Source organism: Prevotella sp. AM42-24 (genome assembly GCF_003461825.1).
Taxonomy (GTDB): Bacteria; Bacteroidota; Bacteroidia; order Bacteroidales; family Bacteroidaceae; genus Prevotella; species Prevotella hominis.
In genome coordinates this window covers 1,700-117,042 of the sequence record NZ_QTXV01000001.1, presented here as the reverse complement: position 1 = coordinate 117,042, position 115,343 = coordinate 1,700, and the positions used below count along the sequence as shown (strand labels likewise).

Genomic DNA, 115,343 nt, shown 5'->3' with positions numbered 1-115,343 from the left:
GGGTTCGTTCTGTGACACTCACATACATAATATTCATGATTCCAATGCCACCCACAATCAGAGAAATACCCGCAACACTACCGAGCAAAATTGTAATAGTTGACATCGTGGAATTCATCATACTTGAGATTTCTTCCTGTGAACGGATATTAAAATCATCATCGTCACCCTCCGTCGTATCCGTAGCGTCTTTCAACTTATGTGTTCTACGAAGAATCTGTGTTATCTGATCCTGAGCAGGTTCTGAAGCTTCTTCTGTAATGGCCGAACATACAATTTCACTCAGATAAGTCTGCGCTAAGATTCGTTTCATGACCGTAGTATATGGAGCCAAAACAAGGTCGTCCTGGTCCATACCCATACTGTTATAACCCTTTTTCTTAAGAACTCCTATCACACGGAAAGGAATACTGTTGAAGCGGACAACCCTTCCTATAGGATCACTTCCATCCGGGAAAAGATAATCCACAACCGTCTGTCCCAAGATACAAACTTTGGCAGCAGTCTTGATGTCAGAATCAGTAAACATCTCTCCATCAGCAATCTTCAATTGTCTGATAGTCAGATAGTCCTGATTCACACCATAAATACTACTCTGGGTATTGTTGTTACCATTGATCCATTGTCCATTACTGCTCACAGAAGGCGAAATGGCCGAAATATAGTTACATTCATCCTTAATGGCGTCATAGTCGGTCTGCTTAAGAGTCTCCATGGAAGAAGCATCTTGACGAACACCTCCACGCATATCGGCTCCCGGATGAATCATAATCATATTGGAACCCATCTCTGCAATATTAGCCTTGATGCTGGCTTTACTTCCCTGACCAATGGCAAGCATGGTAATAACTGCGGCAATACCGATAATGATACCTAATGCCGTGAGGAAAGAGCGCATCTTGTTGGCCGCAATGGCACGGATTGCTATTTTAAAAAGATTCTGATAATTCATTTTCTTATTTTTATAGGAACATCAAAGAAATAAGATTCTAAATCTATTCATCTGTATTCTGAGGCAATGCAGCCAAACCTTCCTTTGCAGAAAGGATATGCTGATTGTATTCGTCACTGATAATATGACCGTCACGCAACTCTATATTCCTACTGGAATAATTGGCAATATCCGGATTATGAGTCACAAATATAATGGTTCTGCCTTCTGCATAAAGTTTCTGAAACAAGACTAGAATCTCAAAACTGGTTCTCGTATCCAAATTGCCTGTAGCCTCATCAGCGAGAATCACCGCAGGATCATTGACCAGAGCTCTGGCAATAGCAACACGCTGCATCTGTCCACCAGACATCTGGTTGCTCTTGTGATAAAGTCGCTCGCCAAGACCTACAGCCTTCAAAGCCTCAATCGCTCTATTCTTTCGCTCTTCAGGACCTATATTAGGATTATACATCAGAGGAAGTTCTACATTCTCTACACTTGTCGTCTTAGGCAACAGGTTGTAGTTCTGGAAAATAAAACCAATCTTTCGGTTTCTAAGAATAGCACGGTCATTTCTTGACATCGTCCTCACGCTGACTCCATCAAGATAATATTCACCACTGGATGGAGTATCGAGACAACCGAGCTGGTTGAGTAGGGTAGATTTACCAGAACCAGATTTACCCATGATAGTAACAAACTCTCCCTCATAGATCTTGAAGCTAACACCTTTCAAGGCATGAACCACCTCATCTCCAACTAAGAAATTGCGCTTCACATTATCCAGTTCAATGACGACCTTTTTGCCCTCTTGCTGTCCTATTTGTTTGCCTTCATGGCTATTGCTTGAAATTTCTGTCATCTCTTGAAAAATTGTTTCTGCTGAGAGTTCCTTGATCAGGGGACTCTCAACTTGGGTTATTTTTTCTTTCCTCTTGGACCAGGTCCGCTAATCAATCCCTGACTTTGCTGCTGACTATCTTCTTCGTCTTCAGAAGCATCAACAACAATTTCTGTAACAACGCTTTGACCTGCCTTTATACCGCTAATAATCTGAGTATGCATTGCATCACTCTGCCCGATATTTACTGAATGGGCAGTCAGCGTATTACCATTTAGCGTCCATACCTTATTCTTACCTTTGCAATCTACGATTTTCATATCTTTGCCCACCGTCTCTTTAGTTGGAGTAAAGCGCAAAGCCTTATTGGCAACACTTAATATATTAGCTTGCTCCTTCGTGAAAATGGTAACATTGGCAGTAAGTCCTGGCTTCAATTTCAGATCCGCATTAGGAGCGCTAATTACCACTTCGTAAGTTACCACATTATTAGTAGTGGTAGCTTCCAGTCTCACCTGCTTAACAACACCCTCGAAAGTATCATCAGGATAAGCATCTACCGTAAAGTTAACTCTATTGCCTACAGCTACACCACCGATATCTGCTTCATCAACATTTGCAATAACCTGCATATTCTTCAAGTCTTTGGCAATAGTGAAAAGTTCTGGTGTATTGAAACTGGCAGCTACAGTCTGTCCTTCTTCCACACTTTTAGAAATCACAGTTCCATCAATAGGAGAAGTGATTGTAGCATACCCCAGATTAGTTTGCGCTTTCTGCACATTTTCTCGGGAAGAAGCAACCTGCTCCTTGGCCTGCCTGTAAGCCAAAAGGGCATTTTCATATTCATCAGCACTTACAAGACCTTTCTTGTACAAAGTCTGATAGCGCTTCATATTGGCACTCTGATAACTGAGATTACTCTCAGTACTTGCTAAATTTGCCTTAGCCGTATTCAGTTCACTGATCAGGTTGGTCTTGTCAAGTTCAGCAATCACCTGACCTTTTTTAACTACGGAATTGTAATCCACATAAAGTTTATTCACAATACCACTCACCTGAGTACCAACAGTAACACTGGTAACAGCCTCTATAGTTCCTGTAGCAGTTATACTGTTCTGCAGTGTATGAGTGGCAACTTTCTCTTGCTTGAAATTAATCTGTTCTTCCTTTTTGCCCCCCGAAAGCAACCAAGCAGCAACTGCTATGACAACCACAAGAATCATGGCAATCCATACCTTACTAAAGATTTTCGTTTTCATATCTCTCAGTGTTCTTTTAAATTTATTATTTCATCATACCTATTTATATTGATAAAAGAAGATTACTCCACCTTCCCGTTTTTATAGAAGTTCAACATACCTAAATTAAGGATTGTCAAGTACTTAGCCTGCAATTCATTCTGCTGAGCATTAAGGAGATTATCCTTACCCGTACGAAGTTCTACAATATTTTTCAATCCCAGTTTAAACTGCTCATTCAAGAGTTCAAAAGAGGTCTTGGCACTTTCGGTAGAAACCTTCGCAGCTTTGAATTGGCTCTGATTTGTATTCGCCTGCAACCAATAATTTTCAATAGTAGAGTAGAGCTTTGTCTGCTCATTCTTCAAATCCAACATACTACTCTGTTTCTGAAGATTAGCCTTGTTGATAGCAGTTTTGGTTGCACGATTATCATAGATAGGAATGCTGATGGAAACACCACCACCTAAATTGAAATTCTGCTTGATTTGCGTTCCCCAACCAGTCTTGTTCATGGAAGTAGAACTTGTAGAGACACCTGCATTGGCACTAATCGTTGGCATTTTACCAGCTTTGGCAATATCAATATTCAAATTACTCTGATCTATCATATTCTGATAGCTTTTGATTTCCGGACGATTGTCAAGAGCAGAAGCATAAACGCTATTGAGAGCAGGAATAGAAGCTAAAGCCTGTGAATCGGTAGTAGAAGGAATCACAATATCAAAAGCCTCATCGTTTGTAATTTGCAACAATTCCTTGAGTTGTCTCTTGTAATTCTTGACATTACTCTCAGCAGCAACAATATTATATTCATCCTGTGCTCTCTGAGCAGTAAGCTGAGCTAAATCAGCCTGACTCATCTTACCAATCTTAACGAATTCCTTTCCACGGTTTTCATTTTCCAGACTTGATTTATAACTTTCTTGGTTTACTTTTATCGCCTCCGTAGAATAGCAAATCTGAATGTATAAAGTAGCGATTTGTTCTTGCAGATTTTGAGCCTGAGTGGCTGAATCCAAAGCAGCAGCTTCGTAAGTCAACTTATTCAGTTTTACCTGGTTACGATTCTTGTTTCCATTCCAGATTACATAGTTACCCGTTACAGAATAAGAACCATTGTAATAAACCTTATCAACAGAAGATTTGGTGAAACCCTCTCCACTGATTCCGCTTGTTACCCAAGGAGTATAACTGACATTCTGATTAGACGAAGCAGACAAAGAAGGCAACAATGCAGCTTTAGACTGCAAATAATCCTCATTTGCACTTGCTTTTTTAATTTGAGTCTTTTGCAAACTTATATTATTCTCCAATGCATAATTGATGCATTCTTTTAGAGTCCATTGTTTTGCAAAAATCCCAGAAGGAATGGTGGCTAAGAAAGCACCAATCAAAACTTTACCAAATCTTTTGTTCATATCTTAATCATTTATATTATTATCACTCTTAGTATAATCCGATTTATTTTATAACTACAGATTTCATAATCTAAATCAGATTACAGTTTTTCTCTATTTACGTTTGGTTAGACGAAGTGTAGTAGAAATAAGTTTATTTGCCTAAAGTCATTTTAACAATCATTTTAAGACTCAAATGAAAAAACAAAAAGATGTTATCGGGCTAAAAAACAAAAAAAAGAGAAATATTACAAGCAAATAATGCCTTATAATATTTCTCTAACTAAAGTTGGATAACTTGCTGTATTACAAATTATTGCTTCTTTTCTTTTTCTTTAATATATCCATGTCTGTAAGCAAAGAGTAATTCCTCCAGATCGTCAATTTGCTTACGAAGTTCCACACCTATATCAGTATCAGCCACAAGCATTCTTCTATTAGACATTTCTACTATCTGGGTGGTACTTTTAATGTCCGTACCTCTCTGGATAGCATCTTCTGTACTTGTAAAAGGTTCATGCTGAACAAGCTGGAAACCTCTGGAGTGATAGACTAACGTATAACCGGCTATACCCGTCTCATTATGATAAGCCTTAGAGAATCCACCATCAATAACCATCAGTTTACCATTGGCTTTGATAGGATTTTCACCCTTCAGAGTTCTTACAGGCACGTGTCCGTTGATGATATGTCTATTAGAACCTACCACTCCGAATGCATCAAGAATATGGTCTATCACTTCTTCATCATCACGAAGCTTGAAATAATATCCCTTTTCCTCAACATGGGTCTCCTTATCTGCAATAAAATATCGCTCAAATGTAGCCATTTTACTCTTGTCAAAGAGAGGACTGTCTGGACCACACCACAGATACAAGAAATAGTCAATCGCATAATCTCGCTCCTCTGGCGCAGAATCCTGCTGGAAAGCAGTACGAATCTGCATACCCGTATAGTGCATTAAGGCTCTACCGCTATATTTCTTTCCAGGATAAATTTCCACTTCCTTCAAAGAACCATCTTCATTCAGAGGACAAGATGCATGGAACAACAGATTATTATTATAAATTCCATACATACAACCATGTTGCAACATCACTCTGATGTGCTTATGCAACTTTTCACAAACAGAGAATGAATGATGCAATTTGCTGATGAGAATTTCTTCCTCTGGTGATAATTCAGATGGGGCAGCAGGATTGATAGTAGGGAAGGAGCAAGAACTCATCTTGTACGTTTTCCCTTGAAGATCTATCGTTCCATTCTGATAATCAACATGTTCAAAGAGACATCTGTCATTCATTTTCCATTCAGGATGCTTGGCAATAATCTGGCTCTCCACCTTAAACTGAATTACCGCAATGGCCTTATGCATCTGAGCCGTTAATCGCAAAGTTTTTTCATCCAACAGGGAAGCACCACCTGTTGTTTTAGGAATAAACTCCGTACATGGATCATTCTTGTAAGTCTCCATGGCAAACGTAGCCAAAGGAACAAGATTGATTCCATAACCTTCCTCAAGAGTTGGTAAATTACCATATCGCAAACTCAATCTGATAACATTACAGATACAAGCATCATTACCTGCCGCAGCACCCATCCAGAGAATGTCGTGATTTCCCCATTGCATATCCCAACTATGATATTTCCTCATAGTGTCCATGATGATATGGGCACCAGGACCTCTATCGTAAATATCTCCCAATATATGAAGCGAATCGATAGCCAAACGCTGGATTACATTGGCAATGGCGATGATGAAATCATCCGCTCTACCTGTAGAAATGATCGTATCGACAATTACATTCACATAAGCAGTTTTATCATGATCTTCCGTATGCTCATGTAGAAGTTCCTGAATGATGTATGAAAAATCAGCAGGAAGTGACTTTCTTACTTTTGAACGAGTATATTTGCTGGAAACATCACGGCATACTGCAACCAATTGATGAAGCGTAATATGATACCAGTCATCAATATCCGTCTCATTATGCTTTACCAGTTCAAGTTTCTGTTCCGGATAGTAAATAAGCGTACACAGTTCTCTTTTCTCTGTTTCCCTCAGAGTATTGCCGAACAGTTCATTTACCTTTCGCTTGATGTTTCCAGATGCATTCTTCAATACGTGAATAAATGCTTCATACTCACCATGGATATCAGCCAGGAAATGTTCCGTACCCTTAGGCAAATTAAGGATTGCCTGCAAATTGATAATCTCCGTACTCGCCTCCGCAACCGTAGGAAACGATTGCGAAAGAAGTTGGAGATACCTCATGTCTTCTTCGATATTGTAATGCTTCATACGTTGACAATTTGTTAATTCTTGTTGATAATATATTTATAATCAGAAACTAAAGCCCATTGATTCCCAACTTATTCCAATGGGAAGAGACCAAACAGTTCTGCATCTATCTGATCAGTAATCTGTCTGAAATCCTCAGGGTTCTCCTCGAAATTAAGATGGTCACCATCTATAATAATCAATTTACCCTTATAGTTTTTGATCCAATTCTCATATCTGTTATTCAATCCCTGAAGATAATCTATGCGAATACTTTTTTCAAAGTTTCTACCACGACGCTCGATATGGCTCACCAGAGTAGGGATGCTACTTCTGATATAAATCATGAGATCAGGAAGTTTTACCAGACTGATCATAAGATCAAAGAGGTCGGTATAGTTTTCAAAATCCCTGTCACTCATCATACCGATATCATGAAGATTTGGAGCGAAAATCTTCGCATCTTCAAAGATAGTTCTATCCTGAATAATTGTATCATCACACTTGGAGATTTCTACTACATCATGAAATCTCTTATTCAAGAAATAGATCTGCAGGTTGAAAGACCATCTTTCCATATCCTTGTAATAATCAGCCAGATAGGGATTATTATCAACAGGTTCGAAATTAGGTTTCCAACCATATCTTTTGCTCAGTAATTTCGTGAGCGTCGTTTTACCACTACCGATATTGCCCGCAATTGCTATATGCATTTTCTTAACATTTAAATTGTTTACTAATCTTTTTCATTTACTCGTGAAGAGAAAAGACCAAAGAGTTCTGCGTCTATCTTATCAATGATGCCTCCAAACTCTTTAGGATTATGCTCAAAATCCATGTTGTCAACGTCAATCACGAGCACCTTTCCTTTGTATTTATTCCATATAAAATCTTCGTAGAGAGCATTGATCCCCTGAAGATAATCAAGTGGAATTTTCTGTTCACATTCCCGTCCTCTTTTCTGGATATTTTTGACGAGATGCGGTACAGAAGAACGAAGATAAATCATCAATTCCGGTTGCTCTACAACAGACATCATTGAATCAAACAATCCCATATAAGTATCAAAGTCACGCTCGTCCATATAACCCATTTTTCTATTGTTAGCCACAAAGACATACACGCCCTCGAAGATACTGCGGTCTTGAATGATAGTCTCGTTACTTTGTTGTATTTCCAACAGATTTTTGAAGCGCTGCTTCAAATAGAAGATTTCCATATTGAGCACCCATCTGGGAATATCTTTATAATAATCATCCAGGTAAGGGTTTTTCTCAACGGGTTCAAGAAATTTCTTCCATCCGTAATGCTTTGATAACATTTGAGTAAGCGTTGTTTTACCACTTCCAATATTACCTGCTACTGCTATATACATACTTTATTTAAGTTTAGATGAGATGAAATCCATTTTTATGAAGAAAGAATCATCATATATTAAGAATGGTCATCTCAAGTGAATTTTTCTCTGAATTGTTCCTCTGTGATAATGGAAATGCCCAGTTGATGGGCCTTCTTGTTTTTAGAACTTTGAGACTCTGCATCATTATTTATAAGGTATGTTGTGCTTTTACTCACACTACCAGTTACCTTACCACCTTGACTTTCTATATAAGCCTTCAGTTCGTTTCGGTTTTTATAATGATACACATCGCCTGTTATCACAAAAGTCTGACCTGCACATTTCGTACCCACTTCCGCAACTTCTACTTCTTTGACATCAAGTTCCTTCAGTAGGTTTGAAACCTTAAGATAGTTTTTATCATCTTTGAACCAGTTTACGAACCTGGCACTTTTTTCAGGACCAATACCATCTATACTTGCAAATACATCATCAAAAAGCGAAGTCTTAGCAGTTTCCATCAATTCCTTAAAAGTATATTTACTTAAAAGACGTTTGGCAACATCAAACCCGCATAGAGGAATACTCAGAGCATACAGCAGATGCCTGCTGTCAGTATTTCGACTTTTTTCGATACTTTCCAACAACTTACTGACCGATCTCTTGCCAAATCCATCCAGACTCGTAATCTGGTAGGCAAAATCTTTCAAGTGATAGAAATCAGCATAATCCCTGATCCATCCATGATTGATAAAAGTGGAAACCGTTTGTTCTGAAATTCCGTCTATATTGATTCCATCTTTGCTTACAAAGCGGGCAAACTTCTTCAACTGTTTAGCAGTACAGTCAGCATTGCTGCAATGTAATTTCTTAGTCCCCGATTCACTCAAAACCACATGAGCCTCAGCACCACAAACAGGACATTTATCAGGAATATTCAGAACGCCAACTTTTTCAGTTATTTTGATGACTTTAGGAATAATCTTATTGGCCTTGATTACCTGTAATTTCGTACCCGCATCTCCAATACCCAAGCGTTCACATTCGCTGATATTACAGAGCGAAGCACGCTGAACGGTAGTGCCTTCCAACTCTACTGGTTGAAAAACAGCAACAGGAGAAATCGTACTGGCAGCACATGACCATTCTATATGATCCAAAACCGTCTCTGCATATTCATCCTGCCATTTGAAAGCATAACCGGCTCTTGTCGCATGATGACCAGTAACAGAACCAGTAGAAGCATACTGGGTATCATCATAAGTAATAACCAGTCCATCCACCGGAAATGGTTGCTTCTTATGGGTAACTTTCTGGGTAAACTCATCAATTTTCTCCTGAATATTCACAGAGGTAGGATTTTCTATGAATCGATGTTCCACCGTCTGAAAGCCAAGCTTTTCTAAATAATCCATTCTTTGCCCCCATGATAGAATTTCCTGATCGGAATATACTAAAGTGAAAGGAATCCACTGGATATGGCGGAGTTTAACTTCATCCACATCCTTAAGCGTCAGAGATCCAGACGCAAGATTACGCGGATTGGCATAATCACTTTCTGTCTCTAAAAGAAAATTATTGAAATCCTCATAGGAAATTACAGCCTCTCCACGGATTACCAAATGCCCTTTTTCAGAAATCTTAGGCAATACTCCCTTGATGGCAGGGGCAAGATGAGTAATATTCGTACCTATATGCCCATCACCACGAGTTACGATTTTGGTAAGTTTCCCATCATCATAAGTAGCAACTAACGTAAGTCCATCAAGTTTCCATGAAATCCAAATCGGTTTGTTACTGGCCCATTTTTCAAGGTCAGCAACACTTTTGGTTTTGGCAAGTGATAAGGCAGGAAATTCATGAGGTTCTTTCTTGCCGGAAATAGAATCCTCAGAAACTTTATTTGTTGGAGAATCTGGTAAAACTATTCCAGTTTCATCTTCCAACAATTTCAGCTGGTCGAACTTGGAATCCCACTCATAGTCGGACATCAGTTCAGCCTCACCATTATAATATGCTTGAGAAGCATTGTTGAGTTGTTCAACAAGTTGCTTCATCATAGTCGTTTTTTCTTCTTTCATAATTGTTTCTTTCATACTTAGATTGAAGTAAGCGGGCTAAATGAAATATCAACTTTCAAAAGCCAGCTACAACATATCTAATGCAAAGATACTGCAAATAATTCTAATTGCCAAAAAAAGAAACAATATTTTGGAAATACGACATTAAAATCTCTTAATAGATATTTTCTTCTTTTTCATTCAGCGTAACATATTCAAATGCAATTCGCTTGCCACGGATACCATAATCGACAGTTCCGCAATAGCAGAATCCCATCGATGATAGAAGTTTCACCATTTTCAGGTTTTTGATATGGGTATCTACCTTGATACTTGGAATGCATTCTACTTCACAAAGTCCTTTTACCTTTTTAATAAATACCTGAGCAAAACCTTCTCTTTGGAGTTCGGGTAAAGTTGCCAAACGATGAATGGCATAATAATTACCATATGTCTTCCAAGTACCCTGGATACTATTATATTTTTCTTCCCCGTTAAGTATGACAGCTCCATAAACTGCAATCTTTTTATCAATAGTAAGTACTTGCGCTACTCCGTTATTGATATCAGCCAAAATATCAGATTCAGAAGGATAGCCACCAGTCCATTGATGTAGTCCTGATTCTATCATCTGCTGTCGTGCCTGATTTATTAAATCCATACACTCCTCAAAATCTTTTAGCGTGGCTGCCCTGAAATCTATATCGAAATGTTTTTTGTCCATCTTCTGTATTTTTACGGATATGACTTTATTGTATTTTCGTTGCAAAATTAACAAAAAAAAACGAATTAGAATAGGAAATGAAGAAAAAATAGCTATAAAGCTGCATTTTTCATCAGTTTTGATGCTTATTTGGCCATTAGTGTTGCCATTATCACTTATTGTCTCGTGGCTATTGTGCACCATGATATGCAATTGAAACGCTCGACATATGAAGTTTTGCAGATTCTAAGCATTTCATTGACGGACAAAACCCACCTAAGAGATCTATTTGATAAGACCATTTTCAACGATGTCAAAGAACTCGATTATCCCCTTTTTAAGGGACTATTTGATTAATTAATTAACGTGTCCAATTTTTATTGGACACTAATGATAAGTTGTTAGAAAAGATAGTATATGTTTTTGAGTTAGTTAGTATCTCCGGTCGCACAACAGCTGTTGTGCGCTTGCATAGCAGCTGATATGCGCTTGCACAACAGGTGATGTGCATGTGTCGGTCAACTGTTATGCGCCTACTATAATTTAGACTTATGACGCCTCCTCTTTGTCATTTGGTACATACAGAATGGCATTTCATACAAGGTAGGTTTAGATATTTGGCGGATAGAAATAACCATCTTACTTTTGCGCTCGTAATCGGGAAGCGATAGAAGAGAATGATTCGTGGAACGAGGAACATGAAGTATAACCCTTTAATATATAATAAGGTATGAAGAAGATTATGATTTCGTTGATGATGGTAGTAGCTGTCACCACAACCAGTTTTGCAAAGAGTAACAACACCGATGTGGCAAATGCCGTAAAAAGCGTAGCCGAGCTGGTAAAGCAGGCTCCATCCGGCACAGTGTATGGTGTAGTTGAAAACACCAAGCACCACATCACCGTAGCTACTCCTTTCGGAAAGTACACCATAGAGAAGAAGGACGGCGGCGTCAGCTTTATGGGAATGTCGGCGAAGCTGGTATCATCGAAGAATGGCATTTATAAAGTCAAGACATCCCTTGGTAATTTTACGTTGAATGCCGGAAAGGGAACGGTGGTGAAGAACTAAACGGAAAAGGAAGATAGAAAATTGGCTATATTTGATAGATTTCTGTCGTAACTTCTAAAGAGAGCAGGACTAGTTTTGAAAAGATGGGGAAAGAATGTTGGCAGAAGCCATATACGTGAACTCATTTCGGTAAGAGACACGATTATGGAGAGGAAAGACAATGTGCTCAATTATTTCAAAATAGATCTACCAATGCTTCTACAGAATCTTTCAACTCTAAGCTGAAAGGCTTTAGGGCACAAGTGCGTGGGCTGGCAGTCATGCCATTCTTCATGTATCGTACGGTCATGATATTTGGTTAGGAACCCTTCAACATCCTTCTTCTTGCGTGTACACGTCCTCTCATTACTGAATTGTCAGATAAATTGAGGCTGAAACATCCCTTCTGCCTACGACATCCCCTTACCCCACAATGCGACTTGAGACAATACGCAGTATCATACCCATAAGTTATCATCGAAGATACGTTCTTTTCCTTCACGCCAGGGCGATAACTAGAGAACTTCTTGTATGTAGGCTTTGCATCATACAGCTCAGTCTCTATAAACTGTTGGTTGAAATCAACATCATACTTCTTGCCCTCTTTCAGTTGGCCAGATGCAAACATACAAGTGAGTAGTAAAGTGTTGTGGAATTAAGGTTAAATAGTCTTTAATTTTCATTGGGGCGTTGATATTTTCTACCATTTCTTGCCTTTTCTCAATAAAATTCCGTACCTTTGCAATTAGATTGTATAGCCAGATTGCAGTTGTCACTGTAAGGCGAGTTCTTTCATGATAACCGTACCGGCAGCCTACGCCGTGCTGAGTGTAGTGAAGTCAAACATGACCTATCTATACGATAGCGGGCTTTGGGTGAGAAGACAATCTTTTGTCGCAATTTAACGGATTTCTGTCTAGAAAAAAGTTAGCACCGATATGAAAGCCGATGAATGGACATCAGAAGATGTACACACCTTAGGAGATGGTGAATTTCCTCCTTGCGCTGGACTTACCTCCAACGCCCTCCCCGAAGCTCAAAGCACTGTTTTCGCTGAGAGTTCACAAACAGGGGTGTCCACCAGATATGCACTTTTAACAACAAAGACTAAACAAACCCAAAAGGAAGAAATTCCACATTGGTATGCACTACGCTGTACATACGGTAGAGAAAAAACGGCATACGATTATATGGTTGCTAAGGGCATCACAGCCTTTTACCCTACTACAAGTGTAGTGAAACTAATAAAAGGTAAACGTCAAACTGTTACGGAATCACGTTTGCCAAATATTTTCTTCGCTTATGGTACTGAAAAAGAAATCAAAACCTACGTTTACGACAACGTAAATCTCCCATTCCTTCGTTTTTACTATCGTCACGTCCACGTTGGGCGCAGAATAGAGAAGATTACTATGATAGTTCCAAATTATCAGATGGATAGTCTAAAAATCATCTGTGCTGCCGATACGGAAAATACCATCGTTTCATTAGTTGAAGTTCCAAAATTCGAAAAAGGACAATTGGTTAAGGTTACTGAAGGAGCGTTCAAAGGAGTGATAGGAAGAGTTGCACGCTGGCAAGGACAGCAGAGAGTTGGGGTTGTAGTAGATGACTTGGTGACAGTTGTGACAGCGTATATTCCAAGCGCGTTTATAGAGTTAATAAAATAAATACCTTTTATAACAATGTGGAGTTAAATTTCTCCATGGTTCGAAAATATCCCTCCAAAAGGAGTGGGTTTCCCAGATTTAATTTGTATTTTTGCCATGTCTATCGTAGGATTCTCTTGTTTGTTTTTGCAACACTAAGATAAGTGAATTCTTCGATATGACAAACCCCTGGGCAACTTTTTTGTTGCTCAGGTACTTAAAAAGTTTAATTTATAATAGTGTTGCGGAATTAAAGATTACTTAAAAAATATGGCCAGAATAGCAGATATTCCAAAACTAGCAGCTGAGATTAAGGCTTTGTTAATTAAGTACGATGGTGTACCATCAGTTAATGTTGACAGAAAAGCCTATGCTAAAATTTATGCTAGCTTTAAAAGGTATGCAAACGAACCAGAATTTATCAATTTAATTGATGAATTTAAGCTTAATGTGATAGATAGTCATCTATCCATTGGCAAAGGAACTCGAAGAGGTCCTGGTAATGATGATTTTGAACAGAAGGCAAAGGAGTTGCTTGAAATTGTTCGTCAATATAATGGCATGCCAAGCCAATCTCAAGATAGTGCAGCGTATGCTAAAATCAACTATTACTTAAAACGGTATGGTGACCGAGATGAATTGCAAGAATTAAAGAAATTATGTAATATAGAAAATGAGGGAAGTGCATATTTCAAAGACAAATTAGAAAAAATTGAGCAAGTTTTAAAAGAAGAGAAACGCATTCCTGCTGTTAAGGAGAATCCGTCACAATATTATGCTTGTCGTAACTTATTTAAAAAACATTCAGATCAACCTGATGTTAAAAGGCTGATGTACATCTATGTATCATCATCCTTATTTCCACTGCCTAATACTAAATTTGGGCCAATGCCAGCTCATGAAATGGAGGAAGTGCTTCTCGTACACTCAGAAAGGATAGTTCGTATGAGTGACAATCCTGAATACTATAGATGGAGGCGCGACGTTAACTACGAATACATATGTTTTGTGTACGAAAATTACGGAGTGTTGCCAGCAGAAAAAACTAAACCGATGCAATTTCTTTTACGGGAAATAGAGCATTGGGAAAGATATAATATTGATGCAAATAGTACAAGCCGAAACAATGCATTATTAATGGTTCTTGAAAAACTAGTCGAACTAGGTTGTAAAGAACCATATATTATTCATGCCCTGAATTCGTTGTTAATTAAACTAGATGAACTTAATTGTGCTGTACGTCAACTTGTGATTAATAATGGTTCTTGTGCAATACATTATATTGCACAAGGAGCAATTCCTTCAATGCCTTTGTCAGACAGGTTTGTATATTATTATTTCTATAATTTGCACAATGATAGACCTTTATACAGAGAACAATTACCCTGTTTAGGTGAATTGTATGCAAGTTTTGATAATGCGGCTATATTAAGAGTCCATTACCGCGATCTTTATAAGTGTAAGATTGATCAGCTTAGGACGATGGCTCTAAAGTATAATCGTAATTGGGAAGATTTTCCTCCATTGACACAGGAAGATTGGCAAAACTATGGGATATGTATGTTTTTTATGGCAGAAAAAAGCTCAAAATGGAGTCATCTGACCTTTAATACAGAAACCAACTTTATTGAAAGTTGTTTCCAAGAAGGACATGAATACTTTAATTTTTATAAATCAGACAGTTATTTTAAGTATGCGGATTATGTTCTGTTTTTATTAGAAAATGGTTATAAATTAGGCTCTAAATCCCAAACTAATCTGGTTGATGCTTTCATGCCTGATAAAATATGTCGATATGACTATTATCATCAAGGGATAACAGAAGATGACACAACAACTCTCTATTCTATATTATGTAAAAGAGATGATTGCTTTGTTGATAAGTCAGGTGTCGTATATTCTATGATTAACAACGAAAAATGTTTGCTGATGTTCCCTCCTAAAGCTACATCTGTTCGAATTGCATCAGGTACAAAGCGTGTATATTTCAGAGCTATACTCACATGTAAGGACAGTTTAACTAGTGTTGTTATAAATTCTGGGCTAGAATCAGTAGAGTGTAGTTTTAGTTCTACATGTGATAAGTTAGAAGAAATTATTATACCCAATTCTGTTATTGAAAAATATCAGAAAATATTTTCAAAACACGATGTGGCTAATTTTAAGGATAAGCAAGGAAATGTTATACCTCCAAAAGCTATATTTGAAGGTACTAAGTTAGTTTCTGTGCCATATGGACCATTCTATGAAGTCCCAGAGGGTACAACTGAAATAGCCAAAAGTGCTTTTTCTGGGAGTGGTGTTAAAAAAGTCGTTATTGCAGGTTCGATTAGAGAAATTCATGAGGCTTTATTCTGGTACAACGAAACTGTTGAGGAAATTATCTTGAAGGAAGGTGTAGAAATTCTTCAGGGTGGTAGTATTTTTGGAGGATGTCATAATCTTTACAAGATTCAGCTGCCCTCATCATTGCATAAAATTTCTGGTAGCATTCTAAATAATTCTATCAATGTTAAATCTTTGATATTTCCAGGTGATATCGATTATTTGTATGATGCTTTTAGTGATTCATCGCTTGAGTATCTATGCTTTAAGGGACATGTAGATAAAATTGATAGTAATGCTTTCGGGGTTTGCGGCCACAAGTTTTTTCTTAAGATAATAGAATTTAAGGGTAGTGTTAACTGTATTTCAAATTTCTTCCACTCATGTCCAATGCTAGAAGAAGTAGTAGTTACAGGAAAGTGTAATTCTCTCCATGGATTCGAAGATTTCAATTTAAAAAGGACCCCCGTTCTAAAGAAAATAACGTTATCTAAAGATAATGAGGCTCTATTCTACTCAAAGATACCATCTGAATTTCATTATTTGCTCCACGTACAATAAAATAGGAAGTTGCTAACCCCTATGGGCATGGGTAGTTGCTAATAGTGTTGCGGATTTTAAGAATATATAAAATTTGGAGGACGTTGGATATATATATGACAAAGATGCGTTCTGGAGAGATTTTTTCTATGGAATATTCTATAGATATGTTTGAACAAAGAGTATAACATTGGTAAATAATATATTATGGCAGATTTAAAAAATGTTCAGCCACTTAATGATTTTGATTGGGATGCCTTTGAAAAAGGCACGTTCAATGAAGATAAAATCGAAGTTATTTCCGAATACAAGCATGGAGTGGCTATTGTAAAGAAAAATAATCTATTTGGTGCTATAATGGTAGGTGGAAAAGAAATCATTAAACCAATATATGAAAAGTTAAGTGATTTCGATTGTGGATATGCAAAAGCATCATATACCATACATATAAATGGAGTAGAAAAACAAGAAGAACGAAGCATTAACATGTCTGGGCAGATATGTGTAATGCATAATGAAAATGAAGTTTATCTCCCTGAAGAATATGATTGGGGTATGGATTTCGATGGTAATCTTTGCGTTGTTATTAAAAATGGCCTATATGGGGTTATTGATTCCAATTTTAACACTATACTAGACTGTAGTTATACCCATTTTGATAGTTATATCAATGGGTATGCAACTTTTGAGGGTACTGAAAAAACTGTAATGATAGATACCGAAGGCCGAATTTGTTATTGTATAGAAAATATCTACACTGATGGCTATAAAATTATTAGTAGTTTAACCGATGGCAAATTTTATGGGCTGTTAAATGAAAAAAACAATCTTGTACTACCAGTAAAGTACGATAATCTTAATAGGCTAAAATGTGGCTTGTTGGTATCAAAGACTGATAATCAACAGTATAGCTTCATTAATCCTTTAGATGGTCTGATAAAAAAGACTATAGAGTGTGACGATGTATATGATATTTCTTCAGTGTTTTTTGCCATTAAGGCAAACATTGGTGCAACAAAGAATAGTACTTTATTCTACGATAAAGAATTTTGTGAACTAGAAACTATACCTTATTGCATTGACAATATCAGACAGAATAAAGAATCGGTTTTATTTAAAGTAAATGGATTGTCCATTGAATGCACTTGTGAGGGAAATTTATTTGTTCTCCCACAGTTTACAAACGGATGGTCTCAAGTACCAATTTGTGTTTCTAGAAAGTCAATTCGTTTAGACTATCTTAAATATAGACATGAATACCTGGCAAAAGGTTATGAGAAAATAATAGATGAAAATAACAAAGTGGGAATAGCAGATATTGAAGGAAATATAATCATATCTCCTAAGTATGATTATATTAATTTCGCTTGTAAAGATTTGTTTGTTGCAGCTATTCCTAACCAAGAAGATAACAATCATTTAGTATTTGGTGTAATAGACAATTTCGATAATATTAAAATACCATTTAAATATGGCTTTCTGCTATACGTCGTTGGCGAAGTGTTTGCATTTACAATGGATGAAAAATACCCTGTAAACAACTATAATATAGATAAATATTATCATGCTATGCTTCTTAGTAAGGACGAATCCTATATAAAAGATATTTCATATGGTATTGTCACTATAAAAAATGGAGAATTAACTAAATCCAATATAAAAAAAATACGTTTCACAGAAAATAACGATAAGTGGCTTATTGTCGGCATATTAAGTATGGGTAAACATGAGACATACCCTGATCTCAAGTATGGCGTATTGGGAATTGACGGAAACTATTTAATCTATCCATGGTATTCTTTAATTACATTTGACAAAGACATTAATCGTTTCTCTGTTTCTTTGAACAGAAATAATCCGTATGCATCAAAACAAATTATTGACGAAAAAGGTAATCTTATAACACATGATGTCAACGGCTCCATATTATTAGTACCTTCTCATATTGCACAAACGTGTGGAAGTTTTTCAGATGATGGTATTGCCGAAATCGTAAAGGATGGAATAATAGGACATATCAATCGTAAATTTGAGATTGTGTCTTTTTTTAATGATCATTATATTGAGATTCCGAAACAATACGATTTTGCACTAAACTTTGTTTATGGCTATGCTTCCGTCATAAAAAATGATAAGTATGGTATTATTGATTCAAACTGTAAAGAGGTTATACCTTGTAAATATGACGAAATAGAAGCAATAAGTCCCAATTATTTAAAGTTTCAAGAGAATAATCAGTGGGGCATTATGGACTTCCTGTTAAATATTATCATAGAACCATTATATGCTAATGTCGCGTCCTGTATTGAAGAAAAGTTTGTTGTTTCATTGGCATCAACAAAGCAGAATGGGTCAAGTACACAGCATTCTCATAATTATGGAGTAATTGATTCTCATGGTACCATTTTAATTCCACATAAATATCACGAAATAGAACCCATATCTCATGAAGGTAATATATTATGGATAGTAACTAGCTCCGTTGGTTATAGTCAATACAAAAAAGGAGCATTTGATAATCGCCAGGAATTGGTTATTCCTATCATTTTTGATGATATTGTAGTCAACGACGATAAACTTGAATGTAACGTATTTGAAAAATCATATAATGCCTGCAAAACTGTACAATATTCTGCAAAATATAATTTTGTAGGTCAACAGATTCTGCTTATAGATAAAGGAAGGAAAGTTAGAGTTCCTAAAGAATATATGCTTGCATATTCTAGTGGACTATCAATGCTTCGAGTCATGAAAAATGAAAAATGGGGATTAATTCACATCGATAATTCCATTTTAGTAGAACCACAATATACGTACATAGACAAATTTCAATATTCTTATGCGATCATTGGTAATTCTGACGAAGGTTGCATATATTCGTTCGATGATTTTTGGCACATACCTAATATGAAATATGGTCTTATAGATAACATGGGAGAAATAGTTTTGCCAATCGAATATAAAGATATAAGTTTTTGGGATAATGGATACATTTGTGTCTATAAAGATGGCGAAGGATATTCCCTTTTATCTCCCACATTACACCAGTTGATATCAGGGTATTCATTATGCGAAAAGTTAGATAACCGTTTTATTATAGTAGATGGAGAATCAAATAATTATTGTTCGATGAAGCGCTTGATAGATTATCTAGGACATGAAGTTTTTGATAATTCCAAAATAAATACCGATTTCAAAGAAATTGAAATAATAGAAGACACATATTTTAAAATAACATTTAGTCGTGGCGATTACGGATCTCATATTGGAATTGCAAATTTTGCGGGTAAAATAATTTATGATAACTGGGAATGCAATGACATCGTATACCTTAGGAACGGGTATTTTAAGGTTGAGAAATTGGAATTTATTGATTATGACAATGTACTTAAAACATATAATTTGGTAAATTCTGTTGGTAATGAAGTTTTTGAAAAGTACTATTACAATATTGATATTAAAGATGATACAACAATCTTTATAACGGGACGTTATGGAAACGGTATGGCAGACATATATGGAAATATTATTATTCCTCCTAGATATGCAAATAAATTGAAGTTCAATAACGGTTTTTCTAACATCTACATAAAGGGAGACGACAAGCCACATATAATTGACCGGCAGAATAATGTCATAGTAATCAATAAGAACAATAGTAAAATAATTTTGCCGAAGAAGTATCATTGGGGAACAAATTTCTTAAATGGGTTAAGCATTGTTAGAGAATTTAAAGGGTATAGAGATTTTCTCGGAGTAATTAAAGAAGATGGTACCACAGTGTTGGAAGCAAAATATGATAATATATCTTTCTTATCAAACAATACTATTTTTGTTAAAGAAAAAGATTGCTATGGACTATTCGCATCAGATGGTAAATGCATCTTACCGACAATATTTACTAGTATAGATTTTGTGGGAAAGGATAGGCTTCGGGGTTTATGGAATTTAATTTTTTCAAATGATTGGCAAGGTACAGACAAGCCATATACGGTGACTGAGGATAAATTTGCTAAACAATATGATCTGAATTATACGGTTAAAAATAGGTCAGCAATATGTAATTATGAAGGTAAGATTCTTAATGACGTATCATTGCCTTGCGTAGGAAAATTTATTGGAAAATACGCTATAACATGTAGAACCATAGAGTTCGAAAATAATAAAATAAAACTAAAGGGTATAGGAGTTATAGATATAAATGGTAATAGTATATTGTCCAATGACTATGATTATATTAAATTATTCAACACCCAATATGCGCGTGTAACTAAAGGTCATATACGTGGAATTGCCAATTTAGAAGATAAAAGCGTTAAGTTTTTCGATAATCTCACTATCAAACATGCTTGGGAAATAGATGTATACGGTAGAATGGTTTATACGGAAAATGGGAAATATATTTCATCCGATGATGATTGGAATTCCAACTCTAAGGGGGAATATGATGGTAACCGAGGAGTTGTTTCTAATGAAGGTATACTAGTTCCTCATGGGATTTATGATTCCATTATATTACTAGAAAATGGATTGATAAAAGTTGCAAATAAGGACAACACGCTTTATGGGTTATTAGATAAAAATGGCAAAGAAATACTTCCTGTCAAATATACTTCCATATCCTCCTTTATTAGGGACCAAGCCATTGTTAGCTTAGGTGGAGAATTAGAAGGTTGGCAGCGAAAAATTCGTAATGCCAAATGGGGTATTATAAATTCAAATGGTGAGTTCATCCAAGAATGTACACTTGATGAGAAACCTGAAATTAAATATACTTATGAAGATTCGAATGATGACGAACATGTAGTAGATGCAGGGCAGCTCAAAGATATACTAAGCGACTATATACCCCAAAAAGAACCTAGTTATTATGAATATTACAGTTGTGGGTATTATGACGATGATGGCCGATATAGCAAGTACGGAGAATACAATGGCTATGATGACCAAACGATTGGCGAAGCATTTGAAGGTGACCCCAGCCTAACGTGGAACATAGATTAAAGGTACAATGACGATAGCACTGTATCGGTACCACGCATAGCGTTGTAATCGGTACCATGCTATCACTGCAATCGGTACCGCTTGTATCGCTGCAAACGGTACCAAGATTTCAGTTCTGCTTTTCAATTTCATGAATGGTACAACCATCAAGGATTTGATGTTGTAGGCAATGAAGAAGCTTATTGCTACCTATTTCATTTATAAACGAAACTGTTGTAGAATTTAATAAAACGTTTGAACAAGAATGAATTATTTTAAATTGTTTGCCAATTTAGTAAAAGCTATGGTGAAGTCATAGAGAACTCGTCAGGATGTTCTTATCGGATGCCCTAAGGTTCAGCAGCCACACTATGATCTCTTACGTTTCCTGGATGCTCAGAAGTTTGCTTATGCCCAGGCTTTGAGAGAACTGAAGACAGACCGAAAGCAAAGCCATTGGATATGGTATATCTTCCCGCAACAGAAGGGACTCGGACATAGTTACAATTCAAAATACTATGGCTTGGATGGCGAGGGTGAAGCCAGAGCCTTTGTTGAACATGAAATTCTGGGTGATAGACTCCGTGAATGCTGCAAGGCGCTCTTGTTCCACAAGGATAAGGACATCAAATATATCATGGGAAGCGGAATTGACGTGCTGAAACTCAAAACTTCTATGCGTCTCTTCAATAAAGTGAGTCCTAATGATGTGTTTGAGAAAGTATTGGATGCTTTCTTTTAAAAACGTTCAGAAAAGTCTTAATAAGAGAACATAGGTTTCCCTTAATAATATGACCAGGACATCTGAAGTTGTAACAAATAAAGGAAATAGTAGTGACAATAATATAAAGGTGATATGATGAAGAAAGTATTTTTTGCAGCATTCGTGTTGCTTATCGTGATGGGATTTGCAGCTTGTTCTAATAAACAGGTTCCTGTAAGTACAGTCAATCTTCAGTTACAGAACTCTGTTGACAGTTTGCTCAAACAGGGAATGGGAGAGAATGGCGCTACGGAAGGTATGGCAATTGTGGTGGAGACATCGACTGGTAATCTCAGGGCGATAGTAGGGTTGAAGGAGAATAGTGGGAAACTTGTTTCAGATACCACCTTATTTTCCAAGGCTCGCGAAACATTTCTTTTCAGAAGTGCATCTCTTCTTGCTGCTCTTGAAACAGGAAATGTATCGCTGGACGATATGTTTGATACTTATGCCGGTATTGATGTTGTTGGGCAGGATACCATCTATGACCATAATTGGAGAAAGGGTGGATATGGGGAATTGACTCTTCTGCAAGGATTAGCATACAATTCCAGTATTGCCATTGACAAGGCTGTAGATATGGCTTATCAAGATAAAGATGTCTTCTTGCAAAAGCTGGAGCAAATGGGATTAGAGAAGGATTCTACTTTCAAAGGTTCCTGGCCCTTGTATGCTTTGGGTTTCCACCATATAAAGCCAACCAGCATGGTGAGCTTCTTCAATGCCATTGCCAATGGTGGAAAAATGGTAAGTCCAAAAATGCAGGAAAGTTCCGCCATCGTGGTTGAATCTATGATAGCCAAAAAGAAGAACATTGAATCAATGCAGAAGGCACTTAGATTCTTCATCACAAACGGCTTGGGCAAGAAGGCAGAATCAAAAATGTTCAATGTGGCTGGTACCTCTGGAAGTATCCATACGGATGATGGCATCTATGCTGACTTCTGTGGTTACTTCCCCGTAGAGAAACCGAAATACACGGTATTCATCAGCTATAAAAGACCGGAGATTCCGGTTTCCGGAGGAGGTATGGCAGGACAAACATTTAGAAAGATTGCAGAACAGATAATGAAAACTTGTAAGTAGTAACTGCAGGTTCTTTTGAGTTTGACATTATTTTAGTCATATTGTAATCCTCCTTATTTTTGGTCACTCTAATATGTTGCAAAATTGCGATTAATATTTGAATGTATCAAAGTTTTAAAATGATATTTTGTGGGATGAATTGCAAAAACATTGCAAAAAGTTTGGAAGATACCAGATAATTTCTTATATTTGCACTGTTTAAAGATAGGTGTTATGAGAACAGTTCAAGATTATATCGCAATAATTAGGCAAAATAGTTCCAAGATTACTAAAGATTTTGGAATCAAGACCTTGCGCATTTTTGGTTCCGTATCACGAAATGAGCAAACAGAGCAAAGCGATTTGGATATTTGTGTAGAAACAGAAACTCCTAATCCATTTTTATTGGCCGACTTGAAAGAATTTTTAGAGGGCTTGTTCAAGTGCTCAGTCGATGTAGTGCGTATTCACAAAAACATGAATCCTTTCTTTAAATCAAGAATTGAACGGGATGGCATCTATGCAATACGATAAATATGTAGCATTGGATATACTTAATAGAGTACATATTTCTATTGAGCATATAGAAGAGCGTTCACAACCTTATCATTGTGGCGATGATTTTCTTATGTCTTCTACTGGTGTGGCAATTCTTGATTCCATATGTATGCAATTTATTGCTATAGGAGAAAGTTTAAAGGGACTTGATAAGGTTACTAAAGGAGAACTTCTTACAACTCATCCTGAAATTGATTGGAAAAATGTGAAAGGGTTACGTGATATCATAGCTCATCATTATTTTGAGATTGATGCCGATCAGATTTGGTGGATTATAGAAAATGAGTTGCAGCCTTTGAAAAAGGCAATTCAGGAAATGATAGAATCTTTAAAACGGATACTTGATGAGTAATGTCAGGTAGCCGTTTTGTCATTTGGTACTTCCAGCCCCCCATTTCATACAATTATCCCCTTACTTTCTATGCTGTTTCGGATAAATTCACTATCTTTGTCCCCCTGAAAACAACTAAAAATAAAATATAATGAAGAAAGGATTAAAATATACTTTGGTTTCCTTAGGCAGCCTGGTCGTTTTGGCTGGTATTGGTCTGGGAATCATGTATGTGGTGTCACCATATAAGGTGAAGCGATGGGTGGGCATCGCTTCATCTTATTCTGATGTGTTCGTTGATAGATTGAAAGGACAACCTTATACTCGTGGCGGGTATGACGGCATTGATGTGTCGAAACACAATGGAGTTATCAAGTGGAAGGAAATTGCGAAGAATAAGCGAATCAAGTTCGTTTATATCAGAGCTACACATGGTAAAGGATATGTGGATCGACATTATCGCCGAAATATCAGACTGGCTCGTAAATATGGGTTGAAGGTAGGATCTTATCATCTGATGTCTGCCGGCTCTTCTGCAACAGCTCAGTTCCGGGATTTCCAAAAGATGGTGAAGAAAAGTGAGCAGGACTTGATTCCAGTATTGGATGTGGAGGAGAAAGGCATCCAGGGAAGATGGAAGGGACGACAGCTGCAGGATAGCATACAGGTGTTTGCTGATTTAGTGAAGAAACACTATGGCAAGTATCCTATCATCTATAGCAACGAGAGCTTCTATAATAAGGAGATGGGGGCGAAGTTCAATCGTTATTATCTCTTCATCGCCAATTATAACTCCAGACAACCCTCTATTGACGGCAGAAGAAAGTGCAATATCTGGCAGTATTCCGAAACCGGACATTTGCATGGTATTGGAGAAAGGGTAGATTTAAGCAGATTCATGAATGGTACAACCATCAAGGATTTGATGCTATAACAAATAATAAAAATGTACCAAGTTATTTTTTTCATTACGTAAGGAAAACGCCCTTCGTTAGAATGTTACTGCTAACGAAGGGCACTTATCTTATTATACCAAACGATTTGTTGGTCTAAAGTCTTCGGACAGCTGTCGCAATACCTTTCTAGAGAGATGACCTCCATTTCGATAATGGAAGTTTTCTTTCATTCGGGTATCAAATCTTTTTTTGTCAAAAGACATGGCTTTCTTTTTGTTGTCCCAAAAGTAAACTTTGGATTCTTTAGCCATATCTTTGACATTCCCAGTTGCAACAGCTTTTAAAAGCTTTGGATAATTGCTAACCAACGGACCTGTTTGATATCTTATATCTGCTAATCCTTCTTTTATCTGTGGACTGACAGTATCAGGAAACTGCGTCACGGTCTTTAAGGCTTTATCTACTTGAGCAAATGTATTTTTTGCTCGCTGCATAACTTCTGCATTCATCTCTGTTGGGGTAAAACCTCGTACAGCTCGTTTATTGAATGCATCTGTTTGTTTGGCTTTATCTATACCAGGGCCTATATCCCAATTTCCGTTAGTGGTTTGGTAATAGTAGTACTTGCCATTTGTGAATCCTTTATTTTCTGGATTCTCTCGCATCCATAAGTTTTTTATAAAATTATGGATGTTTGGGGCAGGCTTTGACTATGGAATCTTTCTTCCGTCTTTGGTATATAGAAAAGTCTGTCCATTTACTGAGGCAAGACCACTAAAGGGCTTGTTGGCAGCTATATTCCACCACTAACCTTTTTTCTTTTTAAGAATTATTTGATTATTTGTTTTCATTTTTCTTATTTTTATAGTCTTTTTTATTCATCTCTATTTTGTTTGCTTCTGCATCTATATAGTTTATTCTTGCTGAATCAGGTCCAATCCATTTTTGGCTGATAGAGTCGTACCTGTTGTTATCTAACCAATTCTCAGCGTTGGAGACTATTTCGTAATGTCCAATACCAAGGAAGTTTTGTAGCGAATACCATTGACGACAACTCGTTAGGATGCTGACCGCTACTATTGAAATGAAAAATATCTTCTTCATTTTAAAACTATTATTAATAAAAAATAATCTAGAAATTGTAATGCTCTTCCAGAAAGAAGAACAAATCATCTAATATGGAAATCAAGTTTGCTGTTTTGGTTCTCGCAAAAACTTGCATGTAGTTTTTTCATGCATGGCTACATAGACCATGACCAAGAACAACCTATCGGATGCTGTTGGCTTTTTACTTTTACAAAGTTATTCATTTTATTTTGAATAACCAAATTTTTTCTCTCTTTTTTATGAATAATCCTAAAGAACTTGATTCCGAAACCGGACATTTGCATGGTATTGGAGAAAGGGTAGATTTAAGCAGATTCATGAATGGTACAACCATCAAGGATTTGATGCTATAGGCATTGATGATTTCATACACATAAGCGAGTATTTGATACAATCCACGTATGGATAGCATCATTACTTGCTTATTTTTTTCTACTTTTGCATTATTATGAAGAAGTTATTGATTATATTGGGAATACTGGTTCTGCTTGTCATCGGTGTTCTTTTCGTTCCACCTATTTATAATAGGTTCACAAAACCGTTTTTTAAGAATACGGTGGATGCTAAAGAGTGGTATCAACAGGTGGATTGTGAGAACCTGACGCAAGTAAGAGATTATTGCGACAGACGAGGATACAGTACGGATTACTATATCCTGGTGGATTTCTCCAAACCATCTGGCAAAAAAAGATTCTTTATCTATGACTTGCAGCGTGGCAAAAGGGTGATGAGCAGCTATTGCATGCATGGAAGTGGTAAGGGAAATACGGCTGCCCAACCAAAGTTCAGCAATAACCCTGGAAGCGGATGCACGAGTCTTGGAAGATATGTCATGATAGGAAAAGGTGGAATGAAGTTCAAGAACTGCGTTCGCCTTCGAGGGCTCGACAGGAGCAATTATCTGGCAGAAGCCCGTGGCATCCTGATCCATTCTGCTGGCAAGGTGACAAGATTCTCCGGTGAGAAGGAGTATATTCCGCTGGGAACAGAGAGCCGTGGCTGCTTTACTGTATCAAGGAGCTGCGTGGAGAAAGTGATGCAGATATACAAGGAATCTTCTAGGAGAAGACCGGTATTGATTTATGCAAAATACAAATAAATTCTATCATCCTGCACTCTATCGTGCCTTGAATATAATCCAAGGCACGATTTCCTGATATTTCTTATAAGGATGCTGGGTATCATCGCCTATATTATGCGGTTTGCCGTCGGGGGTGCGATAGAAACTGTGGCACTTGCCACCGGTGATGTAGATAGCATCGGCGAAACCGTATTCGCGCAGGGCATCGGCGAAATCCCAGAGGGTTTCGGGATGACGGGTCTCTATATAATATAGGTGGTCGTCGGAAGTTCTTGCCAGGGCACGGCGCTCCACCTTGCCGTGAAGATGGAACTTGACTGGCAATACTCCGTCAGATACCAGGATGAACTGGCGGAAGAAACTGCCGCCCCGTTCCTCTACATAATCCTTCACCTTGTCGCTTATCGAAATTCCCAGCACGATGTTGCCATTCGCCATCGCACAATAGCCCAGGCGGGAAACATCCGATGCCAGTTCCTTGCCGTTCATCACCAGACTGCCCAGATATTCGTTGGTGCTGGTGTGGTCGGCACTTCGGCTGTACAACCATACACTCGTGTCGGTGGTATCAGGTTCTACCAGGGAAATTTCGGCTTGCAGATTTTCCAGGCGATACATGTTGAGCGCTACGCCCAGGATGGAATCGGAAGATAACGTGATGGTAGGCTTGCCGCCTTTGTGACGGGCAGCCAGTTTCTGAATGTTCTCTTCGGGCGTTACCGAGATAGGTACACCTATATTATAATAGTAATTATAGAGTCGCCATCCGCCCAAGACCATGATGCAAAGGGTGATGGAAACGAGCACACCTATGATAATGTCTCTCCATTTGTGTGGCCGCTGTATGGATGCAGGTCTTTCTACTATCACGTTGGAGTCATCATCCACGAAGATAATGCCTTTCTTTGTTGGAAATTTCTTTCTCATGCTTCGCCTCCTTCCTTTTCTAATTTGTCTTTCAGTTCCTTGAGGGCCTCTTTTGATGCCTTGATATGGATGTCATCGTATAGGTTGCTGCTTGCCAAAATGAGCTTTTGAAGTCCTGGATTTACTTTGAAGATATAGTCTTTGTTGACGATGAGGCTCTTGCCAACTCGATGGAAGGGACAATAAGTGAACTTTTCTAATTTGGCCATCAGACCATGCAGTTGGTAAGTAACGTTCTCCGCTTTGCCATTGGATAGGTATATGTCGGAGTAGTTTCCATCACCTTTGATGAAAACAATGTCCTCGGAAGCAATCCTAATGATTTCGGTGCTATTTGTCAGCGTCAGATATTCCATATGATATTTTTGCAATTTACAGACAAAGATAATACAAACGAGCGCAATGAAAGTTAGTTTTCAAATTGTCGAGTGCAGCTTAACTTCTGCAAAGTTACGAGTTTTTATCAAATTACCAAAGTTTTGTGCAGGTTTTTTCCTCCTTTGAATCTTTCATGCAAAATAACGACAGAGCATTCTCGTCAAAAAACGCGTTCCTACAATGCTCATCAAGCGGTCCCTCGGGGAACACGTGATGGGGAGCTGGTGAACAAGAGACAGGCAACGAGGGATCACGAGGCGGGCAACGAGTGCCCAAACCGAGAACCACAATTTGGGCAATATAAAAAAAAGTTGAATATATAAACAACAAGGGTGAGTCAAGAGTCAAAGACTTTTGATTCACCCTTTATCTTTATTATAAAATGATTTCCAACAGACTAATCTAATCCCACAGACACTTGTCCAATTCTGCACAAATAGCATCTTTCTGTAAATGCTGACCAATAAAGACAATCTTAATCATACGGTCGCCAACCTCAGGATCCCATTCCTTTCGAAGTTGTTCTTCTCGCTGAAGAAGCTCTTCCAACTGATCCTTAGGCATTGTAGCCAACCATTGTCCAGCCTGCTTAACAGTTTTCTGCTTACCAGCCTGTTCAAAGACATAACACATATCTTTTTCGTCAGCAAAATAGCAAATACCTTTAGCTCTTACAACATCGCGAGGCCATTTTCTGGCGACAAACTCATCAAACAAACTCAAGTCGAATGGCTTACGGCTGTAATAAACGAATGTTCCAATGCCATACTCTTCAGCTTCACCTTCCTCATGGTCGTGATCATGATGGTGGTGATGCTCGTGACCATGGTGATGTTCATGCTCGTCTTCATGATGGTGGTGATGATGCTCATGCTCGTCGTGATCTTCTTCATCATGATGTTCATGATCATCTTCATCATGATGATGTTCATCTTCTTCCTTCCCATTACGCTCAGCTTCGATTTCCTGTATCCAACCAGCAGAAGTAGCAACAGTATTCCAATCAAACTTTTTAGTATTGACGATTTTATCCAAATCTACATCACCATAATTGCATTCAAAGATTTCAGCCTTAGGTTGGATAGCACGAATAATCTGTTTCAGTTTCTCCAACTCCTTTGGTTCAACCTCAGCAGCCTTATTCAAAAGGATAATATTACAGAACTCGATTTGCTGAATAACCAATGAAGCCAAATCCTCCTCATCGATATTATCCTTCATCAAGTCATCGCCATTAGCAAATTCATCTTTCATACGGAGAGCATCCACTACCGTAACGATACTATCGAGACGGAGCACACCATTCTTGATATATTCTGGACCTAAAGAAGGAATAGAACAAATGGTCTGTGCAATAGGAGCAGGTTCGCAGATTCCACTGGCCTCGATTACGATATAGTCGAATTTCTTCATATCAGCAATCTCTTTCAGCTGCTCAACCAAGTCCATTTTCAAAGTACAGCAGATACAACCATTCTGAAGTGCAACAAGAGAATCATCTTTCTGACCTACAACACCACCTTTTTCAATCAAGGCTGCATCAATATTTACTTCGCCAATATCATTTACGATAACAGCGAATTTAATACCCTTTTTATTTCCCAATATTCTATTGAGCAATGTGGTTTTACCGCTGCCAAGATAACCTGTCAGCAATAATACTGGTAATTCCTTTGTTTTCATTCTTATATAATTTAAATTTCTTGTCATATAAACAACAAATAGTGTGCCACTAAATATAAAAAACCGGAGACCTTGGCTTTTCATGCCAAAAAGTCTCCGGTTTTAACTTAAATTTATTTTAGAAAATTTTGATTACTCTTATTTTCTGAAATTTTCAAGACCTCTGTTCAAGAAATCCAAATATGCAGGAACATCTTCCTTATAGCTGAAAGAAGCGGTAAGAGGATTACCCTCATCATCTACTGCCACATAGAAAGGCTGCGCATTGGCTCCAAACTTACTTGCCTGCAAGTAACTCCATTTATCTCCAACAGTTCTTAAAGTCCTCTTCTCTCCGTTGAAAGTAACTTCCATCGGTTCTGGAAGAGGAGTCTTATCATCCACATAAAGAGAAATCAGAACATAATCCTTGGTCAACTTATCTGCCACAGAAGGATCAGTCCAAACAGCAGCCTCCATCTTACGGCAGTTAACACAACCAAATCCGGTAAAGTCGATCAAAACAGGTTTTCCAGACGCCTTAGCAGCAGCCATACCTAATTCATAATCCTTATATGCAGGCTCTACAGTCTTTGTATTGAGATTGAAATCCTGTGTGTTGACAGGTGGAGCAAAAGCACTTACTGCCTTACATGGAGCACCCCAGAGACCAGGAATCATATAGATGGCAAATGCAAGAGAGCAAAGACCGAGCATGATGCAAGGAACAGGCATTGGCTTATTGATATCGCCACCGATAGCATCTACCTGGAACTTTAGTTTACCGATAAGATACAATCCTAATGCTGCAAAAATAACAATCCACAAGCACAAGAACACCTCACGGTCAAGAATATGCCAACCATAAGCGAGATCGGCTACAGAGAGGAACTTCAAAGAGAATGCCAACTCTACGAAACCAAGCACAACCTTGATAGTCTCCATCCAAGAACCTGACTTTGGAGCAGACTTCAACCATGATGGGAACAATGCAAACAAGGTAAATGGCAAAGCAAGAGCAATGGCAAAACCGAACATACCGATGGTTGGAGCCAACCAATCACCTGATGTTACAGTCTGAACCAAAAGCAAACCGATAATAGGAGCAGTACAAGAGAATGATACCAATACAAGTGTAAATGCCATCAGGAAGATAGAAATCAGACCTGTAGTATTGGAAGCCTTGTTGTCAACAGCATTTCCCCAACGGTCTGGCAACTTAATTTCAAACCAACCGAAGAAAGAGAAAGCAAAGACTGCCAGCATCAGGAACAATATAATATTGAACACAGCACTTGTTGACAACTCATTGAGTTTACTTGGACCAAAGATGGCTGTAATAATCAAGCCAAGAGCGAGATAAATGACAACAATAGACAAACCATAAGTAACCGCATCACGAATACCTTTCTTCTTGTCATTCTTTGCTCTTTTCAGGAAGAAACTTACCGTCATAGGAATAATAGGCCAGATACAAGGCATAACAAGTGCCAGCAATCCACCTACTAACCCCATGATGAAAATATAGAAAAGTGAATGATTTGCGATATCATTATTGCCTCCAAAAGCCTGAAGTTCTTTCACTACCGGTTTCCAGAGTTCCTTAGCATCCATAGTCTGAAGGGTAGAGGAAAGAGCAGCAGAATCCAAAGCCTGAGTGCTATCTACAGCATTTGCATTCAACTTAGCCAGAGAATCAGCCTTTGCCTTAGCCAGCGCAGCTGGATCTAATTGAGCCTCTTTCTGTGCCTTTTCCTCCTTGGCAGCTTTGCTATCTACAGCAGGAGACTTACCACTTCCCTTGAAGGTTGCTTCACTTGGAGGCATACAGTTCTGATCGTTGCATGCGCCATATTCTACATATACGTCAATATGGTAATCAGGCTTTGTGAATTTAATTTTCTGAACGAAAGTAACGCTTCCCTCAAAGTAGCGCAATTTCATACCAAAAAGATTATCAAACTTGGAAATTTCATTGCCTCGTGGCTGCAACTTTCCTACAGCTTCAGCACCATCCATCTTATTGACATTGAAGGATGCTGAAATAGGTCCATCACCACCTAAGCCTGTTGAATAAACGTGCCAACCTGGTTGAATCTTACCAGTAAACACAATCTCTGCCTCAGGCGTACCATTTGTTTTCAATGAACTGGTAAATTTTACCGGATTCATCATCTGAGCTTGCGCAAACAGTACTACCATGAGTAACTGAAGAATTACTAATGCTTTTTTCATATTTTTCTGTCTGTTTATTATTTACACTGCAAAGATAGACAAAATAGTTAATATTCTTGCATAAAATATAACATAATATGCAATATCTAACATTATTTTTAAAATTGAGTTTAAATTAATACGTATCCATAGGAAGAAAAGGGTACTCTGACAAGCAAGTTTTAAGAGAAATTAAGCATTTACTTGTCAGAGATTATCAATTACATTATTTACAAAGAGTCTTATAAGGACATAATTCACAGCGGTCTTTTTTCTCTGTAGGAGCAAATTGCGAATTCGGATCAAATATATCTGAAATCAGATGATTTAAACCTGCGAAGAATTTATCCTTATAAGGCGAAACGTCTGAAATGTATTCTTTTCCAAACTTCAATGTTGGCTCATAACCGCTTGCTCCAGATTGCTGAATAAACAAGAGGCCAGGGCTTACTGACTCATTGGCAGGATTGAGTTTCTTGCTCTGCTTGACAATATATGAATACAACATAGCCTGCAGATAATAATCTGTATGTTTGTCAAGTTCATTTGGATCAAACAGACTCTCCACAACTTTAGGTAAAGAAGAAGGAATACGTCCCGTTTTATAATCTATCACCCTGATACGTTCACCAAGAATACTATGATCAGAACTTTCAGAAGCCGAAACTTCATCAAGTCTGTCTATGAATCCGCCCAATCTCAAATTCTTTGTACCAGAAGGAGTAGAGAATTCAAAAGTTTTTTCTACCTTTATCTCCAAACCTTTGATAGTAAAAGGAGCCAGTTTTATATCAATATACAGCAATTGTTTCAAATAATTGGTAATTACTTCACGATTGATCAGCTGCAAACCATTATATTGAGGAGATTTTTTCTGATCCTTGATTTTGAACAGTTCTTCCTTAAAAGCCTGATCGACCAGTCTGTAAAGCAAGCTCTCATCTTTTATCGCATTCTGAATATCTCCCTTGTTAATAACGATAGGTCTGATCAGGGATTTTTCCCCATCAGTTCCAATCTTAATATCAGAACTACTTGCGAATTTCAAATAAAACAACTGAGCTGCTCTATGGAAAATATTTCCAAACATTCTATTGTCCATTTCATCCTCCAGTTCTTCCGGCTCTCGAATACTTAAAATATATTTATAATAGAAGCTCTTAGCGCATCTCAGGTAAGTATTGAGGAAAGTAGGAGTTATCAGACGAGGCTTATCTAAGATTTCCATCATCTGAGGTGTTTTAACTATAACTTCCGCTTTATGAGTTTCAACATTTTGACCAGAGACTATCGTTTTGCGACTTATCACGTGTTTACTTTCCACCAAGAGTTGGAGCATGAAACGGCTCATTTCACCGGTATGTCCTTCATCTGTAGAACTGTTGTAGCAAAGAGTTACATCCTGTGCTCTTTGAATAAGTCGGTAAAAATAATAGGCAAAAATAGCCACTTTATTATCAATAGTAGTCAGACCATGAGCCTTACGGATGGAGTAGGGAATAAACGAAGAATCATTGACACCTTTCGGCAAATTACCTTCGTTACATGACAACACGAGAATATGGTCGAAGTCCAAATTTCTGGTTTCCAATACACCCATAATTTGAACTCCGATGACCGGTTCTCCATGAAAAGGCACATTTGTGTTTTGGAAAAGTTGCTGAATAAGACGTTGCAGGGTCATTATGTCGATATCCAAATCGCCAGATTCAATCAAACATTTCAATCTATTAATTAAGGTATAAGTTCTGAAGAGAGATTCTTGAAACAAGGAATCTTCCCCATCATTTGCATGAGAACCTATAAGTCTGAGAATGTTAACCAGATAACCGACCAAAGCCAGGCATCTATTTTCAGAGGCTTCCAAATCGGCGAACATCATATTCATACCTTCATCTTCCTCTGCACACAGTACATCCCTGTCAAGAAAGTAAAGTTTCTGTTCTTCTATTTTATGGAGAAGATCCTGATAATTTGAGCTGATATACTTAGCATAAGGATGGCGTAATGCCTTGACCACATAATGCAGACGAAAAGCGGTAGAACCCTTGACACTTCCTACCGTCTGAAGATTGATTAATTGCATGATCAGACTGAAAAAAGGAGTCTGCTTAAGCGGATAGCCTAAGGTAATATTCACATGACTGTCAATTTCTGTAGGCAAGGAATGAATCACGGTAGAAAGCAAGTTTTCATCAGCTAACACGATAGCAGTTTTGCGGCCAGTCTGATAGCGTGGAACCAGATTTCCTTGTTCATCCTCCACCTTTTCCATCAACCAATCATTTACGTATCTTGCCTGAATATTCTCAGTTGCAGCATTGATATACGTAATCTTCTTTTTGGAGTTCAGATTATTATAGATACCGTTTTGAAGCGAAGGTTCAGACAACTTGTTGCCGAAAAGTTTCAGATATTGATTGATATAGACACCCGCTTCATTTTTATTCTGACCAACATAATATTTGTCATAATCCCAGTAAAAATGACAAGAAGCATCCTGCTTGATACGCCTGTAAAGAGAAATTTCTACTTGCTGCATCATGTTGAATCCCACAAACAAGTAGGTATCATAATGCAGGTTCAAAGTGTCAGCCTCAATCACATGGCGGTATAAAGCGCCTTCATAGGCAAGTCCCTGACTTGCCAATCGTTGATTGAAATCCGTATAAATATCATACAAATGATTCCACAAAGCCATGAAACGGCGTTTTAATTCTGTGTTCTGAGTATCCTTGAAATTACCAAAGAATTTCTTCAGAATTCTTCTCTTATCTTCATCAAGATAACTGTCATCATCCAATTCATGAAGATCAGCAATATTGATAAAAATCTTCCTTGCATCACCAAGATTTTTATCCAGGTCATCAAAATCAGCCAACAGAAGTTGCCCCCAACCATAAAAATGATCGAGCGTTTCATCAACCCCTGTGCATTTCACAAACGACTTGTGCAAATCACAGATTAGTTTGATCGGGTCTGCCAGTTGTAAAGAAGTATTCTGGAGAAACATATCACTAATTGTCATGTAATTAGGGCTCCAGAATGGTTTCTGTACGATTTTCATCAGCTCTTCATTTAAGAAAAGGCTGGCACGTTTATTTGGGAAAACGACCATGATGCGACTTAAGTCAGTACCATAATCTCTAATGATATCTTCAGCAACGTATTTTAGAAATGATTTCATTGTAAATTTCAAACAAAATTATTAAACAAATTAATCTTCAAGAACAACATTCTCCACCTTATTAGGATAAACGTACCACAGATAGCCCTTGACGCAGGAATATCCCATACCCTTGAGTTGAGACATATATTGCCTTACCTGATCATGATATTCTGCATGAGGTTTACCGAACTTGAAGTCAATCACGATAATCTCGTTTTCTCCTACAAGAACACGGTCCGGACGATCCTGGCCAACCTTTCCATCCTTATCCAAATAGAGGATACTGGTTTCGTTCAGTACTTTCCATTTATCAGAGAACCACTCACTGACAAGCGGACTATTCAGTCGAGCACGCAACATTTTTTCGATTTTTTCCTTCGAAATATTTTCATCATAAAGCACACCATCAAGTTCAAGTTGCTTCAACACCGACTCAACATCATCCTTTGTCTTTATCTTTGAAAACAATTCATGAAGAACCGTTCCGATTTTGATATAGAACTTCTGCTGTTCCTCGGACTCATCACCATGCATAAAGAATTCACTCTGCAGGCTTGGTTTAAAGGAATATAAATCAGACTTCACTTTTATCCGAATAGGCAAGTCTGCAGATTTTTGCATAAAAACATTCTTATTTTCGGCAAACTCCTCCTCTTTAGAAGAAGCATCTATCTCTCCATATTCGAAGTAAACATCATCGGCTTTCTTGTCAGTTCCATTTCCTTGAAATTCGAGAGTCTGTTCCTCATACTGGCCAGAAGCATTCTGGGCATTCAATGTATTGTAAACTGCTTCCAGACTATCTTCGATGATAAAACTTCTCTGCGTAGCAGCACCTCGCTTACCATATACAAACAGATTTTTACCAGCTCGCGTGAATCCTACATATAGCAAATTCAAATTATCAACCATATTCTGCAAATGTTCCTGATAGTAATCTTTCTCATAAATACTACCAACCATTTTCTTTGCAGAAAAATCGACAGGCACCAAAGGAAGTTCGTTGAATGGTGCAACCTGAGGCGTACACCAAATCGTATCAGTCTTCTCTAACGCCCAATCACAGAAAGGCATGATGACATTGTCAAACTCCAGACCTTTACTTTTATGAATGGACAAAAGCCTGATTCCGTCAGCCTTATCACTATGAATGCTTTTAGAGTGAATATTCTCATCCCATTCATTCAAGAAATCATCTATATCACCACCATTATCAGAGAGATAAGAAGCCAACTGATCATAGAATGCACTTACGTATGAACTTTGTTGAGAGAGCGTTTCTATTTCTCCCAATTTAAAGTAAGTGTAGAGGGACTCTGTCAAATCCAAAAGCGGCTTTTGCAAATAAAGTTCTCTTTCTTCCAAGAATTTTTCTGCTATTTGCTTGTTTTCCAGATATTTCATGCAGAACTTCATCAAGCCGGCCTTAGCTATATCATCATTCGGATGAGCCAGACACCGAAGAGCAGTAACCATCACATTCACGGCCTGAGAGGCATCCAGTCTGAAAGCCTCATCAGAAACCAAAGGCAATGGAGTCGCACTATTAGCCATCAGATAATCAGCAATATTCTGTATAGTCTTATTGCTTCTCACCAATATGGCAATATTCTTATATTTTACTCCCGCCTCTACAAGTTCGTTGATGGTATCTAAAATCATACCCATCATCTTGTCCTGATAGTTTTCTGAATTCTCATCTTCTTTGATACCCTTCTGTCCCAAGAGATTAATCCTCACATAGCCACATGCAGGTTTTTTCTGAGGCACACGTTGCCTTACATCACTATAAGCCTTCTTGAGTTGAGCTGCACTGGAGCCATCGGAATCAGAGTCGGAGTCAGAACCAGAATCAGAGAAAGTATGAGGTAAATCTTTATCCGTTATGGCCTGATATTCTTTTTCTGCAGCAGCTTCGAAGAAAGCGTTATTGAAATCTACGATATTCCTGTCTGAGCGATAATTGTGAGAGAGTGACTCAATTTGAATTGTATAATTAGATGGAAACTCAGATTCAATATTATTAAGCAGACGCCAATCACCAGAACGCCATCTGTAAATACTCTGTTTCACATCACCTACTATTAAATTTCCTGCATTCTGGTGACTCATTGTCTCCTGTAATAGCACCTTGAAGTTTTTCCACTGCACAGTACTGGTATCCTGAAACTCATCGATCATGACATGCTCCAACTGAGAACCGATTTTCTCAAAGATGAAAGGGGAGTCTTCATCCTGAATCAAAGAATGAAGAAGAGTCTGGGTATCGCTAAGCAAAAAACGGTTGGCATCTCTGTTCATTTCTCGGACTCTCTTTTCAATACTTCCCAAAAGACGTAATTGATTCAGATGGCGCAAAGTAAGATCACAACTTTTATATATACGCAATAACTTGGGTCTTGAAGTTTCTGAATAATGAAGCAGTTGGAAGAGTTGGGAAACCACTAAGTCATACGCAGGTTTACCAGCCTGAGCGTCAGACTTTTTGACCCAGGATTCTTCGCTATCCAGACATTTTACCAATGTAGCATTTTGCAAATCATCATCATTGAATTTACCATTTTTCAATTTGGAAAAGTAACTCCATATACCTCTGGTCTTATTTTGAAAGTCATCTGCCGAAAGTCCGTTTTCATCCAATGCATCAAAAAAGGTAGCCGCAATCTGGTCAAAATGCTCTTTAGCTTCAGCTTGCTTTTTCCTCAATTTTGAAGAAAAAGCCTCGAAAAAGCCATCTTTTTCAATACAATTATTCAGCGCATCAGCATGATCCTTATAAAAATCCTTGAATATATTCCGTCCAAAAGCTTTTATTTGAGAAATCACATTCCAGTTTTTGTCATCTGCAATATTTTCCTTAATATAATCCATAATCCAAAAGAGAAGCTTGTCTGTCATCTGAAGTTCTTCGATCAATTCATCTACAGCCTGTTCTTCTATCTGGACATCATTAAGACCAATTCTCAAATTAGCGGTCAAATCAAGTTCACGTGCCAGATTACGGAGTACACTCTGGAAGAATGTATCAATCGTTTCGACGCGGAAATAATTATAATTGTGGATAAGATTTTTCAGAGCAATACCAGCATTTTCAATAATCTGCTCTTCTGACATCTGAGATAATACCCCCTTGATTTGTTCCAAGTAATCTCTTGAGTCATCCAGCCGATTAGCTATTCCATACAGTTTGCTGAGGATTCTATTTTTCATTTCCTCAGTTGCCTTGTTAGTAAATGTTACAGCAAGAATATTCCTGTATGAAGATGGGTCTTGTATCACCAAGACCATATACTCTTTAGCCAAAGTGAAGGTTTTTCCAGAACCTGCACTCGCTTTATAAACAGTAAGTTGAGAATTCATATCTTAATGCCTGTATATTAAATTGTAATTACCATTCTCTAAATAATTCGAAGCCGAATTTACAACCGACTCCTTGAAATTTTGTATTCTGAAAAGAAGCAAATATGCCTACCGAAGCCACACGTGTTTTGAACCCGTATCCCCATTCCGTATAAGGATGAAGATGTCTAACCATGAGGGCATTGACATAGTATCGTTCATTTTCTATAAAACGTCCTACCCATGGCAACCAGGCAGCAAACAAGGCTGGAGACTCATAAGTAACATTGGACCGAACATAATAATCAGAGGCATTATACCATCCAGAGTTAAGCAATTCAAATTCGCCAGCCCAATCATCATTCCAGCCACCAGGTAAATTATTGTCCCTGAAATTAGTATAATCAACAAAATACCAATGGTCGCCTTTCTGAGTATAGAATCCAGAACCCAAACGCAAAGAAAGGCTCCGCCTTCTTGACATGTTGATAATATCTTGCATATCCATTTCAACCCGTTCGTAGCTGATATTGGAATGAAGAAAATGATTGAAACTTCTTTCATAATCAACTTTTACGACAGGACCGTTTTTCCCAATAGGATGCCAAACCAAAGCCAATGCAGGCGCAACTGATCTATACAAACTTGGGAAATTATTTTCCTTATAAAATTCCGGACTTATAGATTGACGCTGATGGGCAATGATTCCCAACTCAAAACCAATATAGTTATTAAACATCCAATGATTCGTCAGTCGCCAATAATTATCCTTAAAGGCCGTATAATCACCATATGGGAATTGGATAAGACTATCTTTTTTCTCGCTGATATCCAATATACGACGCGCAACAACATTGGTATTGATTCGGTTTCCATTACCCAACTCCAACTGAAGGAATCCATCATGCTTTTTATTGTAGTTGAGAGTAGCAGGAATGCTGAAATAAAACCGATGCTGCTTGAAAGCGTAACCAGCTTTGAAGCGAAGAGCAAATTGCACATCATCACTAAAAGAATAGCTTCCTCGTACATCAAACTTATATACAAATCCCTTGCGTTCGGAATAACCCATATAAAGAGGATTCAGAATAGGATTAATTCTAAGGTATCCCTGATTTTGTTTTCCGAAATTTTGCTTGATACGATTTAAGACATTATCGCCCACAATATCCCACAACACATCTTTTACAAAAGACTTTTTATGTTTTTCGTTTTTAGCCAAAGAATCCCTTTCATTCTTTTTCTGATAATAATGGTTCAAGAAATGCATTTCCTCCTCATTCAACGGGGTAGGGCGCACCTTTGCCATCAATGTAGTATCTTCAACATTATTCAATGAATCCGACAATAATTTCGGCAAGCCATAAATAGTAGAATATCTGGCCGTTATCTGATTGCCCATAAAACGGAAATTAGCTCTCAAGTCACACTTCTTCGGATACAGAGAACCCACAGAATCCTCTTTATTCATCACCACGCTGATAAAGAAGCGAGTCATATCATACTCACCTTCAAAATCAACCAAATTTATTCTACCCGTATGACTATCCACTATAGCCATACTCGTAACCAATTGAGTATTTTTCAATTTAGGGTAGGCATAAACCTGAGCTTTTCCAAATGGAAGAGCCGTGACCATAAATTTATAATATTTCCTGTTTGACCGATGATAGGGAGACAGTATATTGTCTTGAAAAAGACATTCACCATAAACATTCGGAGTAAGATAATTCAGCAGAGAAGGCATTGTATTCCTTTTGTGAGGAACTGTAGTAATACATAGTAAACGATGAGGAGTTATCTTATTCTTTTCTTTTACCGTATATTTACTATAATATTCTCCCATAAATTCTCTACCGGAACCATGAGCTATCGCATAAAGAGAAGGAACCATAGCCAACGTAAAGTTGCGATGATTGGTACGCATCATAAATTTCGTGTATGCATAAGACTCATGAGATTGCTCAGAAGCGGAATAAGACAACTGATAATATCGATAGATACGATTCATCACCGAATCACGGAAATCGTCTTTCGGTGTAACATTTCTTGCATATCCATTCAGCGATAAAGTCAAGAAAACACAGATTATAATATGAACCAGAAGCCTCATAACAAAAAATCGGGAGCTTGAAAAAGCACCCGATTGCAAAGTTAGTATATTTTTATGAAACAACAAAGAGAATTAAATGTTTTTTCAAAAATTACCCTAAGTATTTCATCAGAATTTTGACATTTCCGGAATCTCTAAGTTTTGTAATACTTTTCTCACGTATTTGACGAACTCTTTCACGAGTCAATCCCATTTTATCTCCAATTTCTTCCAATCCTTTTTCAGTTTCTCCAATTCCAAAGCAGGCACAAACAATCTGCTTTTCCCTGTCTTTAAGAACCTTATCCAAAACCTGACGTAGTTCCATAGCCATACTTTCATGATCAACATGCTTATCTGTGCGACTATCTTCTCCACTTGCCATGACATCAACCATAGAATTGTCATCATCTTCACCAAAAGGCGCATCAATACTTACATGATGACCACTTGCCGCCATGCTTTGAGAGATTTTTTCCTCATCTATACCTGTGCGCTGCGCAAGTTCTTCTACACTTGGACGACGCTGGTTTTCTTGTTCAAATCTATTACTTTCCTGATTAACCTTATTCAAGGAACCAACCTGATTAAGAGGAAGTCTGACTATTCTACTTTGCTCAGCAATTGCTTGCAAAATACTCTGTCGAATCCACCAAACTGCATAAGAAATAAACTTAAAGCCACGGGTTTCATCAAATCTTTCTGCAGCTTTAATCAATCCGATATTACCCTCATCAATTAAGTCAGTAAGAGTCAACCCCTGATGCTGATACTGTTTGGCAACAGAGACCACAAAACGAAGATTAGCCTCAACTAATTTGTTTTTTGCTCTTTCCGCAGCCCGACCACCTTTCTTAATGATTTGGGCCAATTCAATCTCTTCGTCAATTGACACCATTGGGGCACGACCTATCTCAACAAGATACTTATCAAGTGCCTCGCTGTTACGATTGGTTATACTTTTTTGAATCTTAAGTTGTCTCATCCTATGCTATTAACTCCTATTTTTAATTGCGTATATATAATATTACGCAAATATAAGAAAAATATTGCATCATTGTTATTTCTATTAATATACTTTAACAATATATTTTTGGAGAAAAGCATATTTTTTATTACGAGAGGCCTCAGATTAGAGACAAACTGCCTATTACGAATCATTTCTGATTAGAGATAAACTGCTTGAAAGAATCATGATAACCATTAAATACATTGATATCTACATGACCCCGAATTCCAGTAACCCTACCATCAGGACAAAGTTGCCAGAAGACCAATTTGATATCAGGCTTGTATTCTCCATATCTTGCAATCCACACCTGATATTTTTGCTTTATATCAGTCGCTTTGCTCAAATAGCGATTTACAAAAGTCTGACTTACATAAATAATAGGACGTTTACCTGTTTCTTTTTCAACCATTCTTAACCATATTCTCATTCTGGTCAAAAGGACACCCACGCCTCCCATCTTCTGAATTTGGGCTTTAGTAGGCTCAACATCAAGGACAGGTGGCAAGTCACCCGATTTGACATATGAATTTTTAAGGAATTGACGTGCCTGCAAAGTAGCAGGAGTTAGAGTAGAAAAGAAATGATAACTTCCTACCTTATATCCATGTGCCCGTGCTGCCACATAGTCTTTTCTATAGAAAGGATTTAATAAACTTGCCCCTTCAGTACTTTTAATATAGATGAAACTAATCGGATAATTAACATCCCCATTAATTGTTTTTCTACTGATATTTCCAAGATGGGAAATACGCAGACGTTTCCAATCGATATTATATTTCTTACCTTTTATAACATGCTGATATTTAGAGATATCAATACCGTAGATTCGATCAGAACTATAAACCAATCGTTCTCCTTTGTATTTATCCAGCACCCATTCTCCTATGCGTAACTGACTTTTATCTGCAACAGAAAAGCCAAAACCATCACGTTTTCCATGTTTCCAGCTTCCCTGATAATAGGCAGCATCGGTAAAGCCCTGCCATTCACCATGACCATGAGGCAATCCTAAAGAATCAACTTCACCACTATAGGTTCCTGTTGTGCCCAAAAGATAATTCAATTTGGCATCAAACAAAATAGGGACAATACTCAAAGAAGCCAATTCTTTTGACTTATGAAAAGACAATGCGCAAGACTCTTTAGGTAAGGTTTCTGAGAACAATTGGAAAACATTTCCACCAACATGTTTTAATTTCTCAACTTGTTTTCTATTAGCCTTACCAGAAGGAGAAATCGCAACGAATTCCAAATGACGAACTATCTTCAAAGACTTATGTGAAAGATGTTTTAATGAATCCAACATCTTTCGAGTAGAATCCCGAAGGTTTTCTTCTTTCAAAGCAACCTGAGAAATATGAAAGAATCCTTCATCACTGGCATTGTGACATTTCAAATAATAAGACAACTCTCCATCAATCCACTTTGACTGACTATACATCGTTTTCAAGGAATCGATATGAAGTTGCACCAATTTTTCCACATTTACATCCTTATATTTATTCTGCCAGATAGTACTATCAAAATCAGCATAAATACGACCTTGACAGGAAGGGATAAAAAAGTATTTATTGAAGAAATATCCAGTAGCAGAAATGGTATCTTTATCAAAATGATAAACCACTTTTCCTCCATCCAATATTTCATATTGAGAGTAAACCTTGACAGGTATCATAGCCGATTGGATCTGCTTCTTAGAAAAGAAGCAACTGAAAGCTATCAGATATATGCAAATCAAAAGTGAAACAACAATCAATATTGCAACACTTAATCGATATTTTTTCTGCTCATTACAAAACATAGCACATTGAATTAAAACACCTTTATATAAATTGAGAGCAAAAGTATAAACTTTTTCGTTAACTACATCATTTTTTTTCGTTTTTTTACTGAATTAAGCGAGATTTAGTTAAAAAACATCTTTGAATTTTGAAATGCCAATTTTAAATAGTAACTTTGCAATCGTATAGAAACATCATCAGACTTAATATTGCAATCATGGTAAAGTATAAAATTCATATTTTAAATATGTGGATAGCAACATGCGCTTTGTTGCTATCTACCATTATACTTCACCACCATCATATGGGGCAAGTTTGTTTTATAGAACAACAATGCGAATATGATGGAAATATTAATGATGAGCATACTGCCCACCATGAGAAAGACAACAAGGGATGCAATATTCACCAGATGCATCAGTTTATTTCTAATGGCAAAAATATAAAATCCATATACAAACATCTAGACTACGACAGAAATATGCTCGTAGCCCTATTGCCTTCTTCTATTCAATTGACCCCATGCTACAAGATTGTCATATCAAAATGGCAACAAAAAACGATGGCAATCAAGTTAGGGGCTTCTGTGAATAGTTCTTTACGGGGACCTCCATTTCCTTACTTCATTTCATTGCGACAGAATCTATAAAGAAGCTGCTTGATCTATAAAGAAGCAACTTGGATTGAGCAGCAAATACTAAACAAAAGAATAATAAGAAAATGGTGAAAAGAATATCTTTGATTGTGGTATGTACTGCAATCGCATTTTTTGCTTTCAGCTTCCATTCTGAAAGTAAAGCAGACAAGGAGGAGAATGAGGAAAAGGAAGAAGAAGAAGTGGATTTTCAAAACATTCCTTTAACCAGCAAACAACTGAATGCTATTGACCTCAAATTAGGGGAGGCACAAAAGCGCGAACTGGATGCAATGCTTCATGTAAATGGCACTTTGGTACTTAGAGCCCAGAATATGGCAGACGTCGCTTCTTTGATGGGCGGTGTCGTCAAATCCATTTCTGTGAAAGAAGGACAACAGATCAATAAAGGGCAAGTTGTGGCAACCATTGAAAATACAGAAATCGTATCTTTACAGAAAGACTACTATTCTGCATACAAAGAAATGGAAAGTGCGAAGCTTGAAATGGAAAGACAGAAAACACTCGCTTCCTCTGGAGCTGGCATCAAAAAGACATTGCTTTTATCTGAAAAAGACTATAAGGTGGCTAAAGCAAATCTTATAGGAATCGGTCGCCAGCTGACTCAGTTGGGCATCTCTACAGCATCTGTGGCGAAGGGAAAATTTACAACTGTCTTCCCTTTATATGCTCCTATCAAAGGTACGGTAAGCGAAATTACAGCATCTTTGGGAAGTTACGCAGACATGCAGACGCCTTTGATGAAAATCAGAAATAACAATGCTGTAGAATGTGACTTGAATGTTTTTGAACGAGATCTGAATAAAGTAAAGATTGGAAACCGAGTATTACTCTCACTCACCAATCAACCAGGCGTAAAAGTCTCCGGTCATGTCTATGGTATGAACGAATACTTTAACCAAGGAACAAAAAGCATTGCTGTACATGTCAAACTTGATGCAACCAGAGGCACAAACCTCTTTGATGGCATGTATGTATCCGGCCAAATAGCGACCGGACGCCAGCTTTGTGTTGCGCTTCCTAACAAAGCTATTGTTAATATAGAAGGAAAACAATATATCTTTGCACTCAACAAACAGCCAAGAAATGGAGAATACAGTTTTTCACGACATGAAGTGACAACTGGAGTCAGCAATGACGGATATACTGAGGTTTCACTCTGCAAGCACATACAGAATGGACAAAAGATAGTGACTGATAATGCTTTCTACCTGGCATCGCAGATTGGCGATCATGGAGAAGAAGATTAGTGTCCGGAAATTAAAATTATTAATCAATTTACAAATTTAAAAGGACATCATGTTTCAGAAACTAATTACAAGTTCCATCAAGCACAAGTTTGTGGTAGGTTTCCTCACTATATCGCTTATAGTTTGGGGACTTTGGTCGTTGGCTACATTGCCGTTTGACTCTACACCAGACATCACCGATAATCAGGTTCAAGTAATTACCCAAGCACCTTCCCTGGGTGCCCAGGAAGTCGAACAATATGTAACCACTCCTATCGAGATGGCATTGGCCAATATACCACGCCTTCAAGAACGAAGGAGCATTTCCAGAAGCGGATTATCAGTTATAACATTAATCTTTGATGACCAGGCAGATATCTATTGGGCCCGTTCTCAAGTAAGTCAGGTTTTAAACGACGCAGTAAAAGAGTTGCCAAAGAACACTTCTACAGAAATGGGACCCATCGCTACTGCGCTGGGAGAAATATATCACTATACAGTACGAACCAAGAAAGGGTATGAAAACAAGTATTCCCTCACGCAACTTCGCACAATCCAAGATTGGATTGTCAGAAAACAACTTTCAGGAACTCCTGGTGTTGCAGAAGTGAGCGGATGGGGAGGATTTGTCAAACAGTACGAAGTAGCCATCAACACAGACCGATTGAATGCCAATGGCATAACAGTATCCGAAGTCTTCGATGCCTTGCAAAAGAACAACGCCAATACCGGTGGAAGCTATATTGAGCAAAACTCAAACCAATACTACATCCGTGCTATTGGTGTGGCCAAGACTTTTGATGATATTGCCAATATACCTGTAAAGAATGTCAACGGAATAACAATAAAAGTCGGCGATATTGCCAAGGTACAGGAAGGTCACGCAACCCGTTTTGGTGCCGTTACGAGAAATGGCGAGGGAGAAGTCGTAGCCGGAATAGCTATCATGCTCAAAGGAGAAAACTTCCAAGAAGTAAGCAAAAATGTCAAGTCAAGAATTGCCCAGATTCAGAAATCCCTCCCAGAAGGTGTCATCATAGAACCTTTCATTGACCGTACAAATCTTGTAAAGCGTGTTGAGGGAACCATAGAGCACAACTTGATCATGGGAGGCCTCATTGTCATCTTTGTATTGGTCATTTTCTTAGGAAACTGGAGAGCAGGACTGGTTGTTGCAAGCGTCATTCCACTCAGTATGCTATTCGCTTTTGGAATGATGAAGACCTTTGGCATAGATGGCAACCTGATGAGTTTAGGAGCCATTGATTTCGGTATGATTGTGGATTCTGCTGTCATTATTGTGGAAGCCGTAGTTACCCATATCAACCAAAAAACTCAGAAGACGAGCCTCACGCAAGCCGAGATGGATGAAGAAGTTCATTTCTCCGCTTCACGTATCAGGCAAAGTGCAGCCTTCGGTGAAATCATGATTATGATCGTATATGTTCCTTTGATGACCTTAGTGGGCATTGAAGGCAAGATGTTCCGTCCGATGGCTCTCACTGTATTTTTTGCCATACTCGGTGCCTTCATATTGTCACTTACGTATGTTCCGATGGCAAGTAGCCTCTTCCTTAGCAAGAAAATCAGCAAGAAAGAGACTTTCGCCGACAAGATGGTCAAGAAAATACAGCAATGGTATCTTCCTGTCCTCAACTGGGTACTGAAACAAAACAAGAACGTGATAACAGGTGCCGTTGCTTTGTTCTGTGTCAGTCTTGTGGCATTCAAGTTTCTTGGAGGAGAATTTATTCCAAGTTTGGAAGAAGGGGATTTTGCCGTAGAAATGAGTATGTCGCAAGGAACTTCTCTCTCGCAAATGGTAGAAAGTTGTACCAAGGCTGAGAAACTGCTGAAGGCTGAATATCCAGAAGTGAAACAAGTCGTTAGCCGTATAGGAAGTGCCGAGATTCCAACTGACCCAATGCCTGTTGAAAGAGCGGATATCATGATTTCACTCAAGCCAAAAGCAGAATGGACTTCCGCTGAAACAACAGAAGAACTCATGGAAAAGATGGAAGAAACACTCCATACGATTCCGGGATTAGAGGCTGAAATATCACAGCCTATCCAAATGCGTAATAACGAGTTGCTGACTGGCATCAAGCAAGACGTTGCAATCAAAATATTTGGAGATGATCTGGATGAACTCACCAAGTTAGGAGAACATGTAGGCAAGATGATTAGTGGCATCCAGGGAGTAAGTGGAACATCTGTGGAACAAGTTTCTGGTTTACCGCAGATTCAAGTGGTATATAATCATGAACGGATGGCGGAATACGGAATCAACGTTGATGACATCAATCAAGTGCTTGAAACTTCATTTGCAGGCGGAATAGCCGGTTCCATTTATGAAGGAGAACGGAAATTTGACATTGTATTGAGGTTAGATAATAACGACCGCAATGTTTCATCTATCCAAAATCTTGCCATCCCAATAGGTTCCGGGGAAACAATTCCATTGACCCAGGTTGCAGATATCATTTACGAACCCGCTCCATCACAAATCTCTCACGAAAATGGTGCGCGACGTATCTATGTCGGTTTCAACATAAAAGGAAGAGATGTGCAGAGTACGGTGGATGAAATACAGAATCTGCTGGATGCGAAACTGAAGTTGCCGGAAGGATATTATTATACCTATGGTGGCGAGTTCCAGAATTTACAGAGTGCAATTACCCGATTGATGATAGTAGTGCCATTGGCGCTTATCATTATCTTCCTGTTACTTTATGCAACAGTAAAAAACGTAAGAGAAAGTCTGTTCGTATTCTCGGCAATTCCATTGGCTGCCATTGGTGGAGTATGGGCATTATGGTTTAGAGGTATGCCATTCTCTATTTCAGCCGGAGTTGGATTCATTGCCCTGTTTGGTGTTGCAGTTCTTAACGGAATTGTACTCATCGGTGAGATGAATCAAATGCAGAAGAATCAGTTGTCATCAGCAGTAGAGTCCGGGCGCAGCAACGCCCAACTTATTCACGAAAGAATAATTGACAGTTGCATGATCAGACTCCGCCCTGTATTAATGACTGCACTCGTAGCATCGTTAGGTTTTTTACCGATGGCTTTGTCACACGGAGATGGAGCTGAGGTACAAAGACCTTTGGCTACTGTTGTTATCGGCGGACTCATCACTTCTACATTATTGACTTTGTTGGTTTTACCGGCAATTTACAAAACGTTTACTAAGAAATAGTTATATGAAAAGAGCAATAATATATATTACTTTGTTGTGTTTGTGTAGCAATATGCAAGCACAACACAAAGTACTCAATTTACAACAATGCCTGAATATGGCATACGAAAAGAATTATAAGATTCTTGCAGCAAACAAGTCGATAGAACGTGCCAAAAACCTTCAGGCCACAGCATGGGATATTGACAAAACCGATTTGACGCTGTCACAGGATCCTACATCAGGCGGAAGTACGGACAATTCCATTTCCCTCACTCAAAGTATAGAATTTCCAACTCTTTATATTGCAAAGAACAAGCAATTAAAAGCGGAAACTCAAGCTGAAAAGAGTAAGAAGAATGTAGTATTATCTGAACTTATTTATCAGATTAAAAGCAATTATTATCAGTTGATATATGAATATGAACGTTTAAACATTCTCAACAAGCAGGACAGCATCCTCAACCGTTATCGGACAATAGCTGAAGCGCGATTCAAGGCAGGAGAAACACGCCAACTGGAATTACTTTCAGCCAATAGGATGCACCGTGAAAACAAGTTGGAGATGACGAATGTCCTCAGCGGAATCGAAAGTAAGCAACTCCTATTATCCGGTTTGGTAAATAGCAATGAACCCATCAAACCTGCAGACCAGAATTTAGTAGCATTGGATTGGGTACAAAACAGTTTCAACTACCAGCTTACTCCAGAAGGACAATATGCGCAAGACAGGATTACTGTAGCAGACAAAGCAGTCAGCGTAGCAAAAAACGGCTATGCACCCTCTCTCAGTCTTTCTCTTCGCAACCAGATGGTCATCTCCTCATGGGATCCATATCATGTCAACAGAAACAGGTTTGAAGGAGGCAACTTTATGGGATTTGAAGTTGGAGTGGGGATTCCACTCTTTTATGGTGCAACCAAAGCCCGAATCAAGGCTGCCAAAAAAGATAAAGAAATTGCAGAATATGAAATCAAGCAAGAGCAGTTGGATAAGCAACAAGAATATCATGCATGCTTGAGTAAGTGCAATGAAGCATTTGTCCGAATGAAATATTATCAGGAGGAAGGCAAGCAAAACAACCAGAAACTGGAAGAAATGAGCCAGGCAGAATATGAAAATGGCGAAATATCATATATTGAATATGTTGAAGCGCTGAACAACAGCATTGACTTCTACATGAAGAAAGCTGCAGCAATCAATGACTATAATCAAAGCGTCATCGAATTACAAAAACTGATGGGGAACCAGATTTCTTCTGAAGAAAAGAAATGAGGCAGACATCCATATGATGATAGATGAAATCTCATGACGACAGACGCAATGAATACAAAACATTGTATTCTCATATTTGGAAACATATCATAAATTGTAAAGACAATGAGTGAACCCTTAGCAGAAAGAATGCGACCACGTTCTCTTGACGACTACGTTGGCCAAAAACACTTAGTAGGTGAAGGAGCCATACTCCGTAAAATGATAGATGCAGGAAGAATTTCCTCTTTTATTCTTTGGGGACCTCCTGGTGTAGGCAAAACAACATTGGCACAAATTATCGCTCACACGCTCAAAGTACCTTTCTATACTTTGAGCGCTGTGACAAGCGGTGTAAAGGATGTCAGGGAAGTGATAGAAAGAGCCAAAAACAACCGTTTTTTTGACTCCGCTTCTCCTATACTGTTTATTGACGAAATCCATCGTTTCTCCAAAAGTCAGCAAGACTCATTATTGGGAGCAGTAGAGAAAGGCATCGTTACCCTCATCGGAACAACCACAGAGAATCCTTCCTTTGAGGTAATACGGCCTTTACTTTCCCGGTGCCAACTTTACGTTCTGAAACCTTTAGGAAAAGACGACTTGCAGGGGCTTCTTGAAAGAGCGATGCATAAAGATGTTGTTCTCAAAGAGAAAGACATAACGTTGAAAGAAACGGGTGCAATGCTAAGGTATAGTGGTGGCGATGCCCGCAAACTGCTGAATATTTTGGAATTGATCGTGAATTCTTTCTCTTCGGATGAAATAATCATCACAGACGAGGTAGTAGAAAGGGAACTCCAGCAAAATCCTCTTGCTTATGATAAACAGGGAGAAATGCATTATGACATTATCTCTGCTTTCATCAAGAGTATCCGGGGAAGTGATCCTGATGCTGCATTATATTGGATGGCAAGAATGATAGAAGGAGGAGAGGACCCGCAATTCATTGCAAGAAGAGTGGTCATAAGTGCCAGCGAGGACATCGGACTTGCCAATCCGAATGCTTTACTCTTGGCAAATGCGGCTTTTGATACGGTCATGAAAATCGGATGGCCTGAAGCACGGATTGCATTAGCCGAAGCGGTGGTTTATCTGGCCACCAGTCCTAAGAGTAACAGTGCATATTTAGGCATCAATGCAGCAATAGCAAGGGTGCGGGAAACGGGAAATCTTCCTGTTCCGCTGCATATCCGAAATGCTCCAACCCAATTAATGGCAGAATTGGGCTACCATGACGGATATAAATATCCACATGACTATCCTGGGCACTTCACCAGCCAACAATATCTTCCAAGTGAAATTCAAAATGAGAGATTCTGGCATGCGCAGCACTCTCCTAATGAAGAGAAATTATATAATTGGATGGTAACTTGTTGGGGAGATAGATTCAAGGAATAATACGTTCAATCAATCAAAATATAACAAAACATTAGTAGGAGAATAATGAAATGATAATCCATCATGACCCGGAATTTGTCATTACACTACAACGTGTAATAGAATTCATAGGAACATTTGCCTTTGCATTGTCTGGCATAAGACTCGCAGCCAGCAAACATTACGACTGGCTGGGAGGCTTTGTATGCGGCATTGCTGTGGCAATAGGAGGAGGAACCATACGAGATGTCATGTTAGGTGTAAGACCTTTCTGGATGCTAAGTCCGATATACATGATATGTACGCTATTTGCACAGTGTGTCGTAATAGTATGCCACCATTATCTCAGACGTCTGGATGCTACTTGGTTTTTATTCGACACACTCGGTTTGGCCCTATTCAATATAGCGGGTATTCAAAAAACATTGGAATGTGGCTTCCCGTTTTGGGTTGCTATCATTATGGGATGCATTACGGGAGCTGCCGGAGGAGTGATCAGAGATGTGCTGCTCAACGAAGAACCTGTGATCTTCAGAAAGGAAATATACGCTATGGCTTGTGTGGTGGGAGGACTCACATACTGGTTGCTGAGCTGGTTGCAGGTTAGCCTATATATCACGGTCATTGCCACATTTGCTATCGTTTGCGCAATCCGATTCTTGGCAGTAAGATACCATATTTCTCTGCCAAAATTAAGAGATGAAGAATAAACAAATAATATAAAACAAGATGTATAAGAATCTAATCATTTTTGCGATGGCCCTTTTCCTTACATTGGGCGCATCAGCACAAAACAAACGTGAATTCCGTGGCGCATGGATCCAATGTGTCAATGGTCAATTCATGGGCAAAAGCACCCAACAGATCCAGTCTATGCTCAGCAAGCAACTGGACGAGTTGGAAAAAGATGGTGTCAATGCCATTATCTTTCAAGTGAGAGCGGAATGTGATGCCCTCTATGAGAGTCAACTGGAACCATGGAGTAAATTCCTGACAGGAATCCAGGGACAGGCTCCGAATCCTTATTGGGACCCTTTGGCATGGATGGTTGAACAATGCCATAAAAGAGGAATGGAAATTCATGCTTGGATCAATCCATACCGCGCCAAACATGGATCCACAAGCATGTCACAAGTTAGCAAGAACAGTGTTGTTGTCAAACAACCTAAATTATGCTTTTCCTATGATAATTTAGTGCTCCTCAATCCTGGTTTGCAAGAATCTGCAGATTATATCTGCAAAGTGGCAGCCGACATCGTCAGCAGATATGATGTGGACGGTTTCCATATAGATGACTATTTCTATCCTTATCCAGTAGCAGGCAAACAGATTCCAGACCAAGCCTTGTTTCAGCAGAACTCTCATGGTTATTGGAAGATTGGAGATTGGAGAAGAGATAATGTAAGCAGATTCGTAAAGCAATTAGGGGAGACCATACATCATATTAAACCTTGGGTAAAATTCGGTGTTTCTCCTTTTGGTATTTATCGCAATAAAAGAAATGATCCGAATGGTTCTGAAACGAATGGTTTGCAGAATTTTGATGACCTTTATGCCGATGTACTTTTGTGGGTGAATAACGGTTGGATAGACTACTGCGTTCCTCAATTGTATTGGGAAATCGGACATAAGGCTGCTGATTATAAAACCCTGATCACCTGGTGGAACAAACATGCAGGTAAAAGACCTTTGTTTATTGGCGAAGACATTGAACGAACAGCCAAGTTTGCTGACCCTGCAAATCCAAGAAGTCATCAGCTTCCTGCCAAGCACAAGTTGCACCAGCAAATGCAGAATGTAAAGGGAACTGTGTTGTGGTACGCTCAGACTGCAGCCGACAATGTGGGAAATATCGGTCATACTTTGAGAGATTTCTATTGGAAATATCCAGCATTACCACCTCTCATGACTTTCTTGGATAATAAAAGTCCAAAAGCCGTCAGAAGTCTGAAACTGAAATGGACAGAGCAGGGACCGATGTTGAATTGGAAGGCTCCTAAAGAAAAAAAATGGGGTGATGTGGCCAATAGATTTGTTGTCTATCAATTTAAGGAAGGTGAGCCTGTTGACTTAAACGATGCATCCAAAATCATCAAGATCACCTACGATTCCAACGTGAAAGTACCATACATCAAGGATGGTAAAACCACCTACATTGTAACCGCATTAGACAGGGTGGGCAACGAAAGTAAAGGCAAGAAGAAGAAAATCAAATTCTAAACTATACTTTTCATTAAAAATAGAGGGTGTGCCAGAAGTTCATGACACACCCTCTTTATATTTTTATTGATATTGTCGAAGAGCTGATAACAATTCTATATTCTCACTCTTTTTACCGATCGTAATTCGCAGGCAGTTCTCACAAAGCTGCACTCTATTTCTATTGCGAACGATGATACCCTTATCAACCAAATAATCGTATATAGCCTGCGCATCCGTCATTTTCGCCAAGAAGAAATTGGCATCAGTAGGATAAACTTTCACGCAGATAGGAAGTTCTGTAAAGGCCGTAACCATCTTACCTCTTTCCTGCAACAGATTCTTCACCCATTCATCCACCTGATATGGATCATTCAAAACCTCCAGGGCATGTTGCTGAGTAAGTAAATTCACATTATAAGGATATTTCACCTTATTGAACAAATCGATAATATCCTTGCTGGCAAAAGCCATACCCAATCTCAAAGCAGCACAACCCCAAGCTTTACTCATGGTGTTGAGCACGATCATATTAGGGAATTTAGACAAGTATGATCTGAATGGCTGAATACTGGAGAAATCAGCATAAGCCTCATCCAAGACTACGATGCCATCAAAACGCTGCAATACACCAACGATTGCTTCTGGATTGATCAGATTGCCCGTAGGATTATTCGGACTACAAATCCAGATAACCTTCGTATGGTCATCACAAGCACTCAGTAACTTATCTGCCGTAATCTGGTAATTTTCATCCAGCAACACCTGACGGTATTCCACATCATTCACGTCAGCACATACCTGATACATTCCATAAGTAGGAGCAATGGCAACCACATTGTCTATTCCCGGATTACAGAAGATACGATACACCAAGTCAATAGCCTCATCACTTCCATTTCCCAAAAATATATTCTCCACAGGCACGTCCTTGATCTTGCTCAAGACCTTTTTCACATCCGTCTGGAAAGGATCCGGATAACGATTATAGGGATCATTATACGGATTCTCGTTGGCATCCAGAAAGTTGTGAGCTTTCTTACCTGAAAATTCTGTTCTTGCACAACTATAAGGAGAAAGGTTCCAAATATTGGCTCTACAGAGTTCTTTTAATTCTTTCATATTTCGATAAAATAGATTCTTAAAATTAAAAAGTCGAAATGGACAAAACTATTTGCCAACTTCATCAACTCTCACGCGCATCGCGTTGGCATGAGCTTCCAACTGTTCGTTTTCAGCCATAACAACAACAGCGTTACCGATACTTCTGATACCTTCATCAGTCAAATGCTGGAACGTAATCTTGCGGTTATAACTATCCAGATTGACGCCATTATATGCCAGCGCATAACCATGAGTAGGAAGGGTATGATTGGTACCACTGGCATAATCACCAGCACTTTCGCAAGCATACTGTCCCAAGAATACACTACCGGCATTTACCACTTTCTCCGCCAATTCATCATAATTGCGAGTGGCGATAATCAAATGTTCAGGCGCATAAGTATTGCTGAGTTCAATGGCCTCATCATAATCCTTCACCAAGACAAGTTTAGAATTATCCAAAGACTTGGCAGCCATCTCCTTTCTCGGCAATTGTTCGAGTTGTTTTTCCACCTCATCCTTCACTTTCTCAATCATCTCTTCAGAAGTAGAAATCAGGAAAACCTGAGAATCAACACCATGCTCAGCCTGAGAAAGCAAATCGGCAGCAACAAACACAGGATTACTGGTTTCATCCGCAATAACACATACTTCAGAAGGACCCGCAGGCATATCAATAGCCACATCGTGTAAAGAAACATGTTGTTTAGCAGCCATGACGTACTGATTGCCCGGACCAAAGATTTTATATACCTTAGGAACACTCTCTGTGCCATATGCCATCGCACCAATCGCCTGAACGCCACCGATTTTAAATATCTTGCTCACACCAGCAATCTTAGCCGCCATCAAGATGGCAGGATTCACTTTGCCTTCTCTGTTAGGAGGAGTACAAAGTACGATTTCCTTACAACCGGCTATCTTGGCTGGTGTTGCAAGCATCAGGACCGTAGAAAAGAGAGGAGCCGTACCTCCAGGAATATAGAGGCCAACTTTCTCAATAGCAACACTTTTCTGCCAACAAGTCACACCTGAGACTGTTTCCACCTTTTCTCCATGAAACTGCTGGCTCTGATGGAATGAAGAAATGTTATGATGGGCCAACTCCAACGCATGCTTCAGTTCAAGAGAGACCAGGCTTTCAGCCTCTTCCATTTCTGCATCAGATACAGATAAAGAGTCCAAATGCGCATGGTCGAATTTCTCTTCGTAACGTATAACAGCGCTATCGCCATGATTCTTAACATCATTGAGAACACCTTCTACAGTAGCATTAAGCTCTGAGACATCCAGGTGCGGACGCTTCACTAATTCGTCCCATTCTTCCTTTGCAGGATAACAAATTACCTTCATTCCTTATATTATTAATAATTTACTTTTATATTTGTTTCTAACTTCCAGAACATGAAATCAAAGTTCCGGGTAGAAGACAGATATGATCAAAACTCTTTTTACAAGATCATCTTCTCGATAGGAGTAACCAGAATACCCTGAGCATCCAGCTCCTTGAGCTTTCCGATGATTTCCCAGAATCTCTTCTCATCGAGGACCGTATGGATACTGCACCATTCATCATCAGCCAATGGGATGATTGTAGGACTCTTGATACCAGGCAAGACATCCGTAATTTCCTTCACCTTAGACTTTGGTGCATTCATCATCACATACTTCTTGTCCTGAGCAGAACGCACAGCTTCGAAACGGAACAGCATTTCGTTCAGAATCTGATGCTTCTCATCATCCATATTCCAATTACCGATAAGCAAAGCCTCGCTCTTCATCACGACTTCCACCTCTGCCAAATTATTGCTAACAAGGGTAGAGCCAGAACTTACGATATCAAAGATACCATCAGCAAGACCGATACCAGGACTAATTTCCACAGAACCAGTAATGACATGGATATCAGCCTTGATGCCTTTCTTCTGCATGAAATTGCGAAGGATGTTAGGATAAGAAGTCGCAATTTTCTTGCCATTAAACCACTGCAAACCAGGATAATCAATTTTCTTAGGTATTGCAAGACTCAAGCGACATTTGCTAAAACCAAGACGGTCAATGATCTGGGCATTTTCCCCTTTTTCCACAAATTCATTCTCGCCAACAATACCGATGTCAGCGACGCCGCTTGCTACACTCTGAGGAATATCATCATCACGGAGATACAAAACCTCGAGAGGGAAGTTAGAAGACTGCACCAAAAGAGTGCGCTTAGAAGCACTCACTTTAATGTCTGCTTCTGAAAGTAAATTCATGGTGTCATCGAAAAGACGCCCTTTAGATTGTACTGCTATTCGTAACATATTTCTTCATTTTGTTTAAAAAACATTGCAAAAGTACATCTTTTTGCTTGAATATCCAAAAAAATATGTAATTTTGTAACTTGAAATATGAATAAAGTATATTTATCGGCAATATTTGCATTATTTTGGTTGGTTTGCAGTTGTTCTAATCAGAAAACGCAACCAGATGTTACACCTTGGGGGACACCTATAGGCGAGGAAGATTATTCCAACAACTCCGATCAGACGAAAGGTTTTACGTATGATGATATCGTATCCAATGGAGAATTAATCATGCTGACTGTCAACGGTCCTGATACATATTATATATATAAGAACCGGAATTTGGGTTTGCAATATCTTCTTTGCGAGAAATTTGCCCAGAAAATTGGAGTCAGCCTGAGAGTGGAAGTATGTAAGGACACTACTGAGATGATCAGCAAGTTGGAAAAAGGGGAGGGCGACATTATTGCCGTTCCCTTATCACGCAAGAAAGCGAAAGGAAAATTGCTGTTTTGCGGTCCCAAACAGGATACGACCCAAGAACAATGGGCTGTCATAGGAGACAACAATAGTTTGGCAGACTCTCTGAATGCCTGGTACAAACCGCAATTGACTGCGGAAGTGAAAAGAGAAGAAACTTTCCTCTTATCCTCACAAAGTATCAGACGCCATGTTTATTCTCCTTTCCTGAACAGGTCGAAAGGTGTCATCTCGGAATACGACGGATATTTTCAGCGATATGCTCCTACGGCAAGAATGGATTGGCGCCTGATGGCTGCGCAATGTTATCAGGAGAGTTGTTTTGACCCGAATGCCAAATCATGGGCTGGGGCTTGCGGACTCATGCAGATCATGCCATCTACCGCATCCCATCTGGGACTTTCCATGAACGACATACATCAGCCAGAGGCCAACATCGCTGCAGCATCCCGCTATATGGCTGAACTGCAAGGGCATTTCTCTGACATCCATGATCCAAGCCAGCGAATCTTATATGCCCTTGCTGCATACAATGGAGGTTTCAACCACATCAGAGATGCCATGGCTTTAACCAAGAAATATGGGGGCAATCCATACAATTGGGAGGAAGTAAAACATTTCGTCCTCAAGCTTAGCAATCCTTATTATTATCGGGATCCTGTCGTGAAAAGAGGTTTCATGAGAGGCACGGAGACTGCGGATTACGTAGAGCGCATTCAGAAACGATGGAGCGAATACTGTGGAGGAAATATCAGAAGTGGCAGGAGGATGATTTCACCTCGCAGTTATTATGGCACTCCGACAGAAGCAAAGAAAAAGAATAAATACAAAATTTAAAATCCATTTTTAAACGATTAGAAGAATGATTTTAGTTACAATACTTATCTATTTCTGCATATTGCTGATATTCAGCAAAATCACATCTCGTAAAGCAAATAATGAAACCTTTTACCGGGGAAACCGCAGGTCTCCCTGGTACATGGTGGCCTTCGGAATGGTGGGCGCATCCATCAGCGGCATCACTTTTGTCAGCGTTCCGGGAATGGCATACAAGATGAACATGACCTACCTGCAGATGTGTATCGGTTTTATCTTTGGTTATTTCATCGTAGCCTTTTTCCTATTACCTATATATTATAAGCATAATTTAACGACCATCTATTCTTATCTGAAAGATAGAATGGGCAATCATTCCTATAAGACCGGCGCTTCCTTTTTTATCATTTCCAAAATCATAGGAGCCGCTGTCAGATTTTATGTTGTATGCATCATCCTGCAAAAGTTTGTATTAGACAATTTAGGAATTCCATTCATATTGACAGTCCCCATCATGGTCATGCTGATATGGTTTTATACCCGCAAGGGTGGAATCAAGACATTAGTCTGGACAGATACGTTCCAAACTTTATGTATGTTTTCTGCCTTAATCCTGATTATTTATTATACCATCAAATGCCTGGACTTCACTCCGATGGAGGCTTACCATGCCATTTGTGACAGTAAATATTCGCAGATATTTGTCTTCGACGATTGGGTTTCAAGACAGAATTTCTGGAAGCAGTTCTTAAGTGGAATATTCGTGGTCATAGTCATGACGGGACTTGATCAGGACATGATGCAGAAGAATCTCACCTGCAAGACGCTTCGTGATGCCCAGAAAGACATGTGCACGTATGGCTTTGCTTTCGTACCAGCCAACCTGCTGTTTTTAGCATTAGGCATATTGCTGATATTATTGGCACAAAAGCAGCAAATGCCTTTCCCTGAATCACCGGATGATCTGTTGCCGATGTTTGCAGCATCTGGCTACATGGGCAATATGGTTGTCGTATTTTTTACTATCGGTATTGTGGCAGCCAGTTTTTCCAGTGCTGACTCAGCCATTACGGCGATAACAACCAGCATTTGCGTAGATATCATGGATTCTCCGAAGGATGAAAAGCTGCGAAAATATACACATCTTGGCGTCGCCATTCTGTTTATTATTTTCATCATCCTCTTCAAGCAGATCAACTCAACAAGTGTGATAGATGCCATATACATTATCTGCTCTTACACCTACGGACCCCTTTTGGGAATATTTGGATTTGGAATCTTCACCAAACGAAGAGCCAATGATCAAGTAACTCCCTATATTGCGATTTTGAGTCCGATTATCTGTTATGCAATCGACTGGTACTCATCCCATCATTTGGGCTACAAATTGGGCTATGAATTATTGATGCTCAACGGACTCATCACATTTAGCGGATTATACCTGTTTTCGCATAAAAATAACGCAAAAATCTGTGCGTAGTCAGCCCCACATTTCGGGAAGTCTCATAGTAGTTTTATTTTTGCGTGCCCACGCAAAAAATTCTCCCTGCCCACGCAAAAATTGAAGCAGGAGCATGGATAAAAAAAATCCAGCAGGATATAGAATAGGAAAGAAACAATTCAATTAGTCATAAATACAATCAGGAAAGATAAATTTCGTCTTTCCTGATTTTTTTTCTGAAAGTTTGCATATTAACAAAAAAAACTGTAATTTTGCACCCGATTTAGACAGATAACATTTTGAAAATGAGACTGAAATAAAAAATGAAGATTAAATTGTTTTTAGGGATATTAATGGTCATAGGCTTTATGACTAATATATCAGCAGCCAATCATTCTCACCTGCATGTTGTCTTATTGGGTGATTCCAATACGTTCATAGGTGGAGATGATTGCGACAAAGACAGAGGTTGGAGCAAATGGTTTAAAGAGAGATTTTCCCCTTCTACCTGTAAAAGTTATGCCAGGAGTGGCGCTACTTGGACTAATTGTTCTAAAACAAAGATAAACACAGAGGAATATTCTGAGAAGTTGACGGATAACAATGTCATTTTCAATCAAGTACTGAGATTGATTCAAGCAACTAAAGAAGGCAAGGAGCCTCAGCCTGACCTGATTATGATTATGGCTGGAACGAATGATGCTTGGTTCAAATCTTCCAGACCTCAATTGTTTTCCAAAACTCCACAGCAGGTTTTTTCTGCGACTTCCAATACCGTATTAAGTAAACCGATTCATCAGGTGACCTCCCTTGCAGAATCTGTCAGATACAGTTGCGAAAAGATAAAGGAAGCTTTTCCTGACGCACAGATTGTATTGATAACACCGATGCAGATAGGCAAGCCTGGCGTTACAGGTATTCACAAAATCGGTGACATCATAGAAGAATGCGGCCATTATATGAGCCTATCAGTTATCCGCCTGGATTATGAGGGAACCATTCAGGGGGCAAGAGAAATCAACAATAGGATTTTTACGACAGATGGAGTCCACACCAACAGCAAGGGAGCCAAACGAAATGGTTACTTCATTGCCAACCAATTAGAAAGTCTGTTGTTATATTAATAGAATCAAACAGACACTCAGTCAAAATAGAAAGTTTTACAAAACAAAAATAAAATAAAAAATAATGGTATTTTCCGATTTATTTTTCATCTTTGCATTCTTACCAGCCTTTATGTTGTGCTATCTGTTAGCCTACTTGTTGGATAAGAAATTCTTCAAGACTGGCGAGCACCCAGCAAATGTACGCAATGCGATACTTGTACTGTTCTCACTGATATTTTATGCATGGGGCGAACCAGTATATGTCTTCCTGATGCTGTTCAGTGTCATGATCAACTACTTTGCCGGACTCGGCATAGACAGTCAGCAATCCCACCGCAAAAGGGCATTGGTAATCGGTTTGATATGCAACATCCTATTACTCGGCACTTTCAAATATGCAGGATTCTTTGCAACAACACTCAATTCGATAGGTATTCCAGTAGGCATTCCAAAGATTTCACTGCCTATCGGTATCAGTTTCTATACCTTCCAGTCCATATCCTATCTCATAGATGTATATCGCCGTGAAGCGCCAGCCCAGCGCCGTTTCCAGGACTTGCTTCTTTATATCTCCATGTTCCCGCAGCTGATAGCAGGACCTATCGTCAGATATGATATTGTGGCATTGGAAATCAGAGACAGAAAGGTAAGACAGTATGACATCGTAGAAGGCAGCTATCGTTTCTTGATCGGATTGGGTAAGAAGGTGATTCTTGCCAACCAATTTTCAGAGATAGCAGACCAGTTCCTTGCCAACGGACTTCAGAATTTATCCACCTTTGGAGCATGGGTGGGCATATTAGCCTTCACGCTTCAAATCTTCTTCGACTTCTCAGGATATAGTGACATGGCAATAGGCTTGGGCAGATGTTTAGGCTTTCACTTTGCAGAGAACTTCAAGCATCCTTACTGCTGCACATCCATTTCAGACTTCTGGAGAAAATGGCACATGTCATTAGGTAGTTTCTTCCGCGACTATGTCTATATTCCAATGGGAGGAAACCGACGTCACCAGCCTCTCAACATCTTTGTTGTCTGGTTCTTGACCGGTATGTGGCACGGAGCCAGTTGGAACTTCATCATCTGGGGTCTTTATTTCGGTGTCATCGTGATTGCCGAAAAATATACCTTGCTGAAGGTGCAGGATAAGATACCTTCCTTCCTGCTGCATATATACAGTCTGCTGCTCGTCATCATCGGATGGGGAATTTTCTATTTTGATGACTTTACCAAGATGCAACATTTCTTCGGTGTCTTCATCGGAAATGCCAAGAACGTATATGACTTTGCAGCAGAAAGTGCATGCATGGACAATTTCTGGTTATGGGTGGCAGGTATTCTGTTCTGTCTTCCAGTATATGATACGGTGGCGAAGTGGTATAATAGATACCTGCCAAACAATACAAGGATGAAAAAGAACATCACCCTTGCAACACGCACGGTGGTGTCCATCATACTCCTCACGCTGAGCGTAGCTTTGCTTGTGGGAGCCACCAACAATGCCTTCATTTACACCAGATTCTAATATAAAATATACTCAAAAATGAAAAGATTATATACATTCATAAATACTGCATTATTCTGCTCATTCTGTGCTCAGGCAGTGATGGCAGAAACCCATTCCACATGCTATAAAACCAGAACGGGCATCATCATCAGCAAAGAGAACAACCAGATCAGAGCATTGGAACCTTTTACCGGTTTAGCAACAGGAGGAACATGGTATTCAAATGCCATCAACCAGTATCGGGACACGCTGAAGCATCATGTAAGAATCTATAGCATGATCGTTCCTACCTCTGCAGGTCTATACTGTCCGGAAGAAGCCAAGGAATGGATCCGCGATGAAGAGCCGGTCATCAATAATATGTATCAGCATCTGGAGAAAGGCGTAGAAATAGTAGATGTATATCCAGTACTCAAGCAGCACATGGATGAGGATATTTATTCCCGCACCGATCACCATTGGTCTCCATTAGGAGCATACTATGCAGCCCGTGAATTTGCCCAGAAAGCACAGGTAAAGGTTCCTAATCTGAACGATTTCGAAGAGCGTACCATCCATAATTTTGTGGGAAGTATGTATCATTACTCAAAAGACATCGCAGTAAAGAACTCTCCGGAGAAATTCATTTACTATATTCCTAAAGACAGCAATTATGTTACCACCTATGTCGGTCACAACATGGGTAAGAATAGGGTAGTGGCAAGTCTTACAGCCCCATTCACCGGACCATTCTTCATCAAATACAAGGATGGCAGCAGCAGTGCATATTGCACCTTCATGGGTGGCGATTTGCGCACAACGCATGTCAAGACAGATGTAAGAAATGGAAGAAAACTGATGATTATCAAAGATAGCTATGGCAATGCCTTGCCAGGATACCTTTTCGGTTCATTTGAGGATATTTATGTAGTAGATTTCAGATATTTCACAAAGAATATCGTCAACTATGTCAATGACAATCAAATCACAGATATACTCTTCGCCAACAACTTGCAGCATGCCTATGCAAAATCCACGACAAGAGGCTTCGAGCGAATGTTACGCCAATAACGCAAATGAAGAAATAAATAGATTGTGATATTTAACTATTGCATTTAAAGTCATGAAACAGAATTATATATACATATCAATCATGAGTATGGTGTTCTTAGGATTCACCATCGTTTTCCTGTTTTTCCCTCGGAGCACATACTCAGCACTTGAAAAGAGAGAGCTTGCCAAATTTCCAAAATATTCACTGGAAAGTTTGAAGTCGGGTGAATTTACCAAGAGCATCAATTCCTGGTTCAGCGACAGTGAACCTTACCGTGATGTGTTCATGTCTATGAGTATGCAGGAAAAGGATCTCATCAGCATGTCTGTAGGAGAAGAAAAAGTGACCTTCCATGCATCAGCAGATGCCACCGAGACATCGGGTCCTACAGATGAAGAACTGGAAATGGGAGAAAGAAACGTAGGTAAATACAAGAATAATATTACGGCAGAAGAGAATGCCAAAATCGCCAACCGTGGTATTATCATCGTGGGTAAAGGAAAAGAGGTAAGAGCTTTGATGGCTTATGGCGGTAGTTCCAAGGGTGGTGTGGATTATGCCCAGTCTGCAAATGAATACAAGAAGGTATTCGGACCAAAGGTAAATGTATATTGCATGGTCATACCGACTGCAGTAGATTTCTATTGTCCTGATAAGGCTAAGGGATGCTCCAATGAGGAACGCCCAACCATCAACAATATCTATGCTCACTTAGACAAGGATGTTCATGCCGTAGATGTCTATACTGCACTGGGCAAACATGTGGCAGAAAACATCTTCCTCAGAACCGACCATCACTGGGCACCTCTTGGAGCTTTCTATGCCGCTCAGCAATTCGCTAAAGTGGCAAAGGTTCCATTCAAGCCGCTTTCAAGTTATGAAAGAAAAGTGGTACATGGATACGTAGGAAGTATGTATGGCTATTCTCATGATATTTCCCTGAAGAATGCCCCGGAAGATTTCGTCTATTATGTTCCAAAGAACGTAAAATACGAAACCTATTATACGGATTATAAAATCAACCGCAACTACGAGGTCATAGGCGAAGGCAAACCATACAAAGGCATCTTCTTCTATAAGTATAAAGACGGCAATGGTGGCGCCTACTGTACCTTCATGGGCGGTGACACCCGAATTACCCGGGTGAAAACCAATGTCAACAATCATCGCCGTGTCATGATTCTGAAGGATAGTTTCGGAAATGCTCTTCCAGGCTACCTGTTCTATTCTTTTGAGGAAATCCATGTAGTCGATTATCGATATTTCACCAAGAATATGCGCAAATATGTCAGCGATAATAAGATAACTGATATTCTGTTTGCCAACAATATCTTCAATGCATATTCTAATAAGATATGCAAGAAATACACGAGATTCCTCCATCAGAATGGCACCATCTTGCCAAGCAACAGTTCTGTAAGCACTTCATCCAAGTCAACAACTGCAGATTCTGCCAAAAAGCAGAAAGGCACACACGCTACTCCTGCTTTGAATGAAACGCTTGATGCAAAGAAGGATTCACCTAAAGAACAGAGCAGTCATCATGATGCCAACAAGAAGCATGATAAACAACATGACAATCAGCATGTAGAAAAACAGAAACCGGAATCCGTGCCTACAGAATCTGGCGACAAGCAACCGGTAGAATAAGATGAAAACAGGAAGCTATTTTGAGACGGCAATACTCACCATCTGTCTGTTGTCCTTTACCGCATCATGCAAAACGGAAAATAAGAAGACGGAATATACGCCTTGGGGAACGGTGATAGAGGATGGAGAGACTGGTGATGCTGAGGCTTCAGACTCCAGTTCCTTTGCCAGTAACTTCTCGCTTGCTGATATAGAAAACAATGGAGAACTGATCATGCTGACCCTGTCAGGTCCTTCCACCTATTATGATTATAAGGGAGTGGGCTTAGGTATGGACTACTTGCTCTGTGAGAAATTTGCCAGTTCCATAGGCGTTTCGGTAAGAGTCGAACTCTGCAAGGATACGCTTGACATGATCAACAAACTGAAAAAGGGCAAGGGTGATTTAATCGCTTATCCGCTTAAGAAGGGGAAACGCAACGATATTGCCTATTGCGGTGCCTACCAGACATCGAAAGAGAAAGATTCTGACCAGACGACCGCCTCAGTCCAATGGGCAGTCAACAAGGGAAACAAATCTCTGGAAGAAGCGTTAAACCATTGGTTTACGCCCCATATCTTGGCTAACGTCCAAAAGGAAGAAAAGAGGATACTTTCAGAAGGTCTTATCATCCACAAAGTATATGCTCCAATGATCAATGCAGCAGGAGGCGTCATCAGCAAATACGACCATTTGTTTAAGAAGTATGCCCCTATGGCACGAATCGACTGGCGACTGATGGCAGCCCAATGCTATACGGAGTCTGGTTTTGATACCTATGCAAAATCATGGGCAGGCTATTGCGGACTGATGGCCATCATGCCTGGCACTGCCAAGGAATTAGGCATCCCCGTTTCCTCACTCACCAATCCGGAAATCAACATCTCCGCTTCGGCTACGTGCATGGCGAAATTCGAGCGTATGTTCCAGGATATAGGCGACCCATTCGAGCGTCTGAAATTCCGACTTGCAGCCTATAATGCAGGACCATGGCATATCCGAGATGCGATGGCACTGACACGTCAACACGGCAAGAATCCGCATCGCTGGGATGATGTGGCAGAGTCAGTACTCAAGCTCAGTGATCCTACCTATTATAAATTGCCAATCATCAAATGTGGCTATATGCGTGGAAGTGAGACCGTCAATTACGTTTCCAAAATCATGCAACGATGGTCAAGCTATTGTGGATCAGCAAGAGGAGGAGTTTCTACAGGAAATGGTTTATCACCTGATTTTGACCATTCCATACCGCAGCGGGCCACCAAGAAGTACAAATATCATGTCTGACTCCAACTGGTTGAGAACAAACCTCATAGTTTGTGAAAGCATATTAACTTGTTGCAAAGTATATGAAATAATGCAGGAAATCCAAGACAAATCTTGGTTTTCTGCATTTTTTATTGTAATTTCGCCAACATGAAAAAGATATTTTGTTTGACTATATTATTGCTTTCCGTCTTAAAGATATCTGCATACGATTTTCTTAGGGCAGTAAAGAATGAGATACCTGGAGGCTATAACTTCTGGGTTTATACACCAGTGGATTATTTCTATACGCAGGAGCAAACGCCAGTGATTATCTTCCTTCATGGTGCCAGTCTATGCGGTCGCAACCTTGAAAGAGTAAGAAGATACGGACCGCTGGATGCCATTGTGAAAGGCCGAGATATTGATGCCCTGACGCTTGTGCCTCAAAACCCTGGAGGTGCTTGGAGTCCCAAGAAAGTGATGGATATGCTTGATTGGGTGAAGCAGCATTATTCCTGTGACACCACCCGTGTTTATGTTTTAGGCATGAGTTTGGGAGGATATGGAACAATGGATGTCTGCGGCACCTATCCCGACCGTATTGCAGCAGGAATGGCGCTCTGTGGCGGTTGTTCCCTGAAAGACGTAAGCGGTTTGGGGAAACTTCCATTTTGGATTATCCATGGTACAGCCGACAGAGCCGTTCCTGTAAAGCAATCCAAAGTAGTAGTAGATAAATTAAAACGTGACGGAAATGATACGCGCTTAATTTATGATTGGTGGCAAGGTGCCAATCATGGAATGCCAGCCCGCGTTTTCTACATGAAGAAAACCTATCAATGGCTTTTCTCACACACGCTGAATGATCCTGACCGCCCTGTAAATCGTGATATAGACATCAGCATGGGGGATGTAAGGAATGCTTATGATGGTGTAAACCGTAATGCGCCGAAACCCGAGCTCATCGATGGTCCAAGCGTGATCAAGAATGAGGGAAATGAGTATTAATGGGGGAATAGGAACGATTGATAATTAATTGAATTTATATTTGGCTAATTTAGATTTTCTTTGTAATTTAGCAGCGCAAACGTAAGACATGTAAGAATATGGCTAAAATAGTAAATAAATATCCAGTAGGAATACAGACTTTTGAAGAAATCCGCACGAAGAATTATCTTTATATAGATAAGACTAAATATGTTGTTGATTTTAGAGAAAAAGGTATGAAATATATCTTTCTGAGTCGGCCAAGACGATTTGGAAAATCTCTTTTTGTCTCTACGCTTCAGGCCTATTTCGAGGGAAGAAAGGAACTTTTCGAAGGATTAGCCATTGCTGATTATGAGAAAGAATGGGTGAAACATCCTGTTTTACATTTTGACATGAGTGGAGCCAAGCATTTTGATGCAGATGCTTTGAATAATTATCTGAATCTGGAACTTTTACCCTACGAAAAACTGTATGGTAAGGGCGAAAGCGAGATTTATCCTAATGAAAGACTGGAAGGAATCGTAAAACGTGCTTATGAACAAACGGGCGAAAAGGCAGTAGTCATCATTGATGAATATGATGCACCTTTATTAGATGTGGTGCACGAGAAGGAGAACCTGCAATCTCTCCGTCGCATCATGCAGAATTTCTATAGTCCTCTGAAAAAGCTCGACCCATATCTTCAGTTCTGCTTCATCACAGGTATTACCAAGTTTTCGCAGCTCAGTATCTTCAGTGAGCTCAACAACCTTGACAATATCAGTATGTTCGACCAGTATTCCGCCCTCTGCGGTATCAGCAAAACGGAGCTTACAACGCAGATGAAACCGGATGTTGAGGCATTGGGCAAAGATCTTGGCATGACGTATGAGGAATGTCTGGCAGAGTTGACACGATTCTATGACGGTTATCATTTCAGCGAGAGATCAGAGGATGTCTTCAATCCGTTCAGCCTGGTAAAGGCGCTGAATGCGCGCAAGATAGCTCCTTATTGGTTTGGTTCTGGTACACCAACTTATCTTGTCAAGACGTTGCAGAAGTATCATGTCAATGTAATGGATATTGAGAAAAAGTCATGTGATGTAGATGACTTTGATGTTTCACCAGAAATGATGACTTCAGCACTTCCGCTGCTATATCAGAGCGGTTATCTCACCATCAAGAAGTATAACCCTATATTGCAACGTTATACTTTGGAATATCCTAACAGAGAGGTTAAAATTGGTATGCTCAAGAGTCTTGCACCCAACTATCTTTCACCAATATCTCTTGACAACAACAGTCTGGTCGGTGATTTCTTGGAAAAGCTTTATGATGCAGATGTAGAAGGAGCAATGGTTCGCCTGAAGGCATATCTTGCCAGTATCTCAAATCGCTTGAGCAATAAGAACGAACGTGATTTCCAGACGGTATTCTATCTCATATTCAACCTGATGGGTGCCTATATGAGAGTAGAAGAAAACAGTTCGATAGGTAGGGCAGATGCAGTTGTGTATATGCCTGATGCAGTATATGTTTTCGAGTTGAAGTATGATGGCTCTGCCGAGGATGCAATCAGGCAGATAGATGACAAGGGATATTTGATTCCTTATTCTGCTGATGGCAAGCGCCTGTTTAAAATCGGCGTGAATTACGATAGTAATCAGCGAACGATAGGTGAGTGGATAATCAGGGAAGGTCAATAAAGCCCTTTCTTCAAAATCAACTCTATTTGCAGCAAAGTTTTCGCATATATTTGGGTAAATGGGGTGAGTCTTGCGACTGGACCCCATCTATTTTTTATATATGTAGGTATTATAGCCATTTGATTCGTAATACCAGAAAATGATTTTGACCAGAAATGACCATGACCGGGGATGACCGGAATTCTTTAAATCATTTCCGTTCATGTTATAATCCAACAAAGCCCCCAGCTATCTCAGCTGAGGGCCCACAATCCCTTATAATCTAATGAAAAACATACGATATAAAAAGAAATATTTGAGAAACGGAATTTCTATCCTAATACTTTGTTTACTTACGCTATCCCATACAACTCGAAATTCCAAGCGAGGTTGCAAGTGCCGTAAGAATGCTGATAGCGATTTGAAGAATGGTCTTCCATGTGTCTGCTTTCATTTTACTCATTTTGATTCGATTTTAAAAGGTTAAACTTAAATTCTTTGTGTGTTTCACATGAGGTTAATTTCCCATGGTCTGTTAGGACTTCGGGAGGAGTGGGGCGCCCTTGGATGAGAGAACGATGGAGAAATCACCGAGATCGCCGAGGCGGATTTTCTTGCCTTCAAGGAGCTGCTCTCTCATGCAATCCACGGTCATGTCGAGAATGGCGGGTTGGCGTTCACTGAACGCATGGTAATACTGTAGTTAATCATACTTTTGTGTGTTTAGATGGTTGATATTTCAATTACCCAGAAGCCTCATTTCTTGCCCTTATTTTGGGCGTCATTGACGACCGACGCCTGTCGTCTATTAAGACCAAGGTTTGTCGTCTATTAAGACCGACATCTGGTACAAGAGAAGCTTTCTTTCGATTGCCGGTGCAAAGGTACAACAATTTGGAGTTAAAAACAAATTTTTGGGCTACAGATTTTTCAGTGGCGTATGTAAGTATTTGACTGATAGCACTTTACAACGATATTCGGGAAATCAATTGCTGCATTTTGATAGAATTGGAAGAAAATGAAGGCTTGTGACTCAGAATTTTAGAAAAGCGGTCATTTGGTCATGGTCATGTTCGGTCAAAATCATTTTCATTTTTCTTCCTATCATGCCTCCATCCATGGTCACAACGAGTTTGGCGCAAGATCTGTCCTTGCTTCGAAAAGTCTTAAAGCATGAAAGATAAAATATATGAAAAGCACGGCTAAGGAAGAGTATGATACCTTAGCCGCGCTTTAAATGGTCTTACTTATTTGCCCAAAAAGTAAGTTTAATGATCATCTCATGACAGCTGAGTCATATGATAGCCTAATGCTTTCAATTCAATGGCAATTCCCATCAAATACATCTGATGCAATGCAGCGATAAAAGCTCTAAATGCAGTCTCTGTACCTGGTTCTATTCCCATATGAGCCAATTGATTCAATGTACGGGAAGCACATTCTGCCACCACACGATTCATATTCTGATGAGATTCCTCATCCAAAAGAAGTATTTTCTCACAGATGTAATCATCCATGTGATCAAAATCAATACTATTTTTCAAGTATTCATAATGATTCTCTACCTTACTATACAACTCCCAATCTACATCCCAATATTTAGCCATTGCCATTCCTACAAACATAATCCAACCGAGTGATACGGTAGGATATTTTGTAAATTCCTTCATTGCATCTGGCAAATAGTTTTCACCAATCTTTGCCCAGAGTTCTTCCAAATCTGGAGCTTCTGGCAAATGTTCATCTACTCGATTAATAGAACATAAATACTGGTGAAGATCACGCTTGAAGATTTCCTCGAAATTTGTATTCTTATCAATTATCATGACAATCTTCCGATTAAAGCTGTTGTAAATATCGGTCTGCCTCAATAGCTGCTTTTGCACCAGAACCTGCAGCAACAATTCCCTGACGATAAACTGGGTCTGCCACATCACCTGCTGCAAAAACACCAGGTACATTCGTGCTCGCAGTGCCAGGAACAACCTTGATAAATCCCTGCTCATCCAAGTCGATGTAGTCCTTAAACAACTCTGTATTAGGCTTATGACCGATTGCCAGGAAGAAACCATCTATAGCAATATCAAATTCTTCCTCATCACTTTCGCCCTTGCGCTTCACAAGGTGAGCGCCTTCTACACCATTTTCACCAAAGAGTCCTAATGTATTTGTTTCAAAAAGAATCTCAATGTTCTCTTTCTCCTTCACGCGCTGCTGCATAATCTCAGCGGCTCTAAGATAAGGTTTTCTTACAATCATATAGACTTTCTTAGCTAGTCCGGCAAGATACATGGCCTCTTCGCAGGCAGTATCTCCACCACCAACTACAGCTACAGTACGCTTACGATAGAAGAAACCGTCACAGGTGGCACAAGCAGAAACACCTTGTCCGCGATATTTTTCCTCATCAGCCAAACCTAAATATTTGGCTGAAGCACCTGTAGCGATAATGACTGTATCAGCAAGGATTTCATTTCCACGCTCGTCAACAACATGGTAAGGGCGCTTACTGAAATCTACCTTAGAAATACTACCATCACGGATATCGGCACCAAAACGAGAGGCCTGTTCCTTCAAGTCCATCATCATCTGGTTGCCATCCACACCATTAGGATAGCCAGGGAAATTCTCTACGATTGTAGTGGTGGTCAACTGGCCACCTGGCTGAATACCTGAATAAAGAACGGGTTTCAAATCAGCTCTTCCTGCATATATGGCTGCTGTATATCCAGCAGGACCACTTCCAATAATCAAAGTCTTAACTTGTTCCATAGTTTTTATATTTATTTTATGCAAAGATACGGCAAATCACATGAACTGCAAAATATTTCCCTTTCTTTTTTATACTTTATACTAATATTATGCGAAATTTGGATATAATCCAGATATTTTTTACTAACTTTGCAAACAAAATAAAGAAAATAAATACGAAATGAATACTATTAAGAAAATCGTGCTTACCGGTGGACCATGTGCCGGTAAGACTACTGCACTGGTGAAAGTTATTGAGCATTTCTCCAGCCTGGGATACAAGGTTTTCACGATCCCTGAGGTGCCTACGATGTTTACGCAGGCAGGTATGAATTATTTGACATCCAACAAAGATTTCTTCTACGTTGGAGAGAAAGCTACACTCCTGACCCAACTGCATCTCGAAGACAGTTTTTACAAAATGGCACAGACACTCGAACAACCTGTTCTCATCGTCTGCGATAGGGGAGTAATGGACATCTCGGCTTATCTTTCACCGCAACAATGGCAAGATATTATCGGAGAAGTAGGCTATACGCAGACTCAACTCAGAGACGAGAGATATGATGCCATACTTCACTTGGTTTCTGCTGCGGATGGGGCTGAGCAATTCTATACAACAAGCAATAATGCCCAGCGCCTGGAAAAGGCTGACGAAAAGGGACTTCAAATTGCCCGCGAACTGGACAAGCGGGTCATTGAAGCATGGACGGGTCATCCACATCTGAGAGTGATCAACAATCATGAAGACTTTGACAACAAGCTGAATCGCGTGCTCAAAGAGATTTCTAATGTACTTGGAATTCCTCAGCCAATAGAGGAGGAACGAAAGTATATTGTCAAATTGACTGGCAATGTGCCAAATAGTATTGACAGCGATATTGTACAGACATACTTGGCTGGTGAACCTAATTGCGAAATTCGTTTGCGCAAGCGCCGCTTTGAAGAAAAGGAAGTATTTGTACATACTACCAAGAAGAGAATATCTGACACTGAACAGATTGAAACAGAACGCCAGATAAGCAGTAATCTTTATGAGTCGCTTCTCCAGCAGGCGGATCCTTACCGCCAAACCATCAAGAAGCACCGCAAGAGTTTTATCTGGAAAGGTCAGTATTTTGAATTGGATTCCTTCGAATCTCCTATCAATGATCTGATAATACTTGAAACTAAGGGTATTGCAAAACAAGAGAGCGTGAAATTTCCGCCATTCATTCAAGTTGTAGAAGACATCACGGGTAATACCAAATACTACAATTATAATATTGCCTTGAAAAAATAAAAGCATTTCATCAATTACCCACGGATTTCAGAGATTGACACATTTTTTGAACCCCAAATAAATCTGTGTAATCTGTGAAATCTGTGGGATTTTTTATGCCAATAGAGATTTGGCTAATGATGAACAAAAAAAGATGTGTCATAAACTTATGACACATCCTCTTGATTTTTCGAGGTGTCTAGCGGAGTCGAACCGCTCTACACGGTTTTGCAGACCGTTACCTAACCGCTCGGTTAAGACACCTTGTAGATTGAGATATTGTATTTCTCATTTGCGGTTGCAAAGGTACTACTTTTATTTGGTTCCACCAAATTTTTTCCCAACTTTTTCTTGTTTTTTTTCACATTTCTCGAAAAAAGGGCATCCAGCGCACTTATAATCGTCACATTTCAGCTGAGATTTGCCATTTTTCCATATAATAATAGTGGCATACACAAGGCATGCCACTATTACTATTCCTATTATGATGTATTGAAATACCATAAAGATTAACCTACGGCATTATAACCGTTTGTAGAATTCTTGCGCATGATGTCGCGGATGTTCATCTCCTTGAAACCATCAGCACGCTTCATTTCTTCCAATTCCTTCTCTTCCTCAATATCCTTTTCAGAACGAGTGAAAGTGAAAGCCTTATACTTAAACTCAGCAATAGCCCATCCGACAAGGGCTACAACAACTAAAGCTATTAAACCAATTAATGCATTCATTTTATTTTATTTTTTAATAATCTTCATCGTCTGCGACATCATTAGCATCATCAAGACCTAAATTTTCAGGATCCTCAAATGTAGTACGATAACTTTCCTCTGTCAGTTTGTCATCATCGAAAGCATCATCATCTTCATCGATATCATTGTAATGATCCTCAATCTCTGGTGCATCCTCATCGTCGTCATCTTCTTCTGCACGAGCACGAAGTTCGTCTTCGCGATCCAATTCATCATCATCGGCAAACTTCATGCGTACTTTCTCAACCTGAGGTTTCGCCTTGGCAAAAATAGCCTCGGTCCAGGTTCCCTTAGGAATTTCCAGCACTTCGAAGCCATCATCCATTTTCTTCTCGTAGAGACCACCTGGCTTGTGAAGACGATCCTTAGGGAGGGTAGTTGTGCTGATATCAAAACCACTCTGGATGATATCTTGGATACTCTGTGGGAGAGATTCCCAGCCACCACCAAAGTTACGTTCCAACACTTCGATGAGTTTTGTAGCACTTATGTGACGGATATTCTCATAAGTCAAATCGGTAACACGAAGAATTGGACGCTTCTTGATAGCATACTTTACATTCATATCATCGATACGGAAGTTTCCGATTTTAAAACCTCTCTGGATATATTTATCAATTACGATAGGCTTATCGATTTTGATTTCCTCTATTTCGAAGGCACTACGGATGACATCCACATAGCGGCGCTGATTATCTTTCAAATCAGTATCCTTCTCAGCAGCTTCCCAGAGACGGAACACATCGTTCTCCTGTATTTCCCAAACACTTGACTTGGTCAAGGTCTTGAGACTCATATTTTTTTCCTTTTTCATCATAAATTCTCTTTTATTTTGCAAAAGTAATTACTTATTTTTTAATATGCAAATTTTATGAGATATTTTTCATCATTCCATATATATAATAAGGTGTACCTTCACAAATATTCCATATATTATATAAGGTGTACCGCTTCTATACCATTTAAATACCACTCCAGTCAATGGTACGGATGAAGGCCAAGGTCTTAACCCAATCGCAATCTATACAGAACTGGATAGGGTAGTCCTTACGGTCATAATAAGCCAAGGTCACCTCTGTATCAGTATCATTGAACAACTTATGATTGCGAGTAGCCTGCTTGAACAAGTTTGTGACAACATCTCTGTTTTTCTTTTTGGCCTCAGAAAAACGCTTCTGATAGAGAGTGACATATTGATTCATGGCCAGAGCCTGTTCATTGAGTACCTGAATGGTGCTATTCACCTTCTTCAAATCCACATTCTTGCCAAGCAAATCTGCAGGTTGCAATAATTTGGAACGAAGATAGGTCATGGCATCATACTTGAAAACGGCAGTCTTGCGTACTTCGAGACTTTTGGTAGTATCATTAACAGTAGCAAGCGATGTCTTCACGATTTCATTGAGCACATCCTGTGCCGAAGCCGGTGCAAACGTGAGCGCCATGAGCGCCATTGCTATGATCATCCTTTTCATTTTTTCCTATTTAAAAAATTAATATTAAAGACCTTTTAAATCCATATCAAAACCCTTTCACAAAAAGTGTCAAAGACTTTCACTATGATCAGGCATGACGAATCAAGAAGATGCTGTGATCAATACAAGCAGGCAATTCTTCCTTATAATGGGTCACCATAATCATGGTCTTGTTCTTTCGCTTGCAGAACGCCTCGATGACATCTTTCACCAGCCGACGATTCACATTGTCAAGACCATGAAGTGGCTCATCAAGGATAAGAAGTTCAGGATCCTTCACGAATGCACGAGCCAGCAAGACCAGACGCTGCTCACCACTGGAGAGTTTGAGAAAACCTGCTTCTTCCTTTCCTTCCAATCCAAAGACCTTCATCCAGAAACGGCAGATATCCAAATCCTCATCCTTAGGTTTGACATAAAGTCCTACAGAATCCATCAAACCACTTGCTACGATACGGATGGCAGGAAGATCTCGCTGATAGGAGCGATGCAGCTCCGGAGAAACATAACCTATATGCTTCTTAATGTCCCAGATGCTTTCACCACTTCCACGTGGATTACCAAAGAGGGCAATATCACAAGCGTAACTCTGCGGATTATCAGCACAAACCAAACTCAAGAGGGTAGATTTTCCGGCTCCGTTCTGTCCGCTCAATGCCCATCTTTCTCCATTCAGAACAGTCCAGTCCAAATCCTTCAGAATAATGCGTTCACCATATTGGATGCGAACCTTATTCATCTTGACAACCTCCTCATTGTGATATTCGCGCTCACTATATAGTAAATCCACAATGGCCTGCTCCAATTCAGAACTTAAGATGTGATCAGGAACGGGCTGTCTCATCTTCAAATACTCCTCTTTGGTCACCTTTGGCAAAACTTTCATATCTTTCACTTCCACAACATGTGTGATGAAATCAGGAATATCATCGCTCTTGCTCAAGACCAGAATGATTTGCAGCGCACGTTCCGAAGAGAGTGTTTTCAGAAGCTCTTTCAACTGATCACGGGTATCTGCATCAAGTCCGATAAACGGATTATCCATGATCAGCACGCGTGGTTCTGCGAAGAGGGTAGAAGCCAGTTTGAATTTTCTCAACTCTCCACTGGACAAAAGTATCGTATATTTGTCGAGCAAATGCTCCATGTGGAAGAGTTCATAAATGTGCTTTTGCAGGGCACGTCGCTCTGGCGTATCCTCTCCAGCCATCTGATAAGCTTCCTCCAGTTTGTCTCTGACAATAGGAGTGGACTCATCTATCTCCAATTGGTTCCAGCGCTGCTGCAAGAAATAAGTGCGGTCATTATCACCGCCATAGGTATCTCGGAAAGTAATATATTTGATATTATCACTCACCATCGGCTTGTTGCTCGGTGAGAAATCATAATATGGATCATGCATTACCAGAGGATGGCGACCCACTATCATATCCACAAACATAGATTTTCCACCTCCATTAGGACCTACGATGGCAATATGTTCACCTTCACAAGCCTCAAAATTGACAGGCTCAGCCATACGCCATTCCGGCATACGCGTAACGCCATTTTCTATTTTGATAATTGTTTGCATCTTCTTATATCTTTATAATCAAAATTATTTATGTGTTGTACGATTGAGAGCAACCATCAACTGGGCTCTCGGTCCCGTCACAGGGGCGCTGCCAGCAACCCTTGCTTGATTTTTCGAAGCATAATCCTTCCAGCTGCAATAATGCCGGGCATTGGTTTCTGGCTTGCCCATTTGCAGGAAATGACAATAAGCTGCACCCAAGGCATCCGTAGCATCCATGAATTTCGGCATATCCTCGTCACTGATGTGCAGCATCCTTTGCAGCATGCCCGCCACCTGTTCCTTGGAAGCCTGTCCCTGTCCCGTAATGGCCATCTTGATTTTCAGAGGGGCATACTCATGAATCGGCACATCATGATGGATAGCTGCAGCTATGGCTACTCCCTGAGCCCGCCCCAATTTCAGCATAGACTGGACGTTCTTTCCAAAGAAAGGAGCCTCGATGGCCATCTCATCCGGGAGATACTCATCAATGATACCGGTAACACGCTCGAAGATTTTACCCAATCGAAGATAAGGATCACTCTCCTTGCGCATATCGATGACACCCATGACTACCAGCTGAGCCTTATTGCCTGTCACTCTGATGACCCCATAGCCCATCACATTGGTTCCTGGGTCAATACCAAGAATGATTTTTTCTACTTGATTCATCGATCCATATACGGATTATGAGCGAGTTCTTCGCCGATGCTCGTTGCCTGTCCATGTCCTGGCAATACTTTTACATCATCAGGCAACTGGGCCAGAAAACGGAGACTGTTGATAATCTGGAACATAGAACCGCCTTTAAAATCTGTTCTGCCAATAGAACCACGGAAAAGTGTATCGCCCGTAAAGGCTACCTTTTCATCGGCACAGTAGAATGTGACTGAGCCACGGGAATGACCAGGAGTGAGGATGATTTCAAACTGATGGTTTCCGAAACGGATCACTTCATTTTCTTCAAAGAAATGACCTACGGGAGGAAAATCGTAATCCAACTGCATCTGATAGAAAACCTCAGCCTGCTGCTTCAGGTTCTTCATCAGACTCTCATCTGCTGCCGACACTTCCGGTTTCAACCCAAAAGTTTCATGGATCGTATTGTTGCCGAAATTATGATCAAGATGTCCATGGGTTACAAGAAGATGAACCGGCTGAAGGTTATTCTCCTTGATATAATTGACAATGGCAGTTCTTTCTTCCGGATAAAAAGCTCCGCAATCAATGATGACACACTCACGGGTTTCATCACTAACCACATAGCAATTCTCCTGAAGCATGTTTACTTCGAATTTTTCAATATGTAACATCGAATATTCTTTTAAATAATTAGAAACATTTGTATAATCAAAAACTCTTAAGAGACCTTTCCATGAAAGACTCCATCATTTGTTCAGCAGAATATGTGCAATCTATCACGCCGGCACATATACCAACTGCTTATCCTGCTTGAACCATTCTTCCTCAAAGAAATCACTCAACGGAGTAATCTCTGCAATATTTTTATATTGCTTCAATTCTTCCTGAAGGTTTCCACCTTTCAAGCAAAGAAGACCATTAGGGAGGGAATTTTGCTGGGATTTTTTGAAATTCTTCTTGATAATTTTCATCAAATCAGGAAGTTGCATCACTGCACGACTGACCACAAAATCATATTTTCCCTTTTCCTCCTCACCGCGGATATGCTCCGCCTTCAGATTTTCCAGTCCAATAGCAGCAGCTACCTCATTACAAACCTTGATTTTCTTGCCAGTTCCATCAATCAATTTGAATTTGCATTCAGGAAAAAGAATAGCAAGAGGAATGCCTGGGAATCCTCCACCGCATCCGAAATCCAGGATTTCAGAACCCGCACGGAAATGGATGGCTTTCGCTATTGCCAAGGAATGCAGCACATGATGTTCGTAGAGATTGTCTATATCCTTGCGGCTGATTACATTGATTTTTGCATTCCAGTCACGATAGAGAGAATCCAATTTTGATATCTGTTCTTTTTGCTTATCCGTGAGATTCGGAAAGTATTTCTCGATTATCTTCATACCTTATATATTATTATTTGAGTGCAAAAATATAAAAAAAATACGAAATAACTGACAATGATTATGATTATTTACTTTCTTTATTGATTTTAGAATAAAAATATGTAACTTTGCAACCGATTTAGAGAATTAAAAGAGATTGTATCAATCCATTTATCAAATTAAAATAATGATTAAAGCAGCACTTTTCGACTTAGACGGTGTCGTTTTTGACACCGAATCGCAATATTCGGTTTTCTGGGGAATGATAGGAAAGGAGTATCATCCTGAAATTCCTGATTTCGCACAAATCATCAAAGGACAGACTCTGGTTCAGATCTACGACAAGTATTTTTCCGATGACAAGATTTTCGCTTCTAAAGTTGATTTCTGTAGTGTGAAAGATGAACAGGCTAAAATTACCGCCCGTCTGGATGAATTCGAGCAAAACATGAGCTACAACTATATTGCTGGATTTGAGGACTTTGTGAAGGATTTACGCAATAACGGCATAAAATGCGCTGTTGTAACCAGCAGCAATATCCCTAAGATGCTCAATGTTTATCAGCAGCGACCGGAGTTTAAAGACTACTTTGACAGGGTTCTTACAAGTGAGGACTTTGCTAAGAGCAAACCAGATCCAGACTGCTATCTCAAGGGAGCGGCTTATTTCGGAGTCAAACCGGAAAAGTGTGTTGGCTTGGAAGACAGTTTTAACGGCCTGAAAGCCGTAAGAGCATCTGGTGCCTTTACGCTCGGATTGGCCACTACAAACTCAGCTGATGCCATCAGACCTTATTCAGACGAAGTGATTTCCGACTATATTGGCTTCACATTTGCAGATTTAGTTAAAATTGTTAGCCTATCTCGCAAATAATGTGTAACTTTGCAGTCGATTTATAAAAACAACACAAAAAATGGGATATTTATCAACAGATAAAAAGAAAATTACCACCAAGACTTTTGCTGAAATGAAGCAAGCTGGTGAAAAGGTAACTATGCTCACTGCATACGACTTTACAACTGCAGGTATTATCGATGCTGCCGGTATTGACAGCATTCTGATCGGAGACTCTGCATCAAACGTTATGGCAGGAAACGCTGATACACTACCTATCACCGTTGACCAGATGATTTATCATGCCAGAAGCGTAGCGCGTGCCGTTAATCATGCCATGGTAGTATGCGACATGCCTTTCGGTAGTTATCAGATTTCACGCGAAGAAGCCTTGCGCAATGCTTGTCGAATGATGAAAGAGACGGGTGTGGATGCCCTCAAACTTGAAGGTGGAGTAGAAATGATAGATACCATCAAAGCACTGATAGATGCCGGAATCCCTGTTCATGGGCACTTAGGATTGACTCCTCAAAGCGTCAACAAGTTCGGAGGTTATGGTATCCGTGCCAAAGAAGAAGCAGAAGCTGAAAAGCTCATCAGCGATGCCATCGCTCTGGATAAAGCTGGTTGCTTTGCCATCGTTTTGGAGAAAGTTCCTGCCAAAATAGCAGCTGAAGTAACACGTCAGGTAAAAGCCGTAACTATCGGAATTGGAGCAGGTAACGGATGCGACGGTCAAGTATTGGTTTATGCGGATGCAATGGGGATGACCCAAGGTTTCAAACCTAAGTTCTTGCGACACTTTGCACAGGTAGGGGCTGAGATAACAAAGGGCGTTCAGGCATACGTCGATGCTGTCAAGACAGGTGATTATCCTAATATTGAAGAAAGCTATTAAAATAGCTAATTACAAACACTATTTTAAAAGATGGATACTCAAAACACGCCGGTACACTTCAAGTTGTGGCATCGGGATTTCTGGTTGCTGGCAATAGCAAATCTTTTCTTGATGACGAGCACTTACATGCTGATACCGGCTCTTCCGCCTTACTTAATGCAGGCAGGTTTCTCTTCACTTGAAGTGGGAAGTATTATGGGTGCCTACGGCATCGGAATTTTCTTGCTTGGCGGTTTCTGCTCTTATCTGGTTCAGAAATATCGGAGAAATCATGTATGCCAGTTTGCGATTGTGGGCGTAGCTGTGTGTTTCGCACTTATCTATTATCTGGAGTTTGTCCTGCAGGTAAAAATAGAGTTTTGGATGTTGATGCTGGCAAGACTGCTACAAGGCGCATTCATAGGATTGGCTCAAATGACATTAGCCAGTACGCTCATCATTGATACGTGCGAGTCGTTTCAGAGAACCGAAGCTAATTATACGGCTGCTTGGTTTTCAAGATTTGCATTATCTCTCGGACCAGTAATTGCCCTGATTTTATTCAAGTGGCTCAATTATAGAGGTGTAGTCATCGCCGGAGGATGCTTCGCATTAATTCCTGTCTTGCTCATCTCATGGGTAAAGTTTCCTTTCAAGGCTCCGTCAGACAATATGAAAATCCTTAGCCTGGATAGATTTTTCCTTCCTCAGGGTTTTCTCTTATTCCTCAACACGGCTGCAATAACAACTGTTGTGGGATTATTGTTTTCCATACAGCATTCCGTAGTATTTTACACCATGTTGATGGGAGGTTTCATCATAGCCCTACTGGCTGAGAAATTCGCATTTCCGAATGCAGAGCTGAAGAGTGAAGTCTTTTCTGGAGTCATCTTCATGCTGGCGGCTGTTTTGATATTCTTCACAAACCATCAGTCGGCCATCCAGTTTATCTCTCCATCCCTGATCGGATTTGGTATTGGTGTCATAGGAAGCAGATTCCTGCTTTTTTATATCAAACTGGCCAAACACTGCCAGAGGGGAACCAGTCAGAGTTCATTTTTCCTGTCTTGGGAATTCGGAATCAGTCTCGGACTGTTTTTAGGATATGGTTTCTGGGGAAATCACAGAATTGTAGAACTGCAAAAGTTCTTGCCCAAGATACAGACAGACCATGAGTACATCCTGTCCATCTGTATAGTTTTGCTGGTACTGACTTTAGTTTTCTATAATTATTGTGTTCATCCATGGTATATGAAACACAGAAACAGATAGACATAAATGCGTAAAAAAGGGAAGTTCCTTTCGGAACTTCCCTTTTTTACGCATGAAAATGCTTTATCTAAGTTTCACTCTATTTCTTACAAAATAGTCTTTACTGCCTCAAGCATACCCTTCTCCTGGATAAGATCAAGATCTTTCTTAACCAACTCTGTCAAACCAGGTACAGTCTTGTTCAGGTCTTCCTTCCAGATATAGTCGAAAGCAAGTACACCCTCAGCTACCTTCTGAGTATCACCTGTTGCCCAAAGCTCTTTCAACTTGTCGATGATCTTCTGATCGTCCTGTGGCTGGATAGGAGCACCATCAGCACGGGTACCACCCTTATAGTAAGTAATGATAGCTGCAAGGCCGAATACCAAGCCCTGTGGCAACTCACCCTTACGCTCCAAGTAAACCTTCACACCAGGGAGGTCACGAGTCTCATACTTAGGGAATGAGTTCAGCATGATGCTGGTTACCTGATGATCAACGAATGGGTTCTCGAAACGCTCCAATACGTCAGAAGCAAACTTCTGCAACTCATCCATAGGAAGATTCAATGTCTGCATCAACTCGTCAAACTGTACCTTGTGGATATACTTGCCCAATACTGGGTGCTCGCAAGCATCACGTACGATATTGACACCGCTGAGGTATGTTACAGGGCTCAATACTGTGTGAGGACCATTCAACAAAGTAACCTTACGCTCGTGGTATGGTTTCTCGTTGTCTGTAATAAGAACATGGAGACCAGCCTTGTGAGCAGGGAACTCTTCCTGCATCTGCTCAACTGTCATATTCTCAGCCTTCTCGATTACCCAGAGGTGGAAGCTTTCTGCCTTTACTACGAGGTTATCCTTGTAGCAAACTTTCTGCTGAATTTCCTTGATGGTATCGCGTGGGAAACCAGGAACGATACGGTCAACGAGTGTAGCGCAAACATAGCAATGGTTAGTAAACCACTCCTTGAAGCCCTCATAATCAGCACCCATATCTTCCTTCCAAAGCTCGATATACTGGTAAATGCATTCCTTCAAGTGGTGACCGTTCAAGAAAATCAACTCACAAGGCATCAAAATCATACCCTTAGTTGGATCACCCTCGAAGAACTTATAGCGATGGAACAGCAACTGAACCAACTTACCTGGATAAGATGCAGCAGGAGCATCTGTAAACTTGCAAGCGTCATCGAATGCAATACCAGCCTCAGTTGTATTAGAGATGATGAAACGCATCTCTGGCTGCTCAGCCAAAGCCATGAATGCCTGGTTCTGAGAATATGGATTCAGTGCACGGCTGATTACATCGATACGCTCCAATGTATTGACAGCCTGACCATTCTCCTTTCCCTGAAGATTTACGTGATAAAGGCAGTCCTGACCATTCAGCCAATCTACCATACCACCAGCCAAAGGCTGTACTACAACGACAGAACCATTGAAATCGGTCTTCTTATTCATGTTCCATACAATCCAATCTACGAATGCACGGAGGAAGTTACCTTCACCAAACTGAATGATTCTCTCAGGAGCGACACTCTTAGGAGCGGTACGCTTGTTTAATGCTTTAAGTTCTTTCATGATTTGTTTATGTTATTATTTTGTTTTAAATTTCCGATGCAAAGGTATAAAATATTCCTTTACCTTATATCATAAATGCACCAAAATCGTCCGTAAAGGTTTGCGTAATTAGAGGAGATATTCACTCACAAGGAATCTACACTTTTCATGCGTTACTCACATATTACTCACAAAAAGGCTATTTATACCTTATATATAATAAGAACTGATGGATAGGGGAGAAAGAAAAAAATAAGGTATTAAAAACCACAACTATCAGATTTTCAATACCTTATCTTTTGAGCGGGATACGGGAATCGAACCCGCCTCCCAGGCTTGGGAAGCCCGTGCACTACCGATGTGCTAATCCCGCACAAATAGTGCTGAAAAGAGCCACGAGCGGGACTCGAACCCGCGACCCACGCATTACGAATGCGTTGCTCTACCAACTGAGCCATCATGGCTTTTCATTTTCAAAGCGATTGCAAAGGTAATGAAATATTTCTAATTGATGAAATAATTCATTACCCTTAACTTATATTAACACGGCAATCATCCTGGACACCTCAGATTTTGCTCTTCTCATGAGAATTTGCCACCCGAGGAAGAACTACTCTACTACTGCAACCTTGAAAGTAAGTTCCTCCCTGTTCGGATTCTTACCGATACTGATTGTATCACCCTTTTTAAGTTTGCCGCCCAACAGAAGTTCACAGACGCCATCTTCTATATAGGTCTGAATAGCACGCTTCAGAGGACGAGCGCCAAACTGCACATCATAGCCCTTAGTGGCTACAAGTTCCTTCGCTTTATCAGTAATCTGAATTTCATATCCCATATCGTGAACTCTTCCGAAGAGACCTCGCAGTTCAATATCAATAATACGCTTAATCGCATCAATATCCAACTGATTGAAAGTGATAATCTCATCCAGACGATTCAGGAATTCTGGAGAGAACTGCTTACTCAAACTTTTCTGAATGATACTTCGAGCATATTCCTTATCCTTCTCATCCATTACAGACTTCGTAAGTCCGCCAGCATTAAAGCCGATGCCTGATCCGAATTCCTTCAGTTGACGCGTACCTGCATTGGATGTCATTATGATAACCGTATTGCGAAAATCTATCAGGCGTCCATTACCGTCAGTCAAACGACCTTCATCAAGCACCTGCAAAAGCATATTATACACCTTGTCGTGGGCTTTTTCTATCTCATCAAGCAGTACTATAGAATAAGGTTTGCGGCGAACTCTCTCAGTAAGCTGTCCACCCTCATCATAACCCACATATCCCGGAGGCGCACCCAAAAGTCGGGAAGTATTGAAACTTTCTGAATACTCACTCATATCCACACGAATGAGTGCATCCTTAGAACCGAACAGTTCCTCTGCAAGTTTCTTGGCAAGATAAGTTTTACCCACGCCAGTAGGACCTAAGAACATGAAAGCACCGATAGGGTGGTTAGGATCTCTCAATCCTATGCGATTACGCTGGATAGCCTTTACCATTTTCTCGATGGCATCATCCTGAGCAATGACACTTTTCTTCAAGACGACAGACATATTTTTCAGACGGACACCTTCTTCCTCAGCCATTCGCTGAACAGGAACACCCGACATTTTACTGACGACATCAGCCACATCAGATTCTGTCACCGGAATACGTTCTGTACAATCTCCACTTTGCCATTTTTTGTGCATCAAATCCAACTTTTTTTCCAAAGACAAGCCCTTATCACGATAACTGGCTGCCAGTTCGAAATTCTGATTGCCAACAGCCTCCAATTTCTTAGCTGCCACTTCTTCGATTTCATTCTGAAGATCCAGAATATAGTCAGGCACTTTTATATTTGCCAATCTCAATTTGGAACCAACTTCATCCATGACATCTATCGCCTTGTCTGGGAAAAAGCGGTCTGTGACATAGCGTTCTGTCAGTTTGACACATGCCTCAAGAGCCTCATCACTGAATGTCACACCATGATGCTCCTCATAACGATCCTTGATATTTCTAAGAATTGCCAGAGTCTGTTCTGTTGTAGTAGGCTCTACGATGACCTTCTGAAATCTTCGCTCCAAGGCTCCGTCTTTTTCGATACTGTTTGCATATTCCTTAAAGGTCGTAGCACCTATGCACTGAACTGTACCACGAGCCAAAGCTGGCTTCAGAATATTGGCCGCATCCATAGTTCCGCTACCGCCACCAGCTCCTATAAGAGTATGTATTTCATCTATAAAAATGATGATATCCGGATTGTTCTCCAATTCCGTAATAAGCCCTTTGATACGTTCCTCAAACTGTCCTCGATACTTGGAACCAGCCACCATCGCAGTAAGATCTACAGACACAATCCTTTTGTTGAACAAAGCTGGCGAAGTCTGCTGTTTTACAATAAGTTGCGCCAGTCCTTCTACTATAGCACTTTTACCCACACCTGGCTCACCGATGAGTATGGGATTATTTTTCTTTCTACGCCCGATGATTTCCAAAACCCTTTGGATTTCGTGCTCTCTTCCCACTACAGGATCCAATTTCCCATCTTTAGCAGCTTTGGTTAAATCTGTACTATATTTATCTAAGAATGGAGTCTTATTATTGTGCATTTGTCCCGTAACCGTATTGCTTGCAGTCTTGGAAGACGCAGATGAATCCTTGTCAGGTTCATTACCATTCAGAAAGAAGTCATCTTCGTCATCACTTGGAAAAGAAAACCCATCAAGGATAGTAATGCGTTTTATGCTTTTTTGAATTTCCATATTTATTTTATGTTTCAATGATTCTGTATATATGTTCCTTTTTAAAAATTTACCTTGTTATTATACTTCACAAAATTTATGCCAAAAAGAGAGGAAAAAGTTTTTCTCTTTTAATTCACAATTATCATACACTATGATAAGGCATCTTGACGATTGTATGAATTCAATAAACATGTCTAAAGAGAAGAGGGCAAAACTATGCGGCTAATGAACAATAGGAAGAATATTTGCAGAAGAAAGTAGCCTAAAACACAAAAAACGCTAAATTCTTGTTGTTTTTGCACAACAAAGTCTTCTCTTAGAAAAAAAGTTTGTATCTTTGTCGTTAGTTTGGAGGGACAAAAACGCTTAGAACGCAAAAAAATGCCCTTCTCGGCAATTTTCCATCAAAAACAGATGGGTCGGAATTAGAATTAAATAATGAAGTTCAAAGAACTCAAAATAGAAATTTAAGATAATCATTCAAATAATCAATATAAAAAATGGACGAAAATCAGACTCTTGATCATGACAGAATCATGAAGATTAACATCGAGGAAGAAATGAAGTCATCCTATATCGACTATTCTATGTCGGTGATTGTGGCTCGTGCGCTTCCTGATGTACGCGATGGTTTCAAACCTGTACATCGTCGTATTCTCTACGGTATGTTGGGGATTGGAAACACCAGTGACAAACCATATAAGAAATGTGCACGTGTAGTAGGTGAGGTACTCGGTAAGTATCACCCACACGGAGACTTTTCTGTATATGGTGCCCTTGTTCGTATGGGACAGGAATGGAATATGCGATACACCTTAATAGACGGACAGGGTAATTTCGGTTCTGTTGACGGTGACTCACCTGCTGCCATGCGTTATACAGAGTGCCGCCTCTCTAAAATGGGTGAGCACATCATGGATGACCTCGACAAGGAAACCGTAGATATGATGAACAACTTCGATGATACTCTTCAGGAGCCATCAGTGATGCCAACAAAGATACCGAACCTTCTGGTTAATGGTGGTAATGGTATTGCTGTAGGTATGGCAACAAACATACCAACCCATAACCTGAGCGAGGTGATAGATGGATGCTGTGCCTACATAGACAATCCTGACATTGACACAGAAGGACTCATGAAATACATTCCTGCTCCAGATTTCCCTACAGGTGCTACTATCTATGGTATCCAGGGAGTGAAGGATGCATACGAAACCGGACGTGGACGAATTGTTGTGAGAGCTACAGCTGAAATCGAAAGTGGAGATGCTCACGACAAAATCGTTATCACAGAGATTCCATATGGTGTAAACAAGGAGCAGCTTGTTATGGCTATTGCCGATCTTGCCAAGGAAGGTAGGGTAGATGGCATTGCAAATGTAAACGATGAATCTGGACGCCAGGGTATGCGTATCGTTGTAGATGTAAAGCGCGAAGCCAATGCCAACGTTCTCTTGAACAAGTTGTTCAAACTGACAGCCCTCCAGAGTTCATTCTCTGTCAACTGTATTGCCCTCGTCAAGGGACGTCCTCGTCTGCTTACGCTCAAGGAATGTGTCAAGTACTTTGTGGAGCATCGTCATGACGTGACTATCCGCCGCACACAGTACGAACTGAAGAAAGCACAGGAGCGTGCTCACATCCTGGAAGGCCTTATCATCGCATGCGACAATATCGACGAAGTAGTTCATATCATCCGAGCAAGCAAGACTCCTTCTGACGCACAACGCAATCTGGAGAAGCGCTTCGAACTGGACGAGATTCAGAGTAAGGCTATTGTTGATATGCGCCTGTCTCAGCTGACAGGACTCCGTCTGGAGCAGTTGCATAATGAATTCGACGAATTGATGAAGACCATCGATTATTTGAATCAGATCTTGAACGATCCAGAGCTTTGCAAGAAGGTAATGAAGGACGAACTCAACGAAGTAAAGGATAAGTATGGCGATGCACGCCGCACCATGATCAAACCTGACGACCACGAGTTCAACCCAGAAGATTTCTATCCAAACGACCCAGTGGTAATCACTGTCAGTCATCTCGGTTACATCAAGCGCACACCATTATCTGAGTTCCGTGAGCAGGCAAGAGGTGGAGTAGGTGCCAAAGGTGCCCGCACACGTGATAAGGACTTCACGGAGTTCATCTATCCTGCTACCATGCACCAGACCATGTTGTTCTTCACGAAGAAGGGACGCTGCTACTGGCTCAAGTGTTATGAGATTCCTGAGGGAGACCGTAATTCAAAGGGACGCGCCATCCAGAACCTGCTCAATATTGAGAGCGATGACCAGGTGAACGCATTCCTCCGCTTGAGAGGTTTGAATGATACAGAATTCATCAACAACCATTATGTGGTATTTGCTACCAAGAATGGTACAGTCAAGAAGACTTGTCTGGAAGCATACTCTCGCCCTCGTGCCAACGGTGTGATCGCTATCAATATCGTAGAGGGAGACGAGGTTGTAGATGTTCGTCTGACCAATGGTCATAACGAGCTGATTCTTGCCAACCGTAATGGACGTGCAGTTCGTTTTGATGAAAACCAGATTCGTACCATGGGACGTACTTCTACAGGTGTTCGCGGTATGCGCCTCGATGAGGGTGACGATGCTTTGATCGGAATGATTGTAGTCAACGACCCAGAGCATGAGACCGTGATGGTTGTGAGTGAGCAGGGCTACGGCAAACGTTCTGATGTTATCGACTATCGCGTAACCAACCGTGGCGGTAAGGGTGTGAAGACGCTCAATATCACGGAAAAGACAGGCAGACTGGTAGCTATCAAGAACGTAACAGACGACAACGATCTGATGATTATCAACCAGAGCGGTATAGTAATCCGACTTGCAGTGGCAGACTGCCGTGTAATGGGACGTGCAACTCAAGGTGTCCGCCTCATCAATCTGACCAAGAAGAACGATGTCATCGCCAGCGTATGCAAGGTGATGAGTTCTGAACTCGAAGCATCAGTAGAGGAGGAGAGTCGTTCTGCCTGGGCTAAGAAGAGCGAGGAAATCGAGAATGACAATGTAGGTGCAAAGACTGCCGAAGAGGCTGCCGAGGCTGAAGCTCATCTCGATAACGAAGCTACAGAGTCTGAGGACAATACTGACACAGGGAACGTAGATTTCGAATAAACGAAAAGACGTGTAAAGAATAAATAATAACAACTTTTAAACTCATTAAGAAAAATGAAAAAGTTAATGATTGCAGCTATGATGGTACTAGGTGCCACATCAGCTTTCGCTGGAGACAGCGATGCACTCAAGGCAGTACTCAAAGCCAAGACTTATGCAGATGCAAAGGCTTTGGTAGAGCAAAACCTCGGTTCAATGGCTAATGATGCTGAAAAAGCTAAGGCCTACAACTACCTCGTAGAACTCTCTATGAAGCAGTTCAACGACCAGCAGTCTATCATCCAGATGAACCAGATTACAAAGAAGAACGATCCAGTTGACATGGAGGCTATGAACGAGGGTGCTTACAATGCGCTTGTTGCAGCTCAGGAATGCTACAAATACGATCAGCTTCCTAATGCAAAGGGGAAAATTGCGCCTAAGTATGGAAACAATGCAGAGCGCGTATGGAATGCTCGTATCCAGCTCGTAAGTGCAGGTGATGATGCCCGCACCAAGAACAATACAACTTTGGCTTTGAAATACTGGAACGCATGGTTCAATTCTGAGTCTTCACCTTTGTTCAATAAGATTCCTGCTGAAAAGAAGGCAGAACCTTACAAGGAGCAGGTAGCTTTCTTGGGTGCATGGCTTTCTAAGGAGAACAAGGATATGGCACAGGCTTTGAAATATTGTGATGTAGCCATGAACTCTGACGAGTACAAGAAGCAAGCACTCAACATCAAGCTCGAAGTTTTGAAGGGTGACTTGAAAACTCATGAGGACTCTTTGAAGTACATCAACAATTTGAAGGATCTTTATGCTAACGATGCCAAGAATGAGATTCTTCTCGACAACCTCAACAGCATGTTCGCTTCTATGAGAATGGACAAGGAGCAGTTGGAATTGCTCGACAATGCACTTGCAGCAGATCCTAACAACTTCGTAGCTCTCGCTGACAAGGGTATGTATTACATTGCTAAGAATGATGCAGACAATGCTATCAAGAATCTGAAGAAGGCTTTGGAGATTAAGCCAGAGAATGGTGCAGTCATGGTTTATCTCGGTGCTTGTTTGAACGTTAAGGCTTCTAATCTTCAGGATCCTAACGGACGCAAGGTAGTTTACCAGGAGGCTATCAAGTACCTCGACAAGGCTAAGGAACTCGATCCAGAAAAGAAGCAGTACAACTGGGGTTACAACCGCTACCAGGCTTATTATGGTCTCTATGGTCCTAATGATCCTAAGACCAAGCAGGCTGAGGCTGATAGCCAGAACTAATTAAAATCTATAAATCCTACGATTATAAAATCATCATATAATCGTAGGATGAAAGAATAAATAAAAGACTTCAAAGGAGGCATTATTTTGTCTTCATTGAAGTCTTTTTTTTCAAATTAACCTAAAACTATCATCATCACAGTTGTCCAGATAGAATTTTGAAATATCCATAAGATTCTGGCATTTTAGTCATGATTACTGTTTTATTTAGACAATAACGATTTCGTCTATTTATCATAATTTATAAATCAGGATGATTTCTTATCCATATTATAATAGGTAAACCTTCACAAATTATGGGTTCACCACATTGATAGGATGCCCCTCAATAAAAGCTTTAACATTTGCAGCAACTTGCTTATTCAATCGAGTTCTTGCTTCTAAAGTGGCCCAGGCGATATGAGGAGTAATAAAGGCATTCGGCTCGTTGAAGAGTGGATTGTCCTTAGCTGGCGGTTCCTGTGTCATCACATCTGCGCCATAGGCTCCAAGCTTACCATAATGCAAAGCAGAAGCCACAGCTTCTTCATCAACCAGCGGACCGCGTCCCGTATTAATCAGAATACAGGAAGGTTTCATCTTTTTCAGACTGTCTGTATCGACGAAATGGTAAGTATCAGCAGTCAACGGACAATGTAGTGACAAGATATCAGATACAGCTAAAAGTCCATCCTTGCTTACTTTGGTTATCCAATCAGGCAAATCACAGGCATTCTTACTGGTGCAGGCATAAACGTCCATACCGAAATCACGAGCTATAGTAGCAACTTTCATACCGATATTGCCAAGTCCCATAATTCCCAGGCATTTACCGGACAATTCCATAAGCGGTGTATCCCAATAACAGAAATCCTTATTGTAAGCCCAGCGCTCATTGCGATTTTCGAGCGTGTAATGTTCAACTCTGTTTGTTATTGCCAAAATAAGCGCAAATGTCATTTGTGCAACACTATCAGTACTATATGCCGGAATATTGGTTACGACTACACCATGACGTTTGGCAGCCTCAATATCAACCACATTATAGCCAGTGGCCTGAATACCAATATATTTCAGTTTTGGAAGCTGATCTAAAGTTTCAGAATCAATCTGCACCTTATTAATTAATATAATATCAGCATCTTTAGCACGTTCGATTTTTTCTTCATCTGTTGTACGGGGATAAACAGTAACGTTTCCCAATTGCTCCAAAAGATCCCAATTCAAGTCGCCGGGATTAGAAGCATAACCATCTAAAATTACAATATTCATCATATTCTTCAAATTAATGTTGATTGTTCATAAAATCAATGCAAAAATACACAATTTCAGAGAAACATCAAAGAAAATAAGTAAGAAAATTCAATAAGAAAACAACAAATTATAGATTAAAGAAAAACAGAAATATGAAGGAAGAAATACAAAAAAATTCGATAAATAAAACAAAGATAAAACAGGAACTGCTCTCTCTCCTACAACATCCTACTATTAAGTTGTAAGCAACATTATGATTAATAGGAAACAGTTTGTATAACAACAAGTAATAAATAAACCCCTACCGATATTTATCCTTCTGTCTGGAAATAAAATTCTAAGAAGCAAAACTAATCCCACAATATAACCTATTAAAATCTCTTTCTCATCAATAATTAAAAAGGAGAACATTTGAAATATCCAAATATTCTCCTTCAAACTATACCAATTATAACAATCGTATTTAAATCAAAAATCTAAATACTCCTAATATTCGAAAACTATGCCCATAGCTTTGTATGGACATCTAAAAAGCTATTCTTATTGGAAATCATTCAGAATACTACTCCAAACCAAATAAAGCCTTCAGACCACCATCTACACCAGAGAATCCCATAAAGGCCAAACTGAGTAATGATGCGGTAATAAGCACAATAGCCATTCCCTGCATACCCTTAGGAATACGAACCAAAGCCTGCTGCTCACGGATACCAGCAAAAACAATCAGAGCCAGTGCAAAACCCAAAGCTGTAGAGAATGCATAAACAACACTCTCCAAAAGATTGAAATCTTTCTGGATAACCAAGATGGCTACACCAAGCACTGCACAGTTGGTAGTAATCAATGGAAGGAAGATTCCAAGAGCCTGATAAAGTGCAGGGGAAACTTTCTTGAGGATGATCTCAACCATCTGTACCAAGGCTGCAATCACAAGGATAAATGCCAGAGTCTGGAGATATTGCAATCCGAATGGATCGAGTACATATTTCTGAACACACCAAGTAATGATGGTTGCCAAGGTCAAGACAAAGGCGATGGCTCCACCCATACCGATGGCTGTATCAATCTTCTTCGATACGCCCAAAAAAGGACAGATACCGAGGAACTGCGATAAGACGATATTGTTAACGAATATCGCAGAGATAAATATCAATAAATATTCCATAATTTCTATTTCTTAACCTTATTAAATATTGCTATAATATATCCCAATGTGAGGAATGCACCAGGAGGCAAGATGAATACCAGAATGTTAGTAGTCTCAGGCAACAAGGCGATGCCAAAGATACTGCCTGCTCCTAAAATCTCACGGGCACAACCAAGAAGCGTCAAGGCAAGGGTGAATCCCAAACCGCAACCTACTCCATCTACCAAACTGGACAGAGGCGAGTTCTTTGCTGCAAAACTCTCTGCACGGCCCAAGATGATACAGTTCACGACAATCAGCGGAATATAGATACCCAAAGCCTGGTTGATGCTATCTGGAGCATAAGCACTCATTACCATCTGAAGGATTGTAACAAAAGCTGCAATCACTACGATAAACACAGGGATGCGAACCATATCCGGAGTAATCTTCTTGATACAAGAAATTACAAAGTTGGTACAAATCAGCACTGCCATAGTAGCCAATCCCATAGAGAGACCATTGATGGCGCTGGTTGTTGTAGCCAAGGTAGGACACATACCGAGAAGCAACACGAAGGTTGGATTCTCCTTGATGAGTCCGTTCATCAAAATCTTAACATTACTCATATCGGCTTATCCTTTCTTTTCATTTTGTTCAACTTTTGCTCCATCACCCTCACCTTCTGCATGCTTGGATGCACCACTCTCGCCATCTACCTGCTTACCAGAATAAACCTTGTAAGCCTGATTGATGGCTTTAAGAAAAGCACGGCTGGTGATGGTAGAAGCTGTAATCGCATCTACAGCATTGCCACTCTTATCATCCTTACTTACGTGGAGGTCACCATCCTTTGGAGTCATACCAATGACACTACCCTTTCCGTCCTTCTGGAACCATGTGGCAGCTTTAGCTCCCAAACCGGGAGTCTCAGAAGCCTGAAGAATGGTATAACCCAAGATCTTACCTTCGGTATCGAAACCAACAAGTACCTTCACATCGCCACCGAAACCACCGGTTGTACTCTCTACGGCAGCACCCAACTGCTTGCCACTCTTGTCTGAACAATTATGAAGTACAAAAGTAAACTCCTTACCTCCAAACTCCTGCTTCACCTCTTGCGGTTCTGCTACCTGAAGTTGATCAGTACCCATCACATTCTTGATACCAGCAGCAAGACTCTGTTCTGCCTTTTCAGCAATAGGACCAGAAGTAAGATGATTGATATAAGCAAGAACGGCACCTACGATGAGCGCTACGCCCACCAGAACAAGCACCATGTTCTTTAATGATGATTCTAATTTCTGCATGTCTCAGTCCTCCTTATTTCTTAGCAGGCTTCTCACCGAAGCGCTTTGGTTTAACATATGTGTTAATAAGAGGTGTGAACGCATTCATGATCAGAATGGCGAACGACATACCTTCTGGATAGCTACCCCAGTTGCGGATAATGATGGTCAGAAGACCGATACAAACTCCATAAATGAGCATACCCTTGTGAGTCATTGGAGAGGTAACATAATCAGTTGCCATAAAGATGGCACCGAGCATTAAACCTCCACTTAAAATGACTGCAAATGGATTGGCATAAACAGGGTTAGCCAAGTGCATCAGACCGCTAAATACAAATACGGTAGCGATGATGCTGACAGGAATATGCCAGGTGATAACCTTCTTCCAAAGCATGTAAGCCAAACCAAGCAAGAGAGCGACAGCACAAACTTCACCAGTAGTACCAGCTCCAAACGTATCGCCAGTTGCTCCGAAAAGCAAACTCAAAGAATCAGGCAACTGATTCAGAAGAGAAGCATCACCAGTCTTGATGGCAGTCTTCATGATCGCCAATGGTGTTGCACCTGTTGTAGCATCAGTATAGCTGAGCATCTGTCCAGCTATTGGCCATGAAGTCATCTGGGCAGGGAAACTGACGAGCAGGAAGCAACGACCTACCAACGCAGGATTGAAAGGATTGTTACCCAAACCGCCGAAAGTCATCTTACCTACACCGATGGCAAACAAGGCACCGATAATAATGATCCAAAGAGGAAGGTTACTTGGCAAGTTCATGCCGAGCAGAAGACCGGTGATAATAGCAGAGCCATCAAGCAAACTGGTCTCCTCCTTTAGGATATATTTTGTAATTGCCCACTCAAAGAAAACGCAGGCTGCCACTGAGGTAAGCAGTACAACTGCTGAACCCAAACCAAAGAAATAGATAGAGGCGAGAATAGCAGGCACGAGAGCGATGATCACACCGTACATATTCTTCTCCACGCTCTCATTTCCATGGGCATGTGGCGATAATGAAACGATTAATTTTCCCATTTTATCTTTTAAATTCTTTCGTAAATGAATTTTCTTTAGATTCTTTTCTCAATGAAATTCCTTCTTGATGCGAATGAAATTTCTTCTTGACGTGAATGATTACTTCTTAGCGCTACGAGCTCTGATGATACCCATCACAGCAGCCTTACCATTGATGATATTATCAAGGATAGGACGATGAGAAGGACAAGTAAACTGGCAAGAACCGCAAGCGATACAAGAAGTTACCTCCTCTGCCTCCAGGCGCTCATAATCCTTCACTACGCTCAATGTAGCAAGTAAGTATGGCTCCAATCCCATAGGACAAGCATCCACACACTTGGCACAACGGATACATGGCTGAGCCTTCTTGCGATGAGCATCAGTATCGGTCAATATGGTGATTGAGTTGGTACCCTTGGTTACAGGTACATCGAGGCTAATCACGGCCTTACCCATCATCGGACCACCAGCCAACACCTTATTATCACCCTCTGGCAAACCGCCACAGTTTTCAATCATCTGAGAGAATGGAGTTCCCATACGTACGAGGAAGTTTCCTGGATTCTTCACCTGCTTACCAGTAACGGTGGTATAGCGTTCGAAGAGAGGTTTATTCTTCATAACTGCCTGATAAACAGCAAAGGCAGTACCTACATTCTGAACTATTGCTCCAACATTGACAGGGATTGCAGGAGGAGCAGGAACCTGACGACGGATAACTGCATCCACCAACTGTTTCTCACCACCTTGAGGATACTTCTTTGCCAGTGGTACTATCTCGATACGAGAATCGCCAGCAGTCTTCTCTTCAAAGAGTTTGATAGCAGCAGGCTTGTTATCTTCGATACCAATGTAACCCTTCTCCACCTTAGCAGCCTTCATCAGGAGATTAAGACCTACGAGAATTTCATCAGCATGCTCCATCATCAGACGATAGTCGGCTGTAATATAAGGTTCACACTCAACACCATTGATAATCACACATTCAGCCTTAGCTCCTGGAGGAGGACAAAGTTTGATGAAAGTAGGGAAACCAGCACCACCCATACCAGTAACACCAGCCACCTTGATGCGATTGACAATCTCCTCTGAAGTCAATTCTGCGTGAGCTTCCAAAGTCTCAAGTTTGTCTGAGCGGTCAATACTCTCCTCCCATTCATCACCTTCTACATTAATAATAATACAAGGCTTACGATAACCTGTAGCATCAATAGACGTATCAACCTTGAATACAGTTCCTGATACAGAGCTGTAAATAGGAGCACTCACGAAACCACCAGCCTCTGCGATGAGAGTACCTACTTTCACCTTGTCACCCTTAGCAACAACTGGTTTTGCAGGAGCACCAATGTGCTGTCCAAGTGGGAAAATAGCCTGCTTAGGGAGAGGAGCTACCTGAGTAGCCATCTCGGCAGTAATTTTATTCTCTTCTGGGTGAACTCCACCAATTCTAAATGTTCTCAAATTCATGATTTAGTCCTCCTTCTTTACTTCTGAAGTCTCTGCCTGAGGAGCTGCAACTGGAGCTTCTGCTTTAGGAGCTGCAACTGGAGCATCTGCCTGAGGAGCAACATCAGCAGCTGGCTTTGCCTTCTTAATTGGGAAATTTACTTTCACGAGTGCACCAGTAGGGCATTCGTCAACACACTTTGTACACATGCGGCACTTGTTGAAGTCAACATAAGCCACGTTGTTTTCGATTGTGATAGCATCGAACTTGCAGACTTTCTGACACTTACCGCATGCGATACAAGCAACACTACAAGCTTTCTTTGCTACAGCGCCCTTGTCGTGATTTACGCACTGAACGTAAACACGGCGTCCCTTAGGACCCTTCTTGCGGAGTTCGATGATGTGACGTGGACAAGCCTTAGCACAAGCGCCGCAACCCGTACATTTTTCTTCATCAACCTCAGGAAGGCCTGTTTTTGGATTGATAGCAATCGCACCAAACTGGCAAGCAGCAACACAATCACCACAACCCAGACAACCGAATCCGCAGCCAGTCTCACCAGCACCACAGGAATTCATAGCAGCACAAGTGTGCAAACCATCATACTCGGCGATGCGAGGACGATTCTCACAAGATCCATTACAACGCACTACGGCCACCTTCGCCTCAGTGTTAGCCACTGCGATACCCAAAAGGTCAGCCACTTTGCCCATCACGTCAGCTCCACCTACAGGACACATCAATCCTTCGATAGAACCGGCATCAGCACCCTTGACAAGGGCAGCAGCCATACCAGAACAACCGGCAAAACCACAACCACCACAATTAGCACCTGGCAGGATTTCTCCCACCTGTCCAAGTCTCGGGTCTTCTTCGACGGCAAATTTCTTGGATACTCCAAAAAGAACCAATGCAGCAACAAGCGCAATGGAACCAAGGACCAAGATTGCAATCACGATAAAATTCATAATTATAATTTGTTTTAGTTATTTATCCGAAATTACTTATTTCAGGTTCATTACTATATGATTATTCTCTTGCTCTTTACTTACTATTCCAAGGTGAACGACAACTTTTCCTTCAGCTTATCCTTCAACAGAAACAGAGCCATATAATAAGGAAAGAGGATTCCCAAAGAAGAAAGTGCAGCAATGCCCTCACCTGCCCCACAGGCTATGACAAGAACCAAAGTTACAACCATCAGGACCAATGGTAATATATAACCATAGATACTTGCCCGAAAGCCAACTGACATATCAGCCACCACTACTACATGATCACCGATTTTGTATTTCGATTGAACGCCAGGTTGGTTTACCTCAATAATCTTCTCTTTTGTCTCAGAAGAATTACAGTGAGAAGCAACCTTGCAGCCACTACAGGCGGAGGATTGTAGAATACGTACTGATATACATTCTCCCCTGATAGCATTGATTATACCAGAATGTTTTATCTTATCGCTCATTTCTTTACTTAATTCATAATGTATGCCATAACTTGCAAGTCAGTCTTTAATACCTACACATTGCAAAGTCGAGATAGCAAACTGTATTTGAATGCAAAGATAATACTTTATTCGGAAACTGCAAAATATTAGTAAAGTTTTTATACGAAAAAGAAGCGTAAACGTTTTCTGTTTATATTTTTTATAAGCAAAAACGAAAACTTTTGCCCATTTTATGGTTTATTACGCTAATTATATGTACTTTTGCAACGGATAGGAAAAGTCATACACTATCCATATAATAATTAATTGAAGAATTAACAAACAGCACTGCAGAATGGTAAGTATGATGAGAAAGTGCTGTTAAAATAAACTATGCAATATGACAAAAACGAAGATAGGAATGCTGATATGCATGACATTGAGTTTGAATTCCGCAGGAATTCAGGCGCAGAAAGGCGTTGAGCATTTCAACATCTCTTTATTCTGTAATACCGACTCCTTAAAAGGGGCCAATCTGAGCATCCTTACAAATGCCATCAAAAAAGATATGCAGGGAGTTCAGATTTCTGCATTAAACAACTTTGCTACCAAAGGAAATGGTATCCAGATAGGTATGCTCAGCAATGCATCCACTTCTACGTTCAAGGGGATCCAGTTGGCTGGAATTTCTAACGTTTCCATGGGAATGAAGCGCGGCATCCAATTGGCGGGAGCAGCCAATATCTGTTCCTCGTCCATGAGGGGAATTCAAACAGCAGTTTATAACTATGCTGATACCCTCAATGGTTCTCAAATAGGATTGTTCAATGCTTGCATCAGCCATCCACGAGGTGTCCAGATTGGCATCATCAACTATAGCAGAGACACGGTGGCTCACAAAATTGGTCTGGTCAATGTTAATCCCAAGACCCGCATTGACTTGCTGAGCTATATCGGAACCTCAACAAAACTGAACATGGCTCTCAGATTCAGAAATCGCAGTACCTATAATATAATAGGTATCGGAACTCATCACATGGGACTCGACAGCAAGTTCTCTGGAGCACTTTTCTATCGCATCGGACAGTATTTTCAACTGAATCCACAATTCTCTCTGAGCGGCGATTTGGGATATTATCATGTGGAGACTTTTGAAGAACATTCATCAGAAAAGCCAAAAAGACTCTTCTCCCTCCAAGCACGCCTGAACGCAGACTATCAATTGGGCCACTACAGTTCGCTTTTTGCATCGGTAGGTTATGGAGACACCCGATATTACCACCATGCCCAGCACTATCGCAACCGTTTGCTGCTGGAAGGCGGTATTGCATTCAGACTTGTCAGAAATGGGGCTTTGGAAAATCAAAAAAAAGAAGAAAAAGCCAACATCATAGAATCGCAGACCTTAGGCAATAAACAAGCAGACCAATATCTCCCAGCAACCGATAGTCTGATGCAGGTTTATGCAGCCAATGACCCATCCCGTCAGAAGAAACATCCATGGAAAGCTGCGCTGGAAGCTTTTGCCATCAATGTGGGCGTACAATGCTTTGACCAATTTGTGATGAATGAAGATTTTGCAAAAATCTCTCTCCACAGTATCAAGCACAACATCCAGAACGGATTTGTATGGGATAATGACCAATTCTCTACCAACCTGTTTGCTCACCCCTATCATGGAGGTCTGTACTTTAATGCTGCAAGAAGCAACGGCATGAATTTCTGGCAATCCATCCCCTATTCTTTCTGTGGAAGTCTGATGTGGGAGACGACCTGCGAGATAGAACCGCCTGCTATCAATGACCTGATGGCAACAACCATGGGAGGAGTGTGCATCGGTGAGGTCACACACCGCATCAGCAATCTGGTATATGATGACCGCCAGAGAGGATTCAGTCGATTTCTGAGAGAATTTCTTGGAGCCATAGTCTGTCCTATCAAAGAGTTGAACCGTATCATCAGCGGTGATGCCTGGAGAGTAAGGGGCAAATACTATAAATATCATGACTACGAGAAATTACCCGTTGACTTTTCCATTTCTGCAGGTTACCGCTATCTGGCAGATAACAATTCTCTTTTCAGGGGTGAGGGAAATCCATATATCAATCTGAACTTAGTATATGGTGATGCTTTCAAGGAAGAAACGAACAAACCGTTCGATTATTTCACCACGGATCTGACTTTCGGATTGAGCAACAACCAACCGCTCATTACGTCAGTACACTTGTTAGGAAGACTGTGGGGAGCACATGTCATCGAGAAAGATGATTTGAAGGTGCTGTTCGGTATCTTCCAGCACTTCAACTATTATGACTCCCAGCCTGTAAAGGACGGAACCAGTGAGGTTCCATACCGCATATCAGAAGCCGCTTCAGTAGGACCAGGAATCTTATGCAGTTATCCTACCATCGGAAATTTGACCAAACTGGAACAGAGCATCTTCATAGACGGCATCATTCTCGGTGGAAGCCTGACCGACTACTATAACATCATAGACAGAGACTACAATATGGGTAGCGGATACAGCGTGAAGATGAATAGTTTCATGGAATTTGGAAAAGTGGGAAGTATCAGACTCGGTGCAGATTACTACCGCATCTTCACATGGAAAGGGTATGAACAGAAAGACTGGGAAAATACCGACCCACTCTACCTGAACGCTCAGGGCGATAAGGGAAATGCATCACTGCTTGTTACAAACGCTAAGATGTTCTTCAATCTCTCGAGACATCTGAGTTTTGAAATGGGGGCATCTTATTATCTGAGATATACATATTATTCGTATCATGAAAATGTAAAATCCCGAACTTTTGATCTCAATATCGGGCTACGATACAAGATATAAAAAACAGTTAAAACCTTAAAGGGTATAAAGTATAAAAAAAGGATGGCACTAAAAATAAAGAAGATATAAGGATGGCACTATAACAAGAAACAAAAAGGTGCTTTAAAATGAAACATGAAAAAAGGAGATAAGCTCACCGCTTGTCTCCTTTTTTATTTAGAATGAATGTTTCCTTGAAATCATCAAGATTACTACTTATTTTCTTAAATACTCAAGACAAACATTTAATTGTTGACACTACCGCCAACAATATCAAGCAATTCATTTGTAATGGCCTGTTGACGACTCTTGTTGTACTGCAAGTTGAGTTCGCGCAAGAGTTCATCGGCATTATCCGTAGCAGTTTGCATAGCCACCATTCGAGCAGCATGTTCGCTGGCTAAGCTATCCAGCAAAGCTGTGAATATCATCAGATGCAAATGCTTAGGAATCAGCACGCTCAGTACAGTATTCAAATCCGGCTCTACGATGAAATCATCATTCAGCGGTTTTGCTTCTGTAGTCTGGCGCTCTTGATCTTCCTGTTTCTTGCGGAGATATTCTTGAGCTTTGGCTGTAGCAATATTGGAAGTCAGATCACGGTCGTTATCTTCACCAATAGCCTCCGTAGAGAGGTCGATTGGCAAAAATGTCTTGCGGGTAAGAATCTGAGAACCAGCACTTTTGAAATGATGATAAATCATTTCTACTCGGTCCAGTTCACCTGCCACATATTTTTTGGCCAGTTCCTTTGCAATAGCAGCGCATTCACTGGAATTTGGCTTTTCAGCAAGCTCTGTAAAATCACCTGCAATATGAAGTCCCAATTTCTGCGCCTTCTCAGCAACCTTTCTACCGATAGGATAAACCGTAATGTCGTCAATGCCTTGAGCTTTATACTCATCCACAGCATGCATCATCATCTTAATGATATTGGAATTGAATCCACCGCAAAGCGAACTATTCGAACTGTAAACCACAAGAGCAACGCGCTTAACCAACTTATGCTCTACTTCCAATTCACATTGAACAGAAGGAGTACTGACTAAGAAATTCTTGAGAATATGTTCTAGCATATCCTCATAAGGTAACATGTTCTGTATAGCAACCTGAGCATGATGCAACTTACTGGATGCCACCATCTTCATAGCACTCGTAATTTTACGGGTGCTATTGACGCTGGCAATACGAGTTTTTATCTCTTTTAATGACGGCATAGGCTATTACACTTTATATTGTCCAGCTACATTTGCCATAGTCTCCTCGACAACCTTGATGCAGTCGTCGGTGAGTTTACCATCTGCCAAAGTTTCTATGACATCAGCGTGCTGGCTGCGCATAGCGTCAAGGAACTGATCCTGACACTCACGAACCTTATCCATAGGCACGTCGTGCATCAAACCATGAACACCACAATAGAGAATAGCCACCTGCTCGCCTACTGGCATAGGGCGATACTGAGGCTGTACCAACAGTTGGTCGTTCTTACGACCACGATCCAAGGTCATCGCTGTCACAGCATCCATATCGCTGGAGAACTTAGAGAAAGCCTCCAACTCACGATACTGAGCCATATCAATCTTCAAGGTACCAGCCACCTTCTTCATACTCTTAATCTGAGCAGAACCACCTACACGGGATACAGAGATACCTACGTTGATAGCTGGACGGAAGCCCTGGTTGAAGAGGTCGGTCTCCAGGAAGATCTGACCATCGGTAATAGAAATTACGTTGGTTGGGATGTATGCTGAAACGTCACCAGCCTGAGTCTCAATGATAGGAAGGGCAGTCAAAGAACCACCACCCTTTACCTTGCCCTTCAGGCACTCTGGCAGGTCGTTCATCTGCTCAGCTACCTCCTGCTGGTCGTTGATACGAGCAGCACGCTCCAACAGACGAGAGTGGAGATAGAATACATCACCAGGGTAAGCCTCACGTCCTGATGGACGGCGGAGAATCAAGGATACCTCACGATAAGCCACAGCCTGCTTACTCAAGTCATCATATACTACGAGGGCTGAGTAACCGCGGTCGCGGAAGTACTCACCAATAGCAGCACCAGCAAATGGTGCGTAGTATTGCATGGCTGCAGGATCGGCAGCGGTAGCACTTACAATAATAGTATATGGCAAAGCGCCATGCTCCTTGAGGTTCTGTACCAATGCAGCTACAGTAGAAGCTTTCTGACCGATGGCTACATAGATACAATATACAGGCTTGCCTGCCTCATAGAAACTCTTCTGGTTGATGATGGTATCCACTGCGATGGCAGTCTTACCGGTCTGACGGTCGCCGATGATCAACTCACGCTGTCCACGACCGATAGGAATCATGGAATCGACAGCCTTCAAACCTGTCTGCAGAGGCTCCTTCACTGGCTGACGATAGATCACACCAGGAGCCTTACGATCCAGAGGCATCTCGAAAGCGCCGGTGAGATCGATATCACCCTGGCCATCGATAGCCTGACCCAGAGGGTTAACGACACGACCTAAGAAGTTGTCGTTCACGCGGATAGAAGCGATACGGTGAGTACGCTTCACGCTCTGTCCCTCCTTGATGCCAGCAGTAGGACCCAGGAGGACACAACCCACGTTGTCTTCCTCGAGGTTCATGACGATGGCCATCGTGCCGTTCTCGAACTCAAGAAGCTCATTAGCCTCTGCATTACGAAGACCATAGATACGAGCCACACCATCACCGACGGTGAGCACAGTACCAACTTCGTCAAACTGCTGAGCGCCATTTACCTCCTGTAGTTGTTGCTGAAGAACTTCAGACACCTCACTTGGTTTAATTTTATCTGACATTGTTATTTAAAATTTAAAATTTGAATTTAGAAATATATGAAGGGAAAAGCACCAGAGTAGTTCACTCTTCGTTTTTCACACTTCACTTATCTCTTACTTTTTAAGCTGTGTCAGAATGTTTGTGAGCTTTGTTTTCACGCTCGCATCCATTCTATAAGTATCATACTCAAGGATGAAGCCACCGATGATTTCAGGGTTCACCTCTGTTTTGAACTCCACAGTACCTTGCGTTCGCTGCTCCACCATCTGACGCATTTTCTGCTCAGTTTCAGGAGCTACTGCTGTGGCGGTAATCAGCTTACCACGGATGATGTTCTTCTGTTTCCTGTAAAGAGTGATATACGAAGCAGCCATGAATTGCAGGGTGCTCTCCCTATCCTCTTTCAGTACAAGAGCAACGAACTTCTTACTGAGGTCTGAAGGTTTTTCACCTAAAGCAGTCGTGAGAAGTGCCTGTTTCTTATCCTTAGAAAGCATAGGGTTGTCTATCGTAAATCTCAGTTCAGGCACGTCGATGTAGCTCTTGTAGAGCGTCTGCATCTCCTGGTACACCTGATCTTCGAGCTTCATGCCGGTAGCTGCCTTGATAAGAGCACGGGCATAACGCACCGATATTACACCTATATCCATAAGCTTTACTATTTGTTATCAGAAGAAACCTCGTCCAGCAGTCGATTTATCAAATCCATCTGTGCTTTATCGTCAGAGAGTTTTGCTTTGAGCACCTTCTCTGCTATTTGAACAGAGAGTTCTGCAACCTGTCCACGGATTTCACGAATAGCATTCTGCTTTTCGTTCTCAATCTGAGTCTTGGCATCAGAAAGAAGACGAGCGCCCTCTTCGCGGGCCTTGTCCTGTGCTTTCTCTACGATGGCATCACGGGTTTCAGCAGCCTCTTTCAGAATGGCAGCCTGCTTCTCGCGAGCTTCCTGCAAGATGGATTCACCTTCTTTTTGGATATTGGCAAGCTTTTCATTGGCTTCGTGAGCTTTACGCAAACTCTCATCGATGTAGGCCTTTCGGTCGTTCACCATCTTGATGATGGCTGGGAATCCAGCCTTCCAAAGGATAATGAAGACGATGATAAAGACCAACGTCATCCAGAAAAGCAAACCGCTATCAGGAATCAATAAATCCATATATACTGGTTAAAGTTTTACTTAAACGTTTTTTAATTAACTAACTCTTTTTGAGCCACCGTTCTCCGTCCTCAATCTTATTTAAAAACAAATATTGAGAACGGCAAACTGTGACAGCAAAATATTACATTACGATAGCCAAGATGGCAATGATGACTGCGAAGAACGCAACACCCTCAACCAACGCAGCTGCGATAATCATAGAAGAACGGAGATCGCCCATCTTCTCTGGCTGACGAGCCATGGCGTCCATAGCCTGGCCACCAATGCGACCGATACCAATACCTGCGCCAATAGCGGCCAAACCTGCACCTACTGCGGCACCCAACTTTGCAATCTCTGCTGCTAATAAAAGTGATAACATAATCTTAATAATTTAAGTTGTTAATATTTTCTTTATTTAATGTTTAATTGAATGTAGATTCCGTAATTATAAATTATAAATTACTTCACTACCTCTGGCTCAGCCTCATGAGACTTTACATGAGCCAGCGAGATGAATACTGCACTCAGCATGGTGAATACCAATGCCTGAATGTAGCTTACCAATACTTCGAGGAGCATCATAAAAGCGCTCATCGCAACACTTACTATTGTCATACCCGTACCTGCCACATAGTTGGCGATAGCATTCTCACTGATGTTGAACATGATGAAAATGATAGCCGCAAACGAAAGTGCGATGGCGTGACCCGCCATCATGTTGGCGAAGAGTCGGATAATCAGAGCCAGCGGTTTCGTAAAGATTCCGAAAAGCTCGATGAATGGCATCAGTGGCACTGGCACCTTCAACCACGTTGGTACCTCCGGCCAGAAGATTTCCTTCCAGTATTCCTTGGTACCGGTGAAGTTGGTAATCAGGAATGTCGTTACACCGAAGAATACGGTGCAGGCGATATTACCCGTCAGGTTACCACCACCTGGAGGGAATGGTACGATACCCATGATATTCGCCACGAAGATAAAGAAGAAGCAAGTAAGCAACCATGGTGCGTACTTTGGGGCTTCCTTACCCAGTGTGGCCTCAATTACATCGGTATATACCGACATGATGAACATGTGCATCAGTCCCACAAATCCCTTTGGTGCAGGGTCATCCACCTTGTGGTTCCTGCACCAGCGGGCTGGTATCAGGACACAGAGCAACAGGATGATAGCATCGATGAAGAGCACGCAAACGGTCTTCGTGATGGAGATGTCGAGAGGACGAACCTCCTGGCCTCCCACCTTCTCTACTATCTTGTTGGGATTCGCCTGCGCATCAGCGTTCTTGATCACCAGGTTGAAAGGTCCTGGACGGTCTCCATTGGCATCCTTCTCTTCCGAGAATTCGCTGCTGCAGAAGACGTGCCAGCCCGTTGAGCTCTTCACGATGATAGGCAGATGAATCACTACGGGATGGTCTCCCACCTTTGTGATATGCCATTCATAAGAATCCTTGATATGACCCCACAATATCTCTTTCACGTCGATGTTTTCCTTGGCCGATACCTGCAGAGGTGCCAGCGTGAAAAGCAGCATCGCCATCAAGAGGAATTGCTTGAGATGTTTCATATTCTTTAATTCTTATTTTTAATTTATTAATCTGTTTGTCTCAAAGTCGCTTAAGAAAGACGACCTTTTTTCTCTACCCGAGTGAAATAAACGCAATCGAATACGAGAAGAACTATATAGAAAAGAGCAAAGATAGCTGTAAAGCCTAATATGTTCTGCTTATCACATACAAGTACATAGATGAGAAACACCAAGATTCCAGCCATCAACTTCACAACCAAAGCCGCCAAGTAAAACTTGACAAGATTTGCAGGTGAAGACTTTGCTATCGCTTTCCATGCTTCACTGTAAGCAGTACTTGCAACAAGCGAGAACAACGCACTCACAATCAGAGGATTAACCACCTGAGCAATTATATCTTCGCATTGAGCAGACAATCTGCAGGCAAAAAGTATGGCCAAGGCCACACCCGCTGTCAACCAGAGCGAAATCTGTTTATACTTGATATCAACTTGCCTGATATATTGCAAGCGCATCTTTTCTTCCTTTTCCATATCTATACTTCTACACAGAGGCTTACTTCGTTTTTCTTACATTCCACGAATCCACCCTGTATGTTCATCACTTGCTTGCCTTCCTTGGTAGTGTATTCCACCTTGCCTATTTCAAGCGAGGAGATAATAGGAGCGTGATCGTTGAGAATCTCGAATGAACCGAGAGTTCCAGGAACCAGAACGCTCTCCACTTCACCTTGGAAGACTATTTTCTCGGGAGAAACTATCTTAAGTTTTAACATAATCTTTAACTTTGAATTTTGAACTTTGAACTTTGAACTTTATAATAACCCAATATTGCTATCGAATTCTTCATTCTTCGTTCTTCACTCTTCACTAAAGACTACGCCTGTGCTGCTGCAAGCAACTGCTTAGCCTTCTCCTTTGCGTCCTCGATAGTACCTACGTTGAGGAAAGCCTGCTCAGGCAGGTCATCCACCTCGCCGTCGAGGATAGCATTGAAGCCCTTGATAGTCTCTTCGATAGGTACCATCACACCCTTCAAACCGGTGAACTGCTCTGCTACGGTGAATGGCTGACTCAAGAAACGCTGTACACGGCGTGCACGGTTCACGGTCAACTTATCCTCATCAGAAAGTTCATCCATACCGAGGATGGCGATGATATCCTGCAACTCATTGTAACGCTGCAACAACTGTTTTACTCGCTGTGCGCAATCGTAATGTGCCTTGCCGACGATCAGTGGATCGAGGATACGAGAGGTAGAACCTAATGGATCTACAGCAGGATAGATACCGAGAGAAGCAATCTTACGTGAAAGCTCTGTGGTAGCATCCAGGTGGGTAAATGTAGTAGCTGGAGCTGGGTCGGTCAAGTCATCGGCAGGCACATAAACAGCCTGTACAGAGGTGATGGAACCATTCTTGGTAGAAGTGATTCGCTCCTGCATAGCACCCATCTCGGAAGCCAATGTTGGCTGATAACCTACGGCTGATGGCATACGACCCAACAGCGCAGAAACCTCAGAACCAGCCTGGGTGAAACGGAAGATGTTATCGATGAAGAACATGATATCGGCAGCCTCACCATTCTTACCGCCATGATCACGGAATTCCTCGGCTACGGTCAAACCAGAAAGCGCTACAGAAGCACGTGCCCCCGGTGGCTCATTCATCTGACCATACACCAGGGTAGCCTGACTCTTGGCAAGTTCCTCTGGATCAACGAGGGAAAGATCCCACTTACCCTCTTCCATGGCTTTACGGAACTTCTCGCCATACTTGATAACACCTGACTCAAGCATATCTCGAATCAAGTCGTTACCCTCACGAGTACGTTCACCTACACCAGCGAATACGGAGTAACCGTTGTGTCCCTTGGCGATGTTGTTGATCAACTCCATGATAAGCACAGTCTTACCTACACCAGCACCTCCGAAAAGTCCAATCTTACCACCCTTCATATAAGGCTCGAGCAAGTCGATCACCTTTATACCGGTAGCAAGCATCTCCTTGTGGGTTGACAGTTCGTCAAACTTAGGAGCTTCGCGATGGATAGGATAAGCGCCTTTCATGTCCAATTCATTCATACCATCAATAGGCTGTCCGATGACATTCATCATACGACCTTTGATTTGCTCGCCTGCAGGCATCACGATTGGGCTGCCCGTAGAGACAACCTCCAAGCCACGCTGCAAGCCGTCGGTGTTGTCCATAGCGACACAGCGTACTGTGTCCTCACCGATGTGCTGCTGCACCTCGATGACCAATTCGCGTCCGTCAGGACGTTGCACCTTTAGAGCTTCGTGAATCTTTGGAAGCACCTTCTCTGGATTCTCGCCCTTGATATCGAAATAAACGTCGATAACAGGACCGATAATCTGCGAAATGCGTCCGTTAATTTGTGACATAAGCTATAAGTTAAATTTATTTGTTATTGTATTTGTTATCTTATTTAACGACTCTGCAAAAGTAACAACAAATTAAGAAAACTCCAAATAAAAATGAAGTTTAATTCTCCTTTAAACCATTTTTAGTGCCGTTTAAATCATTTTTACTTTTACACTGATTCCCAAAACCATGAATGTTGAGTGTTTTTTCTGATTTCTTTTCAGAAACCCACACTCAACATTCGGCTTTGATATCATCAAGTTTAGATGCTCAATTCATCAAGCACCTTGATCAATTTACGGTCAAATGGTTTGTCTGAGCGGATAGCTTCTGACAATGGAACATAAACAACCTCATTATTACGCACACCAATCATGACATTTCTCTGTCCCTGTATGATGGCTTCTATAGCACCACAACCTGTACGGGAAGCAAGGATTCTGTCACGGGCAGAAGGACGACCGCCACGCTGCAAGTGACCTAAGATAGAAACACGCACATCAAACTCTGGGAACTCCTTGCGCACACGGTCTGCATAGTAGAGGGCACCACACTTAGGACTTTCAGAGACGATAACGATACAACTCTTCTTTGATTTACGGATACCACGCTCCATAAACTGAGCCAACTGGTCAACATCCGTACTGTCTTCAGGAATGATAGCAGCCTCTGCACCACTTGCGATAGCACTGTTCTGTGCCAGGAAACCAGCATCACGTCCCATTACCTCAATGAAGAAAATACGCTCATGGCTCTGGGCGGTATCACGGATACGGTCCACACATTCCACGATTGTATTCATGGTAGTATCATACCCGATAGTATTATCTGTTCCATAAAGGTCATTATCAATAGTACCAGGGAGACCAATGCAGCAAACATCAAATTCGCGGGCAAAATTCATCGCACCAGTCAGCGAACCATTACCACCGATAACCACAAGGGCATCGATTTCTTCTTTCTGAATGGTCTCGAAAGCCTTCTGACGACCTTCTTCTGTCATAAATTCCTTAGAACGAGCTGTTTTCAGTATAGTACCACCTGTACCGATGATACCACTCACATTTTCTGTGGTAAAAGTCTTGATCTCATCATTGATAAGACCATCATAACCACGATAGATACCCTTTACGTTGAAACCATTGTAAATTGCAGCACGAGTTACCGCACGGATAGCTGCATTCATTCCTGGAGCATCACCTCCAGAGGTCAAAATACCTATAGTTTTAATCTTTGCCATAACTATATACCTTATTATATTATTATATGTTTATTCTGAATTAGTTTTATCTGAATTTATATTCAGTTTTATTCTGATTACGTGCCTTTCACGCAATGTGAATGCTTTTCATATTTTTATTCTCATTTTCCAGAGTATAAGAATACTCTTTTATCAAAATATAAGAATAAGGATAAATTCTTTAAATCAACAAACACGTAGCTCCCGAAACAAGATTGTGTGAGAGCCAGAGGATGGCAAGTCCAATAACGCCACCCAAAAGAGCCTTCCAACCAACATTACGGAAGAACCAAGTAATGCGCATCCGCTCCATTTTCATCAGAGCCAGTCCACTTACCGTACCGATACCCAACACATTTCCACCTGCCATGACACAATAAGCAATCACCTGCCAATACAAGCCATTGCAACTGTAATCTGTCATCCCTTCCAACAATTCATTCTGCAAAGGAAGATCAGGCAAAGAGAAGAAATTGATGGCTGTAGCGAAATTATCCAAAACAGTACTGATAACACCTGCCACCACACCATGTGTCCACACACTCGGATTCTGTTCATCCACACCCAGATACTCAGTCAGCGCATTGAAAGCACCAGTTTCCTTCACCACAGCAACCGCCATCATGATTCCCATTACAAAAAGAATCATCTGAATGACTCCATACTGCAACACACGAGGTGTACGACGATCCACCATGGCATCCATATTCATGAGCTTACGGTTGAAAATCTCATTTACCACCCACAAAATAGCGAGAACACAGAGTGCACCCAAGAATGGACTCAGTTTCGTAATATTATGGAATGTAGGAATAAACCATAATCCACCTATACCCACAAAAAGCATCACGAGGCGCTGCCAAACATTCAGACGAGTATCATCGCCTCTGTAGGGCATCACAATCCACTCCGTTTCTACCCTTTCCGGCAACTGTCTGGAAATCATATAAGTAGGAATCAGCCAGGCTGCCAGACAAGGCAAAAACAACGCCATAGAGAAAGCTGTAGCCGTAACCAAACCTCCATTCCAAAGCACCAGACCTTCAGGATTTCCAATCACAGTCAAAGCACCACCGCAATTGGCAGCCAGCAATATAGCACTGCCATAAAACATACGCTGACGACGACTCGGGATAATGCCATGCATAATCGTAAGCATCATCACAGTAGTCGTGAGATTATCAAGATTGGCAGATATAATAAAGGTAACTATTGCTAAAGTCCACAGCATTTTCTTGCTTTTACGGGTACGCAAAAGTTGGCTGATAAAATCAAAGCAACCATTATTATTCAAGATCTCAACAATAGTCATAGTAGATAAAAGGAAGAGTACGATTTCAGCCGCTCTTCCCACGTATGGCAGAAAGACAAAGCGTGAAATGAAATTCTTGACAGCGACACTATTGTCAGGAATAATATTCCATTCATCGGCATGCAGATAGTTAGAAAATTCATACGCATGCTGACTGGTCACGAAGTCCATACCAAAGCAAATATAGAGTACCCATCCTACCGTTCCTGCGAAAATCGCAACGGCAGCACGGTTAACTTTGGTAACATTCTCCGTCGCAATGAGGAGACAACCAATCAAAAATATGCCTACAATGACTAATGTCATAACTATTATCTTTACATTTCGAACGCAAAGATAACAATTATTCTCAATATAACGACAAATCGAATGGATTTTTTTACCGGTTTTAACGGAAAAGTAATAATTTACGAGTATATTGTTACACATTTGCCACATACGGTTAGCAATATCGCCCCTTTAGCGTTTCAACCGTGCCATTATTTTTTCAATAAGATGCGTCTTGGTTTTGATGATGTACAAACTGAAACAAACATTCATCGCAGAAAAGACGAAAGCAGCCAGCCAATAATAGAAGTTCAAATCTACCGAAACAACAACAGTCAATGCAAAAAGACAAAACAACGTTTCAATACCCATATAGAGGTAAGCACTTTTAGAAATTGCCATAGAATAATAAATCCTGCTAAAGAAACACACAGCTATGGCCTCCACAAAATAAGCAAGAACAATACCAATTCCCATACCCGTAAGACCATATAAATTGAAACCAATAATCTCAAAAACAAAAAGAAGCACTACGGCAAAAGTCTCCTGCCCCAAGAACACAAAAGACTGTCCTTTGGATAACGGAAGATATTCTATAGGAAGATACACAGCACGGAACAACATGCTGACTGCAGCAAATTGCGCCATCAGAAGAATACCCATAAAACTCTTATCGTAAAGCAGAGGAATCAAAATAGGCAAACCAAAAATCAGCATGATGATAAAAGGAGATATCAGAAGCGTATTCACCTCTATCTGACGGTTAACACAGGCATTCAGTTCACTTCCCTTTCCCTTAATACAAGACAATCTCGGATAATAATCAGACTCCATAGCAGAGAAAACGAGACCACCATACACCAAAACCAGCGTAGAGCAGGCATTAAACAGACCCACCTCTTCCAAATCTCCCACATTATTAAGATAGGTGCGTACTAAGAACTCAGCGCCACTATTGATGACACCGGAGAGAACAAACGCAATTCCTAATCTGATGACATGAACACCAGACTTCAAATAGCTACGTCTTAACGATATTAAATAAGGATAATACCTTAAAGAATAACGCATTACGCACACCAATTGAACAAACGCTTGAAAGTTTAGTACGAAGACGATTCCCGCCTGTCCCCACAGATAATATACAGGAGCAGATATGATCAAAGACGCTGCAACAACATAAAGAGAAGAATAGGCCAAAGCCTTCAATTGACGGGTAGCCTTCAGCACGGCCATTTCCCCGCCAACAAGAATAGTCAATCCAACCGTTGGTGCCAATAACATGTAATGAAGCGTATGATTACCCCAAGTAAAAGTCCAGTTATTGAAAAGTGGTCCTAAACATACACACACCAGCACGCCCAAAACAGCAGTCAGAAGTACCCACGAGCGAATCAGCTTAATAGATTCAAGTAATTGTTTAGGAGCACGGTCATAATTCTCTGATATTTCGTGTACTGCGCTTGTAGGAATACCAAAAGAAGTAGCAGAAACCATCATATTGATAGTGGAATTCAACAGAGAGACCATTCCCATACCATTTGGCCCCAAGAACAAAGCAGCGAACTTGTTGCGTACAATACCAACAAGCACACTAAGTCCCTGTACACCGCCAAGAATGCCAGTGTATTTGAGAATATGAGAGTAGCTATCTTCTTTTTCTTTATTTTCCATCTATTATAAAACGCTAACCTGGAAGAAATATTGCCTTAAGCAGCAACAATATTCCTTCTACGCCCATCAACTATCTATCTATCATCAATTAGCATCTGCACCCAAGCAGTTTTTATAAAGTATATTTCATATATATAATAAGGTAAAATAGGAAATAACCCCATTTTACAGCCCAAAAACGTTAAAATACAATAAATATCAGCATTTATATCTCTCTAAATTGGGTTATTCCGCCAAAAATGAGTAATTTTGCGCCCGATTTATATAATTCACATAAAGTCTAACTTTATTAATTTTTAATTTTTTATTTAATTTTATGTCAGATTTAAAGAACGTAAAGCCATTGGACGACTTCAATTGGGACGAGTTTGAGAATGGCGGCAGCGCAAACGTCAGCAAAGCGGACCTCGAGAAGGCCTATGACGAAACCCTTAACAAAGTAACTGAGCATCAGGTTGTAGAGGGTACTGTAATCTCTGTTGATAAGAAAGAGGTTATCGTAAACATCGGTTACAAGAGCGACGGTATTATCCCAGCTTCTGAATTCCGTTACAACCCAGACTTGAAGGTAGGTGACAAGGTTGAGGTTTATGTAGAAAACCAGGAAGACGTTAAGGGTCAGTTGGTTCTCTCTCACAAGAAGGCTCGCTTGAGCAAGTCTTGGGAGCGTGTTAACGAGGCTCTTGAGAACGAGGAAGTTATCCAGGGTTATATCAAGTGCCGCACTAAGGGCGGTATGATTGTTGACGTTTTCGGTATCGAAGCTTTCTTGCCAGGAAGCCAGATCGACGTTCACCCTATACGCGACTACGATATCTTCGTAGGCAAGACTATGGAGTTCAAGGTTGTAAAGATCAACCAGGAGTTCCGCAACGTTGTTGTATCTCACAAGGCTCTCATCGAGCAGGAGTTGGAGCAGCAGCGTAAAGAAATCATCGGTAAGCTCGAGAAGGGTCAGATCCTCGAAGGTACTGTTAAGAACATCACTTCTTACGGTGTATTCGTTGACCTCGGCGGCGTAGATGGTTTGATTCACATCACAGACCTCTCTTGGGGCCGCGTAAGCGATCCACACGAGGTTGTAACACTCGACCAGAAGATCAACGTTGTTATCCTCGACTTCGATGAGGAGAAGAAGCGTATCGCTCTTGGTTTGAAGCAGTTGACTCCACACCCATGGGATGCTTTGGATGCTAACTTGAAGGTTGGTGACCACGTTAAGGGTAAGGTAGTCGTTATGGCTGATTACGGTGCATTCGTAGAGATTGCTCCTGGTGTAGAGGGTCTTATCCACGTATCTGAGATGTCTTGGAGCCAGCACTTGCGTTCTGCTCAGGACTTCATGAAGGTAGGTGACGAGGTTGAGGCTGTTATCTTGACACTCGACCGCGCTGAGCGTAAGATGAGCCTTGGTATCAAGCAGTTGAAGGAAGACCCATGGGAGACCATCGAGGTTAAGTACCCTGTAGGTAGCAAGCACACTGCAAAGGTTCGCAACTTCACTAACTTCGGTATCTTCGTAGAGCTCGAGGAAGGTGTTGATGGTTTGATCCACATCTCCGACCTCTCTTGGACTAAGAAGGTTAAGCACCCATCTGAGTTCACAACAGTAGGCGCTGACATCGACGTAGTAGTTCTCGAGATCGATAAGGAGAATCGTCGTTTGAGCCTTGGTCACAAGCAGTTGGAGGCTAACCCATGGGATGAGTACGAGGCTATCTATACTCCAGGTTCTATCCACAAGGGTACCATCACTGAGATGATGGATAAGGGCGCTGTAGTTGCTCTCGCAGAGGGTGGCGAAGGCTTCGCAACTCCAAAGCACCTCACTAAGGAGGATGGCTCAATGGCTAAGAAGGGCGAGGAGCTCGACTTCAAGGTTATCGAGTTCGTTAAGGAGACAAAGCGTATCATCCTCTCTCACTCTCGTACATTCGAGGAGGGCAAGGACGATGTTAAGCCAGCAGCTCCACGCAAGCACAACAACGCAGGTCGCAAGAATGAGGCTGCAGCTATCAACAACGTAGCAGCAGGTACTTCACTCGGTGATATCGACGCACTTGCTAAGTTGAAGGCTCAGATGGAGGGTAAGGCTTAATCATTAGCCTTTCGCTTCAATTTGAATCGCATTCAATAACAATGCAAAATATTTTATCCCCGGTTCTTCGGAATCGGGGATTTTTTTAATATCATAATATCAATCGCCATCGAAGCTTACTT

At 40.6% G+C, this 115,343-nt stretch carries 89 protein-coding genes, 3 tRNA genes and 3 pseudogenes (1 of these 95 cut by a window edge); 34 read left to right on the top strand and 61 right to left on the bottom strand.

Going from position 1 to position 115,343, the window contains the following annotated elements:
* The 9 genes from DW917_RS00500 to DW917_RS00460 all read right to left on the bottom strand — a co-directional run.
* Window positions 1-952 carry the 5' portion of an ABC transporter permease gene (locus DW917_RS00500; RefSeq protein WP_118115456.1) on the bottom strand. It extends 287 nt beyond the left edge of the window, so 952 of the gene's 1,239 nt are visible here — the first part of the coding sequence; it begins with the start codon at window positions 950-952; its stop codon lies beyond the left edge, outside the window.
* Between the two features lie 43 nt (window positions 953-995).
* Window positions 996-1,796, bottom strand: coding sequence for an ABC transporter ATP-binding protein (locus DW917_RS00495; protein ID WP_118115454.1), 801 nt, complete (start codon window positions 1,794-1,796; stop codon window positions 996-998).
* Between the two features lie 56 nt (window positions 1,797-1,852).
* Window positions 1,853-3,037, bottom strand: coding sequence for an efflux RND transporter periplasmic adaptor subunit (locus tag DW917_RS00490; RefSeq protein WP_118115452.1), 1,185 nt, complete (start codon window positions 3,035-3,037; stop codon window positions 1,853-1,855).
* Window positions 3,038-3,099: 62 nt separating this feature from the next.
* Complete coding sequence (locus DW917_RS00485) at window positions 3,100-4,437, bottom strand: TolC family protein (RefSeq protein ID WP_118115450.1); 1,338 nt, start codon at window positions 4,435-4,437, stop codon at window positions 3,100-3,102.
* Window positions 4,438-4,729: 292 nt separating this feature from the next.
* Entirely contained in the window at window positions 4,730-6,718 is a 1,989-nt protein-coding gene (locus tag DW917_RS00480; RefSeq protein ID WP_118115448.1) for a fructose-1,6-bisphosphatase, read from the bottom strand.
* Window positions 6,719-6,789: 71 nt separating this feature from the next.
* Window positions 6,790-7,410, bottom strand: a complete 621-nt coding sequence (locus DW917_RS00475) for a deoxynucleoside kinase (RefSeq protein WP_022109967.1) — start codon at window positions 7,408-7,410, stop codon at window positions 6,790-6,792.
* Between the two features lie 23 nt (window positions 7,411-7,433).
* Complete coding sequence (locus DW917_RS00470) at window positions 7,434-8,072, bottom strand: deoxynucleoside kinase (protein ID WP_118115446.1); 639 nt, start codon at window positions 8,070-8,072, stop codon at window positions 7,434-7,436.
* 74 nt (window positions 8,073-8,146) lie between these two features.
* The gene (gene ligA / locus DW917_RS00465) at window positions 8,147-10,117 is read right to left on the bottom strand and encodes an NAD-dependent DNA ligase LigA (protein WP_118115597.1); all 1,971 of its coding nucleotides are present in this window, start codon (window positions 10,115-10,117) and stop codon (window positions 8,147-8,149) included.
* Between the two features lie 154 nt (window positions 10,118-10,271).
* Window positions 10,272-10,820 (bottom strand): N-acetyltransferase, encoded by a 549-nt coding sequence (locus DW917_RS00460; RefSeq protein WP_134843367.1) that lies wholly within the window; start codon window positions 10,818-10,820, stop codon window positions 10,272-10,274.
* 129 nt (window positions 10,821-10,949) lie between these two features.
* Between DW917_RS00460 and DW917_RS00455 the strand changes: the two are divergent.
* Together DW917_RS00455 and DW917_RS00450 are read left to right on the top strand one after the other, a co-directional pair.
* Window positions 10,950-11,156, top strand: a pseudogene (locus DW917_RS00455) (IS4 family transposase); the annotation flags it as partial.
* Between the two features lie 373 nt (window positions 11,157-11,529).
* Window positions 11,530-11,871, top strand: coding sequence for a hypothetical protein (locus DW917_RS00450; RefSeq protein WP_147344094.1), 342 nt, complete (start codon window positions 11,530-11,532; stop codon window positions 11,869-11,871).
* A gap of 478 nt (window positions 11,872-12,349) precedes the next feature.
* On the opposite strand, the pseudogene DW917_RS00440 reads toward DW917_RS00450, so the two are convergent.
* Window positions 12,350-12,499, bottom strand: a pseudogene (locus tag DW917_RS00440) (IS1380 family transposase); the annotation flags it as partial.
* A gap of 289 nt (window positions 12,500-12,788) precedes the next feature.
* Here DW917_RS00440 and DW917_RS00435 point away from each other — a divergent pair.
* From DW917_RS00435 to DW917_RS00395, 8 genes are all read left to right on the top strand, one after another.
* Window positions 12,789-13,520, top strand: a complete 732-nt coding sequence (locus tag DW917_RS00435) for a UpxY family transcription antiterminator (RefSeq protein WP_118115440.1) — start codon at window positions 12,789-12,791, stop codon at window positions 13,518-13,520.
* Between the two features lie 249 nt (window positions 13,521-13,769).
* Window positions 13,770-16,385 carry a leucine-rich repeat domain-containing protein gene (locus DW917_RS00425; RefSeq protein ID WP_118115437.1) on the top strand — a complete coding sequence of 872 codons (2,616 nt, stop codon included), beginning with the start codon at window positions 13,770-13,772 and terminating at the stop codon, window positions 16,383-16,385.
* 186 nt (window positions 16,386-16,571) lie between these two features.
* Window positions 16,572-21,368 carry a WG repeat-containing protein gene (locus tag DW917_RS00420; RefSeq protein WP_118115435.1) on the top strand — a complete coding sequence of 1,599 codons (4,797 nt, stop codon included), beginning with the start codon at window positions 16,572-16,574 and terminating at the stop codon, window positions 21,366-21,368.
* A 319-nt stretch (window positions 21,369-21,687) separates the two neighbouring features.
* Window positions 21,688-22,089 (top strand): DUF1810 domain-containing protein, encoded by a 402-nt coding sequence (locus DW917_RS00415; protein WP_118115433.1) that lies wholly within the window; start codon window positions 21,688-21,690, stop codon window positions 22,087-22,089.
* 114 nt (window positions 22,090-22,203) lie between these two features.
* Window positions 22,204-23,196, top strand: a complete 993-nt coding sequence (locus DW917_RS00410; RefSeq protein WP_118115431.1) for a penicillin-binding transpeptidase domain-containing protein — start codon at window positions 22,204-22,206, stop codon at window positions 23,194-23,196.
* 213 nt (window positions 23,197-23,409) lie between these two features.
* Window positions 23,410-23,709 carry a nucleotidyltransferase family protein gene (locus DW917_RS00405; protein ID WP_022109834.1) on the top strand — a complete coding sequence of 100 codons (300 nt, stop codon included), beginning with the start codon at window positions 23,410-23,412 and terminating at the stop codon, window positions 23,707-23,709.
* Window positions 23,696-24,085: a DUF86 domain-containing protein gene (locus DW917_RS00400; RefSeq protein ID WP_118115429.1), complete on the top strand. Its 390-nt coding sequence runs from the start codon at window positions 23,696-23,698 to the stop codon at window positions 24,083-24,085. The genes DW917_RS00405 and DW917_RS00400 overlap by 14 nt, the downstream gene beginning before the upstream one ends.
* A gap of 130 nt (window positions 24,086-24,215) precedes the next feature.
* Window positions 24,216-24,998: a glycoside hydrolase family 25 protein gene (locus DW917_RS00395; protein ID WP_118115427.1), complete on the top strand. Its 783-nt coding sequence runs from the start codon at window positions 24,216-24,218 to the stop codon at window positions 24,996-24,998.
* Window positions 24,999-25,091: 93 nt separating this feature from the next.
* Here DW917_RS00395 and DW917_RS00390 read toward each other — a convergent pair whose 3' ends face one another.
* Both DW917_RS00390 and DW917_RS00385 read right to left on the bottom strand, forming a co-directional pair.
* A complete protein-coding gene (locus DW917_RS00390) occupies window positions 25,092-25,625 on the bottom strand; it encodes a hypothetical protein (RefSeq protein WP_118115425.1) in 534 nt (177 codons plus the stop codon).
* Between the two features lie 172 nt (window positions 25,626-25,797).
* Window positions 25,798-26,064, bottom strand: coding sequence for a hypothetical protein (locus tag DW917_RS00385; protein WP_118115423.1), 267 nt, complete (start codon window positions 26,062-26,064; stop codon window positions 25,798-25,800).
* Between the two features lie 451 nt (window positions 26,065-26,515).
* On the opposite strand from DW917_RS00385, the gene DW917_RS00380 reads away from it, so the two are divergent.
* Entirely contained in the window at window positions 26,516-27,166 is a 651-nt protein-coding gene (locus DW917_RS00380; protein ID WP_118115421.1) for a murein L,D-transpeptidase catalytic domain-containing protein, read from the top strand.
* Window positions 27,167-27,184: 18 nt separating this feature from the next.
* Here DW917_RS00380 and DW917_RS00375 read toward each other — a convergent pair whose 3' ends face one another.
* From DW917_RS00375 to DW917_RS00330, 9 genes are all read right to left on the bottom strand, one after another.
* On the bottom strand, window positions 27,185-28,075 hold the full coding sequence (locus DW917_RS00375) for a hypothetical protein (RefSeq protein WP_118115419.1): 891 nt from the start codon (window positions 28,073-28,075) through the stop codon (window positions 27,185-27,187).
* Window positions 28,072-28,431, bottom strand: coding sequence for a LytTR family DNA-binding domain-containing protein (locus tag DW917_RS00370; RefSeq protein ID WP_118115417.1), 360 nt, complete (start codon window positions 28,429-28,431; stop codon window positions 28,072-28,074). Before DW917_RS00370 ends, DW917_RS00375 begins: the two co-directional genes overlap by 4 nt.
* A 424-nt stretch (window positions 28,432-28,855) precedes the next feature.
* Window positions 28,856-30,136, bottom strand: a complete 1,281-nt coding sequence (locus DW917_RS00365; RefSeq protein WP_118115415.1) for a GTP-binding protein — start codon at window positions 30,134-30,136, stop codon at window positions 28,856-28,858.
* Window positions 30,137-30,274: 138 nt separating this feature from the next.
* Complete coding sequence (locus tag DW917_RS00360; RefSeq protein WP_118115413.1) at window positions 30,275-32,350, bottom strand: cytochrome c biogenesis protein CcdA; 2,076 nt, start codon at window positions 32,348-32,350, stop codon at window positions 30,275-30,277.
* A 205-nt stretch (window positions 32,351-32,555) separates the two neighbouring features.
* Window positions 32,556-35,516, bottom strand: a complete 2,961-nt coding sequence (locus tag DW917_RS00355) for a PD-(D/E)XK nuclease family protein (protein WP_118115411.1) — start codon at window positions 35,514-35,516, stop codon at window positions 32,556-32,558.
* 30 nt (window positions 35,517-35,546) lie between these two features.
* On the bottom strand, window positions 35,547-38,858 hold the full coding sequence (locus tag DW917_RS00350) for an exodeoxyribonuclease V subunit beta (protein ID WP_118115409.1): 3,312 nt from the start codon (window positions 38,856-38,858) through the stop codon (window positions 35,547-35,549).
* 28 nt (window positions 38,859-38,886) lie between these two features.
* Window positions 38,887-40,914: a DUF5686 family protein gene (locus DW917_RS00345; protein WP_147344093.1), complete on the bottom strand. Its 2,028-nt coding sequence runs from the start codon at window positions 40,912-40,914 to the stop codon at window positions 38,887-38,889.
* Window positions 40,915-41,041: 127 nt separating this feature from the next.
* A complete protein-coding gene (locus tag DW917_RS00340; protein WP_022110325.1) occupies window positions 41,042-41,914 on the bottom strand; it encodes an RNA polymerase sigma factor RpoD/SigA in 873 nt (290 codons plus the stop codon).
* 172 nt (window positions 41,915-42,086) lie between these two features.
* The gene (locus DW917_RS00330; protein WP_233524576.1) at window positions 42,087-43,616 is read right to left on the bottom strand and encodes a GH25 family lysozyme; all 1,530 of its coding nucleotides are present in this window, start codon (window positions 43,614-43,616) and stop codon (window positions 42,087-42,089) included.
* 826 nt (window positions 43,617-44,442) lie between these two features.
* Here DW917_RS00330 and DW917_RS00320 point away from each other — a divergent pair.
* From DW917_RS00320 to DW917_RS00295, 6 genes are all read left to right on the top strand, one after another.
* Window positions 44,443-45,627, top strand: coding sequence for an efflux RND transporter periplasmic adaptor subunit (locus DW917_RS00320; protein ID WP_118115400.1), 1,185 nt, complete (start codon window positions 44,443-44,445; stop codon window positions 45,625-45,627).
* Window positions 45,628-45,676: 49 nt separating this feature from the next.
* Window positions 45,677-48,805: an efflux RND transporter permease subunit gene (locus DW917_RS00315; RefSeq protein ID WP_118115398.1), complete on the top strand. Its 3,129-nt coding sequence runs from the start codon at window positions 45,677-45,679 to the stop codon at window positions 48,803-48,805.
* Between the two features lie 4 nt (window positions 48,806-48,809).
* Complete coding sequence (locus DW917_RS00310; RefSeq protein ID WP_118115396.1) at window positions 48,810-50,060, top strand: TolC family protein; 1,251 nt, start codon at window positions 48,810-48,812, stop codon at window positions 50,058-50,060.
* A 105-nt stretch (window positions 50,061-50,165) separates the two neighbouring features.
* Entirely contained in the window at window positions 50,166-51,440 is a 1,275-nt protein-coding gene (locus DW917_RS00305; protein ID WP_118115394.1) for a replication-associated recombination protein A, read from the top strand.
* Between the two features lie 50 nt (window positions 51,441-51,490).
* Window positions 51,491-52,129 (top strand): trimeric intracellular cation channel family protein, encoded by a 639-nt coding sequence (locus tag DW917_RS00300; RefSeq protein ID WP_370453496.1) that lies wholly within the window; start codon window positions 51,491-51,493, stop codon window positions 52,127-52,129.
* Between the two features lie 19 nt (window positions 52,130-52,148).
* Window positions 52,149-53,639, top strand: a complete 1,491-nt coding sequence (locus DW917_RS00295) for a glycoside hydrolase family 10 protein (protein WP_118115392.1) — start codon at window positions 52,149-52,151, stop codon at window positions 53,637-53,639.
* A 63-nt stretch (window positions 53,640-53,702) separates the two neighbouring features.
* On the opposite strand, the gene hisC is transcribed toward DW917_RS00295, so the two are convergent.
* The 3 genes from hisC to hisG form a co-directional block, all read right to left on the bottom strand.
* A complete protein-coding gene (gene hisC / locus DW917_RS00290; RefSeq protein WP_118115390.1) occupies window positions 53,703-54,740 on the bottom strand; it encodes a histidinol-phosphate transaminase in 1,038 nt (345 codons plus the stop codon).
* 48 nt (window positions 54,741-54,788) lie between these two features.
* Window positions 54,789-56,075: a histidinol dehydrogenase gene (gene hisD, locus DW917_RS00285; RefSeq protein WP_118115388.1), complete on the bottom strand. Its 1,287-nt coding sequence runs from the start codon at window positions 56,073-56,075 to the stop codon at window positions 54,789-54,791.
* Between the two features lie 98 nt (window positions 56,076-56,173).
* The gene (hisG, locus tag DW917_RS00280; RefSeq protein WP_118115386.1) at window positions 56,174-57,025 is read right to left on the bottom strand and encodes an ATP phosphoribosyltransferase; all 852 of its coding nucleotides are present in this window, start codon (window positions 57,023-57,025) and stop codon (window positions 56,174-56,176) included.
* 87 nt (window positions 57,026-57,112) lie between these two features.
* Here hisG and DW917_RS00275 point away from each other — a divergent pair, with 87 nt between their 5' ends.
* From DW917_RS00275 to DW917_RS00235, 9 genes are all read left to right on the top strand, one after another.
* On the top strand, window positions 57,113-58,324 hold the full coding sequence (locus DW917_RS00275; RefSeq protein WP_118115384.1) for a transglycosylase SLT domain-containing protein: 1,212 nt from the start codon (window positions 57,113-57,115) through the stop codon (window positions 58,322-58,324).
* Between the two features lie 25 nt (window positions 58,325-58,349).
* Window positions 58,350-59,783, top strand: a complete 1,434-nt coding sequence (locus DW917_RS00270; RefSeq protein ID WP_118115382.1) for a sodium:solute symporter — start codon at window positions 58,350-58,352, stop codon at window positions 59,781-59,783.
* 329 nt (window positions 59,784-60,112) lie between these two features.
* Window positions 60,113-60,868, top strand: coding sequence for an SGNH/GDSL hydrolase family protein (locus DW917_RS00265; protein ID WP_158570045.1), 756 nt, complete (start codon window positions 60,113-60,115; stop codon window positions 60,866-60,868).
* A 64-nt stretch (window positions 60,869-60,932) separates the two neighbouring features.
* Window positions 60,933-62,375 carry an MBOAT family protein gene (locus DW917_RS00260; RefSeq protein WP_118115378.1) on the top strand — a complete coding sequence of 481 codons (1,443 nt, stop codon included), beginning with the start codon at window positions 60,933-60,935 and terminating at the stop codon, window positions 62,373-62,375.
* Between the two features lie 18 nt (window positions 62,376-62,393).
* Window positions 62,394-63,407, top strand: coding sequence for a DHHW family protein (locus tag DW917_RS00255; RefSeq protein ID WP_118115376.1), 1,014 nt, complete (start codon window positions 62,394-62,396; stop codon window positions 63,405-63,407).
* A gap of 52 nt (window positions 63,408-63,459) precedes the next feature.
* A complete protein-coding gene (locus DW917_RS00250) occupies window positions 63,460-65,040 on the top strand; it encodes a DHHW family protein (RefSeq protein ID WP_118115374.1) in 1,581 nt (526 codons plus the stop codon).
* Window position 65,041: 1 nt separating this feature from the next.
* Window positions 65,042-66,310 (top strand): transglycosylase SLT domain-containing protein, encoded by a 1,269-nt coding sequence (locus DW917_RS00245; protein WP_118115372.1) that lies wholly within the window; start codon window positions 65,042-65,044, stop codon window positions 66,308-66,310.
* A 129-nt stretch (window positions 66,311-66,439) separates the two neighbouring features.
* The gene (locus DW917_RS00240) at window positions 66,440-67,279 is read left to right on the top strand and encodes a prolyl oligopeptidase family serine peptidase (protein ID WP_118115370.1); all 840 of its coding nucleotides are present in this window, start codon (window positions 66,440-66,442) and stop codon (window positions 67,277-67,279) included.
* Between the two features lie 98 nt (window positions 67,280-67,377).
* Window positions 67,378-68,946, top strand: a complete 1,569-nt coding sequence (locus DW917_RS00235) for an ATP-binding protein (RefSeq protein ID WP_118115368.1) — start codon at window positions 67,378-67,380, stop codon at window positions 68,944-68,946.
* Between the two features lie 337 nt (window positions 68,947-69,283).
* Here DW917_RS00235 and DW917_RS17130 read toward each other — a convergent pair whose 3' ends face one another.
* The 4 genes and pseudogenes from DW917_RS17130 to trxB all read right to left on the bottom strand — a co-directional run bounded on the left by DW917_RS17130 (window position 69,284) and on the right by trxB (window position 71,697).
* Window positions 69,284-69,388 carry a smalltalk protein gene (locus tag DW917_RS17130; RefSeq protein ID WP_233524575.1) on the bottom strand — a complete coding sequence of 35 codons (105 nt, stop codon included), beginning with the start codon at window positions 69,386-69,388 and terminating at the stop codon, window positions 69,284-69,286.
* Between the two features lie 93 nt (window positions 69,389-69,481).
* Window positions 69,482-69,592 (bottom strand): annotated as a pseudogene (locus DW917_RS00230) (DNA-binding protein); the annotation flags it as partial.
* 613 nt (window positions 69,593-70,205) lie between these two features.
* The gene (locus tag DW917_RS00225; protein WP_118115366.1) at window positions 70,206-70,751 is read right to left on the bottom strand and encodes a hypothetical protein; all 546 of its coding nucleotides are present in this window, start codon (window positions 70,749-70,751) and stop codon (window positions 70,206-70,208) included.
* 13 nt (window positions 70,752-70,764) lie between these two features.
* Entirely contained in the window at window positions 70,765-71,697 is a 933-nt protein-coding gene (gene trxB / locus DW917_RS00220) for a thioredoxin-disulfide reductase (RefSeq protein WP_118115364.1), read from the bottom strand.
* Between the two features lie 160 nt (window positions 71,698-71,857).
* Between trxB and DW917_RS00215 the strand changes: the two genes are divergently transcribed.
* Entirely contained in the window at window positions 71,858-72,958 is a 1,101-nt protein-coding gene (locus tag DW917_RS00215) for an AAA family ATPase (protein WP_118115362.1), read from the top strand.
* 172 nt (window positions 72,959-73,130) lie between these two features.
* Here the strand turns inward: DW917_RS00215 and DW917_RS00210 are convergent.
* From DW917_RS00210 to rsmG, 9 genes are all read right to left on the bottom strand, one after another.
* Window positions 73,131-73,201: transfer RNA gene (locus DW917_RS00210), tRNA-Cys, on the bottom strand.
* A gap of 51 nt (window positions 73,202-73,252) precedes the next feature.
* Window positions 73,253-73,441, bottom strand: coding sequence for a FeoB-associated Cys-rich membrane protein (locus DW917_RS00205; protein WP_118115360.1), 189 nt, complete (start codon window positions 73,439-73,441; stop codon window positions 73,253-73,255).
* A 5-nt stretch (window positions 73,442-73,446) separates the two neighbouring features.
* Window positions 73,447-73,668: a hypothetical protein gene (locus tag DW917_RS00200; protein ID WP_118115358.1), complete on the bottom strand. Its 222-nt coding sequence runs from the start codon at window positions 73,666-73,668 to the stop codon at window positions 73,447-73,449.
* A gap of 13 nt (window positions 73,669-73,681) precedes the next feature.
* A complete protein-coding gene (locus DW917_RS00195) occupies window positions 73,682-74,503 on the bottom strand; it encodes a hypothetical protein (RefSeq protein ID WP_118115591.1) in 822 nt (273 codons plus the stop codon).
* A gap of 148 nt (window positions 74,504-74,651) precedes the next feature.
* Window positions 74,652-75,164, bottom strand: a complete 513-nt coding sequence (locus tag DW917_RS00190) for a hypothetical protein (protein WP_118115356.1) — start codon at window positions 75,162-75,164, stop codon at window positions 74,652-74,654.
* An 88-nt stretch (window positions 75,165-75,252) separates the two neighbouring features.
* Window positions 75,253-76,737, bottom strand: coding sequence for an ATP-binding cassette domain-containing protein (locus DW917_RS00185; protein ID WP_118115354.1), 1,485 nt, complete (start codon window positions 76,735-76,737; stop codon window positions 75,253-75,255).
* Between the two features lie 24 nt (window positions 76,738-76,761).
* The gene (gene ruvC / locus DW917_RS00180; protein WP_118115352.1) at window positions 76,762-77,391 is read right to left on the bottom strand and encodes a crossover junction endodeoxyribonuclease RuvC; all 630 of its coding nucleotides are present in this window, start codon (window positions 77,389-77,391) and stop codon (window positions 76,762-76,764) included.
* A complete protein-coding gene (locus DW917_RS00175; RefSeq protein WP_118115350.1) occupies window positions 77,388-78,032 on the bottom strand; it encodes an MBL fold metallo-hydrolase in 645 nt (214 codons plus the stop codon). Before DW917_RS00175 ends, ruvC begins: the two co-directional genes overlap by 4 nt.
* Before the next feature lie 105 nt (window positions 78,033-78,137).
* Window positions 78,138-78,761 carry a 16S rRNA (guanine(527)-N(7))-methyltransferase RsmG gene (rsmG, locus tag DW917_RS00170; protein ID WP_118115348.1) on the bottom strand — a complete coding sequence of 208 codons (624 nt, stop codon included), beginning with the start codon at window positions 78,759-78,761 and terminating at the stop codon, window positions 78,138-78,140.
* Window positions 78,762-78,930: 169 nt separating this feature from the next.
* Between rsmG and DW917_RS00165 the strand changes: the two genes are divergently transcribed.
* Genes DW917_RS00165 through DW917_RS00155 form a run of 3 tightly spaced genes read left to right on the top strand, consistent with a single transcriptional unit; the run spans window position 78,931 to window position 81,727 of the window.
* Window positions 78,931-79,617, top strand: a complete 687-nt coding sequence (locus tag DW917_RS00165; protein ID WP_118115346.1) for an HAD family phosphatase — start codon at window positions 78,931-78,933, stop codon at window positions 79,615-79,617.
* Window positions 79,618-79,657: 40 nt separating this feature from the next.
* Complete coding sequence (gene panB, locus DW917_RS00160; RefSeq protein ID WP_118115344.1) at window positions 79,658-80,476, top strand: 3-methyl-2-oxobutanoate hydroxymethyltransferase; 819 nt, start codon at window positions 79,658-79,660, stop codon at window positions 80,474-80,476.
* Window positions 80,477-80,506: 30 nt separating this feature from the next.
* A complete protein-coding gene (locus DW917_RS00155; RefSeq protein ID WP_118115342.1) occupies window positions 80,507-81,727 on the top strand; it encodes an MFS transporter in 1,221 nt (406 codons plus the stop codon).
* An 86-nt stretch (window positions 81,728-81,813) separates the two neighbouring features.
* On the opposite strand, the gene DW917_RS00150 is transcribed toward DW917_RS00155, so the two are convergent.
* The 4 genes from DW917_RS00150 to DW917_RS00135 form a co-directional block, all read right to left on the bottom strand.
* Complete coding sequence (locus tag DW917_RS00150) at window positions 81,814-83,295, bottom strand: tagaturonate reductase (protein WP_022111514.1); 1,482 nt, start codon at window positions 83,293-83,295, stop codon at window positions 81,814-81,816.
* Between the two features lie 281 nt (window positions 83,296-83,576).
* A tRNA-Gly gene (locus DW917_RS00145) sits at window positions 83,577-83,647 on the bottom strand.
* A gap of 18 nt (window positions 83,648-83,665) precedes the next feature.
* Window positions 83,666-83,738, bottom strand: a tRNA-Thr gene (locus DW917_RS00140).
* A 146-nt stretch (window positions 83,739-83,884) separates the two neighbouring features.
* Entirely contained in the window at window positions 83,885-86,032 is a 2,148-nt protein-coding gene (locus DW917_RS00135; protein ID WP_118115339.1) for an ATP-dependent Clp protease ATP-binding subunit, read from the bottom strand.
* A gap of 482 nt (window positions 86,033-86,514) precedes the next feature.
* Here DW917_RS00135 and gyrA point away from each other — a divergent pair, with 482 nt between their 5' ends.
* Entirely contained in the window at window positions 86,515-89,154 is a 2,640-nt protein-coding gene (gene gyrA / locus DW917_RS00130) for a DNA gyrase subunit A (RefSeq protein WP_118115337.1), read from the top strand.
* Between the two features lie 54 nt (window positions 89,155-89,208).
* On the top strand, window positions 89,209-90,414 hold the full coding sequence (locus tag DW917_RS00125; protein ID WP_118115335.1) for a hypothetical protein: 1,206 nt from the start codon (window positions 89,209-89,211) through the stop codon (window positions 90,412-90,414).
* A 294-nt stretch (window positions 90,415-90,708) separates the two neighbouring features.
* Here the strand turns inward: DW917_RS00125 and DW917_RS00120 are convergent, their stop codons facing one another.
* From DW917_RS00120 to DW917_RS00085, 8 genes are all read right to left on the bottom strand, one after another.
* A complete protein-coding gene (locus tag DW917_RS00120) occupies window positions 90,709-91,665 on the bottom strand; it encodes a D-2-hydroxyacid dehydrogenase (RefSeq protein WP_118115589.1) in 957 nt (318 codons plus the stop codon).
* 544 nt (window positions 91,666-92,209) lie between these two features.
* Window positions 92,210-92,812, bottom strand: coding sequence for an electron transport complex subunit RsxA (gene rsxA / locus DW917_RS00115; protein WP_022111520.1), 603 nt, complete (start codon window positions 92,810-92,812; stop codon window positions 92,210-92,212).
* Between the two features lie 5 nt (window positions 92,813-92,817).
* Window positions 92,818-93,402, bottom strand: coding sequence for an electron transport complex subunit RsxE (gene rsxE / locus DW917_RS00110; protein ID WP_022111521.1), 585 nt, complete (start codon window positions 93,400-93,402; stop codon window positions 92,818-92,820).
* 6 nt (window positions 93,403-93,408) lie between these two features.
* A complete protein-coding gene (locus DW917_RS00105; protein ID WP_118115333.1) occupies window positions 93,409-94,083 on the bottom strand; it encodes an RnfABCDGE type electron transport complex subunit G in 675 nt (224 codons plus the stop codon).
* A gap of 13 nt (window positions 94,084-94,096) precedes the next feature.
* Entirely contained in the window at window positions 94,097-95,098 is a 1,002-nt protein-coding gene (locus tag DW917_RS00100) for an RnfABCDGE type electron transport complex subunit D (RefSeq protein WP_118115331.1), read from the bottom strand.
* A 99-nt stretch (window positions 95,099-95,197) separates the two neighbouring features.
* Window positions 95,198-96,550 (bottom strand): electron transport complex subunit RsxC, encoded by a 1,353-nt coding sequence (gene rsxC, locus DW917_RS00095; protein ID WP_118115329.1) that lies wholly within the window; start codon window positions 96,548-96,550, stop codon window positions 95,198-95,200.
* A 3-nt stretch (window positions 96,551-96,553) separates the two neighbouring features.
* Window positions 96,554-97,501 carry a Fe-S cluster domain-containing protein gene (locus DW917_RS00090; protein ID WP_118115327.1) on the bottom strand — a complete coding sequence of 316 codons (948 nt, stop codon included), beginning with the start codon at window positions 97,499-97,501 and terminating at the stop codon, window positions 96,554-96,556.
* Window positions 97,502-97,584: 83 nt separating this feature from the next.
* The gene (locus DW917_RS00085) at window positions 97,585-97,998 is read right to left on the bottom strand and encodes a SoxR reducing system RseC family protein (protein WP_022111526.1); all 414 of its coding nucleotides are present in this window, start codon (window positions 97,996-97,998) and stop codon (window positions 97,585-97,587) included.
* A 361-nt stretch (window positions 97,999-98,359) separates the two neighbouring features.
* On the opposite strand from DW917_RS00085, the gene DW917_RS00080 reads away from it, so the two are divergent.
* On the top strand, window positions 98,360-100,804 hold the full coding sequence (locus DW917_RS00080) for a DUF3943 domain-containing protein (RefSeq protein WP_118115325.1): 2,445 nt from the start codon (window positions 98,360-98,362) through the stop codon (window positions 100,802-100,804).
* A 224-nt stretch (window positions 100,805-101,028) separates the two neighbouring features.
* On the opposite strand, the gene DW917_RS00075 is transcribed toward DW917_RS00080, so the two are convergent.
* From DW917_RS00075 to DW917_RS00020, 12 genes are all read right to left on the bottom strand, one after another.
* Window positions 101,029-102,000: a F0F1 ATP synthase subunit gamma gene (locus DW917_RS00075; protein WP_118115323.1), complete on the bottom strand. Its 972-nt coding sequence runs from the start codon at window positions 101,998-102,000 to the stop codon at window positions 101,029-101,031.
* Window positions 102,001-102,006: 6 nt separating this feature from the next.
* Complete coding sequence (atpA, locus tag DW917_RS00070; RefSeq protein ID WP_022111529.1) at window positions 102,007-103,593, bottom strand: F0F1 ATP synthase subunit alpha; 1,587 nt, start codon at window positions 103,591-103,593, stop codon at window positions 102,007-102,009.
* A gap of 93 nt (window positions 103,594-103,686) precedes the next feature.
* Window positions 103,687-104,223 (bottom strand): F0F1 ATP synthase subunit delta, encoded by a 537-nt coding sequence (locus DW917_RS00065; protein ID WP_118115321.1) that lies wholly within the window; start codon window positions 104,221-104,223, stop codon window positions 103,687-103,689.
* A gap of 8 nt (window positions 104,224-104,231) precedes the next feature.
* On the bottom strand, window positions 104,232-104,732 hold the full coding sequence (gene atpF / locus DW917_RS00060; protein WP_022111531.1) for a F0F1 ATP synthase subunit B: 501 nt from the start codon (window positions 104,730-104,732) through the stop codon (window positions 104,232-104,234).
* Window positions 104,733-104,856: 124 nt separating this feature from the next.
* Window positions 104,857-105,096: an ATP synthase F0 subunit C gene (gene atpE, locus DW917_RS00055; protein ID WP_006846851.1), complete on the bottom strand. Its 240-nt coding sequence runs from the start codon at window positions 105,094-105,096 to the stop codon at window positions 104,857-104,859.
* 80 nt (window positions 105,097-105,176) lie between these two features.
* Entirely contained in the window at window positions 105,177-106,286 is a 1,110-nt protein-coding gene (locus DW917_RS00050; RefSeq protein WP_022111532.1) for a F0F1 ATP synthase subunit A, read from the bottom strand.
* A gap of 50 nt (window positions 106,287-106,336) precedes the next feature.
* Window positions 106,337-106,780 (bottom strand): hypothetical protein, encoded by a 444-nt coding sequence (locus DW917_RS00045; protein ID WP_118115319.1) that lies wholly within the window; start codon window positions 106,778-106,780, stop codon window positions 106,337-106,339.
* 2 nt (window positions 106,781-106,782) lie between these two features.
* A complete protein-coding gene (gene atpC, locus DW917_RS00040) occupies window positions 106,783-107,022 on the bottom strand; it encodes an ATP synthase F1 subunit epsilon (RefSeq protein WP_022111534.1) in 240 nt (79 codons plus the stop codon).
* A 101-nt stretch (window positions 107,023-107,123) separates the two neighbouring features.
* Entirely contained in the window at window positions 107,124-108,650 is a 1,527-nt protein-coding gene (gene atpD / locus DW917_RS00035) for a F0F1 ATP synthase subunit beta (RefSeq protein ID WP_118115317.1), read from the bottom strand.
* Between the two features lie 242 nt (window positions 108,651-108,892).
* Window positions 108,893-109,870 carry a 6-phosphofructokinase gene (gene pfkA, locus DW917_RS00030; protein WP_118115315.1) on the bottom strand — a complete coding sequence of 326 codons (978 nt, stop codon included), beginning with the start codon at window positions 109,868-109,870 and terminating at the stop codon, window positions 108,893-108,895.
* Window positions 109,871-110,051: 181 nt separating this feature from the next.
* Entirely contained in the window at window positions 110,052-111,488 is a 1,437-nt protein-coding gene (locus tag DW917_RS00025; RefSeq protein WP_118115313.1) for an SLC13 family permease, read from the bottom strand.
* A 153-nt stretch (window positions 111,489-111,641) separates the two neighbouring features.
* Entirely contained in the window at window positions 111,642-113,123 is a 1,482-nt protein-coding gene (locus tag DW917_RS00020; RefSeq protein ID WP_118115310.1) for an oligosaccharide flippase family protein, read from the bottom strand.
* 316 nt (window positions 113,124-113,439) lie between these two features.
* Between DW917_RS00020 and rpsA the strand changes: the two genes are divergently transcribed.
* The gene (gene rpsA, locus DW917_RS00015) at window positions 113,440-115,221 is read left to right on the top strand and encodes a 30S ribosomal protein S1 (RefSeq protein WP_118115308.1); all 1,782 of its coding nucleotides are present in this window, start codon (window positions 113,440-113,442) and stop codon (window positions 115,219-115,221) included.
* Window positions 115,222-115,343: the final 122 nt, after the last annotated feature.

Excerpts from the sequence above, each read along its gene's own strand:
- panB (WP_118115344.1), top strand. The coding sequence starts at position 79,658 with ATGGGATATTTATCAACAGATAAAAAGAAAATTACCACCAAGACTTTT.
- gyrA (WP_118115337.1), top strand. The coding sequence starts at position 86,515 with ATGGACGAAAATCAGACTCTTGATCATGACAGAATCATGAAGATTAAC.
- DW917_RS00480 (WP_118115448.1), bottom strand. The coding sequence starts at position 6,718 with ATGAAGCATTACAATATCGAAGAAGACATGAGGTATCTCCAACTTCTT.
- DW917_RS00355 (WP_118115411.1), bottom strand. The coding sequence starts at position 35,516 with ATGAAATCATTTCTAAAATACGTTGCTGAAGATATCATTAGAGATTAT.
- DW917_RS00050 (WP_022111532.1), bottom strand. The coding sequence starts at position 106,286 with ATGAAACATCTCAAGCAATTCCTCTTGATGGCGATGCTGCTTTTCACG.
- DW917_RS00360 (WP_118115413.1), bottom strand. The coding sequence starts at position 32,350 with ATGAAAAAAGCATTAGTAATTCTTCAGTTACTCATGGTAGTACTGTTT.
- DW917_RS00090 (WP_118115327.1), bottom strand. The coding sequence starts at position 97,501 with ATGAATTTTATCGTGATTGCAATCTTGGTCCTTGGTTCCATTGCGCTT.
- DW917_RS00235 (WP_118115368.1), top strand. The coding sequence starts at position 67,378 with ATGGCTAAAATAGTAAATAAATATCCAGTAGGAATACAGACTTTTGAA.
- DW917_RS00195 (WP_118115591.1), bottom strand. The coding sequence starts at position 74,503 with ATGAAAAAGGAAAAAAATATGAGTCTCAAGACCTTGACCAAGTCAAGT.
- rsxA (WP_022111520.1), bottom strand. The coding sequence starts at position 92,812 with ATGGAATATTTATTGATATTTATCTCTGCGATATTCGTTAACAATATC.
- DW917_RS00305 (WP_118115394.1), top strand. The coding sequence starts at position 50,166 with ATGAGTGAACCCTTAGCAGAAAGAATGCGACCACGTTCTCTTGACGAC.
- DW917_RS17130 (WP_233524575.1), bottom strand. The coding sequence starts at position 69,388 with ATGAGTAAAATGAAAGCAGACACATGGAAGACCATTCTTCAAATCGCT.
- DW917_RS00245 (WP_118115372.1), top strand. The coding sequence starts at position 65,042 with ATGAAAACAGGAAGCTATTTTGAGACGGCAATACTCACCATCTGTCTG.
- DW917_RS00080 (WP_118115325.1), top strand. The coding sequence starts at position 98,360 with ATGACAAAAACGAAGATAGGAATGCTGATATGCATGACATTGAGTTTG.
- hisC (WP_118115390.1), bottom strand. The coding sequence starts at position 54,740 with ATGAAAGAATTAAAAGAACTCTGTAGAGCCAATATTTGGAACCTTTCT.
- ruvC (WP_118115352.1), bottom strand. The coding sequence starts at position 77,391 with ATGAATCAAGTAGAAAAAATCATTCTTGGTATTGACCCAGGAACCAAT.
- atpE (WP_006846851.1), bottom strand. The coding sequence starts at position 105,096 with ATGTTATCACTTTTATTAGCAGCAGAGATTGCAAAGTTGGGTGCCGCA.
- DW917_RS00425 (WP_118115437.1), top strand. The coding sequence starts at position 13,770 with ATGGCCAGAATAGCAGATATTCCAAAACTAGCAGCTGAGATTAAGGCT.
- DW917_RS00075 (WP_118115323.1), bottom strand. The coding sequence starts at position 102,000 with ATGCCGTCATTAAAAGAGATAAAAACTCGTATTGCCAGCGTCAATAGC.
- DW917_RS00300 (WP_370453496.1), top strand. The coding sequence starts at position 51,491 with ATGATAATCCATCATGACCCGGAATTTGTCATTACACTACAACGTGTA.
- DW917_RS00175 (WP_118115350.1), bottom strand. The coding sequence starts at position 78,032 with ATGTTACATATTGAAAAATTCGAAGTAAACATGCTTCAGGAGAATTGC.
- DW917_RS00350 (WP_118115409.1), bottom strand. The coding sequence starts at position 38,858 with ATGAATTCTCAACTTACTGTTTATAAAGCGAGTGCAGGTTCTGGAAAA.
- DW917_RS00165 (WP_118115346.1), top strand. The coding sequence starts at position 78,931 with ATGATTAAAGCAGCACTTTTCGACTTAGACGGTGTCGTTTTTGACACC.
- atpA (WP_022111529.1), bottom strand. The coding sequence starts at position 103,593 with ATGTCAGATAAAATTAAACCAAGTGAGGTGTCTGAAGTTCTTCAGCAA.
- DW917_RS00190 (WP_118115356.1), bottom strand. The coding sequence starts at position 75,164 with ATGAAAAGGATGATCATAGCAATGGCGCTCATGGCGCTCACGTTTGCA.
- DW917_RS00100 (WP_118115331.1), bottom strand. The coding sequence starts at position 95,098 with ATGGGAAAATTAATCGTTTCATTATCGCCACATGCCCATGGAAATGAG.
- DW917_RS00375 (WP_118115419.1), bottom strand. The coding sequence starts at position 28,075 with ATGAGAAAGAAATTTCCAACAAAGAAAGGCATTATCTTCGTGGATGAT.
- DW917_RS00085 (WP_022111526.1), bottom strand. The coding sequence starts at position 97,998 with ATGAGCGATAAGATAAAACATTCTGGTATAATCAATGCTATCAGGGGA.
- DW917_RS00310 (WP_118115396.1), top strand. The coding sequence starts at position 48,810 with ATGAAAAGAGCAATAATATATATTACTTTGTTGTGTTTGTGTAGCAAT.
- DW917_RS00255 (WP_118115376.1), top strand. The coding sequence starts at position 62,394 with ATGAAAAGATTATATACATTCATAAATACTGCATTATTCTGCTCATTC.
- pfkA (WP_118115315.1), bottom strand. The coding sequence starts at position 109,870 with ATGGCAAAGATTAAAACTATAGGTATTTTGACCTCTGGAGGTGATGCT.
- DW917_RS00265 (WP_158570045.1), top strand. The coding sequence starts at position 60,113 with ATGACTAATATATCAGCAGCCAATCATTCTCACCTGCATGTTGTCTTA.
- hisG (WP_118115386.1), bottom strand. The coding sequence starts at position 57,025 with ATGTTACGAATAGCAGTACAATCTAAAGGGCGTCTTTTCGATGACACC.
- DW917_RS00370 (WP_118115417.1), bottom strand. The coding sequence starts at position 28,431 with ATGGAATATCTGACGCTGACAAATAGCACCGAAATCATTAGGATTGCT.
- DW917_RS00025 (WP_118115313.1), bottom strand. The coding sequence starts at position 111,488 with ATGACATTAGTCATTGTAGGCATATTTTTGATTGGTTGTCTCCTCATT.
- rpsA (WP_118115308.1), top strand. The coding sequence starts at position 113,440 with ATGTCAGATTTAAAGAACGTAAAGCCATTGGACGACTTCAATTGGGAC.
- DW917_RS00405 (WP_022109834.1), top strand. The coding sequence starts at position 23,410 with ATGAGAACAGTTCAAGATTATATCGCAATAATTAGGCAAAATAGTTCC.
- DW917_RS00315 (WP_118115398.1), top strand. The coding sequence starts at position 45,677 with ATGTTTCAGAAACTAATTACAAGTTCCATCAAGCACAAGTTTGTGGTA.
- DW917_RS00420 (WP_118115435.1), top strand. The coding sequence starts at position 16,572 with ATGGCAGATTTAAAAAATGTTCAGCCACTTAATGATTTTGATTGGGAT.
- atpF (WP_022111531.1), bottom strand. The coding sequence starts at position 104,732 with ATGGATTTATTGATTCCTGATAGCGGTTTGCTTTTCTGGATGACGTTG.
- DW917_RS00250 (WP_118115374.1), top strand. The coding sequence starts at position 63,460 with ATGAAACAGAATTATATATACATATCAATCATGAGTATGGTGTTCTTA.
- DW917_RS00185 (WP_118115354.1), bottom strand. The coding sequence starts at position 76,737 with ATGCAAACAATTATCAAAATAGAAAATGGCGTTACGCGTATGCCGGAA.
- DW917_RS00125 (WP_118115335.1), top strand. The coding sequence starts at position 89,209 with ATGAAAAAGTTAATGATTGCAGCTATGATGGTACTAGGTGCCACATCA.
- DW917_RS00385 (WP_118115423.1), bottom strand. The coding sequence starts at position 26,064 with ATGAAGAAGATATTTTTCATTTCAATAGTAGCGGTCAGCATCCTAACG.
- DW917_RS00475 (WP_022109967.1), bottom strand. The coding sequence starts at position 7,410 with ATGCATATAGCAATTGCGGGCAATATCGGTAGTGGTAAAACGACGCTC.
- DW917_RS00225 (WP_118115366.1), bottom strand. The coding sequence starts at position 70,751 with ATGATAATTGATAAGAATACAAATTTCGAGGAAATCTTCAAGCGTGAT.
- DW917_RS00435 (WP_118115440.1), top strand. The coding sequence starts at position 12,789 with ATGAAAGCCGATGAATGGACATCAGAAGATGTACACACCTTAGGAGAT.
- DW917_RS00105 (WP_118115333.1), bottom strand. The coding sequence starts at position 94,083 with ATGCAGAAATTAGAATCATCATTAAAGAACATGGTGCTTGTTCTGGTG.
- ligA (WP_118115597.1), bottom strand. The coding sequence starts at position 10,117 with ATGAAAGAAGAAAAAACGACTATGATGAAGCAACTTGTTGAACAACTC.
- DW917_RS00470 (WP_118115446.1), bottom strand. The coding sequence starts at position 8,072 with ATGTATATAGCAGTAGCAGGTAATATTGGAAGTGGTAAAACAACGCTT.
- DW917_RS00365 (WP_118115415.1), bottom strand. The coding sequence starts at position 30,136 with ATGAAAACAAAGGAATTACCAGTATTATTGCTGACAGGTTATCTTGGC.
- DW917_RS00320 (WP_118115400.1), top strand. The coding sequence starts at position 44,443 with ATGGTGAAAAGAATATCTTTGATTGTGGTATGTACTGCAATCGCATTT.
- DW917_RS00395 (WP_118115427.1), top strand. The coding sequence starts at position 24,216 with ATGAAGAAAGGATTAAAATATACTTTGGTTTCCTTAGGCAGCCTGGTC.
- DW917_RS00400 (WP_118115429.1), top strand. The coding sequence starts at position 23,696 with ATGCAATACGATAAATATGTAGCATTGGATATACTTAATAGAGTACAT.
- rsxE (WP_022111521.1), bottom strand. The coding sequence starts at position 93,402 with ATGAGTAATGTTAAGATTTTGATGAACGGACTCATCAAGGAGAATCCA.
- DW917_RS00410 (WP_118115431.1), top strand. The coding sequence starts at position 22,204 with ATGATGAAGAAAGTATTTTTTGCAGCATTCGTGTTGCTTATCGTGATG.
- DW917_RS00495 (WP_118115454.1), bottom strand. The coding sequence starts at position 1,796 with ATGACAGAAATTTCAAGCAATAGCCATGAAGGCAAACAAATAGGACAG.
- atpD (WP_118115317.1), bottom strand. The coding sequence starts at position 108,650 with ATGTCACAAATTAACGGACGCATTTCGCAGATTATCGGTCCTGTTATC.
- DW917_RS00135 (WP_118115339.1), bottom strand. The coding sequence starts at position 86,032 with ATGGAAATTCAAAAAAGCATAAAACGCATTACTATCCTTGATGGGTTT.
- atpC (WP_022111534.1), bottom strand. The coding sequence starts at position 107,022 with ATGTTAAAACTTAAGATAGTTTCTCCCGAGAAAATAGTCTTCCAAGGT.
- DW917_RS00150 (WP_022111514.1), bottom strand. The coding sequence starts at position 83,295 with ATGAAAGAACTTAAAGCATTAAACAAGCGTACCGCTCCTAAGAGTGTC.
- DW917_RS00275 (WP_118115384.1), top strand. The coding sequence starts at position 57,113 with ATGAATAAAGTATATTTATCGGCAATATTTGCATTATTTTGGTTGGTT.
- DW917_RS00460 (WP_134843367.1), bottom strand. The coding sequence starts at position 10,820 with ATGGACAAAAAACATTTCGATATAGATTTCAGGGCAGCCACGCTAAAA.
- DW917_RS00380 (WP_118115421.1), top strand. The coding sequence starts at position 26,516 with ATGAAGAAGTTATTGATTATATTGGGAATACTGGTTCTGCTTGTCATC.
- DW917_RS00155 (WP_118115342.1), top strand. The coding sequence starts at position 80,507 with ATGGATACTCAAAACACGCCGGTACACTTCAAGTTGTGGCATCGGGAT.
- DW917_RS00270 (WP_118115382.1), top strand. The coding sequence starts at position 58,350 with ATGATTTTAGTTACAATACTTATCTATTTCTGCATATTGCTGATATTC.
- trxB (WP_118115364.1), bottom strand. The coding sequence starts at position 71,697 with ATGGAACAAGTTAAGACTTTGATTATTGGAAGTGGTCCTGCTGGATAT.
- DW917_RS00240 (WP_118115370.1), top strand. The coding sequence starts at position 66,440 with ATGAAAAAGATATTTTGTTTGACTATATTATTGCTTTCCGTCTTAAAG.
- DW917_RS00295 (WP_118115392.1), top strand. The coding sequence starts at position 52,149 with ATGTATAAGAATCTAATCATTTTTGCGATGGCCCTTTTCCTTACATTG.
- DW917_RS00390 (WP_118115425.1), bottom strand. The coding sequence starts at position 25,625 with ATGCGAGAGAATCCAGAAAATAAAGGATTCACAAATGGCAAGTACTAC.
- DW917_RS00490 (WP_118115452.1), bottom strand. The coding sequence starts at position 3,037 with ATGAAAACGAAAATCTTTAGTAAGGTATGGATTGCCATGATTCTTGTG.
- DW917_RS00340 (WP_022110325.1), bottom strand. The coding sequence starts at position 41,914 with ATGAGACAACTTAAGATTCAAAAAAGTATAACCAATCGTAACAGCGAG.
- DW917_RS00205 (WP_118115360.1), bottom strand. The coding sequence starts at position 73,441 with ATGGTATTTCAATACATCATAATAGGAATAGTAATAGTGGCATGCCTT.
- DW917_RS00120 (WP_118115589.1), bottom strand. The coding sequence starts at position 91,665 with ATGAATATTGTAATTTTAGATGGTTATGCTTCTAATCCCGGCGACTTG.
- DW917_RS00450 (WP_147344094.1), top strand. The coding sequence starts at position 11,530 with ATGAAGAAGATTATGATTTCGTTGATGATGGTAGTAGCTGTCACCACA.
- DW917_RS00020 (WP_118115310.1), bottom strand. The coding sequence starts at position 113,123 with ATGGAAAATAAAGAAAAAGAAGATAGCTACTCTCATATTCTCAAATAC.
- DW917_RS00215 (WP_118115362.1), top strand. The coding sequence starts at position 71,858 with ATGAATACTATTAAGAAAATCGTGCTTACCGGTGGACCATGTGCCGGT.
- hisD (WP_118115388.1), bottom strand. The coding sequence starts at position 56,075 with ATGAAGGTAATTTGTTATCCTGCAAAGGAAGAATGGGACGAATTAGTG.
- DW917_RS00200 (WP_118115358.1), bottom strand. The coding sequence starts at position 73,668 with ATGAATGCATTAATTGGTTTAATAGCTTTAGTTGTTGTAGCCCTTGTC.
- DW917_RS00260 (WP_118115378.1), top strand. The coding sequence starts at position 60,933 with ATGGTATTTTCCGATTTATTTTTCATCTTTGCATTCTTACCAGCCTTT.
- DW917_RS00485 (WP_118115450.1), bottom strand. The coding sequence starts at position 4,437 with ATGAACAAAAGATTTGGTAAAGTTTTGATTGGTGCTTTCTTAGCCACC.
- DW917_RS00045 (WP_118115319.1), bottom strand. The coding sequence starts at position 106,780 with ATGGAAAAGGAAGAAAAGATGCGCTTGCAATATATCAGGCAAGTTGAT.
- rsmG (WP_118115348.1), bottom strand. The coding sequence starts at position 78,761 with ATGAAGATAATCGAGAAATACTTTCCGAATCTCACGGATAAGCAAAAA.
- rsxC (WP_118115329.1), bottom strand. The coding sequence starts at position 96,550 with ATGAATTTGAGAACATTTAGAATTGGTGGAGTTCACCCAGAAGAGAAT.
- DW917_RS00065 (WP_118115321.1), bottom strand. The coding sequence starts at position 104,223 with ATGGATATAGGTGTAATATCGGTGCGTTATGCCCGTGCTCTTATCAAG.
- DW917_RS00330 (WP_233524576.1), bottom strand. The coding sequence starts at position 43,616 with ATGATACCTGTCAAGGTTTACTCTCAATATGAAATATTGGATGGAGGA.